This is a genomic window from Paenibacillus sp. NPDC058071, from assembly GCF_042885235.1.
GTDB lineage: Bacteria > Bacillota > Bacilli > Paenibacillales > Paenibacillaceae > Pristimantibacillus.
In genome coordinates this window covers 1-109011 of record NZ_JBHVSK010000008.1, presented here as the reverse complement: position 1 = coordinate 109011, position 109011 = coordinate 1, and the positions used below count along the sequence as shown (strand labels likewise).

Genomic DNA, 109011 nt, shown 5'->3' with positions numbered 1-109011 from the left:
GCGAAAATGCAGTTATTGCGCCACTATCGGCTGCGTATGGGACAAATAACTGCAAAAAGGCAGTTATTGGGCTGGAATGGTGCGCGAAAGGCGGCATGTTTGGGAAATAACTGCGAAAATGCAGTTATTGCGCCACTATCGGCTGCGTATGGGACAAATAACTGCAAAAAGGCAGTTATTGGGCTGGAATGGTGCGCGAAAGGCGGCGCTGTCCAGGAAATAACTGCGAAAATGCAGTTATTGTATCGTTGTCGGCTATATCTGGAGCAAATAACTGCAAATAGGAAGTTATTGGCGGCCTAGCATAGTGCGCGAACGGCGTCCAGGTTCGGGAAAAAGTCGAGCGTTTATCGTTAGCCTGAGACGGCCAGACAAGCCGCTTTTTAGAAGCTCCAATCCCGCTCATCCCTTGCTTTTTGATGCAAATCGCATCTATGGTATGATTAGAATCGCGGACGTCCCGCAACATTCAAGTGAAAGGTACATCAAGCGGAAGGGGCAGTAGTGAACATGGACACCACTCGTCAATCCCGAAAGCATTTACATACGAATCATGTTTTAAAAACCTCTTACATCCATTTAATTCTGGAGAGCAACGAGCCCGACAGCGTCTCGGTATCGGAAATTTCCGATCGGGCCGACTATAACCGGAGCACCTTTTATTTTCATTACAAAAATAAGGAAGAGCTGCTGGAGGATATGTTCTACGACGCCCTGCACGGAATTGCGCAAGCGCTGCGCGAGCCGTTCAAACAGCAGGAGCTGATTTCGCTCCAGGAAGGCGTCATTATGACGACCTTCATTTGCCGGCACATCGAGCAGCATCAGCACTTATTTCAAGCATTGGCCAAGGTTTCGAGCAAACCGAGCTTATTTGAGCGGATCGAGCAACTGCTTATGACGATGTTTATGGAGGAAGTCATTCTTATTAAGGATAGCAAAGACCAAAGGCTGGATTACGAGATGAGCGTTATTTACCATACTTCATCGACGGTCAGCTTGATTAAGTATTGGATGACCACCAACTTTAAATACTCGGCCTCTTTTTTGTGCGAGCAGATCCATAACAACTCGTTATTGCCGATTACCTGCATGAAACAAAGAACGCCGCAGCATGACCAATTTTAAAAGGGCTGACAGCCCTCTTTTGCATCGTGTCAGCGTATAAAAAGCCAAAAAAACGCCTTCGGAAAAGCAGTCTCCAGTTAGGAGGGACTGCCTTTCCTGAAGGCGTTTGGTTTTAAAAAAACTAGTTTATATCGAAGTTTCTCCGCCGTCAACGACAATCTCTGCACCTGTAATAAAGCTGGCTTCATCCGAGGCCAGGAATAGTACCGGGTACGCGATTTCTTCCGGAACAGCGACGCGTCCGAGTGGAATACGAGTAGCCGACAGGTTTTGTGTATCGGCTGCAAGGATGTGATTAGACATTGGCGATGCTACCGTTCCTGGATGTACGGAGTTGACGCGAATGCCATAGGCAGCTGCGTCAGCAGCAACCGACTTGGACAGAAGTCGAACTGCACCCTTCGATGCTTGGTAATGAACGCCGCCTTGACGACCGACCAGCCCCGCGATCGAAGAAATGTTAACAATGGAACCTTTTTTGTTCTTTTTCATTTCTCCGATGACGGCTCTCATGCCCAAGAAGTTGCCTGTTGCATTGACGTTCATCATCGTGTTCCACTCATCGAGCGAATATTCCTCAATGTCACCAGTCAGTTTTCCGAGAATCCCAGCGTTATTAACGAGAATATCGATTTTGCCAAAACGAGCAATCGCTTCGTCGGCAACGCGCTTCCAGTCCTCTTCGTTCGTTACATTATGTTGAACCGCAATGGCCTGCTCGCCAAATTCTGCGTTAATTTCGGCCACCGTTTTTTGCAGCAGCTCCAGCTGCATATCGGTAGCGATGACTTTAGCTCCTTCTTTAGCAAAAAGCTTCGCTTCCGCCGCGCCTTGTCCGCCTGCCGCACCTGTAATGATCGCTACTTTACCTGCTAATCTGCCCATGTGTATGATCCTCCTTGAAATGAAATGAATAGTAGGAAAGATAAATGTTGAAATGAAGTGTAAGGTTATTTTTTTGCTGGCTGCCAACCGATCAGAGGTGCTGATCCACCGTCTGCTATCCTATAGCGCCCGCCCGGCAATGGTCCCGCCATTGCCGGGCGGGCGGACCATGCCTTTGTGAGACGAATAGGGTAAGACCGGTAGCAAACACCCTTATCTTATAGTTCAATGGATGCGTTTTCAACAAACACGGAGGAGCAATTTGTCGGAATTCCGACAAACTGCTGTCTGAATGATGAATCTTAGCTAAAGGGATTAACAAATTCGATGGGAATGTTGAATGGTAAAAACGGGAGGATGTACTGCTACTAATGGCTGGATGAGCGAAGCGGTTATGAGGAAGATTTCGGAGCCTTACTTAAGGAAAGAGATGCGGTAAATCTGAACAGGCCTTCTTCATGCCAGAGCATGAGAATGCCTCCGTGAAGCTCCATAATATTTCTAGAAATTGACAGACCTAAACCGGTACCGGATTGGATTTCATCGTTCTTTCGGGAATCGTCGATTTTATAGAATCGGTCGAACAGCTTCGACTCCTGCTCTTTTGTAATCGGCATTCCTTTATTTTCAACGGCAATATAAGCGTTGTGGTCGTCAGTGTGCAGCGATACGCGTATGATGCCGGGCTTAATGGAGTAATTCAAGGCGTTGATTAGCAAATTTTCGATAACTCTAACGAGCTTTTCGCTGTCAACGTCGGCGAGCACCGGCGATTCCGTCAGGTTTGCGGCGAGAGAGGCGTCATGCTCCTCGGCAAAAGGCTCGAATTCAAATAGCAGCTGACCAAGCAGCCCACGCACGTCTGTCGGCTGCAAGTGCAGTTGCACATCGTTCGAGGCAAGGCGGGTGTATTCGAACAAATCATGTATTAACTTTTTGAGGTAAATGGCCTTGTTATAGGTGTTTTCGATAAAACGCTCGTACTCCTCTTCGTCACGATAGCTCTTCGTCCGCAGCAGTTCCAAATAACCGATCATACTTGTTAAAGGTGTACGCAAGTCGTGGGAAACGCTGGTGATCAGCTCCATCTTCGTTCTCTCCAGCTCGCGTTCCCGCTGCATTTGCTGCTGAAGCTTCTCGGTCATCGCGTTGATCCCTCGAGCGACGCGTCCCAGCTCGTCAGCCCGCTGCTGTGGGACACGGTAATTCAAATCGCCCTCAGAGATGACGTGCAGCCCGTCGGCTAGCGTAATCAAATAGCGGACAACTCGGCGGGTGAACAGAAAATAGGATACGATAAACACTGCGACGAACAAGAATGGGGCCAAATGCCGAACACTGTCGCTCAATTCGGTGCGTAGAAGCAGCCGTACTCCGAACAGCGAGATAACGGATGCGAGCAGCAAACTTCCTATAAATGCCGCTAACATTTCGATACGTATGGTTATTTTTCCGCTTAACCGGTTATGCAGCTTAGCCTTCAAGTTTATACCCCACTCCCCATACCGTTTTAATATAACGAGGCTCTCGGGGACGCTCCTCCAGCTTTTCCCGCAAATTTCGGATATGCACCATGACGGTATTTTCCGAGTAGCCGGTCGGTTCCTCCCAGACGGTTTCGTAAATGCGGTCGGCGCTGAATACTTGGCCGGGATGAGCCGCAAGCAGCTCCAGAATTGAAAATTCAAGCGGCGTGAGAGCGACTGTCTTGCCTCTGACCGATACGGCGTGTTTTGCTTTATCGATTATGAGCTCGTCAATCGTAATGACGGCTTCGCACGTAACTTGCTCCGTATAGGTTTGGCGACGCAGCTGCGCTTTAACTCTCGCCATGAGCTCCAGCGGACTAAATGGCTTGGTGACGTAATCGTCCGCTCCGGTAGACAGTCCCGTAATTTTATCGATCGCTTCTTCTTTCGCAGAAAGCATAATAATCGGTACGGTGGAGGTTTCTCTAATTTTGAGACATGCCTTGATTCCGTCCAATCGAGGCATCATGACGTCTAAAATAAGCAATTTAACATCCGGGTTTGCACGCAAACGTTCAATTGCCACTAGTCCGTCCTCGGCCTCGATCACCTTGTAGCCTTCGTTGCGCAGGTAGACGTGAATGACGTCTCTAATTTCAGAATCGTCGTCGGCAATTAATATCGTATGCATCGCGTTCGTCCTTCCCTTCTTCTAGCTCCGAGCGGGGTGCTTGCCATTTTTAATAATTCCCTGCCCGAGCGGAACATTCCTCTTGCGGCAGAAGTAAACGAATGCGGGAGGGAAATTGAGCGGCACCAGTTGAATGCTTTCCACATCGAAAGCTTCCTCAAGCACGCTTTTCATTTGGAGTGAGTATTGAAAGGCAATAAAGTAGCCGCCAGGCTTCAGGCTGCCAACGATTTGATGAATCAGCCGCTGCCGGTAGCGCGGGGAAAAGTTGAAAAACGGCAATCCGCTGATGATGCAATCCAATTGATGAACTCCATTACGCTTAATGATGGAGATCATTTCGATGACATCGGGGGCGCAGACGAACTCGGGGTATTCCGCCTGCAGCCGGCTGCGCATGTGGGCGTCTTTTTCGAACAAAAATACTTTCGCTGTGTTCTTTGCTTTAGAGGCAATGAATTTCGTGATGGGACCGGTGCCGCTGCCGAGCTCAGCAACTGACCCGACTTCCTTCCACGGCACAGCTTCGACCATCTTTTGGGCCAAAAACCGTGAGCTAGGAGCGACGCTTCCGACTTGCTTTGGGTTATGCATAAACTTTTGCAGAAAGAGTAAAGAAGACATGTTATCCCCGCCTTCGTTATTATTTTTTTCAATGGCCGAGCGGCTCATACGTTCTCTGGGCGGATGAGTGCGGCGCGATCAGCCATCGATTCGTGGAACTTGATGAGGCTATCATAAATCAAATTTCTAAGGAGCTTACGGGGATAAATCTAAAGAAATTCTAAAGAAGTGCGTTGGAGGATATTGTGCAAAAAAAGCTCACGCAGTTTTCGCGTGAGCTTCTTTGAATTATTTTAGTAAATCACAATCAAGCCAAGCAATTAAATCGTTAAAGCATAAGTCGAATAAGCTTCAAAGCCTTCTCAAGGGAAGGTGCTGTCTGGTGTTTCATGGTTAGATTATCGTCGTTTAGTGTTGAAATGGGATCGTCGATTAACAGCGTGCGTATGCCCAACCGAGCGGCCGTTTCAAGATTAGCCATTCGGTCGTCAAGGAAGAGGCAAGAGCCTGGCTGCGTATTCAGCTTTTCCAGCATCATTTTGTAAATATCCTCGCTTGGCTTCCGTGCGTTCAAATCGCCGCTAATCAACCAATGCTCAATATGACCCTCCAATTGATGCTGCTTTCGCAACAATACAGACCACTCGCTAACATCGTTGGATAAGCAAGCCACTCGTATATTCATGTCCGCCATCGCTTCTAGAAATTCATTCAACCCCGGGGCCAAACGATGTCCCAGAATATATTCATTGTCTGTCGTTTCTTCATACAGGATACCGGACGACTCCCAGAACTCCTTTGAGGTCATTCTGCCCAGCGAGCAGTCCATATACAGAGTTTGAATGTCTTTATCTGACAAGCAGCAGCCCCTTGCTCTTAAAAAAGGAATAAGCAATTCGCCGACATCGTCTCCGGCCGTATATATAACGCCCATTGCATCCAAAATCACATACTCCAGCTTGTTCACCTTCATACCGACGGGCCTCCCACTGAAAGAAGTCGAAAATTGTTGGAATGTCATTAAAAAAGGAGGAATATAGAAAAATAGATAGAATAATGAAATATTAAAACATTGATACTGGGGGATGGAGTAAATGGCAGTAGCGCATATTAATATCGAATGGGTTTTTGTATCGGAATGTCCGATTCCGAATGATGTTCATAACATTTTGGTTCCGGGAGAAACGCCTGTTGCCGCCTACAAAACGTTTCGCGATATGGCAATTTTCACAAGCAAACGACTGATTGTTCGCGATGCTCAAGGCATTACCGGGAAAAAAGTTGAAATCTATTCTTTGCCGTACAGTTCCATCGATATGTGGTCCTCTGAAAATGGCGGCAATATTTTGGATCGGACGGCGGAGATCGAGCTGTGGACAAAGGCAGGCCATTTCAAAATCGTTCTGCACAAAGGCGTGGACGTTCGCAAGCTCGACTTGCTGATCGCTAATGCAGTTTTGTAAAATGTAAAATCGCTTAGAGTGGAATAATGTTCAATATCAAAAAACCGCAACCATCGGTGAATGCTGTCTTCAACGAACAATGGGTATCAAACCGTTGCTGACGCTTCATCATCGGGTTGCGGTTTTTATGCAATAGGGTTAATTGACGCTATAAGCATGCCTTGTTTTAAGTATGAAGCTTACTCCTCATGAGGGGGATCGATGTGCAAATCGGCATCGGGCTCGGCGTGCATCCAGCGAGTGAAGACAACTTCAAGTCCTGCTCGAGTTGGGGCGCAAAGGAAAGGGCCGGCTTGTTTTCCTTGAGAATAAGGGAAGCGCGCGACTCGAACCGTTCGCCAACCTCCGTCTGCGCGAGCTCTAATAATGACCGCATCCTTCATGCGGGAGGCTCGAATAGTCACCTCTTGACCGACCCATTCAGGTACCGGAGCAAGCGACCAGTCCGAGAAGCCGTCGGTTACGACGACCGCCAAGTGCGGAACGCCGTCATTCAGCTCGATTCCCGCTTTAATCCATTGCTCTTGTCCTTGCCAGAGCATGAGTCCCGCTTGATCGTACAATTCCGTGAAGGAGGCCAATTGGAACGTAACTTCAACAGCTTGGCTATCTTCCCATGGCGCCAGCAGTGCATGTCCATTCCGATGCTCGAATTCATATAATGTTTTTTCCCAATAGTCGCTTCCATTCTCGGCTATTACTTTCAGGTTTTGGCCGTCCTCTTTGACTGCAACCGGCTTTACTGTCCACGTTCCGAGGCTCCAAGGGACAGCAGTATACGTGCTCGCCATGCGGCTCACGCTCCTTCATAATTTTGCTAGATGTTGGATATTGACGTTATCCCTATGCTAGTCAACATTTTGGCGAAAGTCAAAAAGTGTTTTGAAACGAGGGTTTTGTGAGAAGGTCGAAAAGGATGGGGAAGCGAGAAGTGAAAACGGGGGGGCTTAATAAGAAGTTTCGATAAGGGATAGTTGTTTTGAAGAGAATTGATTGGCTTGTTGAGGAACGGCGGTGTGAGCCGTAAGTTATCGAAGGGAAGGGGAGGGGGAAACGGGAAATTGTTGATTAGCGTTCCAATGCTTCTTGTGTAATTTGCTTGATATCGATCGGGCAATGCGAGCTTTCTTTGACAATGTCCGGCAAGATATGCTCCAGAAAATAGTCCACGCAGTGCAGCTTTATTTTTTTGATTTTGATAAGCGCTTCGCGATACATCGTGACAAATTCCTTCTCGGTATTGCCCCGCTGCAGCTCTGTCAGCGCCTCGTATACTTGGTCGAGCTTATCGGCCACTTCAAGAATCAAGCCTTCGACGGAATCGTCCTTGCCTTCACGCAATTGTCTGCGAAAAATAGACTTAAATTCCTCTGGGATGTTCTCCTCAATAAACATGGCGATCATGCCTTCTTCTACCTGCTGCAGCATGCCGCGCAGCTCCATCGAGTAATGCTTCACGGGTGTTTTAATATCCCCGATAAAAATTTCGCCGTAATCATGGCTGCTCGTTATTTCATAAAGCTTTTTCCAATCCACTGTCACGCCGTTGCTTTCTTCAATATCTGCAAGCGTTTTGGCGTACTGCACAACCTTCCAGGAATGAGCGGATACGCTGTGCTCTTCGAACTTGAATTTGCCCGGACAACGGATAATGCGCTCGAGATCGTTTAGTGATTGAAAGTACGTATGAATGCCCATGGCTATTCCACTCCTCTTCTTTTTCTATATTCGGCCTTGTTTTGAAAGCATAACGCTAGTTTGTTAAGAGAAGATAAAGCCGCTCGCCTATCTTTTTTCCTTATGGCGGGAAGTTGCGACTGATGAGGGTGAAAGGGTGAAAAGGTGAAAGGGGAGGTTATCAGGCCGGATGCGTACTCGCAGGCATTTCTTGCAATGCTAATAACAAATGGACGACTAATTGCACGGACCTGCTGAGGATTTATAGCGGCTATTTTTACGGGTTCCACTACTATTCGGACTGCTTACAGTGCGCTCACAAAGCTTTTGTATAGTGCTGTTGGCAGCACTGTGTGCTAGAACACCAGCGTAAGCAATAAATGCATTTTTGCATTTATTCACACAAAACTAGACGTTATTTATAAATGCGGTAATGCAGTTATTTACCCGGCCCGTTCTCCAAACCAGTCACTTTGAGGGCGAATAACTGCATAAAAGCAGTTATTTGATTTTTTTGGGTTCCTAAAGAGGAAAATAAGTGCTTTTATGCAGTTATTCTTTTCGTCGACAGAAACGACAATCGGACAACACGACGAGCAGAAACTACGGAGCGGCCGAAGTCATGCTGTCCGGTTTGCTTGCCGTTGTACGGCTCGGCCCTTTCGGGAAGCGCCAAGCAAAAGGTGCGGCCAGCAGGACGACGGCGATCAATAAGCCGATTGCGAGCAGGCGATGATCTAGAAGCAGTTGGACTGCAATTGTCAGCACGATGCCGCCGAGATTGCCGAACATAAGCAGCACTCCGGTAATTGTGCCTGCCTCCCCTTGGGAGGAGCGGGTTTCTGCCGAGGAGAGAATGACGGGCAGGTTGGCGAGCAGCAGGCAGCCCGCCAAAGCGAACAGCGCGATAAACAGCCAGAATGGAGGGCCGAGGGCCAATGCCGTCAATGCCGCCGCGCTGGCCAGCAGCGAAACAACCAACGCTAGGCGGGAGCGTTGACCGAATGCTGCCCAGCCCGGAATGATCGCTGCGCCAATAATCCCGGCCAGCGTCATGCCGCCAATTCCGATGCCGACTTGGGCGGAATCAATCCCAACCGGAATAGACAGCACTTCCAGCCATGTTGTGAGTGTCACGAACAGTCCGAAGCCCGCGAACAAGAGCAAGCTGTATAATCTCACCCATGGTTTCGACCATACGGATCGAATGGCAGCCGCCGCCTCTGTCCGCTCGTCGCCGTACAACCCAGGAACACGAAGCGCCACTAACATGGCGCAGCTGGCCACAACGGCGAAACAGGCTTGCGCGGTATGAATGGACGCAAGACCGCCCCATGCCATCAGATAGGGTGAGCTTACCGTAGAAATTAAAATGCCAACAAACAAGCTGGCTGTACCCGCCGCAATGGCAACGGGTCTTTTGGAAGGAGTGACATACCGGCTCGCCAGCTTATTGACAGCATTAAGGACAAGCGGCTGCCCGATAGAGATGACGATTTGCCCAACTAGCGCCCACTCATAACCGGGAATTGCCCGTATCAATGCGCCAACGGCCGTCAACGATGCTCCGTAAGCTAACGAATGCTTGAATCGGCGGTCAGCCCAGTATCCAAAAGGAACGGCCAGCAATACGTAAAGCAAAGGGAAGACTTGTGCAAGCCAGCCTACCGCATCGACAGAGACGCCCCAGCTTTCTGCGGCTGCAGTTGTAATCGGTGTGTAGGTTACCCATAAAAGCTGCGTTGCTGCAGCTAGACAAGCGTAGGCCGCAATAACGATCCAACGCGTCCTTCCTTCATTCACCGAGATCCCTCCGATCAGCTTTGCAGCAAGCTGCAAAATTACCCAACACCCAATGATGTCCATTGCAAACTAGCGGTCGTTTCATCTCATCGCACCGGCTTTCGTTAGAAGGAATAGAAAAGCAATTCTATGAGGATCTGACAAATCCTCTATTTATGCAGCCCCCAAATATAAAACGCTTACAAACGGACAAGAATCTCGAGCCTGCGAAAATTAAAGTGATGCATCATAACCCCCTGCAAGCGCATAATCAACTGGTTAAGCGGCAATTCAGCACGCTGAAAAATAGTCAGTTCGCAGAAGTGGAAGTGCTGGAAGATAAGAAGGCGTTGCCTGAGGGGGGCGAGAGCACTCAGCAAGAGGGGAAGTGGCTTCTGAGGAGAGTAAGCTAAGTCCTTCCGAATAATCCTTCCGAATAATCCGCCTAATAAAGAAAACCGCACGCTGTCCCAGCGCGCGGTTTTGCAAGGCAAGTATCCCTAAATAGACCTGCTTAAGCAACAAAAGCATAACCTGATCAAGCCCCGATGCCCTCAAGCAAGCGGGGCTTCTGTTTTCCAGCAACCCTAGAACGGATTAATGACGTGGAAAAACACGTTTGGCGAAGCCATCCGGTAGTAATAGCTGCACCAGCCGGTCCCCTTCTGGTTGAAGCGGTTGACGGTGCTGTATACCAGACGCTCCTGCTCCAGTTCCTCGATGCGATCGATCCTTCCATCCACAAAGTCGAGCAAGCGCAGCGAAGCGGAGTCGAGGCGGTTGAGCAGCCCGCCGTAGCGGATGTCGATAACTTCCCAGCCGAACGGCTTGAACATGCGGAACCATTGCGTACGGTGCGCGGCGCGAAGCTCGCGAACGGCGCTCGCAATGGCGGGCAGCGCGTTCGTGGCGATTGCCTTCAATTGCTCCTTATTGCCGGCATCATAAGCGGTTTTCAAAGCGATGCCGATCTCGCCTTTCCGCTTCAGCACGGCGCTCAGCTTCTCTGGCACGTCGAACAGGTAGTCGAGCGCGGCGCTCTTGTCGCGTTGCTCGACAATGCGGCGTTCCAGCTCGGCGTAATGATCGTTCATCGGCAGTCCTTCGATTTGCTTATCGAACAGTCCTAGCAGTACGTCTTGATAGAGCAGAAACTTCGACGGATTGCTTTGCTTGCTGTTGTTCGGCTCCGAGCCTGGTACTTCATCGAGATCTTTAAACAACAGGAAAGCGTCCTTCTCGATGCCGGTACAAAATTTAACGCGTTCCGCAAGCTGTTCTTCAGTCGGCTTGCCTTCCGTATACGCATGCTCGGCATACAGCTGCAACCCGAGCAGCGCTGCGTAAGGGTTGCCTTCGTTGCCGTCGTCGCCCCACATCGTGGCGTATATTTCCCCAATGCCTTCCCGCTTGCATACCGACAGCGCGACATCGGTCGCGTTCAGGGACAAGCCGTAGTTAACGCCGAACGTATTGAAAATCCAGACGGCGCCTGCGAAAACGAGATTGCAGCCGAGCGGCCGGTGGTTGGCGATCAGCTTCTCATAATCGCCCGGTTCAATATGGTTGTAATCCCAATAAACCATATCGACGTCTTTCGGAATACGGCGCGCCATTTCCTCTGGAATGGTCGTCTCCGCATCATAGTATTCCTCGCCGTTGCCCGAAGCGAGCTTCAGGAACATATCGCTCCACATCATCGGCTTTAGACCGCGCTGGCGGACGGCCGCCAGCACCTTCTCCAAGTGGCTGACCATAATGTTGAACCGGCTGTCATGGCCGTTCAAGTCCAAATATTTGCCGCGGCCAAGCTCCTCGGCCTCGTCCATGCCGATATGGATTTTGCGGCTGCGAAACGGAGCGCTGGCCGCTTCGATCATGCGCTCGATCAGCCGATCGGTCGCTTCGCTGCCGACCAGCAGCGCGCCCTTCGTATCTTTATAATGTTTCACCGGCTCCCATTTCAGAAATTCCTCCAGGTGAGCCAGTGTTTGAATGCTAGGGAAAGCCTCGATGCCGAACTGGTCGGCGTAATCGTCAATCGCTTTCAATTCCGCTTGCGAATAACGCCCGCGCATGTAGCCGAAGTACGGTTCGCCTGGAATTTCGTACGTATCCTCCATGTACAGCATAACCGTGTTCATGCCCATAAGCGCCAGCTTGTTCAGCATCGTTTTGAAGCTGTCGACCGTTATAACCGCATTGCGGGACAAATCGAACATCGGACCGACGCGTTCGAACTGCTGCCGCTCTTGTACGCGGAAGGTTTCGCTTTGACGGCTATGCTGAACGAACAGGCCGAATGCCCGGAAAAATTGATGCTTCTGGCTGTAACGAATATATGCGCCGGATGAATCGCGGCCAGCTTCCAGCTCGCCTTCCGACCGTTCGACCCGGACGGTTAAGCCGTCCTCTCCCACCATAATGCCAAGCTCCTCCGAAAGCCGTTCGATGCCCGGCAACAGCTCCGCGACATCCCCTTCGAAACGCAACCTCATACGAAAACCCTCCTGCGCGATTTGTCTTATGATCCTTAAAAACACCCTTATGTTAGTCCATTGATTTGAATAAATCAATCATAAATTTGATAAAAACGATCATTCCGGCTCTTGTATTTTACTGGCAGAACCTGCGATAATGGCGATAAGATCGAGGCGGATTGCCCTGAAACAATAGGTTTGCACGGCAGTCGAGGGCTAGCGTGTCCGACAAAAGAATAGAGTATTATTTTGGCTGTACCGCTGACTGCGGCAATTCTTTATAATGATTTTGACAGCGCTTTCTTTCGAAAAGGCGCAAAAACATTCGCATATCAGTGATTTACGGGAGAAGATTCGGTATGTTAAAATGTGTTTCCAATGGACGTGTTATTTTATTTAACATGATAAGTTATTTATATGAGAAGTCGTCACGGCGTTTCATTCTTCTCAGAGTATGCACAATCGGGGCGGTGAGTAGTTATGGACAATTGGCTCGGAAGATCACTTAAACATAAGCTGTCGTTGTTAATAATTATAGCCGCTCTCGTGCCGGTCTTGTCACTGGGGCTGTTCTCCTACTTCATAGCCGAAAGCTTGACGGCGGGAAAAGCGAAGAGCTCTGGATTAAATACGCTGACGCTGCTCGGCTCGAATCTCGAAAATATTGTCACCGATATCGAATCGGTCTCTCTGTATTATATGGGGCACGAGGATATTCAATCCTACTTGCGGTCTCCGAAAGAAGACGTTCTCCTCAGTACGAAAATCGCCACGCTGCTTATGACGATGTCGATCTCCAAGCCCTATATCGCTAACGCTATTATCGAATCCGATCGGGGCAAGCCCTCCATCGCTTTCAAATCGATCACCGGTACCGGTTTCGTAGACGTGAAGGAGGAATACCCCGACTATTACAGCCAGTATCCGAAATGGTGGTCGCCCGTTCATTTCCAGACGACCTCGTCGGAAGGGGCAAGAGACGTCATTACGATGTCGCGTCCGATTCGCAGCACAAAGAAATATAACAATATTGGCATGTTAAAAATCAGCTTGCTGCAAAGCGTCATATCGGAGCAGCTGCGGCAGGCCGGGTTGGAGGGCGGCGGTACGGTGCTGCTCGTAGACGGCAGCAACCGAATTCTTGCCGGTCCGGCCGAATATATGGACAACAGCTTGCTGGAGCAATATTATCCGGGCATTCAAAGCTTCTCGTCCAAGGGCAACGGCTGGTTCGAGTACGGAGCGGACGCCGATCGGCAAACGATTCTCTATTACGGCTTGAAAAACGTCGATTGGCGACTGGTCGGCATCATACCCGCACAGGCGTACAAATCGCAAAACCAGTATTTTCTTACCCTGACGGCGATTGCCGTGAGCGTGGCGGCGCTGTTCGTCATCGCTTTTGTATTATTCCTAATCCAGAAAGTGACGAAGCCGCTTTCGACACTGACACGTTTTCTGAAAAATTCAAGCCCCGACGAGCCGCTGCCGACGCTGCCTGTCACGACGATCGACGAGGTCGGACAGCTCGTCATTAGCTACAACCGGATGAGCTCCAAAATCGAGAAGTTGACCGACGAGGTGAAGAAGAACGAATCGCTCAAGAAAGAAGCCGATATGATGGCGCTGCAGGCGCAAATCAATCCTCATTTTCTGTACAACACGCTTTCGTCGGTGCATTGGATGGCGCTGATGAAGGGCGAGGAGCGAATAGCCGAGATGGTTGGCTCGCTAAGCGATTTTCTCCGATTCAGTTTGAACAGTGGGCAGGAGTATTGCACAGTGCGGCAAGAGATTTTGCATATCGACAATTACGTTAACGTTCAGTCGATTCGCTACCCGGACAAGTTTCAGTACGAGGCTGTGATTCCGGATGAGCTTTATGATCGCACGATGCTGAAGCTGCTGCTGCAGCCGCTTATCGAGAATTCGATGATTCACGGTATTTTGAAGCGCGATGGACTTGGCCATATTCGAATCAGCGCCGTGGCCGAAGGCGAGACGATTACGTTTACGGTAGAGGATGACGGCATCGGCATGGCGGAGGAAAAGCTGCTGGAGCTTCGATCCCGCATAGCGAGCAAGTTGGATTCGGAATGGACGCCGGGCTATCCGGGCGGAAGCTACGGACTGCGCAATGTCCATAACCGTCTGCAGCTCCATTACGGACCGGAATCCGGTCTGCATATCGACAGCATACCGTCCGTAGGGACGAAGGTGAGCTTTACGATTCGGTCTTCGGGTGAGCAGGGAGCACGGGACCGCATGACGGAGCCGACTCAAAGGTCGAACGAAGCAGAGGATGCGGGAGGCGTGAAGGAAGACGGAACCATTCGGGGAGAGGGGGATTTGAAATGAAGCTGCTGCTGGTTGACGATGAGGTCATCATCCGGGAAGGCCTAAGCACGGTGATCAAATGGGAGGAGAACGGGTTTACGCTTCTTAAACCCGCCGCTTCGGCGGAGGAGGCGCTGATGCGTATTCCGCTTGAGAGGCCAGACATCATTATGACCGATATTCGTATGACGGGAATGACCGGACTGGATATGGCGCGCCAAGTGAAGGCTGATTACCCGGATACGGAGATCGTCATCTTGTCGGGTTATGAGGAGTTTACTTACGCCCAGCAGGCCATTCGCGAAGGAATTAGCGACTACTTGCTGAAGACGAGCCGTCCCGCCGACATTATGGCCGCTGCCGCACGCGCTCGAAGCCGGATAGCAGAGAAGAAGCTGGCCGACGAGCATCAGACGGCCTTTCGTTCGAAGCGGCTGGAACGGCTGCTGGCAGGCGAAGGGCAAGTGGCGGAACGCGAGGCGGAAGAGCTGCTGCAGTATTACCCAGAGCTGCGGCTTGCTTCAGAGCAGGAAATGCTGGAGCTGTGGCTGGTTACCTCTGAGATGCCCTTGTCGGAGAACGGAGGAGCACAGCCTGGACACGACGAAGCCTGCAAGGCGCTGAAGGGAGCGCTCGGCTGCGTTATCGTCGAATGGAACGGCGGCTGGGTGCTTATTTTCAAAACCGGACAATCCGGCGCGCTGCGGAAAATCGAAGCGACGATGAGAGAAGCGGAGCGCGTGCTGCAGCGTAAGCTGTTCGCTGCGACGGGATTCGGTGTCCGTCGGATCGATGAGCTAAGAAACGCGCTGCGTGCCGCAGAACAGGCCACGGAGTTCCGTTTCTTGGCTGGCGATGCGCGCGTCATCGCCTATGAAGATGTGCATAGGCGGAAAGGAATGCGCACCGTCTGCTCGCAAGAAGAAGAAACGGCGCTAACCGCCGTGCTGCGTTCACGTGATGCGAATCGGTTGGGGGCGTGGATCGAAGACGTGCTGCTGACGGTCAAACGTGACCCGGAAGCGACGCCGGGAACGATGAAAGCCTTCCTGCATTCGTATCTTGTTGCCGGCTACCGCTGGCTGGAGAGGGCTGCGCAATCGGTCGGCCAGAACGGAATCGAGCTGTCCCCGCTTGAAGGGATGGATTACAATCAACTGGGCCGAAAGCCGGGAGAACTTCTGAGCGGGGTTCTGTCATCGATCATGCGCCAGTACGAGCATCTCTCCGGCGACCGCAATTCGGCGATATCTCGTACGACGGCCTATATACGCGAAAATTTGGATAAAAGCTTGACGCTTACGCAGGTAGCGGCGAGCGTTCATATGAATCCGAATTATTTCAGCGAATTATTTAAACGAGAAACGGGGAAAAATTATATCGAGTTCGTCACCGAGGCCCGCATCGAATGGGCTGTCCGGCTGCTAAGAGAAACGCCGGCGAAAGTAAGCGAGATCGCCAAGCGGGTGGGCTACGAGGATATGAAGCATTTTACCCGTTTGTTCAAACGCTACACGGGGGAGACGCCGTCCTTCTTCCGCGAGCGTCATAATGAGGGGAGCAAGCCTTCATCCGGGACCGGGTGAAGGCTTTTTTGCGCAAGCGAGCGAGCAGTGGAGGGAAAGAAAGCGCTTCAATGGGTGAATTTTCACCCCCCTTAATCTGAAATATCGCCCCTACGCCTTCGATTCACCTTTACTTATACTTAACTTAAATTACTGAGGGGGGACTTACTCAATGAAGAAAAGAGCTACATTGGTTGTTACGTTGATCACCCTGTTATCCTTGCTGACGGCCGCTTGCGGCGGCGGCAACAACGCTCCGAAGGAAGGCGGCAACGCTTCCGAGGGCGGTTCCAAAGATAAAGTAAAACTGACGATCTGGCATAACTTCGCAGGCGACGATCTTCGCGCCAAGGCGGTTCGCGGCCTGATCGACGAATACAAATCGACTCATCCGAATGTAGAAGTGGATGCGCAAGCGATCCCGGTTGACGGATATCGTCCTCGTCTGAGCACGGTTGCCGCAGGTAATGAAATGCCGGACGTATTCTTCGTATATGCGGGCAGCCAATCGCAAGAGTTTTTTGACGCGGGTCTGCTCCAGCCGATTACGCCGCTTGCTGAGAAATATCCGGAATGGAAAGACAACTTTATGGACGGCGCTTTCGACCGCTTCACGTTCGAGCCGAATCAAATCTACTCCGCTCCAATCGGACTTTCGGCTACTTCGTTCCTCTACTACAACAAAGATTTGTTCGAGAAGCATAGCGTGAAAGTACCAACGACATGGTCCGAGTTGATGACGGCTGTTAAAACGTTTAACGACAACGGCATTACGCCAATCGCACTCGGCAACAAAGCGCCATGGGTGGCTCAATCGACGATTATTGGATCGCTGGCTGACCGCGTAACGGGAACGGACTGGTTCCTGAAAGCGGTGAAAGGCGACGGCGCATCCTTTACCGATCCGATCTTCCTTGAAGCTTTGGGCAAATTTAAAGAGCTGTCCGACAACAAAGCGTTCCAAGACGGCGCGAACAGCATCGACAACACACAAGCCGAGCAATATTTCATTCAAGGCAACGCGGCAATGATGATCAGCGGCGCGTGGACGCTGACGAACCTGGCGGCATCCGCATCGGAAGAGCAAGTCGCTCCAATCGAAGTAACGACAATTCCGTCTATTGAAGGCGGAGCGGGAGCGGCAGGTACGCTGTCCGGCGGCGCAGGCGGCGGCTTTGCGCTCAGCAAGAAAACGACTGGCGCGGCAAAAGACGCGGCTCTCGACCTGATCTATGCGATCAGCGGTCCAGATGGCCAAAAGAAAATCGCCGAAAGCAACTCCATGGTGATGTACAAAATGGATCTGGCCCAATCCGGCGTCAGCCCGCTTTACCTGAAAGCATTTAACGTAGCGAAAGAAGCAACGATTACGCCGGTATACGACGCTTACCTCTCTGCCGAAGCAGCTGAGTCGATTAACACCGGTTTGCAAGAATTAATGATGGGCGGCAAGGTCGAGGACGTAGCGAAGAAACTGCAAGACGCGCAAGCCCGCTCGACTCAGCAATAAGATCCAGACAACAATCTGTCGCCCGTCGCGTCCCAGCGGCGCCCCGGGCGGCAATCTTTGAAGGAGGCTGACGTCATGCAGTCATCATTGCGTACCCGAAGCTTCGTCACGATGGCGCTGCTTCCAGCAGTTCTAATTTTCATTCTGTTTGCTATCGTTCCGATTATTTGGTCGATGTACTACGGTTTCTTTGATTGGAAAGGGCTTGGCGCAAGCAAGTTTGTTGGTTTTAAAAACTACGAGATCATGCTGCAGGACAAAGTGTTCTGGCACGCTTTGAAAAACAACCTTATTTTGACGGGCTCGGCCATAATCGGCCAAGTGCCGATTGCGCTGCTGCTGGCGCTTGTATTGCTTAAAAACACGTTTTTCAACCGGATTATACGGTCGGCTGTTTTCCTGCCAATGGTATTGTCGACGGTCGTTGTCGGTTTGATCTGGGGTTACATCTACCATCCGCAAATGGGTTTGTTGAATCAAGTACTTGAAATGCTCGGGCTGGATTCATGGACGCGAGCTTGGTTATCTGATGCTAAAGTAAATATGTATGCGATATCCATTCCGATTAACTGGGCAAATATCGGGCCATATCTTGTTATCTTCATTGCGGCTCTTAACAATATTTCGTCAGAAGTAAACGATGCGGCGAAAATCGACGGAGCGATAGGTTGGCGCAAGCTTTATTACGTAACGCTTCCGATCATTTGGGATATGATTGTCGTTGTTATCGTCCTTTGTATTTCAGGAAGCTTGAAAGCATTCGATCATGTCATTGTAATGACCCACGGCGGACCGGCGCATTCAACCGAGCTGCTCGCTACTTACATGTATAACAGCACCTTTAACGTGTACCGTTACGGCTATGGCTCCGCCGTATCCACCATGATCATCCTGATCAGTGCATTGCTGATCAGCTTGAACTACATCGTCACAAAGAGACGGAGCTAGAAAAGGCCGATCAAATGAATCGACCGGCTGGCTACACTGATTAAAGGAGTGAATCTTATGCAGGCGCAAGCTACGACTAAAGTGCAAGCAGCCGCAGGTAAGAGCGTATTGTGGAAAAAGCCGCTGAGCGGCGGCTTCAAGCTGCTGCTGCTTATATACGCAATCATAACGCTTTATCCGCTATATTGGCTCATCATTAGCGCTTTTAAGACAAACCAAGAGTTCTTCAATCGTCCCTATGCCTGGCCGCTGGAATGGCAGTTAGACAACATTATCCGGGCATGGGATCTCGGCAATATGGGCAGGGCGATGGTCAACTCGGTAATCGTAACCTCAATCTCGCTCGTCTTGACTATCGTTCTCGGCACGCTGGCCGCGTACGTGCTGTCCCGGTTTCAATTCAAATTCAGCGGGGTGCTGAAAGGGATGTTTCTGCTCGGCATGCTTATTCCGGTGCACAGCACGCTCGTTCCGTTATTTATCTTCATGAACAAGATCGGCATTCTCGATTCGTACTGGGCGCTTGTCTTCCCTTACACCGCCTTCGAGCTGCCCATTGCGATCTTCCTAGCCATCGCCTATCTCGTCTCCATTCCGAGAGAGGTAGAGGAGGCGGCGATGATCGACGGCAACGGCTGGTGGGGCGTGTTTGGACGCATCATTTTCCCGCTATGCTTGCCGGTAATTTCGACCGTCTCGATCCTCGCATTCCTTCGCTTCTGGAATGACTTCTCGTTCGCTTTGGTTTTCATTAACACGCAGTCGCTGAAGACGCTTCCGCTCAGCTTGTCATTGTTCTCGGACGGCTTCGGAACCGACTATGCACTTACGATGGGCGCGATGCTTATCGCGGTCATCCCGACGATTGTTATCTATTTGATTTTCCAAGAGCAAATTATGAAGGGCATGGTTGCGGGCTCGGTCAAAGGTTAATCCTTTGCCGAGTCTTTTTTCTGTCCAAACGTTGAATCAGAGATTAACGGACAGTTCCTACCTATTATATAGAAGGAGAAGAAACGGGAGGATCTAACTGATGAAAAGAACAGCGATGATTTCGGCGATCAGATCGCCTCAAATATACGGTGGTGAGTGGTGAGCAGAATCCGTTCATTAGAATAAGACGGCTCGTGCAGAGCCGTCTTATTGCTGCGAAAAGAAAAGAAAAGAAATTATAAATCGCAAGATCCGTCAGTACAGATCCCGTCGCCTTTAGCTTCTTCTTTCTGGATCTCAGGGTTGTTGGCTTGTTTTTCTTCATCCCAGATTAAGTGCAACGTTTCGAGAAATGCTTCTTCAGACTGAGCCCCTGGTATTGCATACTTGTTGTTAAACAAGAAGAAGGGCACTCCTGTAACATTCATATTTCTGGCTTTCGCGATATCCGCATGGACCTGATCTTTATAAGCGTTGGATTGGAGCATTTCCGCTGCCTCCCGTTCGTTAAGTCCCACCTCGCCGCTCAAGGAGATAAGTACTTCGCGATCGGCGATATTCATGGAATCCGAAAGGTAAGCGCGCATGAGGCGTTCAGTCATTGCAACTCCCTTGCCCGAATTGGCTGCAAAATGAACCAGGCGATGTCCGTCGAACGTATTTGCGGTAATAACGGATTCAAAATCGATATCGATTCCCGTTTCGCTTTTAGCCCATCTGGCCACTTGTGCTTGCTTATCCTTCAACTGTTTGACGGTCATGCCCTTTTTCGGGGCCGTTTCTTCGGCGCTAATGGCTCTGTTTTCTGCATGAGGGTTGAGCTGGTAGCTGTGATATACAATTTCTACTTTATCGCCCATCGGAAACTGGCTAAGCGCCTGCTCCAATCTTTTTTTACCTATAAAACAAAAGAGACATCCAAAATCCGACCAAATATCAATTTTCATCTTCCATTCCTCCTCAATTATAGACATTTTGTATCCATAATTATAATATAAAAAAATGATCCTTTTTCTTCTACATCGCAATACAGTAAAAGCGGATCTTTAATATCCATAATAAACAATACGCCTTCAATTTGCAATCCCTGTTGGTGTATTCCTGTAGTTGAACAACAGGTGATGACAGAGAGAAAGTGAAAAAAGGCGGTGCCAGAAGAGAAGAATCCCGGCACCGCCCATTTACTATATTTTGAACTTCGCAATAAGCAGCTGCAGATCCTCTGCAAGATGCGACAGCGATTCGGCCGACGCCGAGATTTCCTCCATGGCCGCTAGTTGCTCTTCCGCTGAAGCAGAAACGGTCTGCGTGCCGGCTGCATTTTCCTCGGCCGCGCTGGAAATAAGGGCGATGGAGCTGCTCATCGAATGAGTTCCTTCCTTCACTTGTGAAGCGGAGGTTAGCACTTGGCTTGCCTGCTCCACAACATTGCCGATTTCCCGTTTGATATGCTCGAACAGTTCTCCGGCTGTATTAACGGCTTCCATGCCGGAGCCGACTTCAACCGACGCTTTGGCCATTGTAGCGCTAGCCGAGCGGGTGGTGCCTAGTATGGACTCGATGAGCGAGGAAATCTGCTCTGCGGAGCTTGCCGATTGCTCAGCCAGCTTACGCACTTCATTGGCAACGACCGAGAAGCCGCGTCCGTTCTCGCCGGCTCTTGCCGCCTCAATTGCCGCATTCAAGGCGAGCAGGTTCGTCTGCTGCGCAATGCCGCTGATCACTTCCGTAATCGTACTGATTTCTTGCGAGAACTCGTTCAACTGAGACACTTCCTGTGACAGCTCACGGAAGGTTGTCTCGATCGAGCCCATCTGTCCGATTGCCGATCGCACCGCTTGCTCGCCTTCGGCCGACACCTCGTACGTTTTGACTGCCTGCTCCGATACTTGATCGGCGAGGCTGGCGATTTGCTCGGCCTGCGTCGACATTTCTCCAGCAGTATCTCGGCTGCTGTCGACGGATTTTACCTGGTGCTCCGTGCTTGTCATAATCTGTTCCATCGAGTTCGCGATATGCTCGGTTGCGCTTGAGGTTTGCTTCGCGCTTGCGAACAGCTCCTCGGAGGAGGCCGCTAGATGGAGTGAAGACTGGTTGACCTCGCCAAGCGTACGGCGGAAAGCTTCCATCATTTGATTGAAGCTTGCTCCGGCTCGCGCGATTTCGTCCCTGCCTTTTACCGCTACGGCTTGCTGTAGATTGCCGGTTGAAGCAACGCTGATCGCATCGTTCAATCGCTGTACAGGCCGCGCTAATTGCCGCGAAATGAAGTAGGCGATGACGACGCCGATAATAATGAAGAAAATATTGAGAATGACGGTCGTCTGCATCATTTCCAGAATCGCTTGGGTCAGCTCTTTTTCAGGCGCAGCTAGCATAACGGTCCAATTGTTCATTGTCGTATTGTAATAACCGGTTACCGATACGCCGTCAACCGTAAAATCCATATCGCCCTGGCCGCCGTTCGCCGATTTAGCGAATGCTTCCTCAAGCTCAGGGATACCGTAGTCTTTGACCGACTTGGTCATAATAGTTGTAGAATCGGGGTGGGTAACGGTAATGCCGTTGGCGTCGAACATAAAGCCATAACCCGTCTCGCCGAATTTCTCGCTGTTAACCACTTCAATAAGCTGGTCGATTGCGATGGAGGAGGATAGAAAGCCTTTTGGTTTATTGTCGACAAAAATAGGGGCGCCGATGACGATCGAGACTTGGCCGTCCAGCTTGTCGATAACCGGCTCAGAGACGATGGACCGTCCTTCGGACAAATCTTTCACATAGGGTCTTTCGGATAGGTCGACCCGGGTTCCGGTCGAAGTTAATGTGTTTTTTCCGGTAAGATCAGGGGAATAAACAAGGGATTTTAATTCCGGGGTTTGCGCGAGCGCGCCTTGAATGAAACCGAGCATTTGTTTGTCGTCGCCGTAAATAAGGCTGCCCGTCTTGGCGAAGGTTTCTAGAATCGCGGTTTTTTGCTGAAGATAACCGTCGATTTTTTCGACAATAACATTCGAGCGAAGTGCAATCTCTTTGTCGATTTGCTTGCCCATCAGCGTGGATGTAGACCAGTAGCTCAGAGCCGCTACCGTAACAAGCGAGATGACTAGCATAAGAGTTACAAGCGTAATAATTTTCGTTTTAATGCTTTTCATAGGTCCTCCTGATGTCTAAATGAGATGTGTCCTAGACATATATCGGTATGATAGTCCTAATCTTGAAGATCTAATTTTGCGAATTTTTGTGCAAAGAATTTGTAAAACCAAAGCGCGCAAAAGGTTGATCGGAGGAGGGGGATTGCGTTATAATTTCATTAATTAATTAGTAATTTAGTAAATTAGTAAATGAAGGGGAGATTCGATAATGGATAAAAGCAAGCGCAAAGAACTGCTCGAAGCGTTCAAGGAAGTGAAAACCTACATGGGAGTCATTCAAATTAAGAATACGGAGAACGGCAAAATATTCATCGACGCCTACCCGAATTTGAAAAACAAATGGATGACAATCAAGATGCAACTGGACATGGGGAGATTCGCCAACCTTGAATTGCAAAAGGATTGGAAGGAGATCGGGGAGAGTGCGTTCTCGTACGAGGTGCTGGAGCAAAAAGATACGAAAGATATGACGGATGTGAAGTGGGAGATGAAACAGCTGGAGAAGCCCTGGCTGGAGAAGCTTCAGCCGTACGGGGAACGAGGCTATAACAAGCCGCCCAAAAATCTTTAATCCGAAAAAAAGAAAGCGACCGCCTCGTTCAAGCATGAGGGGGCGGCCGCTTTTTCTAGTCTATAGAATAGCAGCCCTTCCGTCCAATTCTGGACCGAAGGGCTGCTGTCGTCTATATGAAATTAGCTGAGGGTACCTAACGCAGCAGGCGTAAACGGTACGAGTTCGTCGAAACGCTCATCGCGGATTTTGGCTGCCCAGGCAGGATCGACAAGCAAAGCTCTGCCGACGGCGACCAGATCGAATTGTCCTTGCTCCAGCCGATCGGTCAATTCATCGATATCTTTCGTTTCGGCGCTATTGCCCATGAAGGCGTTAATAAAGTCGTTGTCTAGGCCGACGGAGCCGACTGTAATTGTCGGTTTGCCAGACAGCTTTTTCACCCAGCCTGCCAAGTTCAGATCGGAGCCTTCAAATTCCGGCAGCCAGAAACGGCGGGTCGAGCAGTGGAAAATATCGACGCCTGCCTCAACGAGCGGCTGTAGAATTTGATTCAGCTGATCGGGATCGGTCGCAAGTTTGGCATCGTAGAAGCCCGATTTCCATTGGGAAATACGGAACACGATTGGAAAATCGGGACCGACCGCTTCACGGCAAGCGCGTACGATCTCTGCGGCAAAACGGGTGCGTTTTACAGGATCGCCGCCGTATTCATCCGTACGTTGGTTCGTTTGCTCCCACAAAAATTGGTCAATCAAATAGCCGTGAGCGCCATGCAGCTCGATGCCGTCGAAGCCGATGCGCTTCGCGTCGGCGGCCGCTTGGGCGAAAGCTTTCACGATCGATTGAATTTCTTCGACAGTCAACGGTTCGCTGACCTTCTCGCCTCCGATGCTCAGTCCGGAAGGACCGGCAGACGGGGCTTCGGGATGAGGACCTTGGCCTTGTTCGCGCAGTGTGCCTTGATGCCACAGCTGCGGAATAATTTTACCGCCGGCTTCGTGGACTTCCTTCACGACTTGCGCCCAGCCTTCCAGCGCCTTCTCGTCGTGGAAGTTCGGAATATTAACGTCTCCCGAAGCGGCCGGATGATTGATCGTCGTGCCTTCTGTTACGATAAGCCCGACTCCGTTCTCCGCGCGTCTTCTGTAATAACCTGCTACGTTGGCGCCCGGAACGCCGTTCGGCGATTGAGAGCGAGTCATAGGGGCCATGACAATTCGGTTCGTTAACGACAACGGCCCTTCTTGATAGGGCTTAAACAAGGCTTGAAGCGATGAACGGCTTGTAGGCATAGTATTCTCTCCTTCTATCTCTAAACTTTAATATATATATCTATAAAAATAGATATATTCGCGCATAAAAAGAGGTCCCGACTGCCACTATAGCTGTTTAAGAAAGGACTCCTTGAATGCGTTGATGCTTTCTTCATTGCGCCGATAGTACGTAAATTGACAGTGGCGCTTGGATTCCAATAAACCGGATTTCTGCATCTTCACCAAATAGCCGGAAATGACCGACTGCGCGAGCCCCGATTTCTCGGCAATTGCGCCGACGCAAACTCCGCCTTCGAAGTCGCAGCCTTGATGCATATAGGCCATGGCGCCGAAATGTTTATCGGGCTCCTTTAGCCATTCCAGTATTCGGAACCTTGTCTCGTTGGACAACGCTTTGATCACAGTTAAAGTATCCATGCGTTTATTATAGCTGTTTGTCTCGAAATGTACACCCATAAATTTTAGTCGGCTCCCGCGCTGCAACCGGCGTTTTATTAGACCGCAAGCCATGGTATAATATAGGAGGGGGAGCTGATTCAAGGTTGTATACGACGCGTTTTGTTTTGCCCGACGTTTTGTATCACGGAACGACCTTGGGCGCGGTTTTGGATCCCGATGGATTTAGAAAGCAGTTGATTAACGAATCGTTTATGGCAAGCAACGTCCGATGCAATAATCGTGATTTCGGAACGGGCTTGTATACGACGATTGATTTCAGGCAAGCGGCGGACTGGGCTCGCAAGAGCTATGTCGCGGCCTGGCGAGCAGGCATTGCATTGCCTGCGGAACGGATGCCGGTCGTTATGCGATTGAAATATTCTCCTCCTGAGGAGACACAGCAATCCGAACCGGTCCGCGTACTCGATTTCCGCGGCGAGTGTGCTGAATGGTCCGATTTTATTTTGACCCACCGCTACGGGAGCCGACTGCACGACTGTCAATGCCGTTCCTTGTTCGGTTCTGAGCATCCCCAGATCGTATGCGGGCCAATGGCTGACAACGATACGGGGAAAGTGATCGCAGCTTTCAAGGCAAGCGGCAAGGATTACGGCGCCGATGCCGATCGGCGATGGTTCCGCGACCAGATTACGCAGGCCGAAGACGGTTTTCGCCGGACGGGATTGGAATTGGGCGACCAAATTGCATGGTTTGGGAAAGCGATGAATGATTTTTTAACATATGATGGGTATTATAGATTTAATGAGCAACGCTTTTTAGGCGATCGAATAGACGAACGGAATTACAGAGAGGAGTGGGATTATGATGACGAATGAGCCGATGGAGGACATCTATAACGGTGCTGTGCTGGAGGAGCTTCGCAGAAGGGCGGGGAGCCTGGAGCAGGCCGATCAAATTTTTCATCAATTAGGACGCCCGCTCCTCGACACATGGGGCTACGAGCTGAACCCGGAAGCGCTGGCGGATGAGATGCTGAAGCTGTGGACGCCTACGAATACGAAGAACAACAAGTTGATTAAAGGCCATTTCCGAAGCCGGCCGGCCAGCAAGTCGGGGCTGAAGACGCGTTATGCGAACACGAAGCCGGCGAAGAATGGCGGAGACCGCCCGAGCGAGCGGTTGAAGAAGAAGGGTTAATAACAGCATCATGAAGGACTAGGAGATCGATATCCTAGTTCTTTTTTTGTTTTTAAAAGGGGGATCTGGGGATGAGAATGTGGTTAATTCTATTGGCCGTTTTGTTATGGACAACGGGGTGTTCAAAGGCGGATAAAGAGATCGATTCTTATGCAGGCAGAGGTCAGCATTGGGATGCGTATGTGGAAAAATCGACCTTAGAAAGAAACGGGGAGCGATTGTTTCATATTCGCTACGAGTACAAAGGCTCCGAGGAGGAGCTGCGCAGCATTTCGCATATTGTGTTTGCGCAAGGTACTTCTTTAGATTCACAAGCTGTTACGGTTTTTGACAACGCCGGCAAAGCGGAACGAGCAATTGATGGGAACAATGAAGAAGAAGAGCTGAATGAGTTTGGTGTTATGTTAGTCGACTTTAAGCATAAAACAGATCCTATTTTTAACGTTCCCTATAAATTCAATCATAAGGACAAAGGACTCGACACATTCAAGGCAATAGAAAGCGATCGCTTAAACGTACAAATCGTATGGGAAGATGACCGCGGCCAATATAAAGAGTCGTTTGATATAAAAGCGGAGTGAGAAGCATTGCAAGCCTATGTTCGGGTTCATACGACGTTCTCGCTCATTGCCAAATGGAATCGGCTGTTCGATTTGGACGACCTTCTGGTCGTGTTCGTCATTACTACGGACGGCCTAATCGGGAATAACGGCCAAAACGGCCGCTAAAGAGTGCGCAGCTCTGCAAAAGCGAGCTGCAACGGCAAAAATGGCCGTTAAAGTCGCAGGAGCATCGTACAAGGCGATCAAAAGAGCGGTTCGCAAGGAAATAGCGGCCAAAACGGCCGCTAAAGAGTGCGTAGCTCTGCAAAAGCGACCTGCAACGGCCAAAATGGCCGTTAAAGTCGCAGAAGCATCGTACAAGGCGATCAAAAGAGCGGCTCGCACGGAAATAGCGGCCAAAACGGCCGCTAAAGAGGGCGTAGCTCTGCAAAAGCGACCTGCAACGGCCGAAATGGCCGTTAAAGTCGAAGAAGCACCGTACAAGGCGATCAAAAGAGCGGCTCGCACGGAAATAGCGGCCAAAACGGCCGCTAAAGAGGGCGCGCCTCTGCAAAAGCGAGCTGCAACGGCCAAAATGGCCGTTAAACTCGAAGGAGCAGGGCATAAGGCGATCAAATAAGCGGTTCGAACGGAAATAGCGGCCGAAACGGCCGCTAAAGAGGGCGTAGCTCTGTAAAAGCGTGCTGCAACGGCCAAAATGGCCGTTAAAGTCGCAGGAGCAAGGTATGAGGCGATCAAAAGAGCGGTTCGCACGGAAATAGCGGCCAAAACGGCCGCTAAAGAGGGCGTAGCACTGCAAAAGCTAGCTGCAACGGCCAAAATGGCCGTTAAAGTCGCAGGAGCAAGGTATAAGGCGATCAAAAGAGCGGTTGGCATGTGAAATAACGGCCGAAACGGCCGCTAAAGAGGGCGCAGCTCTGCAAAAGCGAGCTGCAACGGCCAAAATGGCCGTTAAAACAAAACTACAACACGCCCCTTTACTGCGTAACAATGTTATGTTACATTAAACGCAGAGAGGGGCGTTCGCATGGAAGAAGAATTGATCTCCAAGAAGGAACTGCTCGATTTAACCGGTATTTCGTACGGTCAGCTGTACCGTTGGAAGCGGAAAAATCTCGTTCCAGAAGAATGGTTTATCCGAAAGTCCGCGTTTACAGGACAAGAAACGTTTTTCCCGAAGCAGCGGATGCTGGCGAGAATCGATAAAATTTTGAATATGAAGGACGGCTTGTCGCTGGATGAGCTAGCCGATATTTTTTCGCCGAGTCCCGCACAAATGTCGATACCGGCCGTTCAGTTAATCGAACAGAACATTGTTTCGAAGTCGACTGCTGACTATGCGAGACCCTATATTGGATCGGCGGATATATACACGTTCGAGCAAACGTTATTTCTTTATCTGCTCGATTGCGCGCTGCAGACTGGTCAAATGAGCTTGGATGAAGGGCAGGCGCTGCTGTCGACACTGGCGGAGCACTATGCGAGGTTCGAAGGCCGAAATTGCGATTTGATCTTTATTCGCAAAATGGGCTTATCGGTTTTTCTGCTTGTCACAGCAGGCACAGACATTTTCACCGAGAGCGGTTCGAAGCTCGTATTCCGGCAAAATGTCGCCAAACATGTGGAAGAATTAAAGCTGAAGCTGTCGGCCGGATAAGAAGCAAGGATCGAGAAAAAGCATGGATCGATAAGAAGCAAGGATCGAGAAAAAGCAAGGATCGAGAAGAAGCAAGGATCGAGATGAAGCAGCCGGCGCATGACCGCGCGCACGCTCAACAAGACGTGCGAGGGCAGACGGCACACGGTGAAGGAGGGTCGAAATGGAAAACAAGGAGCAGGCGAAGAAACGCGATTTGACGATATCGGGTATTGCCAGCACAAGAGGGGGCAGCTTCAACCGCGTCAAAATCGATGGTATCGGCCGGGTCGAAGGCGACATCGAATGCAGCGCTTTTTCGTCCAATGGCAAAATGACTGTTAACGGCAGCGTCAGAACGAAAATCACCGATATGAACGGGATTGGGTCGCTCAAGGGCGGCCTATATACGGAGAAGCTTGATATAAACGGCAAAGTGAACGTGGGAGGCGACTTGGTCAGCGAAGAACTGCATTTGAGCGGAATGTTGACGGTGCAAGGAGATTGCGAGGCGGAAAGCTTTCAAGCCGAAGGACGGCTGGCATTCGGCAGCCTGAACGCGGGCCATATTTCTATTAAGCTTCAAGGACCAAGCCGCATTAACGAAATCGGGGGCGAAACGATTCAAATTCGCAAACATAGCGGCAAATTCGCCAAGTTATTAAAGGCGCTTCCGCTGCCTGCAGTCAATCGGCTAACCGCCGGGGTGATCGAGGGAGACGAAATCTACCTTGAAAATACGAAGGCCGATATCGTTCGCGGCAGCCAGGTAACGATTGGAGAGGGCTGCGAAATCGGCCGGGTCGAGTATAAAACAAATTGCCATCAGCATAAGGATGCCATTGTCGGGAATCGCGAACAGCTATAACGAGATAGAAAGGAGGGCTGCGTCATGAACAACATAATAGACGGAAGCGAGAGCCGCATTCTTGCAGGTGAAAATCTGACGATAACCGGCAGTTCAGGGGCTTCCGGCGGCGAATACGACCGTGTAAAAATCGTCGGAGAAAGCGAGATCGATGGAGATATCGCATGCAACAGACTAAAGTGTACCGGAACGATGACGTTGAACGGCCGCTTGCGGGCGAAGGATATCCGCGTTACTGGTACAGCGGAAGTGTCGGATCACACGCAAGCGGATACGGTTCATGTGTCCGGTACGCTGGCCGTTGCCGGAGATGCGAGACTGAGCCAGCTGCGCTGCCAAGGAGCGGTCGAGGTGAAGGGACGCTTGAGCGGCGAAAGCTTGAGCGTTACCGGACAGCTTCTTGCCGGCGGCGGCTGCGAAGCGGAGTCCGTCACGATACGGGGAATGTTCGAGATCGGCGGACTGTTGAACGCCGGACGGCTGGATGTGAAGCTTTATCAAAACAGCAGCGCCCGGGAGATCGGCGGCGGAAATATCCGGATCAAGAAGGCGAGCCTGCTTAATCCGGTTCATTTATTTTTCTTCAGACCCGACCGCGATGCTGTTCTGACCGTTTCGGCGATTGAAGGTGACGAAATTTACTTGGAGCATACGAAGGCCGAGGTTGTCCGCGGCAACCAAGTGACAATCGGTCCCGGCTGCGAGATTGGGCTTGTCGAGTATAAAACCCGCCTGCAATGCTCTGGTAGCGCCAAAGTAGCCGAGCGCAGGCAAATCTAGCAAATCTAACGATCGTTTCTTCCCTGTCCTGCGCGACGGGGATTTTTTTTATGCGGATGCAAGAGGATTGGCCGACAGATAAGCCCTCATTATGGTACAGTGAGAAGAACTTTACAGAATAGGGGGTCGTATTATCCTATTAGCGATTATTTTTTCCGTTTCCGCCCTTATCTGCTTTACAGCTGTGATGGCTACATTCGGAGCGTCTTCGAAATATAAAGAAGGCTTGCTCTTTGCCATTTCTTTGCCGGAGCATGCGATTGAGCATGAGCAGATTGAGAAGATTCAGGCAGCGTTTCACAGGCGCTCGAAGCCATTTTATGTATGGATGCCTATCGCCTTTATTCCCATATTCCTTCTATACAAGTTCGGCGCAGCTCAAACGTTCTATTTCTTTGTTTGGACAGGCGTTTTAATATTTACCTCGGCCGTTCCGTTTCGAAAAGCGTTTCGGGAAACGTTGGCGTTGAAGCGTGAACAAGGATGGGTTTATGGCATGAAAAACGGCCGCTCGATGGATGAAGAGGACGAGTATTGGGCGAATGGCTTTACCTACCATAATCCTAATGACAAACGAATGATGGTGGATAAACGTGTCGGCATCGGCCAGGCGGTGAACACCGGCACCAAAGCCGGCAAATCGCTGCTATGGGCTCCTATCGCTTTCTCCATCGTGTTAATATTGGGCGTCTCGATCATGATGCTCCGCTCGGAGTTGAAGCCTCCTACACTATTAGTGACGGATAACGACCGAATCGAAATCAATTATCCGATGTATTCCTTTGGCTTCAATGCCGCCGATATTGAGGAAATCGTATTGACGGAGAACGTCCCGTCCGGCGTCAAGTCGAACGGCGCAGCGACCAACAAGTATGCGCGAGGTCATTTTCGCTTGAAAGAAATCGGCAAATCGAGGCTGTACGTCCATAAGAATCACCCTCCTTATATTCGAATAAAGCTGCCGGACGTATACGTTTTTTATAACGAACAGGACCCTGAGCAGACCAAGCAATGGTATTCGCTTATAAAAGAGCGGAGCGAGGCCAGTCGATGACATGTGTCCCCTGATGCGATCATATGGTTTATAAACCGATAGTCAGGGGGCGTTCAACGCATGAAAGACGGATTTCGCACCGCCGTTCAGTATATTAAGCCGCAAGGGCCGCTTAACTTGTTCGCAAGGCTGATCAGTCCGAATCCGAGAACGCCTTACGTGCCGGAGTCGAAATATCCGTCTATTGATCCCACGGCCTTCATCGGGCCGTTTGCCAGCGTCATCGGCGATGTTACGATCGGAGCCAATGTATTTGTCGCACCGACCGCGAGCATTAGAGCGGACGAAGGGACGCCGTTCTGGATCGGCAGCCGTACGAACATTCAGGACGGCGTCATTTTACATGGCTTGGAAGAAGAGTATGTAACGGTGAACGGGAAGCGCTACTCGATATATATAAGCGGGCAAGTCACTTGCGGTCATGGTGCGATCGTGCACGGACCGTGCTTTTTAGGGGAAAAGGTGTTCGTCGGATTTCAATCGCTCGTGTTCGGAGCGGAGGTAGGGGAAGGTTCGTTTATATCGAACCATGCCGTCGTTACCGGAGGAGTGCGGCTTGCGAGCAACCGTTTCGTTCCGCCCGGGGCGGTTATCGACTCTCAACAGAAGGCAGATCGGCTGCCTGAAACCCCGATCGACAAGAAGCGGTTTGCGAAAGAAGTGCAGCGGGTCAATCAAGCTTTTCCGGCCAGCTACCACAGCCTTTTCGGCGATCAGCGATGCTCTTGCGGCCTTGCGATGGGCAGAGAACCTTAACCGAACGGAGCGGCTATAGCGGGATTCTATTGTCAGCGCCCCGGATATAATTCAAACAATATGCGGAAAACCAACTGCGACTTCATGTAGAGCAGTTGGTTTTCTTTTTTTGTCGCAAGCATTAAACACGCCATGTACACCTGGAGTACACAACAAGCCTCTACACTTAGAGTATCAAAACAACAACAAACAACTAGGAGGCAACAACATGAAAAAAATCGCATTGATCCTGGGCTTATCAGTAGCTGTCACAGCATTTTCCGGACAGGTAATGGGGAATACTCACAGCAATACGCTTCCCACTGCAGCCGCCGCCGCCGCTGCCGCCGTTAGCAATAATCCTTACTACGTTGCAGGCATTGATAGTTCGGAAGAGTTCACAACTTACTTTTCCAAGCTGCAGCAGGCCGTTAAAGATGGAGATTCCAAATCTGTGGCTGATCTGATCTCCTACCCGCTTAGGGTGAACAAATCCGGTAAAAGCTTCATGATTCATTCGAAAGAACAATTCGTGCAGAAATATAATCGCATTATCACAACGGAAGTCAAAGAGAAACTGCTGGCGCAAAAGGCGGACAACGTGTTCGTCAATTGGAAAGGCATTATGGTCGGCGACGGGGAGCTTTGGATCGGCAAGATCGACAATAAGCTGGGCGTTATCGCAGTCAATCTGATCGACAATCCCTATGCAGCGGCCGGCATTACTAACCCAACGGCGTTCAATCATTTTTTGAGCAAGCTGCAGAAGGATGTTGCCGCGGGCAATAAAGCTGAAGTGGCTGACAGCATAGCCTATCCGCTGCGTGTGAACCATAACGGAAAGAGTCTTGAAATCAAGACGAAAAAACAGTTTATCGCTAATTACGACAGTATCATGACTGCTGCTGTTAAGAAGAAGCTGCTGGCGCAAAAGGCGGATAAAGTGACGGTAAGCTGGAAGGGAGTCATGGTTGGCGGAGGGGAGCTTTGGATCGGGCAATTCGGGGAGCGTATAGGCGTGTTCGCCGTGAACCGATAAGCTAAACCTTTGACAAAGTCTTCACGTCTTTAAGTTAAATGAACGAAAGACTTGTAGACTGATGCGGAGTGTTAGGACATGAACAGAAACATTTTACTGGTTGAAGATGATCTTCTGATGCGGGAGTTCATAACGGATTATTTTAAAAAAGAACAATGGGCAGTTCATGAAGCAGACAACGGCAAGCAAGCGCTGGAGCTGTTCGAGCATATCCCATTCGATTTGGTGGTGCTGGACATTATGATGCCCGAAGTGGACGGCTGGTCCGTGTGCAGGCGAATTCGGAAAAGCTCCGATGTCCCCATCATCATCATTACGGCCCGGACGGAGGATGACGATCAACTGATGGGATTTGAGCTGGGCGCAGACGAATATGTGACCAAGCCATTCAGTCCGAAGGTATTGGTCGCCCGTGCTACTGCGCTGTTGAAGCGGACAGAGGGAACGCTCGGTCGGGAAGGCGATACGGTGACCTACGGAAGCTTGAGCGTGAATAAAAGAGCCCATACGGTCAGCGTTGGCGGAGAGCCCGTTATTTTATCGCCAAAAGAATACGATCTGCTGCTCGTTATGATCAAGCATTACGGGACGGTGCTGTCACGCGACTATATATTGAATGCGGTATGGGGCATTGATTATTTTGGAGATCCGCGGGCGGTTGATACTCATATTAAAAAACTGCGGGCCAAGCTCGGCGCGGAAGAACGATTGATCAAAACCGTCATCCGTTCCGGCTATAAGTTTGAGCGTGAGCCATGAAGAGACATAGTGTCGTTTTCAAGCTGTTTCTAGTCACCTCGATCCTGATTGTCGTCTTATTTGCGGTTGTAATGGTCATGGGAGGCTTGTTTTTTGACCGCTATTATCGGATTGCGAAGTCAGACCGTCTGGAGCAGAGCGTTCAGGAATTGGCGGATCAGTATAAGTCTGTTCTATCCGATGAGCACAAGACGGCAACCCTTGTAGGGACATTTATGAACAAAAATGACGCCAGCTTGGCTATTTTCAACCGCGAGTTTGAGCGAATAAGTATTGAGCCTTATTTTATTCAGCTTCAGAGCCATTCCAAAACGGTGAAAATCCTCCTCTCATCGGAAGGTACCATGCTAGGCGATGTCCCTGCTGTCCTAAGGACAGGGGATAAGCTAGTCGTAGACGGCTTTTTTATGGATGAAAAGGATACGATTATGCAGCCCGCCAAGCTGCAACCCACCACCGCCGAGCCTGAGGAAGGACTGACTCGTGTATCTGGCATCATTTCCGATCTGCTGCTGCCGGAGAACCGTTCGTTCAATCCATACTATCAGGATTCGCAGCTTCAGCGCGCCTTTAACAGTTGGTATCAGCGAATGGCTGAGGGAGAGGTGAGTCTGCAAAAGGGCGAGCCGCTTTCCGGCGAATGGACAGACGAGTGGAGCGGCATCCGCTACGCGGTCACGGCAGTTTTCCTTCCGGAAGCCGGAAAGAACGGACGTTATGTATACGCCATGACTTCCCTCCAACCGGTAGGCGAGGCCGTTCATATGCTGTCGCAGTATTTCATTTATTTGGCTCCTGCCATCCTCGTGCTGGTGACTTTGCTATCCTTGCTGTATTCGCGGATCGTATCTGCGCCGCTGGTTAAACTCAGCCAAACGGCGAAACGAATGGCCGAACTGGACTTCCGTCAACATACACTGCTGCAATCGAAGGATGAGTTCGGCGATCTATCGCGGAGTCTGCATATGCTGTCTGAGAATCTAAATGCCACGTTGAATCAGTTAACGCAAGCTAATGAGGAATTACAAGAAGAGATGGTGAGAAAAGAGCGTTCGGAGCAGCTTCGCAAGGAACTGATCGCCAATATTTCGCATGAGCTGAAGACGCCTCTCGGTATAGTAAAAGGGTTTGCCGAAGGCCTTCAGGACGATGTCGCCAGAGACAAAAGAGAACGGTACCTTCAGCACATCGTCAACGAAACCGATCGGATGAATGCGCTGATCATGGACATGCTGGAGCTGTCCAAATTCGAGGCGAAGGCGATTCGGCTGCAGCTCGAAGTCATCATGCCGGGACGGCTGGTACGGAATGTCGCCGCCACGTTCGATCAGGAGCTGCACAGCAAGGGGCTGCGTATACACATCCGAGAGCAGGAGGAGTGGTTGGCAAAAGCGGACCCTCGGCGCATGGAGCAGGTGATGATCAATTTCCTCAGCAATGCAGTCAGGCATGCCGCGGAGGATAGTACGATTTATATAGATATAGCACAATCGTCTCCGGGCATCATTACCATCGGCATTGAAAATGAAGGTCCGTCCCTTGCTGCAGACGATTTAAGCCGCATCTGGGATCAATTCTATCGCGTCGAGCGTTCCCGCGACCGGAAAACTGGCGGAACAGGACTTGGACTGGCGATTGTGAAGAACATTCTCGATTTGCACGGAAGCCGGTACAGCGCAGCAAATACAGAAAAAGGCGTTGCGTTTTACTTTACTCTGGAACAGGCGTCACCCACGATTTTAACGGAAGAAAGTTGAGGCTATTATCATATGAAGAAATTAACAACATTAAGTATATCGGCGGCACTCGCGGCCCTGCTTCTGCTCAGTGCCTGCGGAGCTAACGGGGAACAAGGGGCGACAGCGCCTTCTCCATCCTCATCGCCTTCAGCGACCAATCCGGCGCAGCAAGAGACAAATGATAATCAACAAACAGACGGAGAGATTTTGATCCTCATTGATCAATCGCCAAAACCAAGCGAGGGCAACAGCTTTGATTTTACGGTTAAGAAGCGGCCGGAAGGCTACATCCTTAGTGAAATGCAGTGGAAATCCGATAAGCACGAAATTGGGAACACTCTGGAGGAAGCTATTGCGAATGGAGGAAGCGGGGAGGACGGTTTCTATATCAGCGGTAATGGACAATTTATGGGCTTTATTTATCCAAGCGACCTGAAAGGGGAGCAAGGAAAGGTTTCTTTCACATTCAGCGACGATCAGGGCCAGAAAATGTCGTGGGAAAAGGAAATTACATTGAAATGAGTTAAACAAGAACCGCTGTACTTCCTTATGAGCTCGCAGCAAGCAAGCTGCTGGTCAATAGAGCGGCTGCCACGACTAAAGTCCAGTACACCGCCCCTCTCAGGTCCGTATCGGATAAAATGGAAAAATATTATAATCAAGATATAGCTGAAGAGAGAAAAGGATGAGGAGTAGGGGAGGAACATTCGTCTTATTCGGTGTCGCCTCCGCTCGATAGAAATCGTATTCGTTTGCTTGCTATTCAGCGGGCCGCGAATAGAGGAGGGGCACATGGAACGGAAATCTTATCAGTACTATGCAATATTTAATTTTGCTGATGACGGAATAAACGTAACTTTTCCAGACTTGCCAGGGTGTATTACATGCGGATATCCAGCAGACGAAGGAATTGAAATAGCGAAAGAAGCACTCATGCTTTACTTGGAAGATATGCCGGGAGAAAATATCCCGCAAGCAACACAAGTAGATCCCTCGATCTTAAAGCCTTTGGAGGAAATGCATCTGATAGAGCTGCAGCTGTAGAAAGGCAGACGTGATGGGAGTTACTTGGTGGATAACTAAAGCACTGCAATTATAAGGCGGGATGCCTTAATTGCGGTGCTTTTTTATTGAAAGCGGGATGCTATAATAGGTTTAAATTGGAAATTTATTTTCTGGCATTTAGATTATAACTTAGGGGACGGAAAAAGTAACTTTTGAAAAATTAAAAAATAATACTCAGAGATGCAAAGTTATAGAAGCGTATAATCCAGGAGTGAGAGTAGCGAACGTAAATAGACGAAAAATATTTAGGTAGGTGTACTAGTGTCAGTCACAATCAGCATAAATAAACATAATGAACTCATTAACACTATGAAATTGCTTGAAACACAGGTTGAAGAAATGTTAAAAATATCATCGGATTCTCTGCTGGTTTGGCACAAAAACGAAGTAAATGACTGGTTGGATTTTCTGATGAATCATACGGATGTCGAAGTACTGCAATCACTTGAGAAAGAAATAAACAATAGATATATCTATAAGTATAATGTGAGAATTGAGCCACACAATCTTGATAATGAACGACTCGAAACATTTGAAAAACTAATTCAGCAATTTCATACTATGCTTCATTGAAATTATGTAGTTAACAGACCCTTTAGCCTATAAAAATGGCGATAGTCGGTGGAGCAATTACTACAGTCAGGTGCATTCGCAGGAATAGAAATTGGCGTAGGTGGATATTTGGAGACCGCTTTAACTGTCTGCGTAGCAAGTGGAACTGCCGGAGTTTAGCAAGCGCGTCACTTACGTATGGAGTTGGAGCCATAGGCAGTGGAATAGAATCAGCATCTAAGGACTGTCTAATATCAGGCATTCGTTCAGAGGGTAAGTCTACGGTGGCGAGAAAACTTGAACCAAATGAATATGTAGTATTGAGAGGTAGTGAAAGGAAGACCTGTCAGCTCAGCAATTAATGATGTCAAGAAGCAAGACAGGCTGATATTTGTACAAGAGCCGGAAGTTAGTAGTCAAAGGGATAATGGTAGAATCATATTGTTGAACCTGGTGGAAGCCAAGTTGTAACTTCATTTAAAAACCCAAGTAAAAATACTGATATGCGGATTCAAGATGGAAGATGGAGGAGGAGACCTTCAGAAGCCGAACTTCAACAATTTAAAGAGATATTTTCTGATTATGTGAGGTGGTAAAATGGAATTAATAAAACAAGAGGATATAGCGAGCGTCTCTTTGTTTGATTTAAGATTATCTGAAGGCGAATTGATGGTTTATGAAAGTTGCATTGAATATGTTCTAAACAATTGCAATGAAAATGATTTGTACGACCTTACTGGTTGTGAAAACCGTGAAGAACTTACTACTTATCAAATTGACCTAAAGAATTTGATAAAATCGTTAGTAAACAAAAATTATCTTCTCGAGAAATATAAAGAATAATCTTTTATTACATTGATTGGATTCATTCCTTTCAAGGTTTTTTTGAGGGGGGGTGACGAATGAACTCATCATCCAACTAATAAATACCCATGTAGAGATTTTGTCATCTTGTTTGTACGCACATCAAATGCTTTAATTTTATAACCTAAATAACGCCATTGCGTTACATTAAACAGGTCAATTATGGTCAGTTACCACCATGATTGACTTTTTTTATTTTCTTCGTTTTCTTGCATTTTTTCATGAGAAGGCTTGTAAACATCATCTATAACATGGTGAAGAATAAGACAGAGTATCGGGCGGAAACTCTAAAGCTGATATAATGGTGACAATTGTTAAATTGGTTATCGCCTTTTTTGTACCCTAGTTTAAGTTTACAACTCAGGGGACGGGTAATGGTGCTAAACTCAGTAGTTCAACTAATCCTAATGATTACCTGAACGCTGCCTTAAAGCGTTAAGAGGTAGATAAAGCATCTAGTAATTTCAAAGAAGAGATATGATTATGAATTTCGGATTCATCCCGCTGATCCTAAATACGGAAAGCAAGGAGATATCTATCGGGTTGCAAGGCGTGAAAAAGCACAGATGCAAATGGACAAGGAAAGGTAAGGAGATATATGGACTTGAATGGTAATTGGCATTCTACAAGTAGCTTAAAACCTCAGAATCCATCCTATAATTCCCAAGCTGCCGCTGGTATTCATATTCAACTTAAGTAAAGGGTGATGAAATGGAAATATCGGAGATCACAAAAGTTGTTGAAGATATTAACAAGTTCATTAGAAACCAACCGTGGTTAGACTTTGAAGTATTGCAATACGATAAACAAAAGCTGACCATCATAGGTTGCATCGATATTTCTAATTTGCATGACATCGAGATAGTCTTTGAAGATATCTTCTTTGTATCTTTGCCAATTGAGTGGAAGACGGATACATCAAGACCAGTGCTTTCTGTCTTAGAAAGGGAAAAGGCAATAATACTGAACAAGAAATTTAAGGTGGAACAAGGGCATAGTATTTTTGCTTTTGCCCCCGAAGATTATCCCGATGATTTTGGGTGTTATGTTTCTGCAAAAAAAATAGCATTTAAACTGATTTCTGAAAAATAAATCGTGGTTCTACCTTGATTAGCTTCAATCTTCCGCATGGCAAAGAGATGAGACGAGTGACTGGGGCTGGTGCATATGGTAATCATTTATCGGATGACATCAGCACACTGCTTGAGAAAGTCAATAATACCTATGATGGGTTTAACCGTCTAAAGCTTGCTGAACGAGTAAAAGATGGTGAACGCTCGTCTGTCGAATACATGTATGACGGTGATGGTCTTCGTACGAAGAGGACTGTTGCGAGCTCAACGAACGGATATGTAGAAAGCGTTACGAACTATACTTATGATAGACAACATGTCATTCTGGAAAAAGACGCATCTGGAAGGACCGCCGTTCGATATGTGCGAGGTATAAATTATATAGCTTGAATCGACCATGCCGATCACTGGAGCTATTACCTATTCAATGGTCATGGTGATGTTGTTCAAACCGTTGACCGTAATGGCAGCATAGAGAACCAGTATGATTATGATGCTTTTGGCAACACAACCCTCTCGGTTGAGCAATATGCAAATGCAATACGATATGCAGGAGAATTTTATGATCAAGAGGTTGGGCTTTACTATCTTCGGGCGAGATACTATGATCCGTACATTAGCAGATTCATAACCGAAGATACGTATCGCGGCGAACAGAAAGATCCTTTATCATTAAATCTGTATACGTATGTGCTTAATAACCCATTAATTCATTGGGATCCGACTGGCAACATTACCTTTAAAAAGGGTAGCTCTGGCGATCAGGTTGTTGCTATTCAAGAGCTGTTGAAATCGGCAGGTTATTATAGTTGGGTTCCGGATGGTAAATTTGGACCTAACACTGAAAGTGCCGTCAGACGGTTCCAGGAGGATAAAAAATTACAGGTTGATGGCATAGTTGGGAATCAAACGCTAGCAACGTTGAATTCAGTTAACAGACCAATGCACGAACAACATTTATACCCTTTAAATAATGCATCAGTGGGCGAGATTAAGACTACCACTCCTGTAATGTCTTCTGGGACATATAAGAGTACTTTAAAAAAAATAGAAAATACAAAGAAAGCAGCGGGTAAAAAAGCAAGAGTAACTTATGAAATTACTGATAATAAAATAAAAATAACAGGTGTTCAAAAAGATACTGATAAAAAAAATGAAGAAAGTAAAAATAAGAATTCGGCGAAGCCGACGGAACCAATGAAACCGACGGAACCAACGAAATCGACGAAACCGACGGTTACCAGTAATCCACTAAAACCAAACTTTCCAGCCCTTACAAAACATATGAAAAGTGTTGTAGTTCATCAGTATAATATTGAGAAAGAGGCAATTAAACACACTTTCTCTTCCCCAGAGAATTTCTTGTCTGATTCAACTTTTGGCTTTTCGGATCCTTTTTATGATTATTATCGTTCAGAGTGGGGAACCAAAGAGAATTGGATAGCTCAAGGTCAAATCGTTGTTAATACTACGTTACTTGTGGCGGGCAGTAGGTCGCCAGGTACTAATGCCATAAAACCTGCCGTCAAGGAAACGGGTAAAGCAGCAATTAGCGGGTCCACGAAGGCTGTGGGTATTACAGTATCGTCTCAACGAGTTGGACAGTGGATGTCAAAAGCCGAGTATGATGGGTTTGTAAAAACAGGAACAATCCCTAGAACAAATGTCCTAACTAAAGGCAAGCAGGGGTTTGAGAAACAAGCTAATAGTGGTGATTACTATGTAGAGTTTGATATTGATTCTTCCTTGCTAATGGAAAAAGATATAGACTTAGGTTGGTCACTAGTGAAGTCTAAAAACCAAACCCAGTTAAAGTTAGCAGAAAAGAGAGGTCAAACTCTCCCTGACCCAACTGGTACTAATATTAAACATGTTGATACGAAACGGTGAAGAAAGGAATGATTAAGTGCTTGATTTAATCAAAACTTTAATAAATGATTACATTTCAGAACTAAATAAAGGAATTGCAATAGAAAGTGAAGTTATTTATGGGGAGAACAAAATTGAGTATGCTTTATCGAATGATGATTATATGGCTTCAATTTCGGTTCTTTCTGATTACACATATGACTTCTTTGTAGTGGAGATTATGAGTGATAGGACATTTATGATTAAAACAAAACAATTTGATAATCTTGATGCGTTAATCACAGAGATTAAATCTAGTATTTTAAGTTTTTCAGAAATAAAATAACAAATTTTAACCTTGATTGGCTTCATGCCCGTCAAGGTTTCTTTTCAGGTGGGGGCTACCCAGTGCCGAATGAATCCATCATTGAACCAATAACACAATTAACCCATGTAATACCCGTATAAAGATTTCTCGAAGTCAATTGTACGCACGACAATGCTTTGCTTTTACACCCTAAATAACGCTATGCCGATACAACGAACAGGTCGATTATGGTCAGTTACCACAATGATTGACCTGTTTTTGTTAGCTTTGTTTTCTGCGGTTTTATTCAAAATCCATGGCAACCGCACAATACCCTGTCACGATATAGACGGTGAGAAGGTAACCTACCGAAAAGTCATCGCAACTAATCGAAGGGGTAGCCCGGCCATTATATTGTCAAGACGAAACGGAACATATCAAAATGGGAAGGCCATGTGTAAAGGCTAGCCACCAACTCCCTCATTCTTATAATATAAGCGGCGAATCTGTCAAAAGTTTTGCCAGTGGGGGAACGCATGAACAATGTACAACTTTCCATCTATAAGATTTCAGCAGAGTATCATAACGTAACGGTGGATTTCTACAACAGAATAGCATTATCTTTTCGAGACTGATTTGATATTAAGCCTGCCATCAAGCATAGAGGGTATGTATATCACTGGCATCTCGTCCTTGACGATGCTTACCTGTACTTACGGTATCAGCCGTGGTGGCAGAAGAAAGCAAGGAAGTACACGCTTCAAATCGAAACGCATCCTGACCATTTGATTAAGTTCCAATGTCTGCTAGATGCCCTTTGTGCTCACACACAGCAGGTTTACTTGTTTCGATGTGAGTTGGCATATGACTTCCCGTATCCGATGAGTAATGTTTTCATTGCTTCCAATACGGGGCGGAACATGAGCATTTATGATGGAAATCGATACTTCGGGCGGAAAGACGAAAGCAAAAATAATATTTTCTGTCAAACCTATGATAAGAAGGCAGAGCGTATGAGCAAGGGGAATATTGTGGAAGCGTGGGAGTTAACAAGAGTGGAACTGGTCTACAGACCTGCTGAGAAGATTCCACTTGAGAACATCATTCAATACCCGCCCAAGTTCAATGACTTCTATACATTAAGCGTCATTAACGACTTGCAAGCTGTTCGGGTGGAGAAACGAGCCTTCGGCACTTGTTAGCCATGACAGACTACAAGCTAGAAACGATGGACGGTATCAGCACCGTTACAGGGCAGAACTCATTGCAGAGATTGGTGATATTAACCGTTTCGCGTGCTTAGCAGGTATCGCTCCGAAGTTTTTCAGTTCGGATGGCAAAGGCAAGCACGAAGCAAGCCGACAAGGCAACCGAGTGTTGAACTGCATCTTCCATAACCTAGCCGTTCAGCAAATCCAAGTCGCTAGGGGAAGCAACAAGAAGCAGTGTAATCCGCTCATGTACGAGTTCTACCAACGGAAGCTAGCAGAAGGCAAGACGAAGAAGCAAGCCCTCTTATGCGTCATGAGAAGGCTTGTGAACATCATCTACAGCATGATGAAGCATAAGACGGTGTATCGGGCGGCGAGTCCTCTAACGAAACGCCAAGCAAGTTGATATAATGGTGACAATTGGTGAAACGGTTGTCGCCTTTTTTGTATTACAACTCAGGGGACGGGTAATGGTGTAAATAGAGTTACTAGACTATTAGACAAAATGCCCGAATTTGACGGTTCTACTAGGGAAAAATTGTTATCTGCTGTTCAAAATGGAGATTTAAGCAATGCAGTAAGTGAACTTTATAGACCAGGTGCAAAAAGATGGCGGAACTGCTTCAATACTAACAAAGGAGTTCTACGAGGGCTCTTCAACCTTCAAAAAGCTCAGGACCAGTTAAGGGGGTTAAATAAGCTAGCGAAATCCGGGAAACTTAGCCTTAATGACTTAGATATACTTGATGCTTTAGCAGATGATTTAGAAAACGCAATAAGACTGTTTAAATAGAGGAGTTGGTAGATATGAGTAAAAAATCGGAAGAATTCTTTAGAATAATGTTAGATTTCTTACCTTCGGCTGAAGATGAATATAGAGAATCAATCGAGTATTACGGTGAGGTGCTAGAAACTATCATAATTGAGAGAGTACTCATGCCGAAAATAATTAAATTATTAAGCGAGGAAAGCAACATCAAATTGCTAGAAAGTATTTTTAAATATTTTGAAGAAGTATCTAATGATGAAGATGCTCACTTAAAGAACATTTTTTTAATTACGGTGTTGGAAATACTCGGAAATGACAGATCGATTCTAGGGACTGCACAGAAATACATGGGAACTAGAACGATACAACTTCAAATAGAAGCTGATAGAGCATTAGGTAGAATCTAGTTAATCGCATCTTTTAGTAGGTGTGGCACGGCAATTAACAATAGGGACGGCTAAATTGAAAATATTTTGATTATTTCAGCAACGAAACGGCATGTTGTTGCGATTGCTACTGTGAAGAAGATAACTCTGGTGATGACCAGTTAACATAACGAATAGGTCATGTAGTAAGGCTAGCCACCCACTCCCTCATTTCTATATAGAAAATCAGTCAAAAAGTTGCCAGTGGGGGACCGCATGAAGAACGTAAAGCTTTCTATTGATAAGATTTCAGCAGAATATCATAGCGTAACGGTGGATTTCTACAACCGAATAGCATTGTCATTTCGGGATTGGTTTGATATTAAGCCAGTAATCCGTCATAAGGGATATGTACACCACTGGAATTGAGGTATGGGGGATGCTTACCTGTACTTGCGGTATCAACCTTGGTATCTGAAAAATCAAGGAAATACATGCTTCAAATCGAAACGCATCCTGACCATTTGATTAAGTTCCAATGTCTGCTAGAAGAGAACGTAATGAACCCAATATACATTAAACAAATGCAAATGGCACTCATATACAATTACCAACTGGAGGTTGCAAATGTTGGACTCTAATAATCTAAGGAATATTTTTATTAACGGATCAAATAACGAAAAATTAGATATTCTAGAATACCTAAAAGATCACTTTGATTCATTCAATAAGAATATAGAATATTTTGATGAGTATAAAAATGTCTTACTAGATTTTTCAATCACTGAGTCTGATAAAGAAGTAAAAATCGAGATTTTTGAAGCATTATCAAAGGCGGCTGTGTTTCAAGACGTAAGTAATATTAACTTCGATAAGTTAATTGAAAACTTGGAAAACACCCCTGAGGAATGCTTAAGCAGGAGCATCGATATATTAAGTTTTACCCATGAAGAAAATTATGTACCAATAATAAAAAGATATCTCAATCATCGGAACCCATACGTTCGCGAATCTGCTGTCTTTGCAGTCAAAGAAATATTGGAGTACGTTGAAAAAAACTCAAGATAGTCTAACTTCTTACCTCCCCAAATCCCGCAAATCAGACCTACCTAACAAGCCCCTCCGAATGTTGGCATTGGGCGAATAGCTGATTCATAGGATATGACGAAAGCTAATTCGATAAAGGATGTGGGCCTTGTGAGGAGGTACCGATGGATTAGGTGGAGAAGGTTCCTCATTCGGCTCGCCGTTCCCGTTGCCATTATCGTTCTGATATGGACCGGAGGACCCAGCGTCTGGGGGATCGCGTTCGGAATAGCCAGCCTGCTGTTCCAGCTGTTGTTCGCGGTCGTTTTTATCATTATTCAGTTTGTGGCGCTGTTCTGGTTTTTGGCGAGGGGACGGACGTATTGGATTTTACCGGGCGAGACCGGCGCAACTTGGGACGATTATCGCGGCAATCCGGAAATTGTCGAGAATGCCAAGCGGATCGTCACTCTGCTTAAGGGCGTTAAGGAGTTTAAAAAGATGGGCGGCGAAGCGATTCGCGGTTTGCTGCTCTGCGGTCCGCCAGGCACGGGTAAGTCGTATTTAGCGCAGGTGATAGCCAACGAGGCGCAGGTTCCATTCGCCTACGCTTCCGCGCCGAGCTTTCAAAACATGTTTTTCGGCATCGGCAACTTGAAGGTGATGCGGATTTACAAGAAGGCGCGCAAGCTGGCGAAGGTATACGGTGCGTGCATCATTTTCATCGACGAGGTCGATGCGATCGGCATGAGCCGGCAGGCTGGAGGGGGCATGGGCGGCGGCGGAATGTTCGGGATGGGAGCGGGCTCGGGGTTGCTCAACGAACTGCTGCTGCAGATGGACCCGCCTAACTTGGACGGCAACTGGCTGGCGAAGCTGCTGCGGTCACTCGGATTGCGGCGCAAAAAGGCGGAGAGGCTGCCCGTCTTGACGGTTGCCGCGACGAACCTTCCCGATGTGCTCGATCCGGCGCTGCTGCGCCCCGGCCGTTTTGACCGAAAGCTTTGGGTCGACGCGCCCGATTACGACGGACGGGTGGACGTCTTCGATTACTACTTGCGAAAAGTGAAAAGCGAGCCCGACCTGACGCCGGAGAAGGCGGCGCTCGATACGATCGGCTACAACCCGGCGCAAATCAAGCATATTGTCAACGAGGCAGTCGTTATCGCTCATCAGAGAGGCGCGCAGGTGATCGGCTATGAGGATTTCCGTGCGGCGATGGAAACATACGAGTGGGGCTTGAAGCAGCCGCTGCGTTCAATGAGCGACGAGGAGAAACGAAACGTCGCTTATCACGAAGCGGGCCATGCGGTGGCTCAATATCTGCTCAAGCCGCATGAGCGCGTATGGAAGGTGACGATTATCCGGCGCGGCGATGCACTAGGATTGGCGGCGACGAAGCCGACCCATGAGCGGTACAATCGCAGCGACAGCGAAATTTTGGCGTCGATTCAAGTATGCCTTGCGGCACGCGCGGTCGAGGAGGAGTTTCTCGGCAAAAAATTGAATGGCGTCACGTCTGACCTTCGGCAGGCGACTGAGCTGGCCGGTGCGTATCTCGGCATCGTTGGCATGGGTGACGAGTTGTACAGCTGGCTGGCGACCGGCTCCAGAGCGGAAGGGCTGAAAGCGCTGAGGCCGAAGATCAACGAGCTGCTGAAAGAGCAGATGAAGCAGGTGAAAAAGCTCGTGCAGGATCACGGGGATTTCGTGCATGCGATTGCTGAGGAGCTGCTTGTGCGCGGCGATCTGACAGGCGAGGAAATCGAAGAGCTCTACACCGGCCTTTACGGCGACAGCCGGCCGAAGCCGACAACGGTTACGCTAACGGCATTTCCAGCGCCTGAAGAGGCGACCGACTCAGCGTCCGAGGGGAATGGCGCTTAACGATCGACTCCCAAAAAAATATGAACGGATAAAAAGATGCGTGCCGCAACCACAGCACGTCTCTTTTTATTCAGCGGCCTCAAACAATTCATAGAAAATTATGATAATTAACTTGACAGCCGAAGTTCCAAAATTCTATAATCATTTTCATATTCAAATCGGCACTGACCAAAGACATGATTTCGTTCACGAACCGCCCAGAGAGAGAAGCGATTGCTGCGAGCTTCTTCGGTTACGGATTGAAGTTACCCCTTTGCAGCCGCGTTTTCGAACCCGCTGACTCCTCTGGCGGTATTAGAAGGCGCCGAATCATCCACGTTACAGGATGCTGAATGAGGATTTGCCATTCTGAGGAGGAACGGCAGATTGAATGAGGGTGGAACCGCGAGCTGAACGCACTCGTCCCTTGGGGCTGACGTGTGTTTTTTTGCGTTCGTTTTGACCTATATTCAATCTGCGAAACGAGGGATGGCCACGATGTCTATTCAGATTACATTGCGAGATGGACAATTCAAACTATACGATCAACCTGCCGTATCGCTGCGAGAAATTGCAGCGTCCATCGGCCCGGGGATGTTGAAAAAAACGATTGCGGGCAAGATCGACGGGATACTGTCAGATCTTGAAGAGAGGGTCGACCGGGACTGTCGCGTCGAGTTAATCACGCTAGAAGACGAGGAAGGACTTCGGATTTACCGGCATACGGCGGCACATATTATGGCGCAAGCGATCAAGCGGATTTTCGGGGCTGAGGCGGTAAAGCTCGGCATCGGTCCTGTGATCGAGGACGGTTTTTATTACGATATCGATATAGCACAGCCGCTGTCGGCCGACGATTTGGCGGCAATTGAGCAGGAAATGGGCAAGATCGTCGCTGAGAATTTGCCGCTCGTCCGGCGCATCGTTAGCCGTGAGGAAGCGAAAGCGATTTTCGAGCAAGCGAACGAATCGTTCAAGCTGGAGCTGATCCGCGATTTGCCGGAGGAAGCGGTTATAACGATCTATGAGCAAGGCGAGTTTTTCGACTTGTGCCGCGGACCTCACTTGCCTTCGACAGGCCGGCTTCAAGCGTTTAAGCTGCTGAATGTGGCAGGGGCTTACTGGCGGGGAGACGCTAATAATCGCGTACTTCAGCGTATATACGGCACTGCTTTTCCAACGAAGCGCGAGCTGGGCGAGCATTTGCATCGGCTAGAAGAAGCGCGCAAGCGCGATCACCGTAAGCTGGGGAAAGAGCTGGGGCTGTTTATGTTTTCGGACGAGGCGCCGGGCATGCCGTTTTATTTGCCAAAGGGAATGACGATCAGGAACGAGCTGGAAAACTTCGAGCGCGAGCTGCAGCGGGAACGCGAATACAGCGAGGTGCGGACTCCGCTTATGATGAATCGGCGGATGTGGGAGCAGTCCGGCCATTGGGATCACTACAAGGACAATATGTACTTCACAGAGGTCGACGACGCGACATTTGCGCTTAAGCCGATGAACTGCCCGGGCCACATGCTTATTTACAAAAACGGACTTCACTCCTATCGTGAGTTGCCGATCCGGCTGTCCGAATTTGGACAGGTGCATCGACATGAGTATTCCGGGGCGTTGAGCGGCATGATGAGGGTTCGGACATTTTGCCAAGACGACGCGCATCTCTTTGTCCGTCCCGATCAAATCGCTGAAGAGGTCGAGAAAGTCATCGAGCTGATCGCCCGCGTCTACGGACAATTCGGCTTTGATTATCGGATCGAGCTGTCGACACGGCCGGATGACTCGATGGGCTCGGCGGAACTTTGGGAACGGGCCGAAAGTGAATTAGCGGCGGTGCTTGAGGCGAGCGGCATTCCATATCGGATCAATCCAGGGGATGGAGCTTTTTACGGGCCGAAAATCGATTTTCATATTCGTGACGCCCTGAAACGGAGCTGGCAGTGCGGAACGATACAGCTTGACCCGCAAATGCCGGAGAAGTTCGATCTGACTTATATCGGCGAAGACGGGCAGAAGCATCGGCCGATTGTCATTCACCGGGCGGTATACGGTTCGATCGATCGGTTCATCGGTATTTTGACGGAGCATTATGGCGGCGCGTTTCCGCTATGGCTGGCGCCTGTACAAGTGAAGCTGCTTCCGGTATCCGACAGTTACATCGATTACGCGTTAAGCTTGAAAAGCCGGGCCGAAGCAGTCGGCATTCGGGTAGAGATTGACGCGAGAAACGAGAAGCTGGGCTATAAAATTCGAGAGGCGCAGCTGGAAAAAGCGCCTTACATGTTCATACTTGGCGAGAAAGAGCGCAGTACGAATACTGTCTCGGTGCGGGAGCGCGAGGCGGGCGACATCGGCTCAGCCAATGTCGATGACATTCTCGCTTCGATCGCGGAGAAAATAAAAGCGAAAGCATAGACAGCTAGGGAGTGAACAACGGCGGTCAAGGACATGATCCTTGCACCGTCGTTTTCGTTTATGCGGCGAGGCATTTTTAAAGAACATGTACCTGACATATCTATTGACTTCGATAGGCGTACCGTTATATTTAGTTATTATTAATGGTAGGTGAACGAAAATAGAGAAAAATGGAGGGAATGTGATGGTCGCTTTACTGTCCCAATTCAAATTCAAAAAAGCAGCGGTACTATCGATTTTATTAGCGCTTGGAGTGCTGCTCGCTGCATGCGGTTCCGCAGACAAAGGCAAAGCATCGGAGCCGGTGGAATTGACGATATCGGCCGCTGCCAGCTTGACGGATGCGCTGCAAGAAATTAAAGGAAAATACGAAGCCGCTCATGAAGGCGTTACACTGGCGTTTAACTTCGGCGCATCGGGCGCTCTTCAGCAGCAAATCGAGCAAGGAGCGCCCGCCGACCTGTTCCTGTCGGCCGCTTCTAAGAACATGGCGGCTCTCGTCGACAAGCAGTTGATCGACGCCAACAAGCAAACGAATTTGCTGGCCAACGAGCTGGTCGTTGTCGTGCCCGCCGATGGCGGAAGCGAGCTTGCCTCGCTGAATGATTTAGCGAAGGAAACGATCGGTAAAATCGCTATCGGTATTCCGGAGAGCGTACCGGCAGGCAACTATGCCAAAGAAGCGTTGACGAAAGCGGGCATTTGGGACGCGCTGCAAGCGAAGACGGTTCAAGCAAAGGACGTGAGGCAGGTGCTGCAATTTACGGAAACCGGCAACGTCGATGCGGGCTTCGTCTATCGAACCGACGCGCTGACTTCGGAGAAAGCAAAAATCGCGCTGACGGTCGATCCAGCCGACTATCCGCCTATTGTCTATCCGATCGGGTTGGTCAAAGCAAGCAAGCACGCCGAAGAGGCGGAAGCTTTCTACAGCTATCTGCAATCGGCGGAGGCGCTTGATGTTTTTAAAGCTTACGGTTTTGCCGCTCCAGGCTCGGCCTCGGCAAAATGATAGAGCTGGCTCTGGATTGGGAGGCGCTCTGGCCGCCCGTTGCCTTGTCATTGCAGGTGACGCTGCTTTCGAGCGTCGTCGTGACCGTGCTTGGCGTGGCTGCGGCTTGGCTCATGTCCGCCTTCAAGTTTCGCGGCAAAACGCTCATTGAAACGGCGCTGATGCTGCCGCTCGTACTGCCTCCTACCGTAGTCGGCTTCATCCTGCTTATTCTGCTCGGGCGAAGAAGCGCGATCGGCCAATTCATCGAATGGCTCTTTTCCGCGCCGGTCGTTTTCACCTGGTGGGCGGCAGCGATCGCTTCCATTACAGTCGCTTTTCCGCTCGTATATCAGACGATGAAGACCGGCTTCGACTCGCTTGATCGCGAGCTGCTGCAATCGGCTCGATCGGCGGGCGCGAACGGCTGGCAGCTGTTCCGTTTTATCGCGCTTCCGCTTGCGTCCCGGTCGTTGCTAACCGCTTATATTCTCGGCTTTGCCCGTGGATTGGGGGAGTTCGGCGCGACGCTGATGATCGCAGGCAATATTCCGGGGCGCACGCAGACCGTTCCGACGGCGATCTATGTGGCGGTGGATTCAGGCAACATGCCGATGGCGTGGGCTTGGACGATTTGCACGACGATCATTTCGTTTTTGCTCCTTTACTTGGCAAGGAAAGGCTAGAAAGCAAGGGCTGTGCACACTAGGATAGGCAGCTGACAGTCAGGCAAGGCCGGGTTTTCGTCCATCGATGGGCGTAGAACCCGGCCTTGTCTGTTTTTGACGATTAATGGATCGTAAGAACTCTGAACCGCAGCGTTTTCATATCTAGCAAGTGGTCAATTCTGACCGTTAGAGCAAAAAACAAAGGATATTCACTTTCTTTAAGGATACTAATGACCGTTAGAAGATCATTTCACGCTTTTCTACGACATCTCCCTTGCTTATGGACATTAATGTCCTTAAGCAAGCCAACAATTCGAATAATCGGCGCTAACGGTCACTCATGTCCATTAACTTTAGCTCAAAACCGAAAATCAGCGATTGGCTCAAGTCTTGCTATAATGTCGCTCGTCATTCAGACCTTACTGATAAGAGCTTCAAGCACTGATCATGGTGCAGAGCCCTTTTCTTTAATTCAATACCTAAATTTTCGGACATTTTTCAAATATGTCTTGCTAATACCCGAATATTTAATGATATAATGTTTCCTAACGTTTGCTTTTTGGGCATGCTTGACCGAATGGCTTGAGGGGGAGGATTCCTTATTGCTTGCGGCGTTTGAGCGGTTTTAAGCAAGCGGGAGGCGATTCGTGAGTTGAAGCGAGATAAAAGTATTGACGAACAAAGTTAAATCCGATAGGATTACTTATAGTTTAATCCATCGTTTTTATAGTTTCCAACAGGGGGAGATTACACATGCGTAAAAAATATTTTAGCGGGCTGCTCAGCTTGACGCTCGCGCTTGTACTGGTCGTTACCGGTTGCGGAAGCAAGCCGGCGAACGAAGGCGGCAATGCCGCAAATGGCGGAAGCGGTTCGCCCGCAGCCGAAGTCGAGAACCTTCCTGCCGCTCTGAAAGAGAAGGGCGACATTAAATTGAAAGTTATCCGCAAAATCGGCGGAGACGATCACACGGCTCAGTTCCTGGCAGGCGCTAAGCAAGAAGGCGAAGCGCTCGGGTTCAAAGTGGACACTTTCTCCGCGAACGGCGATACGGCGAAGTTCCATGACGCGTTGGCGCAGGCTGCTGAGAGCGACGTAGACGGCGTTGTTATCTCGCACGGCGACGACCCTGCAACGGTTGATGCGGTCAAGAAGCTGAGAGAGAAAGGCATTGAAGTCGTTGCATTCGATTCCGTGCCAGACCTGTCTGCAGTAGAAGGCGTAACGCTGACTTCGCAGGATGACGAAGCGCTGGCCCAATACGCGCTGGATCAGCTGGTGAAAGAGCAAGGCGAGGATGCCAAAATCGTTTATCTGTGGGTAGACGGATTCCCTCCAATGGTTCGCCGCAATAACGTCTATAAAGATACGCTTGCGAAATACCCGAACATCAAAGAATTGGAGCGTTTCGGCGTTGCTTCCCAGAATACGTCGGTTGACACGCAAAACGCGGTCGCAGCTATGCTGACGAAGCATCCGAAGGGTGAAATCGACGCGATCTTCGCTACTTGGGACGCTTTCGCGAGCGGCGCGGCAAGAGCGCTGGTTGAAGCGGGACGTACGGAAATTAAAATTTACGGCATCGACGTTTCGAACGCCGACCTGCAAATTATGCAGGAAGAGAACAGCCCATGGGTATCCACGGCTGCTGTCGATCCGAAGATGATCGGTCAAGTAAATGTAAGACTGCTGGCTAAGAAGCTTGCCGGCGAAGAAACGCCTGCTACCTACAACCTGGAAGCGGCGCTTATCGATCAAGAGACGCTGAAGAAAGCGTCCGGCCCAGTCAACATGGAGACTTTGGCTGATATTATTCCAGGCTGGGGCACGACAACAGCATTCGAAGAAGATTGGATCAAGGCATTGAAGGAAGCTAAAGGCAAGTAATTCATTCCGTGCTATAATAAGCGTTAGTTTATGCAAGCGCCCTTGTCCTCATGGACAAGGGCGCTCTAGCCTGTCTGGAAAGGATGGTGGGAGTGTTGGCACAAGAGAATGCGGGTAGGTTGGAAATGAAAAACATATCCATCGCCTTTCCCGGCGTCAACGCGCTGAGCGGCGTCGATTTTCAGGCGTCGGCGGGCAGGGCGCATGCGCTGATCGGAGCGAACGGAGCGGGCAAGTCCACGCTGATGAAGGTGCTGGCTGGCGTGTATGACCACTACACTGGAGAGATTCGGATCGACGGGAATGACGTTTCGATTCGAACGCCGAGAGAAGCGAAGGATCAAGGCATCCAAGTCGTCTATCAGGAAGTTGATACGGCGTTAATCCCGAACCTGACGGTAGCCGAAAACATTATGCTGGAGCGGACCGTTCACGGCATGAAAGGGAAGCAGTTCATCCGCTGGAAGCAGCTGCATCAAGAAGCGCAGGTTATTCTCGATCGGCTGCAGGTTGCCGTCTCGACGAAGAAGCTGGTGCAGGAATTGACGCTCGCGGAGAAGCAAATGGTGCTGATCGCCAGATCGCTCTCGACGTCATGCCGGTTTCTCGTGCTCGACGAGCCGACCGCCCCGCTCAGTCATAGCGAGACGGAGCAGCTGTTCCGGCTTGTCCGCTATTTGAAGAGCGAGGGCGTAGGCGTCATTTTCATCTCTCACCGCCTACCTGAACTGTACGAAATTTGCGAGGACATTACGATTATGAGAGACGGACGTCTGGTCGTCCGTGATGAACTGTCCCGCTTGAGCCAGCATCAAGTCGTCGAGCATATGCTCGGAGCGAAGCTGGAAGGGCAGTTTCCAGACGTTCGCCGTACGCTCGGCGGCACGAAATTCGAAGCGAGCAACATCTCCGACCATGACAAAGTGAACAACGTCAGCCTCTACATTCGCGAGGGTGAGATTGTTGGCCTCGCTGGCCTCGTCGGCGCAGGCAAAACCGAGCTATGCCGCGCCTTATTCGGGGCATCCGGGCCGGTAGCGGGAGATATTCGCCTGCAAGGACGCAAGCTCCGGTACGGCTCGCCTTATGGAGCAGTGCGGAACGGGTTGGCGCTTGTGCCGGAGGAAAGGCGCCGTGAAGGCGTCTTTGTCGAGGAGACGGTCGTTACGAATTTAACCGCAGCCAGTCTGTCGAGACATACCGCATTTGATTCATGGCTTAGCCGCCGCAAGGAAACGAAGGCGGCGAACGGAATCGTCGCCGATCTGGGCATTAAGACGCCAAGCGTCCAAGCTTATGTTCGCAATCTGTCGGGCGGCAATCAGCAGAAGGTGGCGATCGGCAAGTGGCTGCTGGTTGATGCCGATGTCTATATCTTCGACGAGCCAACCAAAGGGGTCGACGTTGGGGCGAAGCGCGATATTTACGAGCTTGTCGGCGAGCTGGCGAGCCGCGGCAAGTGCGTGCTGTACGCCTCGAGCGAATTTTCCGAAATGATGGGCCTTACCGATCGGATGTACGTCATGTATGACGGGACGATTGTGAAGGAACTGGAGACGCCGAAGACGAGCGAGGAAGAGATTTTGCTGTACAGCACAGGAGGCCTGATGACATGAACGCGGTCAAACCGGTTCGGAAGTTTTCGGTTTTTGAATTTTTATATAAGTATGGAACGCTGATTACGATACTGCTTTTGATCGCCGTATTCGGGATCGGAACGGACAACTTTTTAAGCGGCTCCAATATTATCATTATTTTGCGGTCGATTTCGATCGTGACGATTATTGCCATCGGTTTGACGGTATCGCTATCGGTCGGCGGCTTCGATCTGTCGGTCGGCTCAACGGCGTCGGTAGCCAATGCGCTCGTCATTTCGCTTTTTGTCTGGCACGGGCTCAACATTGGGCTCAGCATCGGCATTGCTCTTGCGATCAGTTTAGCGGTCGGGCTCATTAATGCGTTTCTAGTCATAAACTTCAAGATACAGGATATGCTGATGACGCTGGCGACGATGTTTATTTTCCAAGGGGTAGCCTTGACGTATACGAAGGGGGCGACCATTTCCCAGAACATGGTCATGCCAAACGGTGAATTTGCAACGGGACAAATTCCGAAGCTGTTCGGCAAGCTCGGCCAAGTGCCTTGGATCATTATCATTATGGTGGCGGTTGTCGTTATTGTGCATCTGTTCTTGAACTACACGAAGCACGGACGCTACATGTATATGATCGGCGGCAATCCAGAGGCGGCAAAACTGTCCGGCATTGCAGTTGGACGGTATCGTCTCGTTGCCTATCTGGTATCGGCGTTCTTCGCGGGCATCGGCGGCATTATTTTGGGCGCACGGGTGATGAATGCAGAGGTGAATGCGGGCGGTCCGTATTTGATGGATGCTGTTGCCGCCGCATTTATCGGCTATTCTGTCTTCGGGGCAGGCAAGCCGAACGCGTTTGGTACTTTTGCAGGGGCAGTGCTGATCGGCATTTTGTCCAACGGATTGATTATGCTGTCCGTTCCTTATTACGCGATGGATATCGTGAAAGGCGGAGTGCTGGCGCTGGCGTTGGCGATTACGTATTATAAAAGAAAACATTAACGCTCTATCTGTGCGGTATAGAATCAGCAGATGCGTGCGAAAAACGGAAAGAGCCTGCCAAGTCGGCAGGCTTTTTCTTATGCCATGGCAGGACGCGAAAACGTTTAAGTGGTAAAATAATTGTAATAGACCGCAGCGGAACAGAGGAAGCGAGGCGGCATTATTGAACTGTTTTTCGCAAAGAAGAGGAGGCTGGACAAGCCATGTCCATTGTATCGGAGCTGCTGGAAGTGAACCGGAATTTCGTTGAGGAAAAAGGATATGAACCGTATTTGACGGACAAATATCCCGATAAGCGGCTGGCGATCCTCACTTGTATGGATACGCGTTTAAGCGAGCTGCTGCCGAAGGCGCTTGGTTTGAAAAACGGCGACGCCAAGTTTATTAAAAATGCGGGCGGCCTGCTGACCCAGCCCTTCGGCAGCGCTATGCGCAGCATTTTGGTCGCGGTGTACGAGCTTGGTGCACAAGAGGTTATTGTCATCGGCCATCATGGCTGCGGCATGGCGGAGATTGATCACGAACGGATGGTGCGCAAGTTCACCGACAACGGCATCGATCCGCTTGTTATTGCCACGTTGGAGAAAGCGGGCATCCGCATGGATAAGTTTTTGCGCGGGTTCAATCGCCCGGAGGAAGGCGTGATGCACAGCGTTCGCATGATCCGGCGTCACCCGCTGTTTCCCGAGCATGTGCCGGTGCATGGTTTCGTCATGGACCCGGAGACTGGGCAGGCGGATGTCGTTGTTGAGGATTACCGGGAGTAGCGAGCAGGTAGGTAGGAAGGAAGGAAGGTAGGTAGGTAAGCGGCAGGTAGACGGGTAGGCGGGTAGGCTGGCGGAAATGAATGCGGATAGCTCTCGTACCGTGCGCGCCTTCCTACTCTCGGTGCCATCGAGGCAGCGGTGCTCGGTCACACTTTGGTGGTTAAACCTCGTGTTGGGTACAGCAGGTAGGCGGACTGTGGAGGTTGTAGGCGGAGTACGGTCGGTTTATACTGGGTGTAGCGGGAATTTTCGCAGTAAGAGAGGGAATGCATATGGCTATACAAGAAATTCGGGAAGACGAATGGCTCGAATTGAATCGGATCGGCCAAGGGACTGACGCGATATTGTTTTCCACGCCGTTTTGCGGGACTTGCAAGGTCGCGGAGCGAATGCTGGAAGTCGTCGACGCCGCGGGCGTGCCGGCCACGTTGTATAAAATGAACATGAATTATTCGCCGAAGCTGCGCGATGCATGGAAGATCAGAAGCGTGCCCTGCCTCGCGCTTGTCAGAAATGGCGAAATCGTTCAGTTCGAATATGCGATGCGTTCGGTCGATCATTTGTTTGAGCTGTTGAAAAATACGGAGTAGGTAGACAGGTGAGCGCCGCAGATGCGAGCGCTTTTTCCTTATACGGCGGCGGAGGGAAAGGAGGGCGAAAGCGATGAGGATAGACACAGCCACGTTCGGCATGGGCTGTTTTTGGAGTCCCGAGGCGTTGTTCGGGCAACTGCCTGGCGTTATCTCGACGCAAACCGGCTATGCCGGAGGCGCGGCCGAGTATCCCACATACCGGAATATGGGCGATCATACAGAAACCGTCCAGCTTCGCTTCGATCCTTCCAAGCTGCCGTTCGAGTCGATCGTCCGCTTGTTCTGGAACAGCCATAACCCGAATAACATAAACGGCTATAAAGGCGACCAGTACAAGTCGTTGCTTTTTTGGCAGACGGAAGAGCAGCGGGATGCGATTGGACGGGTTCTTCAGGAACGGAATGAACGCGGAGAAACTGGGGCGGAGACAGAAGTTTGCCCTTATGAGCACTTTTGGCCAGCTGAAGATCGGCATCAAAAGTATTATTTGAAACGGTATCCGGATGCGGTCCGTCAGCTTGAACTGCTTTTTCTGCATCTCGATGCTCCTATGGAAACGACGCTGGCAGCCAGGTTGAACGGTGTGGCGAAGGGCTACGCGAATTTGTCGGCGGTGAAGGACGAGATAGCCGATTCGGATATCGACGAAGGCGAGAAGGAAAGGCTGATCGCAGCCATCAGCCGTATTCGGTGGTAGCCGGAGAGAAAGAGAGACGGTTAGGGGAGAACATGATGCAGCTGTTTGCGGTACAATCGAGTCGGCTTGAAGCGGGCAGGGTCGAGGATTTTTTGGAGGATCATTATATATGCGCAGGCTGGCCGGGACTTGGCGATCTGGAAGGTGCTGGACTGGAAGAGATAAAGGAACGGCTGGCGCGCGTGTACGGGCTTGGAGGAGGCCGGCTGGTCGAGCAGTCGGAGGAGCTGTTGCTTTTTAACAGTGGTATGCAGGACGGCGATTACATTTTGCTGGCCGACGATGAAAACAGCAGGCTCCATCTAGGCGATCTGGGCGATTATTACTATGTCGACGGAGCCGATCACCCCGAGGATGGCACCTGTCATCGGAGAGGCGTAACTTGGCTGAAAAGTGCGGCGAAGGAAGACGTTTCCCCCGAGCTTCGTCGTCAGCTAAGAGCGGTGACGGGCAAGCGGGTTGTTGCGAAGCTGCACGGCTCTGTGACCGAATCGATGCTCGAACGCTGGTTTACTATTGTGCCGGAGAGCGGGGGAGCAAGTGCCGGACCGGCTGTTGACGACGGCACGGTAATGGAGGCGCTGGCGGTGCTGAAGGAAGCGCTGAGGAGCGGCGACCCGGAACGGAGAGAAAGAGCTGCCATTGCGATTTTGCGATATGCGTCAGAGCGGCGTTAGCGGTTACGATAACGGACGAAAGGAGCATTTTTAATGAAAATTAGAGCGATTGTGACTGGCGTTACAGGAATGGTTGGAGAGGGCGTATTGCATGAATGCCTGCAGCATCCTGATGTAGAAAGTGTGCTGGTGCTCGGCCGTCGTCCATGCGGAGTGGTTCATCCCAAGCTGAAGGAAATTGTGCGCAATGATTTGTTTGAACTGGATGAGGTGGAGGAGGAGCTGCGCGGCTACAACGCCTGTTATTTCTGCCTCGGTGTATCGTCAGTAGGCATGAAAGAGGCCGATTACAGCCGGATCAGCTACGATTTGACGCTTTCGGTCGCTGAGCGGCTCGTTCGACTGAATCCCGATATGACGTTCTGTTACGTGACAGGAAGCGGTACGGACAGTACCGAGAAAGGGAAAGTCATGTGGGCAAGAGTAAAGGGACGGGCGGAAAATCACTTGCTGCGTCTCGGCTTCCGCGACGCCTACATGTTCCGTCCTGGCTTCATTCAACCCACCGAGGGGATGAAGAACGTTCACCGTTACTATTCCTATATACGCTGGCTATATCGCCCAATGAAGAGGCTAATGCCAAACTCCGCAACCACAAACCGGGAAATCGGACTCGCGATGATTAACGCCGTTATTTACGGCAGCGATAAGAAGGTACTAGACAATATCGATATCTCCAAGCTGGCGCAGGCTGGAGAGCGTTGAGGAGATAGTTTGGAATAAGGGATAAGGTTGGGTGGATTGCTACCGGCTGATCGTTACTATTCGCTCCATCTGATACTTGAGATAGTTGAAGGTAAGGTTCCTCATAATTGTGTTTGGCTAGAGTGTTTGATCAACTATTGGCTATTGGCTAAATTAGTACGAGTCAATTAGCTCACGGTGCGCTTAAACACCATGTCGGATAAGCAGCATCGAGCGCGAGAATGGCGGATAGCGACTAACTTTACAGTAATATTGGGTAAGTGCGCGATCCGGCCGAAAGTATGGAGCGAGCGCAAACTTCTAACCAACAAATCAACAAATCAACAAATCAACAAACCAACAAACCAACAAACCAACAAACCAGCAAACCAGCAAACCAGCAAACCAGCAAACCAGCAAACCAACTGTCCTTCCACGCGGGTAATGACGAGAATAACTGCAAAAGGCTGTTTACTGGTCGGAGCTAGGACGTAAACGGCGGGGGAAGGAAGGAAATAACTGCGAAAAAGCAGTTATTTGTCTCTCCCGAGCGCTAAACGGCAGGAATAACTGCAAAAAGGCAGTTATTGGCTGGAGCGAGGGCGTAAACGGCGGTGTAGGGCAAGAAATAACTGCGGAAACGCAGTTATTGCTCTTTCCCAAGCGTGAAATGGCAGAAATAACTGCAAAAAGGCAGTTATTGACCTGGTCGAGGGCGTAAACAGCGGGTAGTGCAGAAAATAACTGCAGAAAAGCAGTTATTGCTCTTTCCCAAGCATGAAAGAGCAGGAATAACTGCAAAAAGGCAGTTATTGACCAGAGCAAGGGCGTAAACGGTGGGGTAGGGCAGGAAATAACTGCAAAAAAGCAGTTATTTGTCTCTCCCGAGCATGAAACGGCAGTAATAACTGCAAAAAGGCAGTTATTGGCCGCAGCGAGACCACAAAAGGCGGAGCAAGGAAAACCCTTGCTCCGCCTTTTGCTATACATCACCGTATAAATCCCCGCCCGCGACTAGACCAACGGCGAGAGTACCTTCACTTCGTTCCGGAAGCGGTCGAAGTCGGACTTGCGGCATTCCATCGACAGCCGCGTGCCGTCTTCCTCGTAGCTGACGGAGCGGACGTGGGCGTGCTCGTTAAAGTAGGATACGATTTTGCCTTGATCGTACGGGATGAGCAGCTCGCATGTCAGGTAGTCCTGGAATACGCGGCTGCGAATCAAGTCGATTAACTCGTCGAGTCCTGCTTTTTCCTTGACCGACAGGTAGATGGCACCTTCTTCTATGCGAGGATAGGCATGTTCCGTCAGGTCGCATTTGTTGTAGGCGTAAACGGTCGGCAGCTCTAGCGCACCGAGATCTTTCAGCGTCTCGTCCGTGACGGCGACAAGCTGCAAATATTCATGATGCGAATAGTCAACGACGTGAATGAGTAGATCCGCTTCGGTCACTTCCTCCAGCGTCGAACGGAACGCTTTGACGAGGTGATGGGGCAGTTGGCTGACAAAGCCGACGGTGTCGGTGAGCAGGAATGATTTATTGTCCGGCAGCTCGATGTTGCGGACGGACGTTTCAAGTGTGGCGAACAACATGTCTTGCGCCAGCACCTGCTTATGCGTATTGGGGTTGACGTGCTCCATAAGAGCATTCATCAAGCTCGATTTGCCCGTGTTCGTATAGCCGACCAAGCAAACGACGGGCACTTCGTTTTTCTTGCGCTGCTTGCGCTGAATTTGGCGGCGCGCAACCAGCTTTTCAAGCTCTGCTTGCAGCGCAGTAATGCGCTCCTCGATCCGTCGACGATCGAGCTCCAGCTTTGTTTCCCCCGCGCCTCTGTTTTTCAACCCAGATCCGCCGCCTTGTCTGCCAAGTGAAGCGCGCAGGCCGACCAGCCTCGGGAGCATATATTGAAGCCGCGCTACTTCGACTTGCAGCTGTGCTTCTCTTGTTTTGGCGCGCTCAGCGAATATGTCGAGAATAAGCACGGTGCGGTCGATGACGGTGCACTGCAGATCGTTCTCCAGATTGCGAATTTGGGAAGGCGAGAGCTCGTCGTTGAAAATAACAAGCTCTGCCTCATGCGCCTCCAGCAAAGCGCGCAGCTCTTCGATTTTGCCAGTTCCGATATAGTGGGACGGATTGACGCGGCTTGCCTTCTGGCTAAGCTCGGCCGCTACGTCGATGTAGCAGGCGGCTGCCAAATTGCGCAGCTCCTCCATCGAGTAAGCGAAGTTGTTCTGATGCTGTAGTTGAACGCCGACGATGACGGCGCGCTGTTCCGGTTGTATTAGTTGTTGTTCAGTCATAAGTTTGATCATCCTCTCGCGTACGACGGTCGTCGTACATGTAAAAAATAAAAAACACAGGCAGCCAGTCTGCTGCCTGTGTTCACACAGTGAGGCGCGAGGATTTCAGAGCTCGAAGCGAGTCCATGCGAATGAAATCGGCACGCGGCGTCGGCAAAGGGCCCTTCGGTTCTGCAACTCATCGGCTGACGAGCTGCGGAAAATGAACCGAAGAAACCAAAGGCCAACTGACTGACGTTCCAAGAGGCCGAATAATTGGACTCTCCGGGAATACAGACAGCGGACCTTACCGATGGGGCAACGTAACATGGACAGACTTATCCTGAGTCCTCTGCGCGCAGGCAGAGCTTTGGCGCTATCGACAAATACAAGGCGTTATAAGCATTCTCTTATAGCGGCTTCTATCTGTAAGCGCAACGGTATGCAACCGCCGTGTGGGCGGTATCCGCCGGGCTTATTAGCCGCGCAAATGTCTAACTCGGATAAAATCTATCACACGTACCCCTCCGTTCAGTAAAAATTAGTTAAAGTGTAGCACAGCGGCGCTTGTCGATGCAAGGGCGTTTCAAACGCCCTTGCACCGCCCGCCCTGCACCGCCCGCCCTGCACCGCCCGCCCCGCCCCGCCCGCCCCGCCCCGCCCGCCCCCCGCACCGCCCGCCCCACACATCGCCCGCCCCACACGTTGCTCCCTCGCCAAGCTCCTCCTAGCCAGTTGCATCGTGCAAGCAAAAAAAGGAGAATGAGGCCGAACGACTGAGACAGAGAGCCGCTTTTGGGGCGAAACGGTTGAAAATGGTGATAACGGCACTCTCACAGGGTTTCTCTGCGCTTTTGCCCGTCTGATATAATAAAAGAATATAGATAGAGGAGAAACCTGAACTGGAAGGTGAATGCGTTGACTTACAAGGAAATGCTCGGACGCAACAATGCGATCCTGAAACGGAACATTGGGCGAATGATTTTGAAAGACAACAAGCAAGGACTCAGTTCGCAGGAAAGCAATATGTACCAATCGATGCTAAAACGCCTTCATCATAATGAAAGCGAGCTGCAAGCGGCCAGAAAGCAAGACTAGGCGCCAAGCCCGGCGCAGACAAACGGTATTCTTCTTTTTTTACACGCGGCCCGGTCCAGCATGGACGGGGTTTTTTGCTGTGAAAAAAACGTGCTGGGACGGTGCCCTCCCTCATCGTTCGATGATAAAATAAAAGGGACTTGCCGAAAAAAAGGAGAGTTTCTGTTGACGATAAATGAAAGCATCAAAGGCATTTTTTTCGACGTAGACGACACCTTATACGATCATCTGGCCCCGTTCCGTACGGCCGTTGATGCGGAAGCGTCCGTCCCTCGCGGTTTTCCATACGAGGAGGCTTACCACCGCATGCGTTATTACAGCGACATGCTGTCGCTGGAGATGGGCGGAGCGGGAGCGATGGAGGAAGGGCAGGCGACCGAGCGAATGCGGACGGAACGCTTCCGGTTGTCCTTGGCCGAATTCGGGGTGAAGCTGACGAACGAGGAAGCGGCGCGCATGCAAGCGGCCTATATCGGCTGCCAATATCAAATTACGATGTTCGAGGGGGCCAGGGAACTGATCGGTGAGCTGGCCGCCCGCGGATTTACTATCGGCTTGATAACGAACGGAGCGCCTGGCCATCAGATGATGAAAATTAAGGCGATGCAGTTGGATGATCTCATTCCACCGGAGCGGCAGTTTGTCTCGGGTGCGACAGGATGGGACAAGCCGGACCAGCGATTGTTTCACTACGTTAATGAACGGACCGGCACGCTGCCATCGAACAGCATTTATATCGGCGATTCCTGGCGCAACGATGTGACGGGCGCGCTTAGCGCCGGCTGGAGCGTTATTTGGTTCAATCACCGCGGCGTGAAGCCAGAGTCCGATCAAGTGCCTGACTCGTATTTAACGGCGGATAATTATACGCAACTGCGCGAATTATTACTGGGCTTAAAACTTAACTAATGAAATTAATTTAATTATTATTTTATTCTGAAAATTAATCCTTCTCTCCAGAAGGAATCAATCTTCCGATAACGAATGTAGATGCATCTTGCCACTTTTACTTTCGCAGAGGTACACACAATGGAAAACATGAACTTTCAGGTCAATTTGCAAGGTATTATCGATCTTTTATCCAACCACCTGTATTCCGATCCGGGCGTTTTTGTCCGGGAGCTGCTGCAGAATGGAACGGATGCAATTATGGCGCGGAAAAGGCTGGGACAATCGTTTCACGGGAAGCTGACAGTTGAGCTGTTCCCTTCGGTGCATACGATTTCCATTCAGGATAATGGCTGCGGTCTGACCGCAGAAGACATTGAACGCTTTTTATCCCGCATAGGCAGCACCTCGAAAAAGGGCGAGCTCGACGCAGCCGACGACTTCATTGGGCAATTTGGCGTTGGACTGCTGTCCTGTTTTATCGTCAGTGAAGAAATCGTGCTCATTACCCGGTCTGCGAAGGAAGGCCAGTCGCTCGAATGGAGGGGCAAGCCCGACGGCACTTATTCGCTCAGGAAGCTGAAGGAGCAAGTGCAAATCGGGACGACGATCTATTTGAAGGCCAAACCAGACTATGAAGATTACTTCGAAAATGAGCGCTTGCTAGAACTTACAGTGAAATACGGTCAATTTCTGACCGTTCCGATTCATTTTGCGGTGGAAAAAGATGAACTGCGAATTAATGAAGAGACGCCCCCGTGGAAAATGGACAAGCAGGCCGCAGCTGACTATATCGAAAGCAATGCCGCATATAAGCCGCTGGACGTCATTCCGGTTTTTTCCCGGGTGGGCGGAGTGGAGGGTGTCGCTTACGTATTGCCCTACGCGGTCAGCCTGCAGGATGAGAAACGGCATCAGGTCTATTTGAAAAACATGTTATTATCGGACAAGCTGAGCAACATGCTTCCGGCTTGGGCCTTTTTTGTTAACGGCATTATTAATACGGACGGTCTAAGGCCGACGGCTTCGCGCGAAGCTTTTCAGGAAAATGAACTGTTTTATACGGTGCGCGACGAGCTGGGCTTATGCATCAAACGATATTTGATCGGCTTGTCAGAAAGCAATCCGGAGCTGTTCAAACGAATAATCGCGATTCATTACCATTCAATTAAAGCGATGGCGGTCGAGGATGAGGAGCTGTATGAGCTGTTTATCCGGCATCTCACCTTCGAGACTTCGTACGGCGAGCTAGAGATGTCGGCTATATTGGAAAATCGCTCGACCGTATTGCTCACCACCACGCTGGATGAATTTCGGCAAATCGCAAGGGTGGCCAAAGCGCAGCATTTGATGGTCGTCAACGGCGGCTACGTGCATGATTTTGAGCTTGTCCGCAGCTTGCCGAATGTGGCCGACGTCGAGGTTGTCGTGCTGGACGTGCTTGAATTCGCCGGCCGCTTCGAGCGGCTGGACGTGGAGGAAAGGCTGGCTGTTCAGCCTTTTATCGATCTGTCGGACCGTTTGCTTGCCAAGTTTCAATGCCGCAGTACGGTGAGGTGGTTTGAGCCGTCTGATCTGCCGGCTCTCTACAATACGAACGAAGAGGTTAACTTCTTTAAGCTGGCCGAAGAAAGCGAGAAAATCGCCAACCCGCTGTTCGCGGAAATCGTTCAGGTCATTCGGCAAGAGCTCTATGAGGAGCCTTTTGCAAGGCTTTGCTACAACTATAATAATCCGATCGTCCGCAGGGCGATGATGACGAGCGACCGGTCCATGCAAAAGCTGTGCATCGAGCTGTTGTATACGCAAGCGCTGCTGATGGGCAACCATACGATGAGTGCGGAGGAACTGAATCTAATGAATGTTTCCTTGCACGAGTTTATGAGCCGCGGTCTGAATGCCCCACCGGGAGGTTCGGCATGAAAAACCGGTATGACGGATTGCGCAGAGAGCTGTGGTCGATGCCCGACGGCAAAAGAAAGCTCGCCGTTATGGAGGAAACGATTCGCATCGCCGATCAGCATATGAACGTGCAGGAAGCGTACGAGGCAAGAATGGAATACACGTCGGCCGCGCTGGAAAGTGGATGCCCGGAACGTCTATATATTTCCTTTTCCTGGTGCCTGGCGCAGTACGACCGCGACCCCGGGGGATATTCCAGCCTGGAAATCATGTGGCAGTACAAGTGGGTGCTGAACCACTTATGGCGCATGCCGCAGCTCGGCCTGGATTTTATCGAGCGGGTGTTTGACGACTTCCGGGATCGGTGCGGGAAGCTGGGCTTTACGCTTCGCGCGTATCATCAGCAGAAAGTGAATTTTTTATTGTCGCAAGGCCATATGAAGGAGGCGGCGGACGAGTTCCGCTTGTGGCGGGGCACGCCGCGCGACTCCTTATCGGACTGCCGGGCATGCGAGCAAAATTTGTTCGCAGAGTATTATTTTCGCATTAACCATAATAAAAAGGGCTTGCAGACGCTGAAGCCGATTCTGGAAGGCAAGCTAAGCTGCCGCGCGGTCCCGCAGAACAGCTACAGCCAATTAATGATGCCGCTGTTAAAGCTGGGCGAGTACGATCAAGCGGCGGAAACAGCCAAGAAAGCCTACCGATTGCTAAACGGACCGCAGTATCTGATCGAATATAGCGTGTTTATCGAGTTTTTCACGATAATGGACATGCCGAAGGCCGTCAAACTGTACGAGCGCACCATTCAGCTTGGTCTTGATAGCAAGCTCCCGTGGGATCGCTTCCGCTATTTTTTATCGGTACGTCTCTTTCTCCGGGAGTGGAGCAAGAAAAAGCGGCGAAAGCGGCTTGCGCATTCGGAACAGGTGACGCTCGAGTGGCTGGACGGCGAAATCGATAGGCATATTGGAGCGTTTAACGAACGAAACGGCAACGACTACATGGACCGGTACATAGCGGAAAAGGAACAGTTCGTTCATCGTCTAGCGGATAAGAGAGACGGGGGCACCTTCGGCAAGCCGTAGCAAGGTTTTATTACGGGGTGGACGGGATGTCGAGTAAGGCTGCAGCAGAGAAAAGGAGACGATGAATGCTATGAATTCGCTGAAGCGATATTTGTGCAAGAAAGTGCAAGGCCCAATCGAATCGGTCAATTGGGAGCTACTCGACTCGGTTTCGTTGTCGAATGTCATAGACGGAGAACGGGCAAGGCTGCAGACGAACGTTAAGCTATGCTGGTCGGATGAGGCGATTATGGTCCACTTCGATTGCGAAGACGATCATGTCGTTGCTACGATGACCGATCGCGACGACCCGCTTTTCCATGAAGACGTCGTCGAGATTTTTCTGGATGACGCCGGACAGGGGCTGCTCTATCGCGAGTTCGTCATCAGTCCGAATAACGTCGTTTACGATGCCCTGATTGTTAACGACGGAGAAGGACAGATCAACGCTGGCGTACAATGGAATGCCGACGGGCTGCTCACTTCGGTCCATAAAAGAGAAGATGGGAGCTGGCGCTGCGAGCTTTCAATTCCGCTGATGAACTTCGACGCGGCCCCCGCACCCGGTTCGGAATGGCGCTTTAATCTGTATCGGATCGACGACGATAAAGAAGGCAACCGTCACTTCTGGGCGTGGTCGCCAACTGGTGCGATCGAATTTCACTTATCCAAACATTTCGGCACGCTCGTCTTCGCCGATTAATCGAACACTAATGACATAAGCAAAATATTTATTGGTTCTGTATGAAAAAATATCCGTATTTTGTATTGACCGTACCTACGGACCATGTTAAAATTCATTAAGTCCAATAAGAATAGTCGGGTTTCAAAAGAAACGACTAACCGCTTTTATGAGGCGGTTTGCCTACTAGTAAACTAGAGGCGCATGAAGATGGAAGGCCACTAAGGCATCCGTATTCATGCGTCTTTTTCTATTGGCGAAAAAGAGTGATGGGTGCAGGGAGGGCTCATCAAGAAAGCAAAGGCAAGTCCAATTTAGAAATTCGGGGAAGGGTGGATCATTTACTATGAAAAGCTTAACAACATCGAAACTTACTTTATCGGTTATCGCCGGGTTAGCCATCTTAATCTCTTTAACTTATGGCATCATCTCGTCGAAACAGTCCCAAGCTAACGGGGCTGCTGCAGAAGTTGCGCCAAAAGCAGCGGAATCGGGACAACTCGTTAAGGCCGACGCGCCTCCAGCGGCAGAGCCGGTAGTCAATGCGAAGAACGAACCGGAGAAAACGGCTAATCAGCCGGCTGCAGAGCCAACACAACAAGAGAAAGAATCTGCAGCACCGGTTTCCGTTACGAAAGAGAGCCAGCCGGAGCCATCGGCGCCGCCTGTCAAAGCGAGCGTTCAGACGGCCAGCTTGTCCGTGAAATCCGAACAAGAATCGGAGAAGCCGGCAGCAGCTAAGTCCGAACCTGCGAAAGAACAACCAGCTAAACAAGCATCAGTCGCTTCAAATGCCGGTACTTCCGCAGAAAAGCCTGCTTCCGCTCCTGTTAAAAAGGATGAAAAACAAGAGCCAGCGAAGCAAGAGCAGCCTAAGGCAACAGCCGCACCTGCGCCTGCAAAAGAAGTTGAGCAGCCTAAACCGACGGAAGCGCCTAAGGCAGAGTCCGCGCCTTCTAAGACAGTTAGCATCGCGAAGCCAGGTGCGAATCAGCCGAAAACTGCGCCTTCCGTTACAGCGCCGTCCTCGTCCAGCTCCTCATCTTCATCGTCCTCTTCTTCCTCGGACTCGTCGTCCAAGGGCAGCAGTGAAGAAGATTGCTAAGCTATTAATGATAAAAGAAGGATAGGTGACGACGATGACGAAACGCACTTTTTCCAAATGGGGCATTTCTATCGCAGTAGCGGGCGCTGTAATTGGCATATCCGCTTATAGCATCTTCGCAGGCAATCAAAAGGATACCGTGCATGCCGACGCCGGTCGGCAGCCGGAGAGCGAGATCGTTAGCCAAGCGCCTCAGCAGCAACAGCCGGAGAGCAAAGCTGGCGCCGAACAGACGCAGCTGTCAGCTGCTAAAGTCGAGCGCGAGCAGGCACCGGAAGAACGGAAAGCCGAAGCGCAGGCCGTTGTTGCGGTTAAAGACTCGGAGCCGGAAGGCAAGGCGCAAGGAAGCTCGCAGGCTGAGGTTAAAGCTTCTGCTGAACAAGCAGCGGTTGTAAAGCCTTCCGAGCAAGCTGCACCGTCGGCGAAACCGGCAGCAGAGCCGAAGCAAACGGAATCCGAGACTCCTGCCAAGGCTGTCCTGTCCGCTACGGATAAGGAAGAGCCGAAGAAGAAAGCGGATGTACCGCAGGCTGCCGAGCAAACGCCGGCTAAGCAAACGCCGGCAGATGCAGCCAAAGAGACGGCGAAGGAAACGGCTAAAGAAACGGCTCCTGTATCCACACAGCCGGCCAAGGTAGTTGTGAAAGCTTCTTCCACGGAGAAACCGAAACAGGTTGTTCAGCCAACAGCGCCGTCCGTTAGCGCACCGTCTTCCTCCGGTTCATCCTCTTCGTCGTCCTCGTCCAGCAGCGACGATACGTGCGATATCGACGACGAGGGAGAAAAGGATTGCTAATCAAGGATCTTGCATACGAGGCCTGTTCTCACAGGCCTTTGTATTCGAATGAATGCAACAGGCTTAAATAAACCACGAAGAAAATGAGGTAAGCATATGACTAGACAAGCCAAACCTTTATCGCAAAAGCTGCTGCTGCTTGTGTTGTCCGCTTTGCTGGTGCTTCCGGCCTTTTACAGCGGTCCGGGACAGCAAATAGCGGCGGCTGCGGCAGGGCCGACCGACGTAATCGGAACAACGCTTGACCCTATCGGATATTTTCAGAAAAAGTTTCCCGCTTTGCAAAATGATCCCGATCATGTATTCCGCACAGTAACTTATCACGAGTTCGATCATGTGCTGACTTATTCGGGCAACTACATCTTCCTGGTCGGCGGCGCATGGGATAACGATACGCAGGCTGCGATCGGGTCCATCAACAAGGTCGCCAAGGAATACGGCATTACCGGCATTCATCAGTTTGACCCGCGGTTGGACGGCGTGAATGCCAACACGGACATTAGAAGCAATGCGATTGATCCGCTCAATCGCCGCTATGTCGATTTGGTCAATAAGTATTTGACCAATCTGGATGATTTCACTAACAGCACGGAGACCGTTACATACACGTATACGTCTTCAGGCGCAAATCCTACTACGATATCGAATAGCGCTGATAATATTTCGACGCCATTTTTATTTATCTATAACAAGGATCATAAAGACGGCGGCAATGCCGCTCCGATCGTAGCTGCGCTTGGCGATAAGCCAACGAATACAACGGATTATGAAAGCAGCTTAAGAGAGCTGTTCGACGAGATTTCCACACCGGTTAACGGCGTGAAGAAAGCGGATCATAAGGTATTATCCAATAGTGAATATGTACCGCTGTCTTACAACCGCTTCTCCGGTTCGGCTATTTTTGATCAAAACGATCCGCCAATTGTCATCGAGCCGGTGACGCTTGATGAGCTGCATGTGGTGTTGGACAGCGACGATACGAGCGTTATTTTGTTCGGATGCGCATGGTGCGGCAATACGCAGGCGGTCATCAAATTTGTCAACGAATATGCGAATAAATACGGCATTAAACGGGTTTACAATTGGGACACCAAGCTGGATGGCGGCGTCGGCGCCGTTTCTGCACAGAGCGAGTTCTCCCATCCGAAGCCTGACGACGGCAACTTCTATCAAACTCGTCAAACCGGCCATCGGAACACCAATATATATGTCGACCTGGTGAAAACGTACTTCCCGGATTTGAAGACGGAGTACAAGCTGGGAGCTTCCACACAAATCAAATATACCAATGATCAAAATCAGGAAGTGGCCGTTCAGCGTCTGCAAGCCCCTTACCTGTTTGTGTACAACAAAAATAATACAGATACCAACGGCAAAAGCTCGCCTGTTCTTGGGCATGTCGAGTTGATGTACTCCTGGACGAATATCCAGCCGACTTATAATGGCGGCGTTAACCATGCAACGCTGGTAGAAGGGCTGAAGACGCTGTTCTCCAGACTTGAGCTGAAACCATCTGGTCTATCCGGCGTTTCGCCGACATCTGGCAGCAGCGCTAATGGTAAAATCAAAGGAACAAAAGCTTCTCAGGAATATCGCCTCCAAGGCGAGATTAACTTCCAGCAGGCTTCCGAGCTTGAAACTACCGGACTTGCGGCGGGTACTTACGAAGTAAGATACGCAGCCAAAACCGGCGTTAACGGTCCAATCTCCAGGCTGGAGAAATCGCTTTACGATCCTAGTGAAATCGTTACGGTTGTTGTGCCGGAATTTCTGGAGGAGCAAGCAGCTCCTGCGGGACTGATAGGCCATCCGCCTACTGCGGCGAACACCGATGACGGTCAAATCGAAGGCGTGAAGCAAGGACAGGAATATAAGGCTCTTAGCGATCAAAACTATGCGCCTGTTACTGTGACGAACAGCACTTATCTGACAGGACTTAAGCCGGACACTTATCTGGTGCGTGCTGCTGCAAAACCAGGTTACAAGGCAAGTCCTTCTACAGAAGTTATTGTACCTAATTTCGATGAACAGTCCCAAGATCCGCCAACTGGACTGGCAAGCGTAACGCCGACATCGCCAGCCAATGATGACGGTCAAATTACGGGTGTTAATGACTCGTTGGAATACAGATCTGGGGATGACCTTGCCTATCAGAAGGTAACGGGAAGCGTCATTACCGGCCTATCACCGGGAAGTTACTTCGTCAGGAAGGCAGCTGCACCAGGATATAGCGCAAGTCCGGTTGTCGAGGTTGTCGTTGCGTCTTACGTCAACATTGACCAAGACCCGCCTGTCGGCCTTGCGGGTGTCGCTCCGACCAGCGGTGCTAATAAAGACGGAAAGATTACAGGAACCGTTGCCGGCCTGGAGTATAAGCTCAAAGGGACAAATAACTACATTCAAGCTGCCGTTCCGGCGATTACCGGTTTGTCGGCAGGAACTTATGTAGTTAGAACGGCTGCTAAGTATGGATACAATGCAAGCTCCGAAGTTGAAATCGTCGTTCCTGCGTACAGTGGAGGAACTGGCGGCAACGGCGGAGGTGGCGGCGGCTCGCAACCGACTCCGACTCCACAACCAACTCCACAGCCGACCGATTCTACCGGAAATGGGCAACCAGCCGGCAAGAAGAACGTTGCGGTGAAGAGCGTTACGCAGACGGACGAGGCGACAGGCGATGTTGTTGCTGTCATTTCGGGAGAAGAGCTCGCGGGAATCATCAATAAGATCAAAGAGGCGGAAGCTGGCGGCAATCAAGCTGTTATCCAGCTGAATGTCGAGACGAACGACAAAACAGAAACCGCTCAATTTACAATCGGGCGCACCCTCTTTAATCAGATCAGCTCGGAAACAGGCGCTGCCATTCAGGTGAACTACGGCACGCTTGCGACGATCGAACTGAATGCTGCGACTGTGAAGCAAATTGCAGCGGGTCAGACTACTGGAGACATCAGCCTTATCGTGACGAAGACTTCGCTCGACGAGGAATCGCAGAAAGTGCTTGGAAACCGACCGGTATATGTGCTGTCCGCTTTTGCAGGCGATCAGCTCATTCCGTCCTTTGGCAAAGGGAAAGCTGCAGTAAGCCTTCCGTATAAGCCAGCGGCAGGAGAAGATCCTCTTGCGATTATTGTATACAACGTGACGGATGAGGGAGCTCTTGAAGTTATTCGCGGGAAGTATAATGCCGCTTCGGGCACGGTCGATTTTGTTACCGATCATTTCTCGCAATACATCATTGGCTATCAGAAGCTTGCGTTCAGTGATGTGAAAAACAGCGATTGGCACCATGACGCTATTACGTTCCTGGCTGCCAGAGAAATTACAAGCGGAACGGACGCTGAGCATTTCAGCCCGAACCAGACGGTAAGCCGGGGACAATTCATCGTATTGCTGCTCAAAGCATACGGTATTCAGCCGGATGAAGCTTCCGCCGACAACTTCGCGGACGCTGGCAATACGTACTACACCGGTTATCTTGCGGCTGCCAAACGCTTAAATATTGCAGGCGGCGTAGGCAACAACAAATACGAACCGAACAAAGGCTTATCTCGCCAAGAGCTGTTCACGCTGCTGCACCGCGCACTTGAACAGTTGGGCGAACTGCCAGCTGATAAAACCGGCAAAACGCTTAACAGCTACAACGACAACAGCAAAGTAGCGGGATTTGCACGCGAAGCGCTGTCGGCGTTTGTGGAAAGCGGTGTTGTATCCGGTGCAGGCGGCAAGCTGAATCCAGAAGCGGCTTCCACGCGAGCGGAAGTAGCGCAGGTGCTGTACAACTTGCTATCTAAATAAGCAACACAGGATGGGCAGTCGATCGACTGCCCATCTTATCCGTTTGGACAGCAAGAAAGGGGGACAAGAGAGTGGATGCTATACTGGCTTTTGCCGCAGGGCTGCTGTCTTTTCTGTCGCCATGCGTAATGCCGTTAATACCAGTTTACTTGAGCTATATCGTCGGCACTTCCGTTTCGGAGGTGAATGGCAATAGACAAGGGAGCACGGTGCTCTTTCGATCTATTTTATTCATTGCAGGCTTCTCGCTCATTTTCATTGTGCTCGGCGCTTCGGTGAGCTCGCTCAGCAAGCTGCTGACGACCAATCTGGACATTATACAAAAAGTGGGCGGCGTCATCATTGTCATTTTTGGCATACATATGACCGGACTTATTAAAATCCGCTTTTTTTATGCCGATAAAAGGCTGCTTTCGAAGCAGATTAGCGGCAGCCAAGCGAGTTCCTTCCTGCTCGGAATGGCTTTTGCCATCGGCTGGACGCCTTGCGTCGGTCCTATTCTGTCTTCAATTCTTATCTATGCGGGCAGCATGGAGACGATAGGGAAGGGAGTGCTGCTGCTCGTGTTCTACTCGCTTGGGCTGGCGCTGCCTTTCTTCGTATCGGCTTTGCTGATGGGCAATCTTCGTTTCTACTTAAATAAAATCAACCGGTTTTTGCCGGCTCTGTCCGTAGCTAGCGGAGTTGTCATGATCGTTATGGGGATTCTTGTATTCACCAATCAGCTTGAGGCATTGGGGCAGTATGCCGGTCTTTTTAACCTATAAACGGTCGGCTGGAGGGGGGGCAGCATGAAAAGAAACGCGTGGATAGGCATCGGTTTTATTATTATCTTTTTGCTGGCGGCCTATGGTGTTCGCCACTACAGCTTGTCCGGGCAAGAGGAGCGATCTGTGCAAACGGAAGTCTCGGAAGAGGGCGCGAAAGCGGAAGCCGGTACAGATGCAGATATGGGTGCAGAGGTGGATGCCGAAGTGGATGCAGAAAATACTGTAGCGCTTATTCCGCTCGAGCAGCGCGAACAGGCTGTTGCCTTCACGCTGCCCGATCTGTCCGGCACCCCGGTCGATCTGGCAGCCTATGCCGGTCAGCCGGTCTACTTGAATTTCTGGGCTACCTGGTGCAAATGGTGCAAGCAGGAGATGCCGGCTATGCAGGAGATTTTCGAGAACCAAGCGGATAAGGGGCTGGTCATGCTCGCCATCAGCGTCGGGGAAGAGCGGGATAAGGCTGCTGCCTACATTGAGGAGCATGGCTATACGTTCCCTGTACTGCTTGATCGGGATAAAAAGGTGACAAGAGCGAACGGCATCCGCAGCATTCCCGTTTCGATCTTTGTCGATAAGCAGGGCAATATAGCCTACAAGCATATTGGCCCGCTTACAGAGCCGCAGATGGATGCCATTATCAATCTGCTAGCGGCAGAATAGCAAGAGCGTAAGAGTTGAGCTTAGCTTCATCAGAGGCGCAGCCGCGATGCAAAAAACCGTCCATTCGGCCTTTACGGCCATAATGGACGGTTTTTTTATGGTCGCTTTGTTGTACGCAGCTAAGGCTTAGGCGTAAACTCAGGCGTTTACTTCAACAATTTCTTCAATATTTTCAGCTTCGATTCGTTATAGGGCGGGAATACGACAGGCACGTTGATGCGAGTGCTTTTTTTCAAGACGCTTTTCCGATGGGAGAACGCCTCGAAGCTGTGCTTGCCGTGGTAAGCTCCGATACCCGAAGAGCCGACACCGCCGAAAGGCATATGAGGATTGGCGATATGCTGGATGCAGTCGTTGACGCAGCCGCCGCCGAACGAGACTCTCGTCATCACTTCCCGCTCGGTCGCTTTATTCTCGGTAAATAGATACAGCGCCAAAGGCTTCGGCTTCCCGTTCACGGTATGAATCGCTTCTTCAAGCGTACGGTATTCCAAGACGGGGAGAATCGGGCCGAATATTTCGTCCTGCATAGCCGCGTCTTCCCAAGAAGACGTTTCGAGCAGAGTCGGCTCAATGTATAGATCGCTGCGGTCGAGTCGGCCGCCGTAACGAATAGTGGACTGGTCCTGCTCCAGAATAGCGGCAAGCTGATCGAACCGGCGCTCGTTGACGATGCGGCCGTAATCGGGGCTCGTCTGCGCATCTTGTCCGTAAAAGCCTTTGATCGTCTCCGCCAGCTTTTCCATCAGCTGCTTCTTGATCGAAGCATGGGCCAATATATAGTCGGGGGCGATGCAGGTTTGTCCGGTGTTCAGCAGCTTGCCCCATGCGATGCGCTTCGCGGCGATATCCAGATTCGCCGTCTCGTCGACGATGACCGGGCTTTTGCCGCCAAGCTCAAGAATGACGGGAACGAGATTTGTTGCCGCCGCGCTCATGACGATTTTGCCGACGGCTGTGCTGCCGGTGAAGAAGATCAGATCGAACGGCGCATGAATGAGCAGCGACGTCGCTTCCTTCTCGCCTTCCACTACGCGAACGTGCGAGGGGTCGAAGATTTCCGCAATCAGCCGGGAGATGACGCCTGTAATATGCGGCGTGCCTTCCGATGGCTTCAGCACGACGCAGTTGCCCGCGGCTACTGCTCCGATCAGCGGCTCGATGCACAGCTGGAACGGATAATTAAACGGGCTAATAATTAATACCGTGCCGTAAGGCTCGGCAATTATTTTGCTGCTTGAAGGCAGCAGGTGAAGTGGGGTTTTCGCCCTTTGCGGCTTGGCCCAACTGCGCAGCGACTTGATCGTGCCGCGAATGCTGTCCAGCGTAAAACCGATTTCCGTTTCGTACGTTTCGAATTCGCTTTTCCGCAAATCTTTATGCAACGCTTCGACGATTTGCGGTTCAAACCGGCGAATCGCTTCCTGCAATTTACGCAGCTGCTCGAGCCTGAAATCGACGCTTAGCGTCCGGCCGCTCCCGAAAAACCGTTTGTGCTCCTCCAGCATCCGTGCGACGTCTGAGGCTGCTAATTCCGGGGTCATCGACATTCCTCCGATCGGATTCTCGTTACTTGCTATTGCCAGAAGTTCCTAGTTTCATTGTGGAGGAACGGGCGGCATTTGACAATAACGAACTGCCGATCTGAAACGTTTATTTGATGGCGATATAAATATCGATCTCGCCGTGAGAATCATATTTTTCGAAGTCGCATGTATAGGCTCTCTTCAAGGTGCCCGCCTCTTCGCGGCGCCATATTTTTTGCCATGTCTTTACAACGCCTTGCTCTTCAGCCGTATCGACACGGAAAATCTCGTACTTTGCGCTTGCCGGCAGTTCCAGTTGACGTTCGCCTTCTTCACCCTCTACGGCAATGCACAACGTATAGTCGCCCTTATAGTCGCTCTCGTATTGATGATAAACGCCATAAAGGGTGCTGTCTTGATCAGCCGTGCGATCGTAAGCTTCCTTCCACAGTCCCGAAATTTTTTGCAGCAGCAGCTCGTCCTTGAAGTTGTTGGTCCGCACGCTGTTGATTATCGTTAACTTCATCGGTGTAATCCTTTCAAATCAGGCGAAAAAACCTTTATTCACAATCCGAAACGGCCGAAGCGCTAGGGAGATCGTCTTCTTGGCTTGAGGGCCAGAGAAGTCGTTTCCGAAGCGCCATTTGTTCGGCCTGTGCAGAATGTATGTTCCTATAATAGCAACAATTCGGATTGCAATCAAACGGCTGCGGGATAGTTTGGAAAGCGCGGCTTTATAAGGGGCAGTTTTACAGGATAGGGTCGTTGCGCTTGAAGGTTCTTGCCAAATAATCGGTATGAAGATCGCGTTTCTGGCTTTCGTAGTTTTCCAGAACATCGATTAGATACGTTTGCCCGTTTTCTTTTACCGCTTCATAAATAAAGTTTTTCGGATCGATCAGCCGAACGTCGTGACCGCAATCGCGCAAGCACCGTGCGTAGTCTTCAGCGCTTGGTTCCACATTTTGCTCCAGAAACAGAAGCCCGCGCAGCTGTTTCGTTTCTCCGCCATCGATGATTCTGAAATGAACGAGATGTTCCTTGAGCATGTTAATCAGTCCTGCCTTTCTTTTTCTTTTCTAATCTAAAAGATACATCCATTATAGTGCAGGAAAGCGGCGTTGTCTGTGATATGAGTTACAGTCGCTCGATTTGGTCGCAATGAACCGCACACATCTGTCACAATAAACATAATCATTCCATGTTCCGGCAACCTTGCTCAGTTTGGGCGCACGGAATCGGATAGCCGGGAATAGTTTGAAACGGATGCCATATTATATTTGTAAGCGTTATCAATAGAATGGTTAATTTATACTTTCGAGCGGAGGTGGGAGCAGTGGGAACACGTTTATGGACGGAGCAGATTATGAAGCAGCGTTTTCCGCATATCCGGTATATTCGCATTCATAATTCGGGCAGTCACAAAGCGACAATCTATGCATGGAATGAGCAACTGCAGTTGGCCGAGCATGACGCTCGGGAATTAGGCCGATACGCCACCGACTATTTGTCGCCGGAAGTTTGCTTCACAGTCAAGTCCTATGAGTCAGCGGCAGTGGACGGCGTTTCGCCTTTGGAAATACCGGAGCAGTTGAAGCAAGAGGCGCTCAAAGGAAGCCTCGACCAAAGACGCGTGTTTGCAGTGCTGAACGATTTGCTAGCGGGAGTTGTGGTCGCTTACCGAAGGTACGATATCCGGACAGGCACGGTGCACATGGCGGCCTATAGCTGCTATGAGCTGAACGATAGGGACAAAGGGATATTGCAAAAATATGCGGATGAGCTGATGCCGGTCGGCTCCGTTGCGGCGGTGATGTATTATGGATCGTAGAGATCGTTATGTGATGGAGAGACGGATCGATCGGACTAGAAAAAGAGCGGCTGATTGCAAGGCGGAAGCCGATCGGAACATGGCTTCTGCGTCGGAGGCAAATGAACGAGCAGCGACTAGCGAGGCTTTTGCGCCGTCTAGCCCATGCGGATCGACTGGTGAAGGCTTCGACGCTAAGGAGTAGAATACTTGAAGCGAGCGCCTCGCCTCCCGCCTCGCGAATCTCTCGGGCCAGCGCCTCGTCCTTCTCGGCAGGCTTGTTTCGGGGGCGTTTGAGGGGTTAAATTTATGTCTGCCACTTGACTTGTATACAAGGATACAAGTAAATTGAAGATAGACAAAAACGGGGGAGAGAAAAGGATGTCGATGCTTCCGCCGCTGCAGCAGACGCAGCGCAAATCGCTGGGCGACCAAATCTACGAGACGATTCGGGACAATATCGTATCGATGAAGTTGGAGCCCGGTACGATGATTTATGAGAATGAGCTGTCAGAGACGCTGAAAGTGAGCCGAACGCCGATACGAGAAGCGATTCGGCTGCTCGTCAGCGAGCAGCTGCTGGACGTGCTGCCGCAGCGAGGTACACGAATTGCGTTGATTTCCGAACGCAAGGTAAGCGAGGCGAGATTTATTCGCGAGCAGTTGGAGCTGGGCGCATTCCGGCTTGCAGCAGAGGTTTGGAAGGACAAGTCTGGCCCCTTGGGCGGGGATGCGGCGCTTGAGAAGCTGATCGCTGAGCAGCAGCGCGCGGCTGAAGCGGGAGATATGGTGCTCTTTTTGCAATTGGACGAGGCGTTCCACCGCGTGATTTTGGAGGCGGCCGGCAATGCGACGCTGCTTCAGGTTGTCTACCATATGCGTGGACATCTGAATCGGGCGCGTTATTTGGCCATGAAGCAATTCGGTCATTCCGATCGGGTGGTGGAGGAGCATCGGAGGCTGCACGACGCACTCCGGTCAGGAGACCCAGAGCAGACGGGAAGTCTGCTGCAGGCTCATATTGGCAAGCTGGACAGCGAACTGCCGGAGCTGCGAACGCTGTACCCGCAATATTTTAAGGAATAACGAATACGATGTCCGGCTGACAGTCTGTAGGCTAGGTGCCGGACAATCACACTAGGGGAGAGATCATCGCGATGAAAATGGTATTCCGTTGGTACGGCGAGGGCAACGATTCGGTAACACTGAAGCAAATCAAGCAAATTCCAGGCGTTGAAGGCATTGTGTGGGCATTGCACGATGTTCCGGCGGGCGAAGAATGGCCGATGGAAAAGATATTGGAATACAAGCGGCTGGCCGACGAGTACGGCTTTCATCTCAAAGTCGTCGAAAGCGTCAACGTCCACGAGGACATTAAGCTTGGCCTTCCTTCGCGGGACAAGTATATCGAGAATTACAAGCGGACCATTGAGAAGCTGGCTACGGTCGGCGTAAAAGTGATTTGCTATAATTTCATGCCGATCTTCGACTGGATGCGGACGGACCTGTTCAAGGAGATGGAGGACGGCTCGACGGCGCTCTTCTTCGATAAAGCGAAAATCGAAAGCATGGCAGCAGAAGACCTCGTTCGCAATATTAGCGAAAACTCCCAATTCACGATGCCAGGCTGGGAGCCGGAGCGCCTTCAGCGTTTGGCTCCTTTGTTCGAGGCGTATAAGAACGTGACAGAGGAGGATCTCTTCGCCAATCTGCAATATTTCTTGGAGCAAATCGTGCCGGTAGCGGAGGCGCATGACATTAAAATGGCGATCCACCCGGACGATCCTCCTTACTCCGTGTTCGGCCTGCCGAGAATTGTAACGGGCCGCGACAATATCCGCAGACTGCTTGATCTGGTGGACAGTCCTTACAACGGCATCACGCTGTGCAGCGGCTCGCTTGGCGCGAATCCAGACAACGACATTCCGGCCATGGTGCGCGAGTTCGCCGATCGCATTCCGTTCGCTCATATCCGCAACGTACGGGTATACGAGAATGGCGACTTCATCGAGACTTCGCACCGCAGCAGCGATGGTACGGTTGATATTGCCGAAGTGGTGAAAGCGTACCATGAGAACGGGTACGAAGGCTTCGTGAGACCGGATCACGGCCGCCATATTTGGGACGAGAAGTGCCGCCCGGGTTACGGGCTGTATGACCGCGCACTCGGTATTATGTATCTGTGGGGCGTGTGGGATTCGCTCGATCGGCAGCGGAAGGAGCGGGTCTAATAATGACAGCTATGCCTATTCATGAACGGTTGGCGGGCAAAGTGGCCGTCATCACTGGCGGCAGCGGCGTATTGTGCGCGGCAATGGCAAGAGAGCTTGGCAGGCAGGGCGTTAAGGTCGCTATATTGAACCGGACTGCCGAGAAGGGCGAGGCGCTGGCTCAAGAGATTCGTGAGGCGGAAGGCGAGGCGCTCGCCGTCTCGTGCAACGTGATCGAAGCGGCGAGCGTACAGAGTGCGGCGCGGCAGGTGGAAGCGGCGTTCGGCGCTTGCGATATTTTGATTAACGGCGCGGGCGGCAACCACCCCGACGGCATCACGACGAACGAGTCGTTCAAGACTGAGGATTTGGCGGACGAATCGGTTAAAACGTTTTTTGACCTGACCGAAGACGGTTTCGGCCAAGTATTCGATCTGAATGTGATGGGCACGCTGATTCCAACCCAGCAGTTCGCCAAGCAAATGGTGAACAAGCCGGGCGCGGTCATTATCAATATGTCATCGATGAGCTCGTTCAGCCCGATGACGAAAGTGCCCGCATACAGCGCGGCGAAGGCGGCGATCAATAACTTTACCCAATGGCTGGCTGTCCATATGGCCGACTCCGGGATTCGGGTGAACGCGATCGCCCCGGGCTTCTTCCTGACCGAGCAGAACCGCAAGCTGCTCACCAACGAAGACGGCTCGCTAACCGCCCGTTCGAACAAAATCATTACACACACGCCAATGCGCCGCTTCGGCAAGCCAGAGGACTTGCTCGGCACGCTCCTGTGGCTAGCCGACGACAGCTTGTCTGGCTTCGTCACTGGCATCACCGTGCCGGTCGACGGTGGCTTTATGGCTTATTCGGGTGTGTAGGATTTTAGGTAGGGAATGTGCGAAGAGGTGAGTGCAAGCCCGACCCTTGTTGGGGTCGGGCTGGGTGCTCGAGAAAGTCGCGCAGGGTCGGTTAACTGTAGAAAGGCGGCTGTGCCGCCGTCTTGTAGGGCCGATTCGAAGGAATAAGCACGAAAAATCATATATAATTTTTCGAAAAGCGGGATTTTGGACGATTATAGCTGAAAAATCGTATATATTCGCTGCTTTTTCGCAAATTCGGAAAAATATAGTTGAAAAATCGACTATATTAGACCATGAATGATAGAGACCCGTTGTTTTCGTAGCGACGAGAGGTTCTCAACAACCAGTCCGATCCTTACGGGGGTCGGGCTTTTTGGTTTTCGACAACAAATGCATTCTCTCGACATTATCTCCTACTGAAACCGTGTTTAAATGTGACTTATAGTAAATAAGTAGGGTTAGAAAATATAATTAGTAGATATATTAAAAAGTATAGTGACAATCTAGAAGCCCTGGTGGTGGAATGGTCCTTTAAACAAACGGTAGATAATTAGTTGCAGAAGCTTTACTTTAATTTAAGTGCTCAATGCACGGAACACAAGAAGCAGGAGGATAAAAAATCAATGAAAAACGGTCTAGAAGCTTTTGGAGAGATTTTAATGACGCAAGTCCGAGACAAGGCAATCTTTCATTGGGAAAAAGTCTTGCATGGTGAGATGAAAGATAAAGGCAGTAAACTACTGTTTGAAGAATTTATAAATAATTTAGAAAAAGATCAGCAAGAGCGTATTGTAGATATTACTTCTCAAGTAGTTGATACAACGTTACATTTTCTGTTACTAGCGCTTGAAGAGGAAAGTTTGATTAGTGTTTTTGCAAAATACGATGATGGCGAACCAATTGATATAAAAAAATTGAGTGATGGGCTGCCAGGAGAACTATATACCGAAGATGGATGGATAATGAAATTTAGTGACAAACGATATCTTCAACCATAGAAGTCGTCAGATAGGTGTTAGGGGAGGTAGAATCTTGAACCTATTTACCTTGGAAGTGGATTCGAGGGCACAAGAATATTTAATTAGCATTGCGGATGAAGGTGCAAAGTATATCGGAGCACTTAGACCATTTTTCTCGAATATTGGTGTTAAAGTTGATAAGGAGGATTATAGATGAAAGAATTGGAAGAATCGATATTAATATAAAAAAAAGTGACATCGAAGAGATTGCTCCAGTTGAAGTTATTGAAATTACACCTCTCTGAAAATGCAAACTTAGCGTAAACGATTGTGGGTTTACAATCCTGAATCGATCTGCTATGGATGTAGATTTAGGAGCATAAAGTATGAGAGGTAGTAAATAGGGTGTGGTAAATGTTGGAAGATGAACATGCGTCCAGCGGGACAAAACGAAAGGCACTTAAGCTGGCTTTAGTAATAATTATCTTATTGTTAGTCTTGATAATTTCTATTTTTGCGACAGTATATCCTTTTTTGAAATCGATGTTAAGTAATTTAATAATTAACTAGAAGGTATGAAAAGAATGATTAAACCTAGAGTTCCGGTATAAACTTAGGATGTTTCTCTAAGAACTTTTTTCCATCAACCTTATCACTCCTCCCATCTTCTACTGCTACTATAGCCAGCTTTAGTTTTCCCCTAAGAAAATTTAACTTTTTCTTATCCCATACTTCGTGTTTCTTTGTGTCAGATGTCATGGAAAAAATTAGATGAAATTAATAATGAAAACGAGATAATAGCTCCCTTATCTTTAGCTGTGCCTGCTATGGCGGCAGGTATTGTATACGCTCCTGCAGTAGTTTCATCGGGCTTAGCTGCGGCGGATGTTGCAACGATGGGCTATACAGCTACAACATTGTCCAGTGGTACAGCAGTTATTGTATCTGGTATTGGTAGGGTCTCCAGGTTGATTCCTGAGTTGAATCAACTAACTCAGAAGGCTGTCTCAACAAATAAACCTATTACAGGCATTATTCGGAGTGATGGAACGGTAGAAGCGCATATCCAAAATGTATCAGGTACAATCTCTCATAAGAGTCTAGGTCTTACAAAAAATGATCTAGGATTTAATATGTCTTACTTTGATGGAAATTGGTACATCAGTCCATCTGGTTACGCTACAGATCCAGCAAACGGGTGGGCTAAACCATCACCTGCAGAGCAAGAATATATAAGAACAGTATTTGGGGTGAATAAGTGAATTTATTAAAATGGTTTAGCCGGAAACATGTAATTCATTGTCCGAATTGTCGAAGTGAATTAAATCTATTTTATTATGGTCCAGAACACTCGTATATACTTAAGTGTGTTGAATGTACAGATAATATCTACTATTTGAAAAAAGAAAATTCCAACATTCTTACTTTAACTGAAGTTCCACATATATTAAATAAACAAATACAGGAAGGAGATGAATACCAAAAGTACTATAAAGGTTTCCCTATTAGTGAAGCTTTTGAGCCTAAGTGGATTAAGCTAATTCGTAAATTATTAGCCCGAAACAGATGAAAAATAAATTATCAAAGCCACAGCTCCGTGTGGCTTTTTCCTTGTTCCGAAAAAGCAGCCCTCGCCTTCCCGCACCACCTCCCCTCCCCCTGAACTCCCCCCTCCTAAAAAAAACACAAACCGGGCAAAACGACTCCATTGTTCGTCGAACGCATTATTTTTAGGATAAGAGGTATAGACAGATTCATATTTCGACAACGACAAGGAGGAAGGTTTATGCCGCAAATTACGATAAAAATGTACGAGGGCCGCACGGATGAGCAGAAGGACGAAATCGTTGAGGTGTTCACCCGGGAGCTGTCCCGCATCATCGACCGCGAGCCCGAGTTCATCAGCATCGCCTTCGATGAAATTCCGCTGGACGAGAACGCCCCTGCCAACTTGTTGAATAAGAAGAGGTGACAGCATGCTAAAGCTGCAATACATGTGGAAGTACAAGGCGCTTTATCTCATCTCGCTGCCGGGCATTCTCTTTTTCCTGTTGTTCAAATATACGCCTTTGCTCGGCTCGGTCATTGCTTTTCAAAAATACAATCTGTTCGCCGGCTTCAAAGGCAGCCCGTGGGTAGGATTCGCCCACTTCGAGCGCATGTTCAGCCATTACGACTTTATGCGCATTCTGGGCAACACGCTGCTGCTCGGCTTTTACGATCTGCTGTTTGCGTTTACCGCTCCAATCGTGCTGGCGCTGCTGCTGAACGAAGTCAGATTGGCGCTCTATAAGAAGATCGTCCAGACGATCATCTATGCGCCGCATTTTCTGTCGTGGGTAATTGTAAGCGGTATCTTTGTGGGCATCCTGTCTCCGTCGTCGGGGGTCGTCAACGCCATTCTCGGCTGGTTCGGGATCGAGCCGATCTACTTCCTTGGCGAGGATTCCTACATTCGTTCGATATTGGTCGGCTCAGGCCTGTGGCGTGATGTAGGCTGGGGAACGATTATTTACTTGGCGGCGCTCGCCGGCATCAATCCCGACCTGTATGAGGCGGCGGAAATGGACGGAGCGGGCAGATGGAAGCAAACGCTTGCTATCACGCTGCCGGCGCTGCTACCGGTCATCACCATTCTGTTCCTGCTGAAAATCGGTGATTTCCTGGACTACGGCTTCGAGCGCGTATTCGTCTTCCAGAACCCGCTCAATCTGAAAAACAGTGAAATTCTCGACACGTACATTTACAAAGCCGGATTGAATCAAATGCAGTATAGCTACGCGACCGCCATTGGCCTGTTCAAGTCCGTCGTCGGCTTGACGCTGCTCACGATCGCCAATTTTATTAGTAAAAAATCGACCGGCGAATCGCTGTACTAAGGAGGACGGAGCCGATGAGAAGACGCGAATCATTCAGCCGCAAGCTGTTTCTCGCCTTTAACTATACGTTTCTAACGGTGCTCGGACTATGCATGTTTTTGCCGTTTATGAACGTTATCGCCCAGTCGTTTAGCAGCGCGGGCGCGATCGACCGGGGAGACGTCATGTTTTGGCCGGTCGAATTTACAACCGGCTATTACGAATACGTATTTGGCGACATATCGATCTGGCGCGCTTTCGCCGTCACTGTCTACATTACGCTGCTCGGCACGTTCATTAATCTGGTCATGACGGCGACCCTTGCGTATCCGCTCTCCAGAAAAGAATACGTCGGACGCAGCTATGTGCTGCTGTTCGTTCTGATGACGATGATCTTCAGCGCGCCACTCATTCCGCAATTCATCCTCATGCGCGAGGTCGGCCTGACGAATACGCTATGGGCGCTTATGCTTCCGACGGCGATAAGCGCGTTTAATCTATTCGTCCTGCGATCCTTTTTCGTGGAAATACCGAGTGAGCTGATCGACTCAGCGCGCATCGACGGCAGCAGTGAGCTTCGCATGCTGTGGAGCATCATTTTGCCTTTGTCCAAGCCTGCGCTGGCGACCGTCGGTATTTTCTACTCGGTGACGAACTGGAACAAATATATGGACGCCCTTTATTATATTAATGATGTTAAGAAATACCCGTTGCAGGTAAAATTAAGACAGCTGCTCATTACCGACGACCTGACCGACACGGGCAATATGGCGTTTGAAACCGCATCCCAATCCGTTCAGGGCGTGCAAATGGCCGTTATTCTCGTCGCAACGGTGCCGATTATTATGGTGTATCCGTTTCTCCAACGCTATTTTATTAAAGGGATGATGATCGGCTCGATTAAGTCTTAATCGCTTATCGCGATCGCAATCAGCTGCCTGCTTGGCCAAAGCCTGTCCTCAGTCGTCTAAAAAAATGACAAACGGAGCCAAACAGAGTCCATTGTTGCCGGATCTCAATCGCTTCTACAATTTAAAATGTAAGCGCTGTACCAAATAAAACGGTTCGTACCATTCAATGAAAAGAGGGGAATCTATGAAAAAGATTTTGGCCCGCGGAATGATTACGGCTCTAGCGATCACAACGATTGCCGGATGCAGCGGCAACAATTCGGGGGGCAACGGAGGCAGCACCAATCCCGCCACCAACAAGCCGGCGGCAACGAACAGCGGGGGAGAAGCGAAGAGCGATCCGACCAAGTTCTCAATCTCGCTTCGCACGCTCAACGTTTCCTATGTGGAGAAAAACCCGGACATCAACAAAGACAAGTATGTGCTGGAGCTGGAGAAAATGACAAACTCCGATCTCGACATCCGGCTCATCCCGCATAACGAATACCAGGATAAAATGATTCAAATGTTCGCGACCAACGACATTCCAGACGTCGTGCAGGGCGGAGGCGGCATCAGCGGTCCCGAACTGGCGGGCGCGGTAGAGAACGGCGTATTCCTCCCGCTCAACGATCTGCTGGAAGAGCACGGCCAAGACCTGCTCAAGTTCATTCCGAAAGAGGCTTGGGCGCGGATGACCGATTCCAAGACCGGCAATATATACGGCATTCCGGAAGTATTGTCCAACCCTTCCCGCCGTGCCACATGGGTTCGTACCGATCTGCTCAAGAAGGCGAACAAGGAAGTTCCGAAGACGGTCGAGGAGACGCTTGACGTGCTGCGCACGTTCAAGGAACTCGGCGTCGAGCATCCGTACGCTGGTCGTCAAAACTTCAAGTATGCCGATACGTTCTTCGGCGCGTACGACGTTCTTGGCTACTTGAACTCCTTCAAGCTGTTCCCGGACGGCCAAGTGAAGCCTAGCTTCTTCGACTCCGAGAATATGAAGAATGCCATCGGCGTGTATAAAACGATGCATCAAGAAGGGTTGATCAGCAAAGAGTTCGCGACGATTGAAAGTACCGACTTCAAAGCGCTCGTCACGAGCGGCAAGGCGGGCATGTGGTCGATGAATGCGAACGAGCTGCCGATCTGGGGCGCTCAGCTGAAGCAAAACGTTCCGGACGCCGAAGTCGCGCTTATTCCGTCACCGATAGGGCCGGATGGCAAAGGCGGCTACGGCCACTACAATCCGGTAACGCGTTCCTTCTTCATCAATGTTGCAGCAAAAGACAAAGCGGCTGACATCGTCAAGTTTTTCAACTGGATGGTCAGCGAGCAGGCGGAGCTGTTCTTCAGCTTCGGCATCGAGAACGAGGACTACAAAGTGGAGAACGGCCAGCCGGTGTTCGAAGTGCCGACGGATACGGCAGGAACGGACAAAATGCGCTACCTCAACTACTGGCTGTGGCTCGTGCAGGATACGACGTATAACAAACGGGTATCCGAGCTGTCCGAATCCGGCAAGCAGATCATCGATGCTTTCGATAACATGCTGTCGAAAGAGGGCCGCCGCGGATTGGAATTCGAGCCTCGTCTAGATGCGCTCGTGCAGTACCCGGATCTCAATCCGAAATCCGATGAAATGCCGCCGCTCATTCTGGAGCATGTGCTGAAAATGGTATACGGCCGCGAGCCGATTGAAAACTACGACAAAGTGCTTGATGAATATTTGTCCAAGGGCGGCAAAGAAGTTATTGAGCAAGCGACGGCTCGCTACAACGAAGCTGAAAACGTTTTCGAATAAGGTTTACGACTGTCGGACGATTGCATTACTATGAGAAAAAAAGCATCTCCCCGCAGCCGTTAGCGGCCGCGGGGAGCAACGCATCCGAAGGGGGACGCCAGTCATGCACCGCATTCTCGTAGTTGACGACGAACCGATGATCCGCAAAGGATTGGAGAAGCTGATTCAGCAGTCCGAACATACCGGTATTACGACCGAGACAGCCGAGAACGGGGTGGACGCGCTGGATAAAATCCGGAGCAGACGGCCCGACATATTGTTCACCGACATTCGGATGCCGCAGATGGACGGTCTAGAGCTGTGCCGCCGGATGCAGCAGCAGTACGGCGACATTCCGATTGTGGTCGTCTCCGGTTACGGCGATTTCGAGTATGCGCAGCGATGCATGTCTTACGGCGTTAAAGAATATTTGTTGAAGCCTGTTACCAAGGCGGGCGTACACGGCGCGGTAGCGAAGCTGCTGGCCGGCATTGCCGCTGAGAATGAGCGCTCCTATGTCTCGCTCTCTCAATCGGAGCATTGGCTGGAGCGGCTGGATGAAGCGGTATGGCATTTGCGGGACGAAGCGGTATCCGGCATTGTGGCGGAAATGGGCGACTATTTCCGGACGAAGCGAATCGAAGACAAACGGCTGCGGGAATGGCTGCAGGAGCTGCTCGTTAAGCTCGTCAAGCAAGTGAATCGCCGCGACGTCTATCCGATTGCGCTCGGCGACATGACGGGAGACGGCGTCGAAGGGTTCGAGCAATCCGTCAGGGAGCTGGCCCGAACAATTCGCGCGAAGCGGAAAGGGCAGGTTAAGGAGCCGGTCGAAGAAGCGAAGGCTTATATCGAACGGAACCTGGCGAAGGAGCTGTCGCTGGAAGAGGTGGCTGAAATGCTCGGCTTGAACGCCTCGTATTTCAGCCAGCTATTCAAGCAAATGACCGGCGAGACATTTGTCTATTACCGGACGAAAAGGCGGATGGAGCTGGCCAAGAAGCTGCTCGCCTCCGGCCAATACAAAATTACCGACATTTCATTCGAGGTCGGTTACGCGGATCATCCGCATTTTACGAAAACGTTCAAAAAGTTTACAGGCTATACGCCCTCTGAATACCGCCTGTCGCTGGGGATCGAATAATGCGGAGGAGCTTGTCGCGCCAAATATTCGTTTATTTCTTCATCGTTATATTGCTGTCGCTGTCGATGGTCGGCGTTTTCTCGTACGTGGAATCATCGCGGGCGATTGACGATCAGGTAGAGAAGTATTTAACGACCGTCATCAATAACGCGGCCATGCAAACGGACAATCAACTGGCGACGTTCGAACGGGTCAGCAATTCGATATTGTCTCAGCAGCAGGTAAAGAAGTTTCTGGAGATGGACCCAACCGACAGCTATGAGTACTACCAATATACGAGCCGGATTCGCAAAGACGTGTTCGAGAAAGTTTTTATCACATATCCTACGCAAATTCATATGATCTACATTCTTGGCGATCACGGACGCTCGATTTTCGATCAAAATCAAAGCTTCTCGCAGCTTTCGCTCGATCCGTCGCAGCGGCTGGCGGAATTGAACGAGAAAACGCCGGATAACGGAGGCGTAGCGATTCTGAAGACAAGCTTGCTGGGCAGAGATCAGAACAAAGTCATTACCCTGGCTCGCAAAATCCGGGGTTATTCGTCTTACACGCCGAAGGGCGTGCTGGCGATCGAGTTCAACGAGCAGCAGCTAAGCCAACTGTGGAGCCAGGTGGAGCTAGGCGAGAAAGGCTTTTTCTTCATTCTCGACAACCAAGGCGAGGTCATCTATGCACCGGAAAACGATACGATGAAGGCGCTTCTGCAATCGGACGTGCCGGACCGGCTGGCGGAGGGAGGCGACCAGCGCTTCACGCAGCAGCTGAACGGCGAGAAGACGATGATTATTTCGCGAAAATCGGACTACTCCGGCTGGAGCCTTGCCATCTCGATGCCGTTCGAGGAGCTGCGGGCTCCGATCTCTAACATACGTTCGACGACGATTACGGTTGGTCTAGTAACGCTTATATTCGCGCTGTTTCTTGCTATTCGATTCGGAAAGTCGATCGTCGGGCCGATTCGGATTTTGAAGAACGGCATGCGGGACACCGAGAAAGGCAACTGGATGCGCATCGAAACCGCTCCTCGCGAGGATGAGATCGGCGGCCTTATTCACAGCTACAATCTAATGGTAAGCCGGTTATCAGAGATGATCGAGCAGGTGTACAACACCGAGCTGCACAACCAGAAGACGCAGCTGGAGCTTCGGGACATTCAGCTGGAGCGGCAGAAAGCGGAGTTTCAGGCGCTTCAGCTGCAAATCAATCCGCATTTCTTGTACAACACGCTGGAGACGATCAATTGTTATGCGATAGTCCAGGATTCTGACGAAATATCGGAGATGGTTGAGGCGATGGCCTTCATGCTTCGCTATTCGGTGCAGACGAACCTAGAGGAAATTACGATAGCCAACGAGCTGAACCATGTCCGTAATTATATGATTATTCTGAAACATCGGATCGGCCGCGATTTTGAGATTGATGTCGCCGTACCGCCGAGCCTATTGCTGGCCAAGACGGTTAGGCTGACGCTGCAGCCGCTAGTTGAAAATATTTTTCAGCACGCCTTTCCGAACGGCATGGAGGATCGGCATTCGATCCGTATCGATGCGATGGAGAGCGGCGACGAGCTGCTTGTCATCGTAGAGGACAACGGCGTCGGCATGAAGGCCGACAAGCTGGAGGAGCTGCGGCGCAGGCTGCGCGAGAACCGGCTGGCTGACAGCGGAAAAGCATTGAAGCGCAAGGGAGGCATCGGCGTCGCTAACGTGCACCGGCGCATTCAAATGGTATTCGGCGAGGAATACGGTTTGCGGGTAGAAAGCGAACCGATGCGGGGAACCAAAATGATAATGACAATGCCCAAACAACATAGCAGCGGCAGTCCGCAGGAGGCGCCGCGGAAGGAGCATTAAGCCATGCAGATCGATCTAACGGGAAAAATAGCGCTCGTCACCGGCTCGTCCGGAGGAATCGGACGCGGAGTGGCGAGCATGCTTGCAGCAAGCGGGGCTAAGGTAGCCTTGAATTATTTGAACAACCGCGAAGGAGCGGAGGAGGCTGCGGCGTCTATTCGCGCCGAAGGCGGAGTCGCTGAGATTTTCCCGGCCGACGTGACCGTACCGGAGCAGATCACCTCGATGGTCGAAGCCATCGAAGCATCGTTCGGCGGGCCGATCTCTATTCTCGTGAATAACGCAGGCCATCTGGTCGGACGGGTGACCTGCGAGGAGATGACGGAAGAGCATTACGCCAAGGTGATGGACGTGAATCTGAAAAGCGCCGTTTTCGTCAGCAAGGCAGTTATTCCGGGCATGAAAGCGGGAGGCTTCGGACGCATCGTCAATCTGTCTTCCATCGCGGCACATAACGGCGGGGGGCCGGGAGCAGCGCTGTACGCTGCGGGCAAAGCAGCGGTCATCGCCTATACGAAAGGGCTCGCGAAGGAGCTGGCGCCAGCGGGCGTTACAGCGAACGTCGTCTCGCCGGGCTTTATTGGACAGACGGCGTTTCATGCGACGTTCACGCCCGATGCGGCCCGGAAAGCGACGGTTGCCGGTATTCCGATTGGCCGTGAAGGAACGCCGGACGATGTGGCGGGAACGGTGCTGTTCCTCGCATCGGAGTTGGCCGGCTATTTGACCGGCGAGACGATCGAGGTTAACGGCGGGATGTTTATGCGATGAGTTTTATGCCGATACGAGAGAAGGCGGCGCGCTATGAATGGTGCGCTTCCGCCGTTCGAGAACTGGCGGCGGAGCTTGAAGCGGGAGCTGAAGCTTATGACGGCATTCTGCTTCAAATTCCGCAGGAGCCGGGAGGCTGGTGGCATAACTACGTTTGTCCCGAGCACCACACGGAGCTGCTATTCGATCCGTCCGAACAGGACGCCCGGCTGTATCGCTGCCCATACGGCTGCGAGCTGTCCGGCGAAACGTTTAGGGGCGCTTGGCTTGTGTTCAAGCATCAGTCGCTGGCTCGCCGGGCGCTGCAGGCTGCGGCCGTTTACGCGGTGACAGGCGATGCACGGCATGCGAGGCTGGGTAAGGCGATCATCGTCCGCTATGCCGAACAGTTTCCGCATTATCCGGTGCATCAAGGCGCTTCTGCATGGATGCTGAAGGGGAGGGCGTTTCATCAGGCGCTGACGGAGGCGATCTGGGCGACGACGCTTATTCGGGCTTACTTGCTGCTAAGGGACGAGGGCGTATCTTTTGAGGATGAGCAGGCGGATCTGGAGCGGTTTTGGACCATGCTGGGCGACAGCATGGGTGAATATCATGCCATTTTAACGAAAGAGCGGGGCAATCCGGAGAACAACTATACGGCTTGGCTGAACGCCGCCTTGTCCGCTGTCTACGCGGCGCAAGGAGAACATGGCAAGCTGCTTGCGCAGTTGGACCGCGAGGGAGGCTTCCGCCATCATTTGGCGATTGCCGTACGGCCGGATCAGCTGGAATTTGAGGGCAGTGTTTATTATCACGCCTTTGTCGTTAGAGCGTATTTGATCAGCGCCGAAATGGCTTTGCGAGCTGGAGAGGACATCTATCGCTGGGCAGCGCCGGAAGAGCAGTCCATCGCGGGCATGCTGGAGGTTCTTGCTCAATTGGCAGGGCCGGACGGTCGTCTTCCGGCGCTGCACGACGGTCCTTATTGGCGGGAGCCGTATGCACTGGAGCTGGCGGAGATTTTCGAAATCGGCATGTCGCGGTTCGGGGACGAGAAGCTGCTGCCGATGCTGGCTGATGTGTACCGCCGGCTTTACCCGGAATCGGGAGCGCGGCTTGGACTGGAAGCGGTCCTATACGGCGACGGCCAGTTAAGCAGCGCGGACGAGATGGCGCAGCGAGCTGATGCGGCAAGCGGCCTTCTCTCTAACCCATCCATCCTGTTGTCAGACAGCGGCTTTGCCATCCTGACTCATTCGGACAACCGGCTTAGCGGCTTGGTCGATTTTGGCCCGCACGGCGGACCGCACGGCCATTTTGACAAGCTTCATCTCATGCTGCGGCACCGCGAGTATACGCTTTCGCCGGACCCGGGAACGGTGCCGTACGGATCACGCTTGAAGAAGGATTGGTACGCGCATACGGCCTGCCACAATACAGTCACCGTCGGCGGACGATCGCAGCAAGAGGCGGAAGGGGAATGCTTGCGGTTCGAAGCAGCCGATTCGTACTCGTACGTTTGGCTTCGCTCCGCCAAGGCTTATGAGGGAGCAGTACTGGAGCGCCACATTCGGATTGAGAGAGATTGGATCGTCGATTGGTTCGAGGTGGAACTAGCGGAGACGGCGACAATAGATTGGTGGTTTCACGTCAAGGGAGCCTTCGATTTTGGCGCGGGCGTTATTCAGGAGGACGTATCTGTATCCGGTCGGAAGTTGGGCGATCGAGACGGTTATGCAGAAATAGAAGCGGTAAGCCGGATTGAGTCTCGTCCTGCGGGGCTGCTTGGTTTGCGTATTCACCAGACCGGAATGGAGAGTTCCGAGCCGGTATCGGTGTCGCTATGGCTCGAGAGGGATACTGAACTGCTGCGGGTCACATCTCTCGGCACGGCCGATGATCCGCATAGGCGGAGAGAGGGGCTGCTTGCGAGGCATAGCGGGAGACGGGCGAGGTTCATAGCCGTTTACTCGGCAGGCAACGCAATGCCGGTTTTAAGTTTGGAGGAAGATGGCACGCTCGCCGTCAAGCTGATCGGCAGCGAGGATAGAGAAGAGATGCACTACGAGCTAACAGATAGCGGGCTGAGGGAGAGGATCGGAACATGACGTTAACGAAACTGTTTGAACCGCAAAGCGGCTTGATGTCGGTGCCGTACGAACCGTCCGGGAAGACAGGGCTGCTGGAGAACCCGCCCCGGTTTACATGGATGCCGGCAAGGCTGGATGACGATTGTTATGTGCTTCAATACTCCGCGTCCGAGCAGTTTGACGATCAAGAGACGGTTACTGCAAGCGGCATTCCTTATAACCTGTATACGCCGGAAGCTCCGTTAGCGCCGGGACGTTATTACTGGCGCTACGCTTTGTTGACGGGAAAAGGAGGAGACTCGCAAACCAATTGGAGCGAGGTTCGAACGTTCGAGGTGCCGGAAGGGCTTCCCGAGACGCCGCTGCCGGGTCGGCCGAATCGCTATGACGGGACAGCGTCCGCGCACCCGCGTCTGTGGCTGAACTCGGAGAAGCTCGCCGCTTTTCGCAAGGCGCTGACCGCAGACGGCTCCTATTGCGGATGGGACGTCTTTTATGAAAAGTCGGTCAAACCGTGGATGAGCAAACCATTAATCCCGGAACCGGCCCGCTATCCGGGCAACAAACGCGTAGCCAAGCTGTGGCGGCAGATGTACATGGATTGCCAGGAGGCGCTTTACGCCGTTAAGCATTTGAGCGTGGCGGGCGTGATTACGCAGGACGAAGCGGTGATTGCAAGGGCCAGGGAGTGGCTGCTTCATGTCGTCTCGTGGGATACGGAAGGCACGACTGCCCGCGATTATAACGATGAAGCTGCTTTTCGCATCGTAGGTGCGATCGCTTGGGGCTACGACTGGCTGCATGATTATTTATCGGAAGAAGAACGCATCGCCGTACGCGCCAATCTGCTGCGGCGGGCGGAGCAGGTGGCGCACCATGTGATCGACCGTTCCAAAATCCATCATGTCCCTTACGACAGTCATGCTGTGCGCTCGCTTTCGTCGGTGCTGACGCCGGCCTGCATCGCCATGCTGCATGAAGAGCCGCAGGCGCGGGAGTGGCTGGACTATACGCTGGAATACTACTCCTGCCTATATTCGCCTTGGGGCGGCGAGGACGGCGGCTGGGCCGAAGGGCCGCTGTATTGGACGACGGGACTCGCTTTTGTCATCGACGCGATGAATCTGATTAGCGGCTATACGGGAATAGACCTGTTCAAGCGGCCTTTCTTCACCAAAACTGGCGATTTCCCGCTATACTGCTCGAGCCCTGGCACGATCAGAGCCAGCTTCGGCGACCAGTCGTATTTGGGCGAGCCGACAAGTCTCAAAACCGGGTATAATATCCGGCAATTCGCCGGCTTGACCGGCAACGGGCTGTACCAATGGTATTATGAGCGGACGGCAGCGACGGACAAGGACGCCGACTCGAAATTTTACAATTACGGCTGGTGGGATTTCCGGTTTGATGAGATGGTGTACCGCCATGATTACCCGCACGTGGAAGCGCTGGAGCCTGCGGACGGGGCCATTGAGCCAGTCAAATGGTTTCGCGACATCGGCTGGGTGGCGATGCATCATCGAATGGAACAGCCGGAGGAGCATATTATGCTGCTTGCGAAAAGCAGCCGTTATGGATCCATCAGCCATAGCCACGGCGATCAAAACGGCTTCCTTCTGCATGCATTCGGCGAACCGCTGGCGATCGAGAGCGGCTACTACATCGCCTTCGGCAGCACGATGCATATGAACTGGCGCAGGCAGACGCAGTCAACGAACAATCTGCTGATCGACGGGCTCGGACAATACGCAGGCCGGAATAAGGTACAGTGCATGGAAGCGAACGGTTTAGTTGAAGAAGCCCGGTACTTGCCGGAGCAGGGGGGCTGCGGCTATGCGCGGATGAACGCGACAGCAGCTTATCGCATGAATGTGCCGTACTTGGAAAACTATACGCGCGAGCTCTATTTCTTCAACCAGTCCTATATCGTAGTGGTAGATTACGTCGATTTGACGCAGCCGGCCAAAGTCGAATGGCTGATGCATACGCTGTATCCGATGGAGCTGAAGGAGCAGACGTTCCGCGTGAATGGACAGAAGGCCGATATGTCTGGTCGCTTCGTATACTGCTCCTCCGGCAAGCTGAGCCTGTCGCAGCATGACCAATTTACGGACGTCGATCCGACAGAGCTGGAAGGCTTGGACAATCAATGGCATCTGCATGCTGCGACGAACGCAGCTAAGCATCATCGTATTGCGACGCTGCTCGTACCGATGAAGAAGGGCGAAGACAAGTACGTCTCTTATTTTATGGACGATCAAGATTTCGGCGTCCATCTCTACTTCACTAACGAGCAGGGCATTACACAGAAGATCGAAATCGCCAAATCGTATTAAGGTTCGTTGGAGCGCTAATGCTCTAATCGGAGATTTTCGTGCCAGATAGGTGATATAAAGAAGAACGCAGAGGACCGAGACTGCTTTGGCAGTTTTGGTCCTCTGCGTGCGTAGATCGGTATTTAAATTTGGACGACATGACAATAATTTGGTTCGGGCGGCTGTACGACTAGCGTCTGGTATTACAAGAATAGAAAACGCCGCCGTTTCTTGCTTCCTCGTCCCGAGGCTGGTACTTCCGCAAGCTTAACCTTATCGGTTACCGTAGCTCCGGCCGCAGTTTGCCGCAGAGGAAGATAAAGCGCTTCGACGCTGGCTGCCAGCTGCGCGAGCGTTTGGCGAATTTCTTCCATTTCCTGACGGTGATGAAGAAGCTGGAAGGAGACGACTTCGTCGGCCTTATGGGATAAAGCGTCCTCCAACTGACTAATGCGAATAAGCAGCGTTTCCGGCTCAGCAGCAGCCGCCGTATAGGCCGAAGCGGTTCTGCTCAAAGCAGGGGAAGGAGGCCAGGCAACTGGAGAAACCGAAGCCGTTTCTTCTAATGTAATATCCGGCAGGCCCGTTCCTCCCTCTAGCTCTGATTTGATTTGCCGCAGCTTCTCGAGCGCCGCCTCGTCGAAGAGATAATGGCCGAACCGATCCTTTGGAAAGGAGGAAGGAAACAGAGAGACCCACCGTCTGACCGTCGTTTCGCTAACCGCAAGCCGCATGGCGGCTTCTTTCGTTTTCAACAGCTCCATGAAAAAGATCACCTCGCGCTTCGTATATTCCCTATATTCGCCCCTCTCCGTCAACTCCCTCCCCCTCTGACAAAGGTAGTGCCGAGTCGATAAAAGTAGTGCATTTCCGCCTGGAAAAACGCCAAGCGGCGACATGGCCGTCCGACGCTCTCACTCTCAGTTCAATTCGCTGCGCGCATAAAGATCACCGATTGGCTGTATCGCCATTGGCCCGAAAAAACAAGTGGAAGCTCTCTTACAGCTATAAGTTACCAGAGGTTTTTGCCGCAGACAGCGGGACGCGAGCCCACACCACCGGGCGAGCGCACACGTACATTAACCTAGAGGCCGGGTGCGTCTCGCTTGGAGCAAGCGGGAGGCGGGAAACAACGACAACATTGACGGAGGGGATTGCGGAAGTGATCATCATTTCGGGCAGAAACGCAGAGCAGGTCATCAATCAGCTGCCGTTGACGGGACTGGAACGGAAAATCGCGATGGGCAAAATGAACAGCCCGGTCGCGTATCGCTACGATTCGCCGGAAGCGCTGCAGTTCGAGCTGACGACGAGGCAAAGCATTGTGAACGCGGCGCGAGCTTTGCAGGCTAGCGATGCGGCGTTTGCGATTTTTGAGAAATCGTATTGCAATCTGAGGTACTGGACGCGCACGGCAAACGGGGGCTTTCAGCTGAATCCGGGAGTCCGCCCGTCGGATGCCATTAACGATATTTTTCGCAACGGCGATAAATACGGCTTCGAATGCGCAACCGCTATCGTCATTATTTGGTATAAAGCGGTGCTGGATGTAGTCGGAGAAACGGTGTTCAATGCTTATTTCAACAATTTGTATTTGCGCGACTGGAATCATGACAGCGACCTGTGGCTGATCTCGACCCACAGCAGCGACGAGTCGTATCCAGGCGACGTGCTTTATTTCAAAAACCCGGATTACGATAAAGATACGCCGGAGTGGCAGGGTGAGAATGTTGTTCTACTGGATGACAACCTCTACTTTGGGCACGGCATCGGCATTGAGTCGGGCGAGGATATTATCCGCTCGCTGAATAAAATGCGGGAGCCGGGAAGCACGCGCTCGGCTCATCTGTCCGATCTGGTCGTTTATCCGAACTTCGAAAATTTGCGGCGGCTCGCTGCGAGGATTACCGCTGAACTGGAGGAAGAGGTCTCCCAGTTGGCGGACACCCGCTCGATTATGTCCGTTATTGGCTCCAAGCAAGTTTTTCAATAATCGAATATGTGCAAATGACGAAGCGGCCGAACCATTGAGGTTCGGCCGCTTTACTCGTTACTTCCCCACCCAGACTACGGAATTAACGCCTTTGCTTTGGCGATAACGGCCTCGATTTGCGTTTCGTACACATGAATTTTTTGCTTTTGCTCGATGATTTGCTTCTGGTACGAGATCATTCGGATGAAAGAGCCGGACGAGGCGGTGACATCCGCTTTTCGAACGGCTTGATTGAGCACCGCGCCCTCTGTGGCAAAATGCTTTTTCGTCGTGCTAATCGTGCTTTTAGCCGCTTTGATTTTCACGTTCAGCGAGTCGGCGCCGGAGAGCGTATCAGCGACTTTCTTCCTGGCCGCCGTCGCGGCCGTTTTGGCTGCTTTCAGCGCCGCTTCTTTCTTCTTAAGGTCTTCTTTCGCCAGCGTGACGCCGAACTTGGCGGCGTCCAGCTGCGGCTCCAAGTAGGCGACCGCCGTTTTGCTTTTCAGCTTTTTAGCGGCGGTATGCTGTTGTTTTAACGAATCGTACAGCTTGAACACCGGCTCGTATTTTTTGCGGGCGGCGGTCAACTCGGTTTCCAGACGGGCCACTTTGGCCGCGTCGATTTCCTTCGCGCTCTTTTTGACGGCAATCAGGCTTTCCTCGTTGCGGTAGTGCAGACCGTTCACTTTCGTATCCCAGTCCAAATCTTGCTTTTGCAGCGCTTGCAGCTCGGCGTACTGCTTCTTCAGCTTGTCGCCAGACGCCTGTCCGGCGTCGCCGGTCATTTTGTCGAATGCCGTCCTAGCGGTGACGGTGAACTCGAAAGCGGCGGCGGAGACGGGCGCGGCGAACAGGACGGCCGCGCATAGCAAGGCGACGAGCGGAAGGACAAGCTTCTTGCGGGCAAAAGATGGGTGCATAGCAAAACCTCCTTGGTTAATTCGGCCGATTCCCTCGGTACAACAACGCAAAAAAGCACCGGCAAGACAAGGCGTTGTCGCCTTCTCCTGCGGGTGCTTCCCAAGGAAATCGATCGATAGATTTAGTTACGATTAGACTATACAAGACCGTCCAAGTCTAGTCAAGACGTGGAGCGCTCGCTCCTTCCAGAGCCGGGCCGCGCGACTGCCGGTTGGAGCGGAACAGCGCGGGCGCTTCGCCAGACAGCTTCTTGAACAGCCTCGAAAAATAAAAAACATCGCTGTAGCCAAGCGTCGCGGCAATCTCTTTAACCGTTTGATCGGTGACGAGCAGAAGGTTTTTGGCTTCGGTCATTTTCAGCCGGTGCACATATTCATGCAGAGCGAAGCCCGTGTGCTCGCTGATCGTGCGGCGCAGTGTCGAGAGCGACCAATGGTGGCGCTCGGCGAACGACTTCGGATCGAAGGGCTCGAAGATGGATGCGTTTAAATCATCGAGCAGCTGCGCCAGTCTGGCCGCTTTGCCGTTCATAGGAAGGGTCGCTCCAGAATGAACGAAATCATAAAGAAGCGATTCCAGCAGCAGAGCTGCACGATCCGCGTCGCTTGGCTGTCCGCTCTCCATAAGCTGAAAAATGCGATCCATCCGCGCCCGCTGCTGCACATCGGCTTCCGCTCTTCGCACTTCATCCGATTTGACGGGCCAGTACGCCAGCCACTCCTGAATGCGGCTGCCATCAATAGTGAAGTAAATTTCATCCCAGTAGCCGCCATCAACCGGACCGTAATCGTAGACGACATCCGGTTCAAAGAAAAACAAGCTTCCGGCGTCAACCGTTTGCCGCGGCCCATTGCCGGAACGGTAATAGCCGGACCCTCCCGCAATGTAGACGACCGCCCAATGGCGGAATACGGCGGCTTGGCGCGGCATCGTTCTGCCCGGCAAATGGCCGACGTGGCGGATGTGGAGCGAACGGACGGAGAGCTTGGCCGGATCGACGTTCAGGTCTATGATTCTGAGCGGTTCAGGACTGATCATATAATCCATGAACTTTACCATACTGTTCATTCCTCTCCTTTATGGAATAATGATAAGTTGGTTTTGTAGTATAAGCAACCATCAATCATTTTTAGACATATGAAGCATGGAGGGATGTTGATTATGGCAAAGCTGAAGGTTGGCGTCATTGGCGCGGGCTCGATCTCAGAGGTTCATTTGCACGCTTATTCGATTCATCCGGAGGTCGAGTTGGCCGCCATTTCCGATTTGAACGAGTCGAGGGCGCGCGAGAAAGCGGATCGATACGGAGTAGCAAAGGTTTTCACTGATTATAAGGATTTGCTGGAGGACCCGGAGATTGAAGCGGTCAGCATTTGTACATGGAACAATTCTCATGCGGAAATAGCGGTGCAGGCTTTGGACGCTGGAAAGCACGTGTTATGCGAGAAGCCGTTGTCGCAGACGGTCGAGCAGGCGCTGCTGGTCGAGAGGGCCGTGAAGCGCTCGGGCAAGCTGCTGCTTGTCGGTTTTGTAAGAAGATACAGCGACCAAGTGAAGCTGCTTAAAAAATATACCGACGCCGGAGCTCTCGGCGATATCTATTACGCTAAGGCGTCGATCTTGCGCCGCCTCGGCAACCCTGGCGGATGGTTCTCGGATGCCGAACGTTCGGGGGGCGGCCCGTTGATTGATTTGGGCGTCCATATGATTGACGTCTGTTGGTACTTGATGGGCAGGCCGAAAGTGAAGTCGGTCAGCGGAAATACGTATAAGCAGCTCGGCAACCGTTCCCACATCGAAGGACTGGATTTCTATAAAGCAGCCGATTACGCAGCGGACGGCCGCAACGACGTCGAGGATTTGGCGAACGCGCTTATTCGCTTCGAGAACGGCGCGAGCCTGTTCGTGGACGTCAGCTTTACCATTCACGCCGCTCAGAACGAATCCTCTTCCAAAATATATGGTACGAGAGGCGGCGCGGAGATCGAGCCGGAGCTCGTTATCGTCAGCGAGCAATTCAATACGATCGTCAACATTGAGCCGCAAATCGATCACCGCACGTTCCAATTTCAAGGCTCTTTCAATAACGAAATCTCGCATTTCGTCGACTGCTGCCAAGGAAACGCGCAGCCGATCAGTCCAGTTGAGGACGGCGTTGAGCTGATGCGCATTTTGAATGCGGTGTACGAATCGGCGGCTACCGGGAAAGAAATTGTATTGTTCGGGGAGGAGAGAAGATAATGGCGGTTGAGCAGCAAAAGATAACGAACCCGATTGGCGTTATTGTGGAAAGCTTCGGGCTTGGCCTTCGCGGCGGTCTGGAGAAAGCGAAGGAGATTGGAGCCGACGGCGTGCAAATCTATGCGGTCAGCGGCGAGATGGACCCGGATAATTTGGATGCCGAGGCGCGGAAAGAGCTGAAGGCATTCATCGAATCGCTAGGCTTGAAGCTTTCCGCACTGTGCGGCGATCTTGGCGGCCATGGCTTCCAAGATCGCGCGGGCAACCCGGCGAAAATCGAGAAGTCGAAGCGAATTCTTGACCTTGCGCTTGATCTTGGCACCTCCATCGTTACGACTCATATCGGCATTGTGCCGGAAGACAAGGAGTCCGACATCTATAAGGCGATGCAGGAGGCATGCGAAGAACTGAGCCGTTATGCGAGCGATCGCGGCGCTTATTTTGCAATTGAGACCGGCCCAGAGCCAGCAGCGCGACTGAAGGAATTTCTGGACTCGCTTTCTTCGAAGGGCGTGTCGGTCAACTTCGATCCGGCCAATATGGTTATGGTCACCGGAGACAACCCGGTTCAAGGCGTATATTTACTGCGCGACTATATTGTGCATACGCATGCGAAGGACGGCGTCAAGCTTGCCGCCGAAATCGATCCGCGCGATGTATACGGCTACTTGGGCTACGGTGAAATGAGCCATGAAGCGATCGCCGAAATGGCAGAGCGAGGCCCGCTGTTCCGTGAAGTGCCGCTTGGCGAAGGCGGCGTCGACTTCCCGGCTTATTTTGAGGCTCTGCGGGATATCGGATATAACGGATTTTTGACAATTGAGCGGGAAGTGGGCACGAACCCGGAGGTTGATATCCGCAAGGCGGTTTCTTTCCTTCAATCCTATAAATAAATAAATAAACCGAAGTGAAGGGGATGACGGACATGGCAATTGCGCTGAGCGCTTGGAGCTGCCACTCTTATTTCGAAGAGGGCTGGGGAAACAAGGAGTTTATTGAATTCGCAGCGACATCCGGCGCTGACGGGGTGGAACTGCTTAGCTTTCATTGGAATGAAGAAAAGGATGCGACCGAAGTGCCGGAGGCGCTTGCGCGCACTGGCCTGAAGCTGGCCTGTTTTGGCGCCAGCAACAACTTTGCCGATCCTGATGCGGCGGCACGTTCCGCCCAAGTGGACGGGATCAAGAGCAGCGTCGATATCGCGGAGCGTTTCGGGGCGAAGGTCGTCCGCGTATTCGCCGGCGATTTGAGGGACGGGCTTGCGTTTGGCGAGGTGCGGCAGTGGATCGTCGACGGATTGAAAGAAGCTGCTGCATATGCAGCGGACAGAGGCATCCTTCTCTGTCTGGAAAATCACGGACTGTTGGCCGGAAAGGCGGAACAGGTCGCTTCGATTATCCGCGACGTAGAGTCACCGTATCTTCGGTCGACCTTCGACGCGGGCAATTTCCTGCTGGTCGATGAAGACCCGTCGCCTTCGGTGGAAGTACTGAAGCCGCTTGTGCGCCATGTGCATGTGAAGGATTTTGCGCCGGTCGGCGAAGACAGCGGCGAACCTTTTTACCGCTCGATTAGCGGTCAGCCATACTCAGGAAGGGTAGCAGGCGAGGGCGTCGTCGATTTGCCGTATATTATCGGCGAGCTGCGGGCCGGCGGTTATGATGGCTGGTACACGATCGAGTACGAAGGCGGCGAGGAGCAGAGGTCGGCTTCGATCCGGGCGATTGCGAATTTGAAAGGATTTCTGCAAGGCTAGCGGGAGGAAAAACATCAGGCTGCGAGCACGGACCGTTCATCGAACGGCAACCGGGCCTGCAGCCTTTTTTATAGACGCGCGGCATCACAGTAACATTTGCTTGTAGGAAATGCCGATTTTCATGTAAAATTGTGGATATTAGAAAAAGGTGAAACGACGTCAACAGGTTAAGCCATGGCTTTCTGAACGGCATCCCACATTTCTTTATAATGCGGGCTGTGAATCAAACCGATGATGTTGCCGAACGGATCGGTGACCGAAGCGGTCAGCCAATCGACACCGCGTTCCGTGAGCGGATCGTATTCCGTTGCTCCCAATTCCTTCAGCTTCTTCAGCATTCCTGGGACATCGTCCACATGCCAGTACAAAATCGCTCCTCCCGCCCCTGACAAGCTGGCAGCCTTCGGCGCATACTTTTTATCGATAATGCCGAGCTCATCTTGAGAGTCGCCGATCCGAAATTCCAGATAGGCCGGATTTTCCGGTGTCGGACGCTCGAAATAAGGCTCCATGCCGAGCAGCTCCGTGTACCATTCTCTTGCGGCTTTCACATCCTCCGCCCAAAAGCTTACATTAGCCATCCCGCGCAGTTGAGGTGTATTTGTTATCGTCATCGTCAAAACTCCTTTTTGTTTCGAATTGGATTCTACTTATAGAGTAGGTGATAAGATGAAGCCTGTATTACAAAAAACCGCAGCTTTTTATAAACCGTCCGGACATTTAGATCCCACTGGGTATGAGCGTCATGTTCATTTTCAAACCTATTTGCCGCCTGAGAATTTGCAGCCTTTCATCTGTCATTTCTGGATTGTAAGTTGGGAGGGGATCGACAAGCAGCCTTATGTTTCGGAGCAGGTCATGCATAGGCCGTATGTCGATATCTACTTGTCCTTAGAGGAGTCGGGTATCCAATGCACCTTCCGGGATAAGCGCGATTACCGGGCGGCGGACAGCGGCAGAATTATCGGAGCACGGCTGCTGCCGGGAGCGTTTCGCGCTTTTTGGAAGGATTCACTGATAGGCATGCACAACGAGACCATCGAATTGCAGCGTGTGTTTCCGGAAGCCGACCAGCATTTTATTGAAGCGGCGCTATCCCAGCAGGACGATGCGGCCGTCGGCATTCTGTGCGAGCTTATTCAAGCGAACCTTCCGGTTTTCGATCCGCATATTGAAACAGTCAACCGCATAATTGAGGCGATCGAAGCCGAGGATTTATCGACTGTGAAAAATGTAGCCGAACGGTTCGGCAAAAGCGAACGCTGGCTTCAACAGCTGTTCCATGATTATGTCGGAGTCGGCATCAAGTGGCAGCTGCAGCGAAAAAAGCTGCTGGAGGCGGCCAAATCAATCCGCGAAAACGACAATCCTAGCTGGGCGGATCTTGCCTACGAGCACGGATACAGCAGCCAGCAGCATTTTATTACCGACTTCAAGCGTGTGCTTGGAAAAACCCCTCTTCAATACAAGAAGGAGTTAACTTAATCCGCCGAGGTTGCAATGTGTTTTTAATAGAAGCAGCGTTAGTTTTAAGATTCCAGTTTGGCGATTGCTTTCAGCAGTTGGGCAGCTCTGTTTTTCGGTGTTGCAGCCTTTAGCAACGGTAAGCAGACAGCGTACTGAGCCGTTTTGTCGAGCTGCTCGAACGTTCGCTTGGCTTGCTCTCGCTGCTCCAAGGCCGACAAGAGATCTGGAGGAATAGCTGCGCTTTTTTGAGATTCATAAGCGCCGTCCCATCGTCCGTCAGCTTGTGCCGCCTCGATTTCGGCATAACCAGAAGGCTTCATTCTTCCACTCTCAATCAATGCTTTCGCTTTGTTGACATTAATCATGGACCAGGGACTTTTCGGACGCCGCGGCGAATATCTTTGCAAATAGCAGCGCTCATCTAGCGATTTGCGGTGGCTGTCGATCCAGCCGTAGCATAAGGCGACGTCAAGCGCTTCAGGGATGGCGATCGATGAGGCGCCGGAATTTTTCTTGGCGATCCGCAGCCAAGCCTCTTTCCGAGAGTCGTGATGGGCGGCCAGCCACGCCTCCCAATCGGCAGTTCCGTCGAAATCGATATATTCGATCGAATCAGATATGGAGTTCTCCATCGGTCAAAGTCTCCCTTCTATCTTTATAAAATCTAGTCTTTCCTTTCCTGATTCCAGCATACAATAGCTGTTTTGTTCTGTATTACAAAAAACCGCAGCTTCTTCTAGCCTGTTCAATTGTGACTGAATAATGGAAAATTGTCACAAAAAGGGCGCTGAATGTGATACATATCACACAGACCACATGGAAAGGCATGGTATTATTCGGCTACAGAAGCAAGGGAGGGACGCCATATGGAAGTTGAATCGTTGCTTAAGGCGGAAGGTTTGGCGCTGAAGAAGCAATCGTTGTTCCGGCAAAGTCCGCTCCGCTATTTGGCTCGTTCGATGCTGGCAAGCATGTTTATCGGATTCGGCGTAATCGTCGCATTCAAGACGGGCAATTTTTTCTACCTGGAGCATTCCCCGTTTACGTATCCGATGGCCGCGCTGACATTTGGAGCCGCTATTATTCTCATTACTTACGGGGGCGGCGACTTGTTTACCGGCGATACGTTTTACTACACCTTCGCGGCTCTTCGCCGCAAGATGAAGTGGCCGGAAGTGCTCAGAATGTGGATGGTCAGCTACGGCGGCAATTTAATCGGAGCGGGTATGTTCGCACTGCTGATTTTTACGACGGGATTGTTCGACGACGCTAAGGTGAATGGATTTTTGCTTAACGTGGTAAGCGCCAAAATGAATACGCCGGCGATGGAGCTTTTCTTTCGAGGGATTTTATGTAATTGGCTCGTTTGTATGGCGTTTTTCATTCCGATGGGGCTAAAGGGCGATGGAGCTAAAATGTTTGCCATGATGCTGTTCGTTTTCTGTTTTTTTATATCGGGCTATGAGCACAGTATCGCCAACATGTGTACGTTCGCAATCGCGCTTGTGCTGCATCATCCGGGAACGATCTCGCTGGGAGGCATGCTTCACAATTTAATTCCGGTAACGCTTGGCAACATCATCGGCGGAGGATTTTTAATGGGTGCGATGTACTACTACGTCAATAAGCCGCTGCTAGTGGAAAAGGAAAAAGAAGAAGCGATGCAGGCGGAGAAGCTCGCGGACAAATAGTTAGTTAGCCATGTTAGCAGGAGCAGATTTGAACGAACTTGAACGAACTTGAACGAAACAGACAAAAAGATAGAGACCGTGCAATTTAAGCGGGTATAAAAAGGCGAAGCAAGACTGGAACGGAAGAACGAAATCTAATAAAGGAAAAGGGAGATGGGGATTATGCTAGGCAAAAAAACGAGAGTAGTCATTATTGGAACGGGAGCGGTTGGATCGACGACGGCTTACACGCTGCTATTGCGCAATCGCGTTGATGAGCTGGTGCTGATGGACGTTAATCAGAAAAAGGCAATCGGCGACGCGCTCGATATGAACCACGGCATGCCTTTTCTCGGGCAAGCGAAAGTTTGGGCGGGAACGTATGAGGACTGCAAGGATGCGGATATTATTATCATTACGGCAGGCGCGGCGCAAAGACCGGGCGAGACTCGAACCGAGCTGCTGAAACGGAACGAAGCGATTTTCGAGAGCATCGTGACGGAAGTACTGAAGCACAATACGACCGGCATTTTGCTGATCGCATCCAATCCGGTCGATCTGATGAGCTATTTGACTTGGCGCAAGTCGGGCTGGCCGGTTAACCGGGTTATCGGTTCGGGAACGCTGCTTGATAGTGCCCGGTTCCGCTACTTGATCGGTGAAGAGCTTAATCTCGACCCGCGCAGCGTGCATGCCCACATTATTGGCGAGCATGGCGATTCGGAGCTGCCAGTATGGAGTCTGGCTAACATTGCCGGCGGCGAAGTGCAGTTAAACGACGAGCAAAAGGAAAAGATTTTCGTCGGCACAAGAGACGCGGCTTACAGTATCATTGAAGCAAAGGGTGCGACGTACTATGCGATTGCGTTGGCGTTGGACCGGATTTGCACAGCTATCTTAAGCGACGAGGGCGCTGTCCTTAATGTATCCACTTTGCTGCAGGATTATCATGGCGTATCGGACGTATATATCGGCGTTCCTTGCGTAGTTGATCGCAATGGTGTCCGCGAGGTGCTGGACCTTCCGTTGTCGGAAGAAGAGGTTGCCTTGCTGCATAAGTCGGCCGATAAGCTTAAAGGTTTGATCGCGACACTGGAGTCGCAATAAAAGGCAGAGGCTGCTGAATAGTCCTAAATGTTGCAAAATGTTAATAATTGAGACGATTATGAATGCCCTTTCTCCGTTATGATAAGTGAAAAAGGACGAAGGGGGAATCATGCATGGGCGTGCCGGCAGGCGTATGGATCGTGTCAGTCGTTATCTTGGTGCTCCTCACCTGGATAACTTTATGGGTCACGAAAAAAGCGTATTCGAAAAAATGGGACGATAGCGACGTTTAGTAAGACGCGTGGATCATATCCCGTCATGATAGATGTCGTCCCGCCGCTTGCAAGATGAAGCGATGGGGAAGGAAAAGAAAGGACCTCAAGCCTGTTCTAGAACGGTAACTCGAAAGATAGACACTTTAAAAAGTGTCAGTCTTTCGGGGTGCAGTTTATCTAGCGGGCTGAGGTCCTTTTTTTATTTGAGGGTAAAAAAAGCAGCGGCTCAAAACCGAAAATTTTAGCGACTTGAAGTGAGGGGAATCGCTGCGGACCAGAGGGGTCTTCCGATCGCCATTAAAGCCTGATTCCTTTATTTAGTAGAGGTTTGTGGTAGGAATTTGCTTTAAAAGCGACCACTAACGTTTCTCCAGAATCCCTCTGTCCCTCCACTTTCCTCCTTTTCCGTCAAGCACTGATTTTAAGGTTGATCCAAAAAAGCTGGTAAAAAGCAGATAAAATGCAGATAGAAAGCAGATAGAAAGCAGATAGAAAGCAGATAGAAAGCAGATAGAAAGCAGATACAATGCAGATAGAAATCAGATAGAAAGCAGATACAATGCAGATAGAAAAGAGAAGCTGAAAATAGCAGCTTCTCTATTGTTGCGAAGAGGAATTGTTGGCTCAGATTTGATGTTCTTTCTGAACCCAGACCCGTATCACCAATTTTAAATGTTACTTACCTTCTTATGGTTTTGGTTGCTTTCTCAGCAATCTGAGCAATCGATGGATTAGAATTGCCGATAGCTGGTGTACGATGGGCGCCGCGTGCTGCGTCCTGAAGCACAGCGTCTTCGAGGGGTTCACAAATGCTTACTTCTATCGGTTACACCGCGCGCAGCTCCCAGCGCGGTGAGGCGGTTGGAGTGTGTCTTACGGCAGCAGCAGATCTTTTGGATCAATAGCAGGAACAAGCCCCTCTTCCGCTGCCCGAACGAGCAAGGAGGTGACTGCAGCATAACCGTTTTCGCCTAAGTTGGCGGTGAAATCGTTGACGTAGAGATTGATGTGCGCCTGTGCAACTGTAGGGTCCATCTCTTGCGCATGCTGCATGATGTAGCTTTGCGATTGGTCAGGATGCTTCCAGGCATACTCGACCGACGCTTTGGCCCAACCGGAGATTGCTTTAAGATCGAGCGACCGGCGGGCAATGATGGCTCCAAGCGGAATCGGAAGTCCTGTATCTTCCTCCCACCAATTGCCCATATCGGCTAGCATCGTCAAACCGTAGTTTTGATAGGTAAAACGGGCTTCGTGAATAACCAATCCCGCGTCTATGCGTCCGTCACGGACAGCTGGCATGATTTCGTGAAACGGCATAACGATAATTTCGCCAACGCCGCCCGGAACATGTCTAGCAGCCCATAATCGGAACAGCAGGTAAGCGGTGGAGCGGTCGCTTGGCACGGCAACTTTTTTACCACTGAGTCTAGCAGGATCGGCACTGCCGCCATTTGTGAGCACGAGCGGTCCGCAACCTCTGCCAAGAGCACCGCCGCATGGCAATAAAGCGTATTCCTTCAGTACCCATGGCAAAGCGGCATACGAAATTTTCATTACATCGAGGCCGTCGCCTCCGGACGCTAGACGGTTGGTGATATCGATATCGGCATAAGTAACTTTCAGCTCAGGTGCGCCTGGAATCAATCCGTGGGCCCAAGCGTGAAATACGAAAGTGTCGTTGGGACATGGGGAGTATGCGATCGTTAATTGATCTGGATTCAATTACAAAACCTCCAATAATACCGAGCTAGCGCGCTCCAAAGATTGCAGCGCTTCTTTAATTCGCCAAGCGGCACGGTCGCGAGGACCTACCGGGTTTGAAATGGCTCGCAGCTCCAGCACGGGAAGGCTGAAGCGTTTTGCGGCCGATGCAATGCCGAAGCCTTCCATTGCTTCAGCTGCTGCGCCCGGTATGCGAGCCGCTAGCGCTTCGGCGGTAGCGGCCGATCCGGTGACGGTCGATAGCGTCAGCACCGGGCCGAGCTGGACTTCGAGTCCAGCTTCGTTGAGTGCCGCTGCGAGTTTCGCGGAAAGCTGGGCTTCGGGTTCCACCACTGCTGTTCCGAAGCCCAGCTCGTCCAAGCTGAGAAAGCCGTCTGGCGATTCGGCGCCGAGATCGGCTGCGATCAGCCGATCGGCGACGACGAGCGAGCCGACCGGGGCAACGCCTGTGAAGCCGCCGGCAATGCCGGCGCTGATAACAAGCTGATAAGCACCAGGTCCAGCTTGCTCCAATGCCAAGGCTGCGCCGATGGCCGCTTCAACTGGGCCGACGCCAGCTTCCTGCACGTCGAAGCGAGTATCGCCTTGCAAACCGCGCAGCACTGCTTCTTTTTCGGCGGCGACGGCGGTTAGAATTAATATTTTGGACGGTGCTGTTTGTGCATTCGTCATGTTCAGCAAGCTCCTTGCATGATTTATACAATAATAGAAAAGCGGAAAAGAGGGCGGATTAAGACTTGCGAATTTCGAAAAATTCGCATCGCTGCCGGTCGTAGTAAGCGACGTCGCTAACGCTAGTCTGCACGGCAACCATGCCGTCCTCGAATCGGATGACGATCCCGCCGCTGCTTACGATGAAATCGTCCTGAAAGACACGAACGCGAAGCTCGCGGCGCACCGCTTCTTCGAAATCGTCGTCCGTCAGCAGTCTGCGATTCAATGCCACGGAATAACCCCTTTCCTTGCCTGTCATTACAACCTTTATTGGAATACTCAGAAGCCACTGCGGAGTTTTGTCCGTAAGGTATGGCTCCATCTGTTATTGTCTCGCATTACGGCTCATATTTCAATGCTGCTGCGTTAATGGTGCTTTGAATAGGGGAGCCTTGTTTCTTTTGCGTAGTAGGAGTGTTACTGTGCGTCCGTAGACGCGCATGTTGCATAGAGAGGAACGGATGGGTAGACATCGGATAGGCGCGAAAACACCAAAAGCGAGCCGAAGTAGCTTCCGTAAGGCTCGAAAGCGCTTTACAGAGCGGAAAGTGGACCGAAGTAACCTCTGTAAGGCTCCAAAGCGCCTTACAGAGTGGAAAGTAGGTCGAAGTAACCTCTGTAAGGCTCCAAAGCGCCTTACAGAGCGGAAAGTGGTCCGAAGTAACCTCTGTAAGGCTCCAAAGCGCCTTACAGAGCGGAAAGTGAGCCGAAGCAGTCGCTGTAAGGCTCCAAAGCGCCTTACAGAGTGGAAAGTGGTCCGAAGCAGTCGCTGTAAGGCTCGAAAGCGCCTTACAGAGCGGAAAGTGGACCGAAGTAACCTCTGTAAGGCTCGAAAGCGCCTTACAGAGTGGAAAGTGAGCCGAAGTAGCCTCCGTAAGGCTCCAAAGCGCCTTACAGAGTGGAAAGTGAGCCGAAGCAGTCTCTGTAAGGCTCGAAAGCGCCTTACAGGGTGGAAAGTGGATGTAGACTAAAAAGTAGACACGCTGTAACAGCGACCTGATACAATAAAACTAACAAAAAAGGTCGAGGTGTGTCATGGGAGATATCCGCCA

General features: G+C 50.7%; 104 protein-coding genes and 1 pseudogene. 80 read left to right on the top strand and 25 right to left on the bottom strand.

The window, feature by feature from the left end; all coding sequences use genetic code 11:
• Together ACFVTB_RS15150 and ACFVTB_RS15145 are read left to right on the top strand one after the other, a co-directional pair.
• A partial coding sequence (locus tag ACFVTB_RS15150) for a hypothetical protein (RefSeq protein WP_387750470.1) occupies nucleotides 1-303 on the top strand: 303 nt, incomplete at its 5' end.
• A 207-nt stretch (nucleotides 304-510) separates the two neighbouring features.
• Complete coding sequence (locus tag ACFVTB_RS15145; protein WP_387750467.1) at nucleotides 511-1128, top strand: TetR/AcrR family transcriptional regulator; 618 nt, start codon at nucleotides 511-513, stop codon at nucleotides 1126-1128.
• Nucleotides 1129-1254: 126 nt separating this feature from the next.
• On the opposite strand, the gene ACFVTB_RS15140 is transcribed toward ACFVTB_RS15145, so the two are convergent.
• The 5 genes from ACFVTB_RS15140 to ACFVTB_RS15120 form a co-directional block, all read right to left on the bottom strand.
• On the bottom strand, nucleotides 1255-2013 hold the full coding sequence (locus ACFVTB_RS15140; RefSeq protein ID WP_387750464.1) for a glucose 1-dehydrogenase: 759 nt from the start codon (nucleotides 2011-2013) through the stop codon (nucleotides 1255-1257).
• A gap of 392 nt (nucleotides 2014-2405) precedes the next feature.
• The gene (locus ACFVTB_RS15135) at nucleotides 2406-3497 is read right to left on the bottom strand and encodes a sensor histidine kinase (RefSeq protein WP_387750461.1); all 1092 of its coding nucleotides are present in this window, start codon (nucleotides 3495-3497) and stop codon (nucleotides 2406-2408) included.
• The gene (locus ACFVTB_RS15130; protein WP_387750458.1) at nucleotides 3487-4173 is read right to left on the bottom strand and encodes a winged helix-turn-helix domain-containing protein; all 687 of its coding nucleotides are present in this window, start codon (nucleotides 4171-4173) and stop codon (nucleotides 3487-3489) included. Before ACFVTB_RS15130 ends, ACFVTB_RS15135 begins: the two co-directional genes overlap by 11 nt.
• A 21-nt stretch (nucleotides 4174-4194) precedes the next feature.
• Nucleotides 4195-4797, bottom strand: coding sequence for a class I SAM-dependent methyltransferase (locus tag ACFVTB_RS15125; RefSeq protein ID WP_387750455.1), 603 nt, complete (start codon nucleotides 4795-4797; stop codon nucleotides 4195-4197).
• 268 nt (nucleotides 4798-5065) lie between these two features.
• Nucleotides 5066-5710, bottom strand: a complete 645-nt coding sequence (locus ACFVTB_RS15120) for an HAD family hydrolase (protein ID WP_387750452.1) — start codon at nucleotides 5708-5710, stop codon at nucleotides 5066-5068.
• A 121-nt stretch (nucleotides 5711-5831) separates the two neighbouring features.
• Here ACFVTB_RS15120 and ACFVTB_RS15115 point away from each other — a divergent pair, with 121 nt between their 5' ends.
• Complete coding sequence (locus ACFVTB_RS15115; RefSeq protein ID WP_387750450.1) at nucleotides 5832-6200, top strand: PH domain-containing protein; 369 nt, start codon at nucleotides 5832-5834, stop codon at nucleotides 6198-6200.
• A gap of 179 nt (nucleotides 6201-6379) precedes the next feature.
• Here the strand turns inward: ACFVTB_RS15115 and ACFVTB_RS15110 are convergent, their stop codons facing one another.
• The 4 genes from ACFVTB_RS15110 to ACFVTB_RS15095 all read right to left on the bottom strand — a co-directional run bounded on the left by ACFVTB_RS15110 (nucleotide 6380) and on the right by ACFVTB_RS15095 (nucleotide 12157).
• Complete coding sequence (locus ACFVTB_RS15110; protein ID WP_387750447.1) at nucleotides 6380-6991, bottom strand: DUF1349 domain-containing protein; 612 nt, start codon at nucleotides 6989-6991, stop codon at nucleotides 6380-6382.
• A 277-nt stretch (nucleotides 6992-7268) separates the two neighbouring features.
• A complete protein-coding gene (locus ACFVTB_RS15105) occupies nucleotides 7269-7898 on the bottom strand; it encodes a YfbR-like 5'-deoxynucleotidase (protein WP_387750444.1) in 630 nt (209 codons plus the stop codon).
• A 582-nt stretch (nucleotides 7899-8480) separates the two neighbouring features.
• Nucleotides 8481-9680: an MFS transporter gene (locus ACFVTB_RS15100; RefSeq protein WP_387750441.1), complete on the bottom strand. Its 1200-nt coding sequence runs from the start codon at nucleotides 9678-9680 to the stop codon at nucleotides 8481-8483.
• A gap of 566 nt (nucleotides 9681-10246) precedes the next feature.
• Nucleotides 10247-12157: a beta-N-acetylhexosaminidase gene (locus ACFVTB_RS15095; RefSeq protein ID WP_387750438.1), complete on the bottom strand. Its 1911-nt coding sequence runs from the start codon at nucleotides 12155-12157 to the stop codon at nucleotides 10247-10249.
• A 462-nt stretch (nucleotides 12158-12619) separates the two neighbouring features.
• Between ACFVTB_RS15095 and ACFVTB_RS15090 the strand changes: the two genes are divergently transcribed.
• The 5 genes from ACFVTB_RS15090 to ACFVTB_RS15070 all read left to right on the top strand — a co-directional run bounded on the left by ACFVTB_RS15090 (nucleotide 12620) and on the right by ACFVTB_RS15070 (nucleotide 19432).
• Nucleotides 12620-14497 (top strand): cache domain-containing sensor histidine kinase, encoded by a 1878-nt coding sequence (locus tag ACFVTB_RS15090; protein ID WP_387750435.1) that lies wholly within the window; start codon nucleotides 12620-12622, stop codon nucleotides 14495-14497.
• Nucleotides 14494-16062 (top strand): response regulator transcription factor, encoded by a 1569-nt coding sequence (locus ACFVTB_RS15085; protein ID WP_387750432.1) that lies wholly within the window; start codon nucleotides 14494-14496, stop codon nucleotides 16060-16062. Before ACFVTB_RS15090 ends, ACFVTB_RS15085 begins: the two co-directional genes overlap by 4 nt.
• A gap of 151 nt (nucleotides 16063-16213) precedes the next feature.
• On the top strand, nucleotides 16214-17551 hold the full coding sequence (locus ACFVTB_RS15080) for an extracellular solute-binding protein (RefSeq protein ID WP_387750429.1): 1338 nt from the start codon (nucleotides 16214-16216) through the stop codon (nucleotides 17549-17551).
• A 75-nt stretch (nucleotides 17552-17626) separates the two neighbouring features.
• Entirely contained in the window at nucleotides 17627-18499 is an 873-nt protein-coding gene (locus tag ACFVTB_RS15075) for a carbohydrate ABC transporter permease (protein WP_387750426.1), read from the top strand.
• Between the two features lie 57 nt (nucleotides 18500-18556).
• Nucleotides 18557-19432, top strand: coding sequence for a carbohydrate ABC transporter permease (locus ACFVTB_RS15070; RefSeq protein ID WP_387750423.1), 876 nt, complete (start codon nucleotides 18557-18559; stop codon nucleotides 19430-19432).
• Between the two features lie 236 nt (nucleotides 19433-19668).
• Here the strand turns inward: ACFVTB_RS15070 and ACFVTB_RS15065 are convergent, their stop codons facing one another.
• Both ACFVTB_RS15065 and ACFVTB_RS15060 read right to left on the bottom strand, forming a co-directional pair.
• A complete protein-coding gene (locus tag ACFVTB_RS15065; protein WP_387750420.1) occupies nucleotides 19669-20379 on the bottom strand; it encodes a DsbA family oxidoreductase in 711 nt (236 codons plus the stop codon).
• 237 nt (nucleotides 20380-20616) lie between these two features.
• Entirely contained in the window at nucleotides 20617-22584 is a 1968-nt protein-coding gene (locus tag ACFVTB_RS15060) for a methyl-accepting chemotaxis protein (RefSeq protein ID WP_387750417.1), read from the bottom strand.
• A gap of 208 nt (nucleotides 22585-22792) precedes the next feature.
• On the opposite strand from ACFVTB_RS15060, the gene ACFVTB_RS15055 reads away from it, so the two are divergent.
• Entirely contained in the window at nucleotides 22793-23155 is a 363-nt protein-coding gene (locus ACFVTB_RS15055) for a GIY-YIG nuclease family protein (protein WP_387750414.1), read from the top strand.
• A 122-nt stretch (nucleotides 23156-23277) separates the two neighbouring features.
• On the opposite strand, the gene ACFVTB_RS15050 is transcribed toward ACFVTB_RS15055, so the two are convergent.
• On the bottom strand, nucleotides 23278-24390 hold the full coding sequence (locus ACFVTB_RS15050; RefSeq protein ID WP_387750411.1) for an NADH:flavin oxidoreductase: 1113 nt from the start codon (nucleotides 24388-24390) through the stop codon (nucleotides 23278-23280).
• Nucleotides 24391-24477: 87 nt separating this feature from the next.
• A complete protein-coding gene (locus tag ACFVTB_RS15045; RefSeq protein ID WP_387750791.1) occupies nucleotides 24478-24789 on the bottom strand; it encodes an ArsR/SmtB family transcription factor in 312 nt (103 codons plus the stop codon).
• 125 nt (nucleotides 24790-24914) lie between these two features.
• Here ACFVTB_RS15045 and ACFVTB_RS15040 point away from each other — a divergent pair, with 125 nt between their 5' ends.
• The 37 genes and pseudogenes from ACFVTB_RS15040 to ACFVTB_RS14860 all read left to right on the top strand — a co-directional run bounded on the left by ACFVTB_RS15040 (nucleotide 24915) and on the right by ACFVTB_RS14860 (nucleotide 58083).
• On the top strand, nucleotides 24915-25646 hold the full coding sequence (locus ACFVTB_RS15040) for a DUF3990 domain-containing protein (RefSeq protein ID WP_387750409.1): 732 nt from the start codon (nucleotides 24915-24917) through the stop codon (nucleotides 25644-25646).
• Nucleotides 25633-25968 (top strand): hypothetical protein, encoded by a 336-nt coding sequence (locus tag ACFVTB_RS15035; protein ID WP_387750406.1) that lies wholly within the window; start codon nucleotides 25633-25635, stop codon nucleotides 25966-25968. Before ACFVTB_RS15040 ends, ACFVTB_RS15035 begins: the two co-directional genes overlap by 14 nt.
• A gap of 71 nt (nucleotides 25969-26039) precedes the next feature.
• Nucleotides 26040-26549 carry a hypothetical protein gene (locus ACFVTB_RS15030; protein ID WP_387750404.1) on the top strand — a complete coding sequence of 170 codons (510 nt, stop codon included), beginning with the start codon at nucleotides 26040-26042 and terminating at the stop codon, nucleotides 26547-26549.
• Between the two features lie 6 nt (nucleotides 26550-26555).
• Complete coding sequence (locus tag ACFVTB_RS15025; RefSeq protein ID WP_387750401.1) at nucleotides 26556-26696, top strand: hypothetical protein; 141 nt, start codon at nucleotides 26556-26558, stop codon at nucleotides 26694-26696.
• A gap of 40 nt (nucleotides 26697-26736) precedes the next feature.
• Nucleotides 26737-27150: a hypothetical protein gene (locus ACFVTB_RS15020; RefSeq protein WP_387750398.1), complete on the top strand. Its 414-nt coding sequence runs from the start codon at nucleotides 26737-26739 to the stop codon at nucleotides 27148-27150.
• 78 nt (nucleotides 27151-27228) lie between these two features.
• Nucleotides 27229-27411, top strand: coding sequence for a hypothetical protein (locus ACFVTB_RS15015; RefSeq protein ID WP_387750396.1), 183 nt, complete (start codon nucleotides 27229-27231; stop codon nucleotides 27409-27411).
• A 147-nt stretch (nucleotides 27412-27558) separates the two neighbouring features.
• A complete protein-coding gene (locus ACFVTB_RS15010) occupies nucleotides 27559-28188 on the top strand; it encodes a YhbD family protein (RefSeq protein ID WP_387750393.1) in 630 nt (209 codons plus the stop codon).
• Between the two features lie 163 nt (nucleotides 28189-28351).
• Nucleotides 28352-29035, top strand: coding sequence for a hypothetical protein (locus ACFVTB_RS15005; protein ID WP_387750390.1), 684 nt, complete (start codon nucleotides 28352-28354; stop codon nucleotides 29033-29035).
• 24 nt (nucleotides 29036-29059) lie between these two features.
• On the top strand, nucleotides 29060-29815 hold the full coding sequence (locus tag ACFVTB_RS15000) for a hypothetical protein (protein ID WP_387750387.1): 756 nt from the start codon (nucleotides 29060-29062) through the stop codon (nucleotides 29813-29815).
• A 187-nt stretch (nucleotides 29816-30002) separates the two neighbouring features.
• A complete protein-coding gene (locus ACFVTB_RS14995) occupies nucleotides 30003-30869 on the top strand; it encodes a PH domain-containing protein (RefSeq protein ID WP_387750384.1) in 867 nt (288 codons plus the stop codon).
• A gap of 60 nt (nucleotides 30870-30929) precedes the next feature.
• Nucleotides 30930-31625, top strand: a complete 696-nt coding sequence (locus ACFVTB_RS14990) for an LbetaH domain-containing protein (protein WP_387750381.1) — start codon at nucleotides 30930-30932, stop codon at nucleotides 31623-31625.
• A gap of 208 nt (nucleotides 31626-31833) precedes the next feature.
• Nucleotides 31834-32643, top strand: a complete 810-nt coding sequence (locus ACFVTB_RS14985) for a hypothetical protein (protein ID WP_387750379.1) — start codon at nucleotides 31834-31836, stop codon at nucleotides 32641-32643.
• Between the two features lie 78 nt (nucleotides 32644-32721).
• Complete coding sequence (locus tag ACFVTB_RS14980) at nucleotides 32722-33402, top strand: response regulator transcription factor (RefSeq protein ID WP_387750376.1); 681 nt, start codon at nucleotides 32722-32724, stop codon at nucleotides 33400-33402.
• On the top strand, nucleotides 33399-35159 hold the full coding sequence (locus ACFVTB_RS14975) for a sensor histidine kinase (protein WP_387750374.1): 1761 nt from the start codon (nucleotides 33399-33401) through the stop codon (nucleotides 35157-35159). The genes ACFVTB_RS14980 and ACFVTB_RS14975 overlap by 4 nt, the downstream gene beginning before the upstream one ends.
• Before the next feature lie 12 nt (nucleotides 35160-35171).
• Nucleotides 35172-35663: a hypothetical protein gene (locus ACFVTB_RS14970; protein WP_387750371.1), complete on the top strand. Its 492-nt coding sequence runs from the start codon at nucleotides 35172-35174 to the stop codon at nucleotides 35661-35663.
• A gap of 270 nt (nucleotides 35664-35933) precedes the next feature.
• Nucleotides 35934-36185, top strand: coding sequence for a type II toxin-antitoxin system HicB family antitoxin (locus ACFVTB_RS14965; RefSeq protein ID WP_387750368.1), 252 nt, complete (start codon nucleotides 35934-35936; stop codon nucleotides 36183-36185).
• 282 nt (nucleotides 36186-36467) lie between these two features.
• Entirely contained in the window at nucleotides 36468-36779 is a 312-nt protein-coding gene (locus tag ACFVTB_RS14960) for a hypothetical protein (protein ID WP_387750365.1), read from the top strand.
• Between the two features lie 576 nt (nucleotides 36780-37355).
• Nucleotides 37356-37601: a hypothetical protein gene (locus ACFVTB_RS14955; protein WP_387750362.1), complete on the top strand. Its 246-nt coding sequence runs from the start codon at nucleotides 37356-37358 to the stop codon at nucleotides 37599-37601.
• A gap of 732 nt (nucleotides 37602-38333) precedes the next feature.
• Nucleotides 38334-38714, top strand: coding sequence for a hypothetical protein (locus ACFVTB_RS14950; protein WP_387750360.1), 381 nt, complete (start codon nucleotides 38334-38336; stop codon nucleotides 38712-38714).
• 371 nt (nucleotides 38715-39085) lie between these two features.
• Nucleotides 39086-40585, top strand: a complete 1500-nt coding sequence (locus ACFVTB_RS14945) for a TreTu family toxin (protein WP_387750788.1) — start codon at nucleotides 39086-39088, stop codon at nucleotides 40583-40585.
• Between the two features lie 16 nt (nucleotides 40586-40601).
• Complete coding sequence (locus tag ACFVTB_RS14940) at nucleotides 40602-40889, top strand: hypothetical protein (RefSeq protein ID WP_387750357.1); 288 nt, start codon at nucleotides 40602-40604, stop codon at nucleotides 40887-40889.
• A gap of 974 nt (nucleotides 40890-41863) precedes the next feature.
• Nucleotides 41864-42052, top strand: a complete 189-nt coding sequence (locus ACFVTB_RS14935; RefSeq protein ID WP_387750354.1) for a hypothetical protein — start codon at nucleotides 41864-41866, stop codon at nucleotides 42050-42052.
• A pseudogene (locus ACFVTB_RS14930) lies at nucleotides 42028-42467 on the top strand (transposase); the annotation flags it as partial. The gene ACFVTB_RS14935 and the pseudogene ACFVTB_RS14930, both read left to right, overlap by 25 nt.
• A 401-nt stretch (nucleotides 42468-42868) precedes the next feature.
• Entirely contained in the window at nucleotides 42869-43237 is a 369-nt protein-coding gene (locus ACFVTB_RS14925; RefSeq protein ID WP_387750352.1) for a DUF7674 family protein, read from the top strand.
• Nucleotides 43238-43822: 585 nt separating this feature from the next.
• Complete coding sequence (locus ACFVTB_RS14920; protein ID WP_387750349.1) at nucleotides 43823-44263, top strand: hypothetical protein; 441 nt, start codon at nucleotides 43823-43825, stop codon at nucleotides 44261-44263.
• A 129-nt stretch (nucleotides 44264-44392) separates the two neighbouring features.
• Complete coding sequence (locus ACFVTB_RS14915) at nucleotides 44393-46108, top strand: AAA family ATPase (RefSeq protein WP_387750347.1); 1716 nt, start codon at nucleotides 44393-44395, stop codon at nucleotides 46106-46108.
• Nucleotides 46109-46585: 477 nt separating this feature from the next.
• Entirely contained in the window at nucleotides 46586-48502 is a 1917-nt protein-coding gene (gene thrS, locus ACFVTB_RS14910; RefSeq protein ID WP_387750345.1) for a threonine--tRNA ligase, read from the top strand.
• A 184-nt stretch (nucleotides 48503-48686) separates the two neighbouring features.
• Nucleotides 48687-49514: a molybdate ABC transporter substrate-binding protein gene (modA, locus tag ACFVTB_RS14905; RefSeq protein WP_387750342.1), complete on the top strand. Its 828-nt coding sequence runs from the start codon at nucleotides 48687-48689 to the stop codon at nucleotides 49512-49514.
• Nucleotides 49511-50179 carry a molybdate ABC transporter permease subunit gene (modB, locus tag ACFVTB_RS14900; protein ID WP_387750340.1) on the top strand — a complete coding sequence of 223 codons (669 nt, stop codon included), beginning with the start codon at nucleotides 49511-49513 and terminating at the stop codon, nucleotides 50177-50179. The genes modA and modB overlap by 4 nt, the downstream gene beginning before the upstream one ends.
• Nucleotides 50180-50914: 735 nt before the next feature.
• Nucleotides 50915-52048, top strand: a complete 1134-nt coding sequence (locus ACFVTB_RS14895) for a sugar ABC transporter substrate-binding protein (RefSeq protein WP_387750337.1) — start codon at nucleotides 50915-50917, stop codon at nucleotides 52046-52048.
• A 125-nt stretch (nucleotides 52049-52173) separates the two neighbouring features.
• The gene (locus ACFVTB_RS14890; protein ID WP_387750334.1) at nucleotides 52174-53664 is read left to right on the top strand and encodes a sugar ABC transporter ATP-binding protein; all 1491 of its coding nucleotides are present in this window, start codon (nucleotides 52174-52176) and stop codon (nucleotides 53662-53664) included.
• The gene (locus ACFVTB_RS14885) at nucleotides 53661-54644 is read left to right on the top strand and encodes an ABC transporter permease (protein ID WP_387750331.1); all 984 of its coding nucleotides are present in this window, start codon (nucleotides 53661-53663) and stop codon (nucleotides 54642-54644) included. Before ACFVTB_RS14890 ends, ACFVTB_RS14885 begins: the two co-directional genes overlap by 4 nt.
• Nucleotides 54645-54847: 203 nt before the next feature.
• Entirely contained in the window at nucleotides 54848-55411 is a 564-nt protein-coding gene (locus ACFVTB_RS14880; protein ID WP_387750329.1) for a beta-class carbonic anhydrase, read from the top strand.
• A 272-nt stretch (nucleotides 55412-55683) separates the two neighbouring features.
• Nucleotides 55684-56001, top strand: a complete 318-nt coding sequence (locus tag ACFVTB_RS14875; RefSeq protein WP_387750327.1) for a thioredoxin family protein — start codon at nucleotides 55684-55686, stop codon at nucleotides 55999-56001.
• A gap of 73 nt (nucleotides 56002-56074) precedes the next feature.
• Complete coding sequence (msrA, locus tag ACFVTB_RS14870) at nucleotides 56075-56701, top strand: peptide-methionine (S)-S-oxide reductase MsrA (protein ID WP_387750324.1); 627 nt, start codon at nucleotides 56075-56077, stop codon at nucleotides 56699-56701.
• Between the two features lie 32 nt (nucleotides 56702-56733).
• Nucleotides 56734-57378 (top strand): hypothetical protein, encoded by a 645-nt coding sequence (locus ACFVTB_RS14865; protein WP_387750321.1) that lies wholly within the window; start codon nucleotides 56734-56736, stop codon nucleotides 57376-57378.
• Nucleotides 57379-57411: 33 nt separating this feature from the next.
• Nucleotides 57412-58083: an NAD-dependent epimerase/dehydratase family protein gene (locus ACFVTB_RS14860; protein ID WP_387750318.1), complete on the top strand. Its 672-nt coding sequence runs from the start codon at nucleotides 57412-57414 to the stop codon at nucleotides 58081-58083.
• A 993-nt stretch (nucleotides 58084-59076) separates the two neighbouring features.
• Here ACFVTB_RS14860 and hflX read toward each other — a convergent pair.
• On the bottom strand, nucleotides 59077-60369 hold the full coding sequence (gene hflX, locus ACFVTB_RS14855) for a GTPase HflX (protein ID WP_387750316.1): 1293 nt from the start codon (nucleotides 60367-60369) through the stop codon (nucleotides 59077-59079).
• Between the two features lie 897 nt (nucleotides 60370-61266).
• Here hflX and ACFVTB_RS14850 point away from each other — a divergent pair.
• The 10 genes from ACFVTB_RS14850 (at nucleotide 61267) to ACFVTB_RS14805 (ending at nucleotide 73114) form a co-directional block, all read left to right on the top strand.
• The gene (locus tag ACFVTB_RS14850) at nucleotides 61267-61446 is read left to right on the top strand and encodes a hypothetical protein (RefSeq protein WP_387750313.1); all 180 of its coding nucleotides are present in this window, start codon (nucleotides 61267-61269) and stop codon (nucleotides 61444-61446) included.
• 171 nt (nucleotides 61447-61617) lie between these two features.
• The gene (locus tag ACFVTB_RS14845) at nucleotides 61618-62355 is read left to right on the top strand and encodes an HAD family hydrolase (RefSeq protein ID WP_387750785.1); all 738 of its coding nucleotides are present in this window, start codon (nucleotides 61618-61620) and stop codon (nucleotides 62353-62355) included.
• A 120-nt stretch (nucleotides 62356-62475) separates the two neighbouring features.
• The gene (locus ACFVTB_RS14840) at nucleotides 62476-64257 is read left to right on the top strand and encodes an HSP90 family protein (RefSeq protein WP_387750310.1); all 1782 of its coding nucleotides are present in this window, start codon (nucleotides 62476-62478) and stop codon (nucleotides 64255-64257) included.
• On the top strand, nucleotides 64254-65324 hold the full coding sequence (locus tag ACFVTB_RS14835; RefSeq protein WP_387750307.1) for a hypothetical protein: 1071 nt from the start codon (nucleotides 64254-64256) through the stop codon (nucleotides 65322-65324). The genes ACFVTB_RS14840 and ACFVTB_RS14835 overlap by 4 nt, the downstream gene beginning before the upstream one ends.
• Before the next feature lie 70 nt (nucleotides 65325-65394).
• Nucleotides 65395-66006, top strand: coding sequence for a carbohydrate-binding family 9-like protein (locus ACFVTB_RS14830; protein WP_387750304.1), 612 nt, complete (start codon nucleotides 65395-65397; stop codon nucleotides 66004-66006).
• A 325-nt stretch (nucleotides 66007-66331) separates the two neighbouring features.
• Entirely contained in the window at nucleotides 66332-67090 is a 759-nt protein-coding gene (locus ACFVTB_RS14825) for a hypothetical protein (RefSeq protein WP_387750301.1), read from the top strand.
• Nucleotides 67091-67124: 34 nt separating this feature from the next.
• The gene (locus tag ACFVTB_RS14820) at nucleotides 67125-67886 is read left to right on the top strand and encodes a hypothetical protein (protein ID WP_387750299.1); all 762 of its coding nucleotides are present in this window, start codon (nucleotides 67125-67127) and stop codon (nucleotides 67884-67886) included.
• 96 nt (nucleotides 67887-67982) lie between these two features.
• A complete protein-coding gene (locus ACFVTB_RS14815) occupies nucleotides 67983-71684 on the top strand; it encodes an S-layer homology domain-containing protein (protein WP_387750296.1) in 3702 nt (1233 codons plus the stop codon).
• 71 nt (nucleotides 71685-71755) lie between these two features.
• Entirely contained in the window at nucleotides 71756-72451 is a 696-nt protein-coding gene (locus ACFVTB_RS14810) for a cytochrome c biogenesis CcdA family protein (protein ID WP_387750293.1), read from the top strand.
• Between the two features lie 24 nt (nucleotides 72452-72475).
• Nucleotides 72476-73114 (top strand): TlpA family protein disulfide reductase, encoded by a 639-nt coding sequence (locus ACFVTB_RS14805; RefSeq protein ID WP_387750290.1) that lies wholly within the window; start codon nucleotides 72476-72478, stop codon nucleotides 73112-73114.
• Between the two features lie 146 nt (nucleotides 73115-73260).
• Here ACFVTB_RS14805 and ACFVTB_RS14800 read toward each other — a convergent pair whose 3' ends face one another.
• From ACFVTB_RS14800 to ACFVTB_RS14790, 3 genes are all read right to left on the bottom strand, one after another.
• On the bottom strand, nucleotides 73261-74658 hold the full coding sequence (locus ACFVTB_RS14800) for an aldehyde dehydrogenase (protein WP_387750287.1): 1398 nt from the start codon (nucleotides 74656-74658) through the stop codon (nucleotides 73261-73263).
• A gap of 109 nt (nucleotides 74659-74767) precedes the next feature.
• Nucleotides 74768-75166 carry a GyrI-like domain-containing protein gene (locus ACFVTB_RS14795; protein ID WP_387750285.1) on the bottom strand — a complete coding sequence of 133 codons (399 nt, stop codon included), beginning with the start codon at nucleotides 75164-75166 and terminating at the stop codon, nucleotides 74768-74770.
• 223 nt (nucleotides 75167-75389) lie between these two features.
• A complete protein-coding gene (locus ACFVTB_RS14790; RefSeq protein ID WP_387750282.1) occupies nucleotides 75390-75689 on the bottom strand; it encodes a hypothetical protein in 300 nt (99 codons plus the stop codon).
• Between the two features lie 287 nt (nucleotides 75690-75976).
• Here ACFVTB_RS14790 and ACFVTB_RS14785 point away from each other — a divergent pair, with 287 nt between their 5' ends.
• The 17 genes from ACFVTB_RS14785 to ACFVTB_RS14705 all read left to right on the top strand — a co-directional run bounded on the left by ACFVTB_RS14785 (nucleotide 75977) and on the right by ACFVTB_RS14705 (nucleotide 94192).
• Entirely contained in the window at nucleotides 75977-76471 is a 495-nt protein-coding gene (locus tag ACFVTB_RS14785; RefSeq protein ID WP_387750279.1) for a hypothetical protein, read from the top strand.
• Nucleotides 76461-76655 (top strand): hypothetical protein, encoded by a 195-nt coding sequence (locus tag ACFVTB_RS14780; protein ID WP_387750276.1) that lies wholly within the window; start codon nucleotides 76461-76463, stop codon nucleotides 76653-76655. The genes ACFVTB_RS14785 and ACFVTB_RS14780 overlap by 11 nt, the downstream gene beginning before the upstream one ends.
• Before the next feature lie 176 nt (nucleotides 76656-76831).
• Complete coding sequence (locus tag ACFVTB_RS14775) at nucleotides 76832-77536, top strand: GntR family transcriptional regulator (RefSeq protein ID WP_387750273.1); 705 nt, start codon at nucleotides 76832-76834, stop codon at nucleotides 77534-77536.
• A 71-nt stretch (nucleotides 77537-77607) separates the two neighbouring features.
• Nucleotides 77608-78681 carry a mannonate dehydratase gene (gene uxuA, locus ACFVTB_RS14770; RefSeq protein ID WP_387750270.1) on the top strand — a complete coding sequence of 358 codons (1074 nt, stop codon included), beginning with the start codon at nucleotides 77608-77610 and terminating at the stop codon, nucleotides 78679-78681.
• Nucleotides 78682-78683: 2 nt separating this feature from the next.
• Entirely contained in the window at nucleotides 78684-79538 is an 855-nt protein-coding gene (locus tag ACFVTB_RS14765) for an SDR family oxidoreductase (protein WP_387750268.1), read from the top strand.
• A gap of 605 nt (nucleotides 79539-80143) precedes the next feature.
• Nucleotides 80144-80518: an epimerase gene (locus ACFVTB_RS14760; protein WP_387750265.1), complete on the top strand. Its 375-nt coding sequence runs from the start codon at nucleotides 80144-80146 to the stop codon at nucleotides 80516-80518.
• 34 nt (nucleotides 80519-80552) lie between these two features.
• Nucleotides 80553-80696, top strand: a complete 144-nt coding sequence (locus ACFVTB_RS14755; protein WP_387750262.1) for a hypothetical protein — start codon at nucleotides 80553-80555, stop codon at nucleotides 80694-80696.
• Between the two features lie 535 nt (nucleotides 80697-81231).
• Nucleotides 81232-81741, top strand: a complete 510-nt coding sequence (locus tag ACFVTB_RS14750; protein ID WP_387750259.1) for a hypothetical protein — start codon at nucleotides 81232-81234, stop codon at nucleotides 81739-81741.
• Nucleotides 81742-82265: 524 nt separating this feature from the next.
• Nucleotides 82266-82451: a tautomerase family protein gene (locus ACFVTB_RS14745; protein WP_387750256.1), complete on the top strand. Its 186-nt coding sequence runs from the start codon at nucleotides 82266-82268 to the stop codon at nucleotides 82449-82451.
• A gap of 4 nt (nucleotides 82452-82455) precedes the next feature.
• Entirely contained in the window at nucleotides 82456-83358 is a 903-nt protein-coding gene (locus ACFVTB_RS14740; protein ID WP_387750253.1) for an ABC transporter permease, read from the top strand.
• A gap of 14 nt (nucleotides 83359-83372) precedes the next feature.
• Entirely contained in the window at nucleotides 83373-84248 is an 876-nt protein-coding gene (locus tag ACFVTB_RS14735; RefSeq protein ID WP_387750251.1) for a carbohydrate ABC transporter permease, read from the top strand.
• A 184-nt stretch (nucleotides 84249-84432) separates the two neighbouring features.
• Entirely contained in the window at nucleotides 84433-86034 is a 1602-nt protein-coding gene (locus ACFVTB_RS14730; protein WP_387750248.1) for an extracellular solute-binding protein, read from the top strand.
• A gap of 103 nt (nucleotides 86035-86137) precedes the next feature.
• Nucleotides 86138-87157: a response regulator transcription factor gene (locus ACFVTB_RS14725; protein ID WP_387750245.1), complete on the top strand. Its 1020-nt coding sequence runs from the start codon at nucleotides 86138-86140 to the stop codon at nucleotides 87155-87157.
• Nucleotides 87157-89013: a cache domain-containing sensor histidine kinase gene (locus tag ACFVTB_RS14720; protein ID WP_387750242.1), complete on the top strand. Its 1857-nt coding sequence runs from the start codon at nucleotides 87157-87159 to the stop codon at nucleotides 89011-89013. The genes ACFVTB_RS14725 and ACFVTB_RS14720 overlap by 1 nt, the downstream gene beginning before the upstream one ends.
• Nucleotides 89014-89016: 3 nt before the next feature.
• Nucleotides 89017-89784, top strand: a complete 768-nt coding sequence (locus tag ACFVTB_RS14715; RefSeq protein ID WP_387750239.1) for an SDR family NAD(P)-dependent oxidoreductase — start codon at nucleotides 89017-89019, stop codon at nucleotides 89782-89784.
• Nucleotides 89781-91874, top strand: a complete 2094-nt coding sequence (locus ACFVTB_RS14710) for a heparinase II/III domain-containing protein (protein ID WP_387750237.1) — start codon at nucleotides 89781-89783, stop codon at nucleotides 91872-91874. Before ACFVTB_RS14715 ends, ACFVTB_RS14710 begins: the two co-directional genes overlap by 4 nt.
• A complete protein-coding gene (locus tag ACFVTB_RS14705) occupies nucleotides 91871-94192 on the top strand; it encodes a DUF4962 domain-containing protein (RefSeq protein WP_387750235.1) in 2322 nt (773 codons plus the stop codon). The genes ACFVTB_RS14710 and ACFVTB_RS14705 overlap by 4 nt, the downstream gene beginning before the upstream one ends.
• Nucleotides 94193-94374: 182 nt before the next feature.
• Here ACFVTB_RS14705 and ACFVTB_RS14700 read toward each other — a convergent pair whose 3' ends face one another.
• On the bottom strand, nucleotides 94375-94989 hold the full coding sequence (locus tag ACFVTB_RS14700; protein WP_387750232.1) for a MerR family transcriptional regulator: 615 nt from the start codon (nucleotides 94987-94989) through the stop codon (nucleotides 94375-94377).
• Nucleotides 94990-95333: 344 nt separating this feature from the next.
• Between ACFVTB_RS14700 and ACFVTB_RS14695 the strand changes: the two genes are divergently transcribed.
• Entirely contained in the window at nucleotides 95334-96164 is an 831-nt protein-coding gene (locus ACFVTB_RS14695; protein ID WP_387750229.1) for a protein-glutamine gamma-glutamyltransferase, read from the top strand.
• 74 nt (nucleotides 96165-96238) lie between these two features.
• Here ACFVTB_RS14695 and ACFVTB_RS14690 read toward each other — a convergent pair whose 3' ends face one another.
• On the bottom strand, nucleotides 96239-97063 hold the full coding sequence (locus tag ACFVTB_RS14690; protein ID WP_387750226.1) for a hypothetical protein: 825 nt from the start codon (nucleotides 97061-97063) through the stop codon (nucleotides 96239-96241).
• Between the two features lie 157 nt (nucleotides 97064-97220).
• Complete coding sequence (locus ACFVTB_RS14685) at nucleotides 97221-98123, bottom strand: helix-turn-helix domain-containing protein (RefSeq protein ID WP_387750224.1); 903 nt, start codon at nucleotides 98121-98123, stop codon at nucleotides 97221-97223.
• Between the two features lie 102 nt (nucleotides 98124-98225).
• Here ACFVTB_RS14685 and ACFVTB_RS14680 point away from each other — a divergent pair, with 102 nt between their 5' ends.
• The 3 genes from ACFVTB_RS14680 to ACFVTB_RS14670 are packed head-to-tail and all read left to right on the top strand — an operon-like array spanning nucleotide 98226 to nucleotide 101061.
• Nucleotides 98226-99305: a Gfo/Idh/MocA family protein gene (locus ACFVTB_RS14680; RefSeq protein ID WP_387750221.1), complete on the top strand. Its 1080-nt coding sequence runs from the start codon at nucleotides 98226-98228 to the stop codon at nucleotides 99303-99305.
• Entirely contained in the window at nucleotides 99305-100198 is an 894-nt protein-coding gene (locus tag ACFVTB_RS14675; RefSeq protein ID WP_387750218.1) for a sugar phosphate isomerase/epimerase family protein, read from the top strand. The genes ACFVTB_RS14680 and ACFVTB_RS14675 overlap by 1 nt, the downstream gene beginning before the upstream one ends.
• A gap of 32 nt (nucleotides 100199-100230) precedes the next feature.
• The gene (locus tag ACFVTB_RS14670) at nucleotides 100231-101061 is read left to right on the top strand and encodes a sugar phosphate isomerase/epimerase family protein (RefSeq protein ID WP_387750216.1); all 831 of its coding nucleotides are present in this window, start codon (nucleotides 100231-100233) and stop codon (nucleotides 101059-101061) included.
• A 167-nt stretch (nucleotides 101062-101228) separates the two neighbouring features.
• Here ACFVTB_RS14670 and ACFVTB_RS14665 read toward each other — a convergent pair whose 3' ends face one another.
• A complete protein-coding gene (locus ACFVTB_RS14665; RefSeq protein ID WP_387750782.1) occupies nucleotides 101229-101669 on the bottom strand; it encodes a VOC family protein in 441 nt (146 codons plus the stop codon).
• A 61-nt stretch (nucleotides 101670-101730) separates the two neighbouring features.
• Here ACFVTB_RS14665 and ACFVTB_RS14660 point away from each other — a divergent pair, with 61 nt between their 5' ends.
• On the top strand, nucleotides 101731-102546 hold the full coding sequence (locus ACFVTB_RS14660; RefSeq protein WP_387750213.1) for a helix-turn-helix domain-containing protein: 816 nt from the start codon (nucleotides 101731-101733) through the stop codon (nucleotides 102544-102546).
• Nucleotides 102547-102590: 44 nt separating this feature from the next.
• Here the strand turns inward: ACFVTB_RS14660 and ACFVTB_RS14655 are convergent, their stop codons facing one another.
• Nucleotides 102591-103160, bottom strand: a complete 570-nt coding sequence (locus tag ACFVTB_RS14655; protein WP_387750210.1) for a YdeI/OmpD-associated family protein — start codon at nucleotides 103158-103160, stop codon at nucleotides 102591-102593.
• Nucleotides 103161-103394: 234 nt separating this feature from the next.
• Between ACFVTB_RS14655 and ACFVTB_RS14650 the strand changes: the two genes are divergently transcribed.
• Together ACFVTB_RS14650 and ACFVTB_RS14645 are read left to right on the top strand one after the other, a co-directional pair.
• Nucleotides 103395-104219, top strand: coding sequence for a formate/nitrite transporter family protein (locus ACFVTB_RS14650; protein WP_387750207.1), 825 nt, complete (start codon nucleotides 103395-103397; stop codon nucleotides 104217-104219).
• 153 nt (nucleotides 104220-104372) lie between these two features.
• A complete protein-coding gene (locus ACFVTB_RS14645) occupies nucleotides 104373-105305 on the top strand; it encodes an L-lactate dehydrogenase (protein ID WP_387750204.1) in 933 nt (310 codons plus the stop codon).
• Between the two features lie 1088 nt (nucleotides 105306-106393).
• Here the strand turns inward: ACFVTB_RS14645 and ACFVTB_RS14640 are convergent.
• From ACFVTB_RS14640 to ACFVTB_RS14630, 3 genes are read right to left on the bottom strand one after another with little or no spacing between them, the layout of a single operon-like run.
• Nucleotides 106394-107245 carry a 1,4-dihydroxy-6-naphtoate synthase gene (locus ACFVTB_RS14640; protein ID WP_387750201.1) on the bottom strand — a complete coding sequence of 284 codons (852 nt, stop codon included), beginning with the start codon at nucleotides 107243-107245 and terminating at the stop codon, nucleotides 106394-106396.
• A complete protein-coding gene (locus ACFVTB_RS14635) occupies nucleotides 107246-107917 on the bottom strand; it encodes a futalosine hydrolase (protein WP_387750198.1) in 672 nt (223 codons plus the stop codon).
• 58 nt (nucleotides 107918-107975) lie between these two features.
• Nucleotides 107976-108191 (bottom strand): hypothetical protein, encoded by a 216-nt coding sequence (locus ACFVTB_RS14630; RefSeq protein ID WP_387750195.1) that lies wholly within the window; start codon nucleotides 108189-108191, stop codon nucleotides 107976-107978.
• Between the last annotated feature and the right edge of the window lie 820 nt (nucleotides 108192-109011).

What these genes read in the sequence shown, in the direction of transcription:
- ACFVTB_RS15145 (WP_387750467.1), top strand. Translation starts at nt 511, where the DNA reads ATGGACACCACTCGTCAATCCCGAAAGCATTTACATACGAATCATGTT.
- ACFVTB_RS15140 (WP_387750464.1), bottom strand. Translation starts at nt 2,013, where the DNA reads ATGGGCAGATTAGCAGGTAAAGTAGCGATCATTACAGGTGCGGCAGGC.
- ACFVTB_RS15130 (WP_387750458.1), bottom strand. Translation starts at nt 4,173, where the DNA reads ATGCATACGATATTAATTGCCGACGACGATTCTGAAATTAGAGACGTC.
- ACFVTB_RS15125 (WP_387750455.1), bottom strand. Translation starts at nt 4,797, where the DNA reads ATGTCTTCTTTACTCTTTCTGCAAAAGTTTATGCATAACCCAAAGCAA.
- ACFVTB_RS15120 (WP_387750452.1), bottom strand. Translation starts at nt 5,710, where the DNA reads ATGAAGGTGAACAAGCTGGAGTATGTGATTTTGGATGCAATGGGCGTT.
- ACFVTB_RS15115 (WP_387750450.1), top strand. Translation starts at nt 5,832, where the DNA reads ATGGCAGTAGCGCATATTAATATCGAATGGGTTTTTGTATCGGAATGT.
- ACFVTB_RS15110 (WP_387750447.1), bottom strand. Translation starts at nt 6,991, where the DNA reads ATGGCGAGCACGTATACTGCTGTCCCTTGGAGCCTCGGAACGTGGACA.
- ACFVTB_RS15105 (WP_387750444.1), bottom strand. Translation starts at nt 7,898, where the DNA reads ATGGGCATTCATACGTACTTTCAATCACTAAACGATCTCGAGCGCATT.
- ACFVTB_RS15095 (WP_387750438.1), bottom strand. Translation starts at nt 12,157, where the DNA reads ATGAGGTTGCGTTTCGAAGGGGATGTCGCGGAGCTGTTGCCGGGCATC.
- ACFVTB_RS15090 (WP_387750435.1), top strand. Translation starts at nt 12,620, where the DNA reads ATGGACAATTGGCTCGGAAGATCACTTAAACATAAGCTGTCGTTGTTA.
- ACFVTB_RS15085 (WP_387750432.1), top strand. Translation starts at nt 14,494, where the DNA reads ATGAAGCTGCTGCTGGTTGACGATGAGGTCATCATCCGGGAAGGCCTA.
- ACFVTB_RS15080 (WP_387750429.1), top strand. Translation starts at nt 16,214, where the DNA reads ATGAAGAAAAGAGCTACATTGGTTGTTACGTTGATCACCCTGTTATCC.
- ACFVTB_RS15075 (WP_387750426.1), top strand. Translation starts at nt 17,627, where the DNA reads ATGCAGTCATCATTGCGTACCCGAAGCTTCGTCACGATGGCGCTGCTT.
- ACFVTB_RS15070 (WP_387750423.1), top strand. Translation starts at nt 18,557, where the DNA reads ATGCAGGCGCAAGCTACGACTAAAGTGCAAGCAGCCGCAGGTAAGAGC.
- ACFVTB_RS15065 (WP_387750420.1), bottom strand. Translation starts at nt 20,379, where the DNA reads ATGAAAATTGATATTTGGTCGGATTTTGGATGTCTCTTTTGTTTTATA.
- ACFVTB_RS15060 (WP_387750417.1), bottom strand. Translation starts at nt 22,584, where the DNA reads ATGAAAAGCATTAAAACGAAAATTATTACGCTTGTAACTCTTATGCTA.
- ACFVTB_RS15055 (WP_387750414.1), top strand. Translation starts at nt 22,793, where the DNA reads ATGGATAAAAGCAAGCGCAAAGAACTGCTCGAAGCGTTCAAGGAAGTG.
- ACFVTB_RS15050 (WP_387750411.1), bottom strand. Translation starts at nt 24,390, where the DNA reads ATGCCTACAAGCCGTTCATCGCTTCAAGCCTTGTTTAAGCCCTATCAA.
- ACFVTB_RS15045 (WP_387750791.1), bottom strand. Translation starts at nt 24,789, where the DNA reads ATGGATACTTTAACTGTGATCAAAGCGTTGTCCAACGAGACAAGGTTC.
- ACFVTB_RS15035 (WP_387750406.1), top strand. Translation starts at nt 25,633, where the DNA reads ATGATGACGAATGAGCCGATGGAGGACATCTATAACGGTGCTGTGCTG.
- ACFVTB_RS15030 (WP_387750404.1), top strand. Translation starts at nt 26,040, where the DNA reads ATGAGAATGTGGTTAATTCTATTGGCCGTTTTGTTATGGACAACGGGG.
- ACFVTB_RS15020 (WP_387750398.1), top strand. Translation starts at nt 26,737, where the DNA reads ATGGCCGTTAAAGTCGCAGGAGCATCGTACAAGGCGATCAAAAGAGCG.
- ACFVTB_RS15015 (WP_387750396.1), top strand. Translation starts at nt 27,229, where the DNA reads ATGGCCGTTAAAGTCGCAGGAGCAAGGTATGAGGCGATCAAAAGAGCG.
- ACFVTB_RS15010 (WP_387750393.1), top strand. Translation starts at nt 27,559, where the DNA reads ATGGAAGAAGAATTGATCTCCAAGAAGGAACTGCTCGATTTAACCGGT.
- ACFVTB_RS15005 (WP_387750390.1), top strand. Translation starts at nt 28,352, where the DNA reads ATGGAAAACAAGGAGCAGGCGAAGAAACGCGATTTGACGATATCGGGT.
- ACFVTB_RS15000 (WP_387750387.1), top strand. Translation starts at nt 29,060, where the DNA reads ATGAACAACATAATAGACGGAAGCGAGAGCCGCATTCTTGCAGGTGAA.
- ACFVTB_RS14995 (WP_387750384.1), top strand. Translation starts at nt 30,003, where the DNA reads ATGGCTACATTCGGAGCGTCTTCGAAATATAAAGAAGGCTTGCTCTTT.
- ACFVTB_RS14990 (WP_387750381.1), top strand. Translation starts at nt 30,930, where the DNA reads ATGAAAGACGGATTTCGCACCGCCGTTCAGTATATTAAGCCGCAAGGG.
- ACFVTB_RS14985 (WP_387750379.1), top strand. Translation starts at nt 31,834, where the DNA reads ATGAAAAAAATCGCATTGATCCTGGGCTTATCAGTAGCTGTCACAGCA.
- ACFVTB_RS14980 (WP_387750376.1), top strand. Translation starts at nt 32,722, where the DNA reads ATGAACAGAAACATTTTACTGGTTGAAGATGATCTTCTGATGCGGGAG.
- ACFVTB_RS14975 (WP_387750374.1), top strand. Translation starts at nt 33,399, where the DNA reads ATGAAGAGACATAGTGTCGTTTTCAAGCTGTTTCTAGTCACCTCGATC.
- ACFVTB_RS14970 (WP_387750371.1), top strand. Translation starts at nt 35,172, where the DNA reads ATGAAGAAATTAACAACATTAAGTATATCGGCGGCACTCGCGGCCCTG.
- ACFVTB_RS14965 (WP_387750368.1), top strand. Translation starts at nt 35,934, where the DNA reads ATGGAACGGAAATCTTATCAGTACTATGCAATATTTAATTTTGCTGAT.
- ACFVTB_RS14955 (WP_387750362.1), top strand. Translation starts at nt 37,356, where the DNA reads ATGGAATTAATAAAACAAGAGGATATAGCGAGCGTCTCTTTGTTTGAT.
- ACFVTB_RS14950 (WP_387750360.1), top strand. Translation starts at nt 38,334, where the DNA reads ATGGAAATATCGGAGATCACAAAAGTTGTTGAAGATATTAACAAGTTC.
- ACFVTB_RS14935 (WP_387750354.1), top strand. Translation starts at nt 41,864, where the DNA reads ATGAGCAAGGGGAATATTGTGGAAGCGTGGGAGTTAACAAGAGTGGAA.
- ACFVTB_RS14925 (WP_387750352.1), top strand. Translation starts at nt 42,869, where the DNA reads ATGAGTAAAAAATCGGAAGAATTCTTTAGAATAATGTTAGATTTCTTA.
- ACFVTB_RS14920 (WP_387750349.1), top strand. Translation starts at nt 43,823, where the DNA reads ATGTTGGACTCTAATAATCTAAGGAATATTTTTATTAACGGATCAAAT.
- thrS (WP_387750345.1), top strand. Translation starts at nt 46,586, where the DNA reads ATGTCTATTCAGATTACATTGCGAGATGGACAATTCAAACTATACGAT.
- modA (WP_387750342.1), top strand. Translation starts at nt 48,687, where the DNA reads ATGGTCGCTTTACTGTCCCAATTCAAATTCAAAAAAGCAGCGGTACTA.
- modB (WP_387750340.1), top strand. Translation starts at nt 49,511, where the DNA reads ATGATAGAGCTGGCTCTGGATTGGGAGGCGCTCTGGCCGCCCGTTGCC.
- ACFVTB_RS14895 (WP_387750337.1), top strand. Translation starts at nt 50,915, where the DNA reads ATGCGTAAAAAATATTTTAGCGGGCTGCTCAGCTTGACGCTCGCGCTT.
- ACFVTB_RS14890 (WP_387750334.1), top strand. Translation starts at nt 52,174, where the DNA reads ATGAAAAACATATCCATCGCCTTTCCCGGCGTCAACGCGCTGAGCGGC.
- ACFVTB_RS14885 (WP_387750331.1), top strand. Translation starts at nt 53,661, where the DNA reads ATGAACGCGGTCAAACCGGTTCGGAAGTTTTCGGTTTTTGAATTTTTA.
- ACFVTB_RS14880 (WP_387750329.1), top strand. Translation starts at nt 54,848, where the DNA reads ATGTCCATTGTATCGGAGCTGCTGGAAGTGAACCGGAATTTCGTTGAG.
- ACFVTB_RS14875 (WP_387750327.1), top strand. Translation starts at nt 55,684, where the DNA reads ATGGCTATACAAGAAATTCGGGAAGACGAATGGCTCGAATTGAATCGG.
- msrA (WP_387750324.1), top strand. Translation starts at nt 56,075, where the DNA reads ATGAGGATAGACACAGCCACGTTCGGCATGGGCTGTTTTTGGAGTCCC.
- ACFVTB_RS14865 (WP_387750321.1), top strand. Translation starts at nt 56,734, where the DNA reads ATGATGCAGCTGTTTGCGGTACAATCGAGTCGGCTTGAAGCGGGCAGG.
- ACFVTB_RS14860 (WP_387750318.1), top strand. Translation starts at nt 57,412, where the DNA reads ATGAAAATTAGAGCGATTGTGACTGGCGTTACAGGAATGGTTGGAGAG.
- hflX (WP_387750316.1), bottom strand. Translation starts at nt 60,369, where the DNA reads ATGACTGAACAACAACTAATACAACCGGAACAGCGCGCCGTCATCGTC.
- ACFVTB_RS14840 (WP_387750310.1), top strand. Translation starts at nt 62,476, where the DNA reads ATGGAAAACATGAACTTTCAGGTCAATTTGCAAGGTATTATCGATCTT.
- ACFVTB_RS14835 (WP_387750307.1), top strand. Translation starts at nt 64,254, where the DNA reads ATGAAAAACCGGTATGACGGATTGCGCAGAGAGCTGTGGTCGATGCCC.
- ACFVTB_RS14830 (WP_387750304.1), top strand. Translation starts at nt 65,395, where the DNA reads ATGAATTCGCTGAAGCGATATTTGTGCAAGAAAGTGCAAGGCCCAATC.
- ACFVTB_RS14825 (WP_387750301.1), top strand. Translation starts at nt 66,332, where the DNA reads ATGAAAAGCTTAACAACATCGAAACTTACTTTATCGGTTATCGCCGGG.
- ACFVTB_RS14820 (WP_387750299.1), top strand. Translation starts at nt 67,125, where the DNA reads ATGACGAAACGCACTTTTTCCAAATGGGGCATTTCTATCGCAGTAGCG.
- ACFVTB_RS14815 (WP_387750296.1), top strand. Translation starts at nt 67,983, where the DNA reads ATGACTAGACAAGCCAAACCTTTATCGCAAAAGCTGCTGCTGCTTGTG.
- ACFVTB_RS14805 (WP_387750290.1), top strand. Translation starts at nt 72,476, where the DNA reads ATGAAAAGAAACGCGTGGATAGGCATCGGTTTTATTATTATCTTTTTG.
- ACFVTB_RS14800 (WP_387750287.1), bottom strand. Translation starts at nt 74,658, where the DNA reads ATGACCCCGGAATTAGCAGCCTCAGACGTCGCACGGATGCTGGAGGAG.
- ACFVTB_RS14795 (WP_387750285.1), bottom strand. Translation starts at nt 75,166, where the DNA reads ATGAAGTTAACGATAATCAACAGCGTGCGGACCAACAACTTCAAGGAC.
- ACFVTB_RS14790 (WP_387750282.1), bottom strand. Translation starts at nt 75,689, where the DNA reads ATGCTCAAGGAACATCTCGTTCATTTCAGAATCATCGATGGCGGAGAA.
- ACFVTB_RS14780 (WP_387750276.1), top strand. Translation starts at nt 76,461, where the DNA reads ATGGATCGTAGAGATCGTTATGTGATGGAGAGACGGATCGATCGGACT.
- ACFVTB_RS14775 (WP_387750273.1), top strand. Translation starts at nt 76,832, where the DNA reads ATGTCGATGCTTCCGCCGCTGCAGCAGACGCAGCGCAAATCGCTGGGC.
- uxuA (WP_387750270.1), top strand. Translation starts at nt 77,608, where the DNA reads ATGAAAATGGTATTCCGTTGGTACGGCGAGGGCAACGATTCGGTAACA.
- ACFVTB_RS14765 (WP_387750268.1), top strand. Translation starts at nt 78,684, where the DNA reads ATGACAGCTATGCCTATTCATGAACGGTTGGCGGGCAAAGTGGCCGTC.
- ACFVTB_RS14760 (WP_387750265.1), top strand. Translation starts at nt 80,144, where the DNA reads ATGAAAAACGGTCTAGAAGCTTTTGGAGAGATTTTAATGACGCAAGTC.
- ACFVTB_RS14750 (WP_387750259.1), top strand. Translation starts at nt 81,232, where the DNA reads ATGTCATGGAAAAAATTAGATGAAATTAATAATGAAAACGAGATAATA.
- ACFVTB_RS14745 (WP_387750256.1), top strand. Translation starts at nt 82,266, where the DNA reads ATGCCGCAAATTACGATAAAAATGTACGAGGGCCGCACGGATGAGCAG.
- ACFVTB_RS14740 (WP_387750253.1), top strand. Translation starts at nt 82,456, where the DNA reads ATGCTAAAGCTGCAATACATGTGGAAGTACAAGGCGCTTTATCTCATC.
- ACFVTB_RS14735 (WP_387750251.1), top strand. Translation starts at nt 83,373, where the DNA reads ATGAGAAGACGCGAATCATTCAGCCGCAAGCTGTTTCTCGCCTTTAAC.
- ACFVTB_RS14730 (WP_387750248.1), top strand. Translation starts at nt 84,433, where the DNA reads ATGAAAAAGATTTTGGCCCGCGGAATGATTACGGCTCTAGCGATCACA.
- ACFVTB_RS14725 (WP_387750245.1), top strand. Translation starts at nt 86,138, where the DNA reads ATGCACCGCATTCTCGTAGTTGACGACGAACCGATGATCCGCAAAGGA.
- ACFVTB_RS14720 (WP_387750242.1), top strand. Translation starts at nt 87,157, where the DNA reads ATGCGGAGGAGCTTGTCGCGCCAAATATTCGTTTATTTCTTCATCGTT.
- ACFVTB_RS14715 (WP_387750239.1), top strand. Translation starts at nt 89,017, where the DNA reads ATGCAGATCGATCTAACGGGAAAAATAGCGCTCGTCACCGGCTCGTCC.
- ACFVTB_RS14710 (WP_387750237.1), top strand. Translation starts at nt 89,781, where the DNA reads ATGAGTTTTATGCCGATACGAGAGAAGGCGGCGCGCTATGAATGGTGC.
- ACFVTB_RS14705 (WP_387750235.1), top strand. Translation starts at nt 91,871, where the DNA reads ATGACGTTAACGAAACTGTTTGAACCGCAAAGCGGCTTGATGTCGGTG.
- ACFVTB_RS14690 (WP_387750226.1), bottom strand. Translation starts at nt 97,063, where the DNA reads ATGCACCCATCTTTTGCCCGCAAGAAGCTTGTCCTTCCGCTCGTCGCC.
- ACFVTB_RS14685 (WP_387750224.1), bottom strand. Translation starts at nt 98,123, where the DNA reads ATGGTAAAGTTCATGGATTATATGATCAGTCCTGAACCGCTCAGAATC.
- ACFVTB_RS14680 (WP_387750221.1), top strand. Translation starts at nt 98,226, where the DNA reads ATGGCAAAGCTGAAGGTTGGCGTCATTGGCGCGGGCTCGATCTCAGAG.
- ACFVTB_RS14675 (WP_387750218.1), top strand. Translation starts at nt 99,305, where the DNA reads ATGGCGGTTGAGCAGCAAAAGATAACGAACCCGATTGGCGTTATTGTG.
- ACFVTB_RS14670 (WP_387750216.1), top strand. Translation starts at nt 100,231, where the DNA reads ATGGCAATTGCGCTGAGCGCTTGGAGCTGCCACTCTTATTTCGAAGAG.
- ACFVTB_RS14660 (WP_387750213.1), top strand. Translation starts at nt 101,731, where the DNA reads ATGAAGCCTGTATTACAAAAAACCGCAGCTTTTTATAAACCGTCCGGA.
- ACFVTB_RS14655 (WP_387750210.1), bottom strand. Translation starts at nt 103,160, where the DNA reads ATGGAGAACTCCATATCTGATTCGATCGAATATATCGATTTCGACGGA.
- ACFVTB_RS14650 (WP_387750207.1), top strand. Translation starts at nt 103,395, where the DNA reads ATGGAAGTTGAATCGTTGCTTAAGGCGGAAGGTTTGGCGCTGAAGAAG.
- ACFVTB_RS14645 (WP_387750204.1), top strand. Translation starts at nt 104,373, where the DNA reads ATGGGGATTATGCTAGGCAAAAAAACGAGAGTAGTCATTATTGGAACG.
- ACFVTB_RS14635 (WP_387750198.1), bottom strand. Translation starts at nt 107,917, where the DNA reads ATGACGAATGCACAAACAGCACCGTCCAAAATATTAATTCTAACCGCC.